118 protein-coding genes and 1 pseudogene (1 of these 119 only partly in view) are annotated in these 115,343 nt (G+C 39.1%); 22 read left to right on the top strand and 97 right to left on the bottom strand.

Annotated features, from left to right (window positions below; all coding sequences use genetic code 11):
* On the top strand, positions 1 to 35 hold the final stretch of the coding sequence (locus tag ADM90_RS13295) for an IS110 family RNA-guided transposase (RefSeq protein ID WP_053995080.1). It extends 1,204 nt beyond the left edge of the window; 35 of the gene's 1,239 nt are visible here — the last part of the coding sequence; its start codon lies beyond the left edge, outside the window; the stop codon is at positions 33 to 35.
* Between the two features lie 791 nt (positions 36 to 826).
* Here ADM90_RS13295 and ADM90_RS13290 read toward each other — a convergent pair.
* From ADM90_RS13290 to ADM90_RS13265, 5 genes are all read right to left on the bottom strand, one after another.
* Positions 827 to 1,075 carry a hypothetical protein gene (locus ADM90_RS13290; RefSeq protein ID WP_053995454.1) on the bottom strand — a complete coding sequence of 83 codons (249 nt, stop codon included), beginning with the start codon at positions 1,073 to 1,075 and terminating at the stop codon, positions 827 to 829.
* A 695-nt stretch (positions 1,076 to 1,770) separates the two neighbouring features.
* Complete coding sequence (locus ADM90_RS13280; protein WP_053995452.1) at positions 1,771 to 2,022, bottom strand: hypothetical protein; 252 nt, start codon at positions 2,020 to 2,022, stop codon at positions 1,771 to 1,773.
* 494 nt (positions 2,023 to 2,516) lie between these two features.
* Entirely contained in the window at positions 2,517 to 2,945 is a 429-nt protein-coding gene (locus ADM90_RS13275) for a hypothetical protein (protein ID WP_053995451.1), read from the bottom strand.
* A 21-nt stretch (positions 2,946 to 2,966) separates the two neighbouring features.
* Entirely contained in the window at positions 2,967 to 3,275 is a 309-nt protein-coding gene (locus ADM90_RS13270) for a hypothetical protein (RefSeq protein WP_053995450.1), read from the bottom strand.
* Positions 3,276 to 3,295: 20 nt separating this feature from the next.
* Entirely contained in the window at positions 3,296 to 3,586 is a 291-nt protein-coding gene (locus tag ADM90_RS13265) for a hypothetical protein (RefSeq protein WP_053995449.1), read from the bottom strand.
* Between the two features lie 127 nt (positions 3,587 to 3,713).
* Between ADM90_RS13265 and ADM90_RS13260 the strand changes: the two genes are divergently transcribed.
* Entirely contained in the window at positions 3,714 to 4,076 is a 363-nt protein-coding gene (locus ADM90_RS13260) for a helix-turn-helix domain-containing protein (RefSeq protein WP_053995448.1), read from the top strand.
* A 20-nt stretch (positions 4,077 to 4,096) separates the two neighbouring features.
* A complete protein-coding gene (locus tag ADM90_RS13255) occupies positions 4,097 to 4,363 on the top strand; it encodes a hypothetical protein (protein WP_053995447.1) in 267 nt (88 codons plus the stop codon).
* 120 nt (positions 4,364 to 4,483) lie between these two features.
* Here the strand turns inward: ADM90_RS13255 and ADM90_RS13250 are convergent, their stop codons facing one another.
* The 10 genes from ADM90_RS13250 to ADM90_RS13205 form a co-directional block, all read right to left on the bottom strand.
* Positions 4,484 to 5,365: a CBASS oligonucleotide cyclase gene (locus ADM90_RS13250; RefSeq protein ID WP_053995446.1), complete on the bottom strand. Its 882-nt coding sequence runs from the start codon at positions 5,363 to 5,365 to the stop codon at positions 4,484 to 4,486.
* 1 nt (position 5,366) lies between these two features.
* On the bottom strand, positions 5,367 to 6,341 hold the full coding sequence (locus tag ADM90_RS13245; protein WP_053995445.1) for a hypothetical protein: 975 nt from the start codon (positions 6,339 to 6,341) through the stop codon (positions 5,367 to 5,369).
* The gene (locus ADM90_RS13240) at positions 6,319 to 6,894 is read right to left on the bottom strand and encodes a 7-cyano-7-deazaguanine synthase (protein WP_053995444.1); all 576 of its coding nucleotides are present in this window, start codon (positions 6,892 to 6,894) and stop codon (positions 6,319 to 6,321) included. The genes ADM90_RS13245 and ADM90_RS13240 overlap by 23 nt, the downstream gene beginning before the upstream one ends.
* On the bottom strand, positions 6,878 to 7,573 hold the full coding sequence (locus ADM90_RS13235) for a hypothetical protein (RefSeq protein ID WP_053995443.1): 696 nt from the start codon (positions 7,571 to 7,573) through the stop codon (positions 6,878 to 6,880). Before ADM90_RS13235 ends, ADM90_RS13240 begins: the two co-directional genes overlap by 17 nt.
* A 52-nt stretch (positions 7,574 to 7,625) precedes the next feature.
* Positions 7,626 to 10,964: a DEAD/DEAH box helicase family protein gene (locus tag ADM90_RS13230; RefSeq protein ID WP_053995442.1), complete on the bottom strand. Its 3,339-nt coding sequence runs from the start codon at positions 10,962 to 10,964 to the stop codon at positions 7,626 to 7,628.
* A gap of 18 nt (positions 10,965 to 10,982) precedes the next feature.
* Positions 10,983 to 12,206, bottom strand: coding sequence for a restriction endonuclease subunit S (locus ADM90_RS23860; RefSeq protein ID WP_083448552.1), 1,224 nt, complete (start codon positions 12,204 to 12,206; stop codon positions 10,983 to 10,985).
* A gap of 3 nt (positions 12,207 to 12,209) precedes the next feature.
* Positions 12,210 to 13,670: a type I restriction-modification system subunit M gene (locus ADM90_RS13220; protein WP_053995441.1), complete on the bottom strand. Its 1,461-nt coding sequence runs from the start codon at positions 13,668 to 13,670 to the stop codon at positions 12,210 to 12,212.
* 98 nt (positions 13,671 to 13,768) lie between these two features.
* Complete coding sequence (locus ADM90_RS13215; RefSeq protein ID WP_053995440.1) at positions 13,769 to 14,407, bottom strand: hypothetical protein; 639 nt, start codon at positions 14,405 to 14,407, stop codon at positions 13,769 to 13,771.
* Between the two features lie 15 nt (positions 14,408 to 14,422).
* Entirely contained in the window at positions 14,423 to 16,336 is a 1,914-nt protein-coding gene (locus ADM90_RS13210) for an N-6 DNA methylase (protein ID WP_053995439.1), read from the bottom strand.
* A 49-nt stretch (positions 16,337 to 16,385) separates the two neighbouring features.
* Positions 16,386 to 16,706, bottom strand: a complete 321-nt coding sequence (locus ADM90_RS13205; RefSeq protein WP_053995438.1) for a DUF2325 domain-containing protein — start codon at positions 16,704 to 16,706, stop codon at positions 16,386 to 16,388.
* A 471-nt stretch (positions 16,707 to 17,177) separates the two neighbouring features.
* Here ADM90_RS13205 and ADM90_RS13200 point away from each other — a divergent pair, with 471 nt between their 5' ends.
* The 5 genes from ADM90_RS13200 (at position 17,178) to ADM90_RS13185 (ending at position 21,097) form a co-directional block, all read left to right on the top strand.
* On the top strand, positions 17,178 to 17,612 hold the full coding sequence (locus tag ADM90_RS13200) for a recombinase family protein (protein WP_053995437.1): 435 nt from the start codon (positions 17,178 to 17,180) through the stop codon (positions 17,610 to 17,612).
* A gap of 310 nt (positions 17,613 to 17,922) precedes the next feature.
* On the top strand, positions 17,923 to 18,072 hold the full coding sequence (locus ADM90_RS24505; RefSeq protein ID WP_161804073.1) for a hypothetical protein: 150 nt from the start codon (positions 17,923 to 17,925) through the stop codon (positions 18,070 to 18,072).
* Positions 18,069 to 19,079, top strand: coding sequence for a recombinase family protein (locus tag ADM90_RS13195; protein ID WP_083448551.1), 1,011 nt, complete (start codon positions 18,069 to 18,071; stop codon positions 19,077 to 19,079). Before ADM90_RS24505 ends, ADM90_RS13195 begins: the two co-directional genes overlap by 4 nt.
* Before the next feature lie 42 nt (positions 19,080 to 19,121).
* Entirely contained in the window at positions 19,122 to 20,318 is a 1,197-nt protein-coding gene (locus tag ADM90_RS13190) for an IS256 family transposase (protein WP_053993757.1), read from the top strand.
* A gap of 146 nt (positions 20,319 to 20,464) precedes the next feature.
* The gene (locus ADM90_RS13185) at positions 20,465 to 21,097 is read left to right on the top strand and encodes a recombinase zinc beta ribbon domain-containing protein (protein WP_161804072.1); all 633 of its coding nucleotides are present in this window, start codon (positions 20,465 to 20,467) and stop codon (positions 21,095 to 21,097) included.
* Positions 21,098 to 21,587: 490 nt separating this feature from the next.
* Here ADM90_RS13185 and ADM90_RS13180 read toward each other — a convergent pair whose 3' ends face one another.
* The 35 genes from ADM90_RS13180 to ADM90_RS13015 form a co-directional block, all read right to left on the bottom strand.
* Positions 21,588 to 22,697 (bottom strand): hypothetical protein, encoded by a 1,110-nt coding sequence (locus ADM90_RS13180; RefSeq protein WP_053995435.1) that lies wholly within the window; start codon positions 22,695 to 22,697, stop codon positions 21,588 to 21,590.
* Between the two features lies 1 nt (position 22,698).
* A complete protein-coding gene (locus ADM90_RS13175; protein WP_053995562.1) occupies positions 22,699 to 24,141 on the bottom strand; it encodes a hypothetical protein in 1,443 nt (480 codons plus the stop codon).
* Positions 24,142 to 24,433: 292 nt separating this feature from the next.
* Complete coding sequence (locus ADM90_RS23855) at positions 24,434 to 25,411, bottom strand: PD-(D/E)XK nuclease family protein (protein ID WP_083448549.1); 978 nt, start codon at positions 25,409 to 25,411, stop codon at positions 24,434 to 24,436.
* Between the two features lie 35 nt (positions 25,412 to 25,446).
* Positions 25,447 to 25,959, bottom strand: coding sequence for a hypothetical protein (locus ADM90_RS13165; RefSeq protein WP_053995434.1), 513 nt, complete (start codon positions 25,957 to 25,959; stop codon positions 25,447 to 25,449).
* A gap of 146 nt (positions 25,960 to 26,105) precedes the next feature.
* Positions 26,106 to 27,677 carry a recombinase family protein gene (locus tag ADM90_RS13160; protein WP_053995433.1) on the bottom strand — a complete coding sequence of 524 codons (1,572 nt, stop codon included), beginning with the start codon at positions 27,675 to 27,677 and terminating at the stop codon, positions 26,106 to 26,108.
* Positions 27,678 to 27,680: 3 nt separating this feature from the next.
* Positions 27,681 to 28,094, bottom strand: a complete 414-nt coding sequence (locus ADM90_RS13155; protein WP_053995432.1) for a serine integrase family protein — start codon at positions 28,092 to 28,094, stop codon at positions 27,681 to 27,683.
* Entirely contained in the window at positions 28,095 to 29,660 is a 1,566-nt protein-coding gene (locus ADM90_RS13150; protein WP_053995431.1) for a recombinase family protein, read from the bottom strand.
* A gap of 61 nt (positions 29,661 to 29,721) precedes the next feature.
* On the bottom strand, positions 29,722 to 29,958 hold the full coding sequence (locus ADM90_RS13145) for an SHOCT domain-containing protein (protein WP_083448548.1): 237 nt from the start codon (positions 29,956 to 29,958) through the stop codon (positions 29,722 to 29,724).
* A 192-nt stretch (positions 29,959 to 30,150) separates the two neighbouring features.
* Entirely contained in the window at positions 30,151 to 30,852 is a 702-nt protein-coding gene (locus tag ADM90_RS13140) for an N-acetylmuramoyl-L-alanine amidase (RefSeq protein ID WP_053995430.1), read from the bottom strand.
* A 31-nt stretch (positions 30,853 to 30,883) separates the two neighbouring features.
* On the bottom strand, positions 30,884 to 31,324 hold the full coding sequence (locus ADM90_RS13135) for a phage holin family protein (protein ID WP_053995429.1): 441 nt from the start codon (positions 31,322 to 31,324) through the stop codon (positions 30,884 to 30,886).
* A gap of 75 nt (positions 31,325 to 31,399) precedes the next feature.
* Complete coding sequence (locus ADM90_RS13130) at positions 31,400 to 33,589, bottom strand: phage tail protein (RefSeq protein WP_235473529.1); 2,190 nt, start codon at positions 33,587 to 33,589, stop codon at positions 31,400 to 31,402.
* A 181-nt stretch (positions 33,590 to 33,770) separates the two neighbouring features.
* The gene (locus ADM90_RS13125; RefSeq protein WP_027625350.1) at positions 33,771 to 34,274 is read right to left on the bottom strand and encodes a hypothetical protein; all 504 of its coding nucleotides are present in this window, start codon (positions 34,272 to 34,274) and stop codon (positions 33,771 to 33,773) included.
* 17 nt (positions 34,275 to 34,291) lie between these two features.
* A complete protein-coding gene (locus tag ADM90_RS13120) occupies positions 34,292 to 36,229 on the bottom strand; it encodes a siphovirus ReqiPepy6 Gp37-like family protein (RefSeq protein ID WP_053995427.1) in 1,938 nt (645 codons plus the stop codon).
* Positions 36,230 to 36,231: 2 nt separating this feature from the next.
* Positions 36,232 to 37,083: a phage tail family protein gene (locus tag ADM90_RS13115; RefSeq protein ID WP_040036569.1), complete on the bottom strand. Its 852-nt coding sequence runs from the start codon at positions 37,081 to 37,083 to the stop codon at positions 36,232 to 36,234.
* Between the two features lie 13 nt (positions 37,084 to 37,096).
* Positions 37,097 to 39,517: a phage tail protein gene (locus tag ADM90_RS13110; RefSeq protein WP_053995426.1), complete on the bottom strand. Its 2,421-nt coding sequence runs from the start codon at positions 39,515 to 39,517 to the stop codon at positions 37,097 to 37,099.
* Between the two features lie 14 nt (positions 39,518 to 39,531).
* Entirely contained in the window at positions 39,532 to 39,672 is a 141-nt protein-coding gene (locus ADM90_RS24710; protein ID WP_162838606.1) for a hypothetical protein, read from the bottom strand.
* Between the two features lie 47 nt (positions 39,673 to 39,719).
* Positions 39,720 to 40,106, bottom strand: a complete 387-nt coding sequence (locus ADM90_RS13105; RefSeq protein WP_053995425.1) for a hypothetical protein — start codon at positions 40,104 to 40,106, stop codon at positions 39,720 to 39,722.
* 11 nt (positions 40,107 to 40,117) lie between these two features.
* Positions 40,118 to 40,708: a major tail protein gene (locus tag ADM90_RS13100; protein WP_018664396.1), complete on the bottom strand. Its 591-nt coding sequence runs from the start codon at positions 40,706 to 40,708 to the stop codon at positions 40,118 to 40,120.
* A 3-nt stretch (positions 40,709 to 40,711) separates the two neighbouring features.
* Positions 40,712 to 41,053, bottom strand: coding sequence for a hypothetical protein (locus tag ADM90_RS13095; protein ID WP_039236509.1), 342 nt, complete (start codon positions 41,051 to 41,053; stop codon positions 40,712 to 40,714).
* Positions 41,050 to 41,481, bottom strand: coding sequence for an HK97-gp10 family putative phage morphogenesis protein (locus ADM90_RS13090; protein ID WP_053995424.1), 432 nt, complete (start codon positions 41,479 to 41,481; stop codon positions 41,050 to 41,052). The genes ADM90_RS13095 and ADM90_RS13090 overlap by 4 nt, the downstream gene beginning before the upstream one ends.
* A gap of 5 nt (positions 41,482 to 41,486) precedes the next feature.
* The gene (locus ADM90_RS13085) at positions 41,487 to 41,822 is read right to left on the bottom strand and encodes a head-tail adaptor protein (RefSeq protein ID WP_039236515.1); all 336 of its coding nucleotides are present in this window, start codon (positions 41,820 to 41,822) and stop codon (positions 41,487 to 41,489) included.
* Position 41,823: 1 nt separating this feature from the next.
* Positions 41,824 to 42,144, bottom strand: a complete 321-nt coding sequence (locus tag ADM90_RS13080; RefSeq protein WP_053995423.1) for a head-tail connector protein — start codon at positions 42,142 to 42,144, stop codon at positions 41,824 to 41,826.
* A gap of 26 nt (positions 42,145 to 42,170) precedes the next feature.
* Complete coding sequence (locus ADM90_RS13075; protein ID WP_053995422.1) at positions 42,171 to 42,383, bottom strand: head fiber protein; 213 nt, start codon at positions 42,381 to 42,383, stop codon at positions 42,171 to 42,173.
* Between the two features lie 12 nt (positions 42,384 to 42,395).
* A complete protein-coding gene (locus ADM90_RS13070) occupies positions 42,396 to 43,589 on the bottom strand; it encodes a phage major capsid protein (RefSeq protein WP_053995421.1) in 1,194 nt (397 codons plus the stop codon).
* Between the two features lie 19 nt (positions 43,590 to 43,608).
* Positions 43,609 to 44,298, bottom strand: a complete 690-nt coding sequence (locus ADM90_RS13065; protein WP_053995420.1) for a head maturation protease, ClpP-related — start codon at positions 44,296 to 44,298, stop codon at positions 43,609 to 43,611.
* Entirely contained in the window at positions 44,299 to 45,543 is a 1,245-nt protein-coding gene (locus tag ADM90_RS13060; RefSeq protein WP_053995419.1) for a phage portal protein, read from the bottom strand. It lies immediately after the preceding gene.
* A gap of 43 nt (positions 45,544 to 45,586) precedes the next feature.
* Complete coding sequence (locus tag ADM90_RS13055; RefSeq protein WP_015926202.1) at positions 45,587 to 47,191, bottom strand: terminase large subunit; 1,605 nt, start codon at positions 47,189 to 47,191, stop codon at positions 45,587 to 45,589.
* An 89-nt stretch (positions 47,192 to 47,280) separates the two neighbouring features.
* Complete coding sequence (locus tag ADM90_RS13050; RefSeq protein ID WP_015926203.1) at positions 47,281 to 47,469, bottom strand: DUF5049 domain-containing protein; 189 nt, start codon at positions 47,467 to 47,469, stop codon at positions 47,281 to 47,283.
* A gap of 23 nt (positions 47,470 to 47,492) precedes the next feature.
* Entirely contained in the window at positions 47,493 to 47,720 is a 228-nt protein-coding gene (locus ADM90_RS13045) for a DUF4314 domain-containing protein (RefSeq protein WP_027625337.1), read from the bottom strand.
* Positions 47,717 to 48,409: a hypothetical protein gene (locus ADM90_RS13040; protein ID WP_053995418.1), complete on the bottom strand. Its 693-nt coding sequence runs from the start codon at positions 48,407 to 48,409 to the stop codon at positions 47,717 to 47,719. The genes ADM90_RS13045 and ADM90_RS13040 overlap by 4 nt, the downstream gene beginning before the upstream one ends.
* Positions 48,410 to 48,509: 100 nt before the next feature.
* Positions 48,510 to 50,669, bottom strand: a complete 2,160-nt coding sequence (locus ADM90_RS13035; RefSeq protein ID WP_053995417.1) for a DNA cytosine methyltransferase — start codon at positions 50,667 to 50,669, stop codon at positions 48,510 to 48,512.
* On the bottom strand, positions 50,662 to 51,903 hold the full coding sequence (locus tag ADM90_RS13030) for a site-specific DNA-methyltransferase (protein WP_053995416.1): 1,242 nt from the start codon (positions 51,901 to 51,903) through the stop codon (positions 50,662 to 50,664). Before ADM90_RS13030 ends, ADM90_RS13035 begins: the two co-directional genes overlap by 8 nt.
* Positions 51,884 to 53,059, bottom strand: a complete 1,176-nt coding sequence (gene metK / locus ADM90_RS13025) for a methionine adenosyltransferase (protein ID WP_147716701.1) — start codon at positions 53,057 to 53,059, stop codon at positions 51,884 to 51,886. The genes ADM90_RS13030 and metK overlap by 20 nt, the downstream gene beginning before the upstream one ends.
* A gap of 20 nt (positions 53,060 to 53,079) precedes the next feature.
* Positions 53,080 to 53,631 (bottom strand): P27 family phage terminase small subunit, encoded by a 552-nt coding sequence (locus ADM90_RS13020; RefSeq protein WP_001029957.1) that lies wholly within the window; start codon positions 53,629 to 53,631, stop codon positions 53,080 to 53,082.
* Between the two features lie 111 nt (positions 53,632 to 53,742).
* A complete protein-coding gene (locus ADM90_RS13015) occupies positions 53,743 to 54,102 on the bottom strand; it encodes an HNH endonuclease (RefSeq protein ID WP_027625333.1) in 360 nt (119 codons plus the stop codon).
* A 284-nt stretch (positions 54,103 to 54,386) separates the two neighbouring features.
* Here ADM90_RS13015 and ADM90_RS13010 point away from each other — a divergent pair, with 284 nt between their 5' ends.
* From ADM90_RS13010 to def, 3 genes are all read left to right on the top strand, one after another.
* A complete protein-coding gene (locus ADM90_RS13010) occupies positions 54,387 to 54,560 on the top strand; it encodes a helix-turn-helix transcriptional regulator (protein WP_053995414.1) in 174 nt (57 codons plus the stop codon).
* Positions 54,561 to 54,657: 97 nt separating this feature from the next.
* Positions 54,658 to 55,854 (top strand): IS256 family transposase, encoded by a 1,197-nt coding sequence (locus ADM90_RS13005; RefSeq protein WP_053993757.1) that lies wholly within the window; start codon positions 54,658 to 54,660, stop codon positions 55,852 to 55,854.
* A gap of 187 nt (positions 55,855 to 56,041) precedes the next feature.
* The gene (gene def, locus ADM90_RS13000; protein WP_027625331.1) at positions 56,042 to 56,617 is read left to right on the top strand and encodes a peptide deformylase; all 576 of its coding nucleotides are present in this window, start codon (positions 56,042 to 56,044) and stop codon (positions 56,615 to 56,617) included.
* Positions 56,618 to 56,808: 191 nt separating this feature from the next.
* On the opposite strand, the gene ADM90_RS12995 is transcribed toward def, so the two are convergent.
* The 9 genes from ADM90_RS12995 to ADM90_RS12955 form a co-directional block, all read right to left on the bottom strand.
* The gene (locus tag ADM90_RS12995; protein ID WP_033826692.1) at positions 56,809 to 57,222 is read right to left on the bottom strand and encodes a DUF1492 domain-containing protein; all 414 of its coding nucleotides are present in this window, start codon (positions 57,220 to 57,222) and stop codon (positions 56,809 to 56,811) included.
* Positions 57,219 to 57,437, bottom strand: a complete 219-nt coding sequence (locus tag ADM90_RS12990; protein ID WP_033826693.1) for a hypothetical protein — start codon at positions 57,435 to 57,437, stop codon at positions 57,219 to 57,221. The genes ADM90_RS12995 and ADM90_RS12990 overlap by 4 nt, the downstream gene beginning before the upstream one ends.
* A complete protein-coding gene (locus ADM90_RS12985) occupies positions 57,437 to 58,798 on the bottom strand; it encodes a DEAD/DEAH box helicase (protein ID WP_053995413.1) in 1,362 nt (453 codons plus the stop codon). The genes ADM90_RS12990 and ADM90_RS12985 overlap by 1 nt, the downstream gene beginning before the upstream one ends.
* Entirely contained in the window at positions 58,779 to 59,060 is a 282-nt protein-coding gene (locus ADM90_RS12980) for a VRR-NUC domain-containing protein (protein ID WP_053995412.1), read from the bottom strand. Before ADM90_RS12980 ends, ADM90_RS12985 begins: the two co-directional genes overlap by 20 nt.
* A gap of 219 nt (positions 59,061 to 59,279) precedes the next feature.
* Positions 59,280 to 61,646 carry a virulence-associated E family protein gene (locus ADM90_RS12975; RefSeq protein WP_053995411.1) on the bottom strand — a complete coding sequence of 789 codons (2,367 nt, stop codon included), beginning with the start codon at positions 61,644 to 61,646 and terminating at the stop codon, positions 59,280 to 59,282.
* Entirely contained in the window at positions 61,643 to 62,077 is a 435-nt protein-coding gene (locus ADM90_RS12970; RefSeq protein ID WP_027625325.1) for a DUF7768 domain-containing protein, read from the bottom strand. Before ADM90_RS12970 ends, ADM90_RS12975 begins: the two co-directional genes overlap by 4 nt.
* Positions 62,077 to 62,829 carry a phage antirepressor KilAC domain-containing protein gene (locus ADM90_RS12965; RefSeq protein WP_027625324.1) on the bottom strand — a complete coding sequence of 251 codons (753 nt, stop codon included), beginning with the start codon at positions 62,827 to 62,829 and terminating at the stop codon, positions 62,077 to 62,079. The genes ADM90_RS12970 and ADM90_RS12965 overlap by 1 nt, the downstream gene beginning before the upstream one ends.
* A 313-nt stretch (positions 62,830 to 63,142) precedes the next feature.
* A complete protein-coding gene (locus tag ADM90_RS12960; RefSeq protein ID WP_027625323.1) occupies positions 63,143 to 63,361 on the bottom strand; it encodes a hypothetical protein in 219 nt (72 codons plus the stop codon).
* A 25-nt stretch (positions 63,362 to 63,386) separates the two neighbouring features.
* A complete protein-coding gene (locus ADM90_RS12955; RefSeq protein ID WP_053995410.1) occupies positions 63,387 to 64,100 on the bottom strand; it encodes a GAP family protein in 714 nt (237 codons plus the stop codon).
* Positions 64,101 to 64,203: 103 nt separating this feature from the next.
* Here ADM90_RS12955 and ADM90_RS12950 point away from each other — a divergent pair, with 103 nt between their 5' ends.
* Positions 64,204 to 64,803, top strand: a complete 600-nt coding sequence (locus ADM90_RS12950; protein WP_027625321.1) for a TetR/AcrR family transcriptional regulator — start codon at positions 64,204 to 64,206, stop codon at positions 64,801 to 64,803.
* Between the two features lie 284 nt (positions 64,804 to 65,087).
* Here ADM90_RS12950 and ADM90_RS12945 read toward each other — a convergent pair whose 3' ends face one another.
* From ADM90_RS12945 to ADM90_RS12920, 6 genes are all read right to left on the bottom strand, one after another.
* Positions 65,088 to 67,022: a DNA polymerase gene (locus ADM90_RS12945; protein ID WP_053995409.1), complete on the bottom strand. Its 1,935-nt coding sequence runs from the start codon at positions 67,020 to 67,022 to the stop codon at positions 65,088 to 65,090.
* 72 nt (positions 67,023 to 67,094) lie between these two features.
* The gene (locus ADM90_RS12940; RefSeq protein WP_053995408.1) at positions 67,095 to 67,643 is read right to left on the bottom strand and encodes a DUF2815 family protein; all 549 of its coding nucleotides are present in this window, start codon (positions 67,641 to 67,643) and stop codon (positions 67,095 to 67,097) included.
* 4 nt (positions 67,644 to 67,647) lie between these two features.
* Positions 67,648 to 68,784: a DUF2800 domain-containing protein gene (locus ADM90_RS12935; RefSeq protein WP_053995407.1), complete on the bottom strand. Its 1,137-nt coding sequence runs from the start codon at positions 68,782 to 68,784 to the stop codon at positions 67,648 to 67,650.
* Positions 68,777 to 69,100, bottom strand: a complete 324-nt coding sequence (locus ADM90_RS12930; RefSeq protein ID WP_053995406.1) for an rRNA biogenesis protein rrp5 — start codon at positions 69,098 to 69,100, stop codon at positions 68,777 to 68,779. Before ADM90_RS12930 ends, ADM90_RS12935 begins: the two co-directional genes overlap by 8 nt.
* A complete protein-coding gene (locus ADM90_RS12925) occupies positions 69,075 to 69,293 on the bottom strand; it encodes a hypothetical protein (RefSeq protein WP_048717981.1) in 219 nt (72 codons plus the stop codon). The genes ADM90_RS12930 and ADM90_RS12925 overlap by 26 nt, the downstream gene beginning before the upstream one ends.
* A gap of 46 nt (positions 69,294 to 69,339) precedes the next feature.
* On the bottom strand, positions 69,340 to 69,873 hold the full coding sequence (locus ADM90_RS12920; protein ID WP_235473527.1) for a hypothetical protein: 534 nt from the start codon (positions 69,871 to 69,873) through the stop codon (positions 69,340 to 69,342).
* Positions 69,874 to 70,298: 425 nt separating this feature from the next.
* On the opposite strand from ADM90_RS12920, the gene ADM90_RS12915 reads away from it, so the two are divergent.
* Genes ADM90_RS12915 through ADM90_RS12895 form a run of 5 tightly spaced genes read left to right on the top strand, consistent with a single transcriptional unit; the run spans position 70,299 to position 74,915 of the window.
* On the top strand, positions 70,299 to 71,300 hold the full coding sequence (locus tag ADM90_RS12915; protein ID WP_053995404.1) for an ABC-three component system protein: 1,002 nt from the start codon (positions 70,299 to 70,301) through the stop codon (positions 71,298 to 71,300).
* Positions 71,293 to 71,745, top strand: a complete 453-nt coding sequence (locus ADM90_RS12910) for an ABC-three component system middle component 2 (RefSeq protein WP_053995403.1) — start codon at positions 71,293 to 71,295, stop codon at positions 71,743 to 71,745. The genes ADM90_RS12915 and ADM90_RS12910 overlap by 8 nt, the downstream gene beginning before the upstream one ends.
* Positions 71,746 to 71,751: 6 nt before the next feature.
* Positions 71,752 to 73,581, top strand: a complete 1,830-nt coding sequence (locus tag ADM90_RS12905) for an AAA family ATPase (protein ID WP_053995402.1) — start codon at positions 71,752 to 71,754, stop codon at positions 73,579 to 73,581.
* 34 nt (positions 73,582 to 73,615) lie between these two features.
* The gene (locus tag ADM90_RS12900; RefSeq protein WP_053995401.1) at positions 73,616 to 73,825 is read left to right on the top strand and encodes a helix-turn-helix domain-containing protein; all 210 of its coding nucleotides are present in this window, start codon (positions 73,616 to 73,618) and stop codon (positions 73,823 to 73,825) included.
* 46 nt (positions 73,826 to 73,871) lie between these two features.
* The gene (locus ADM90_RS12895) at positions 73,872 to 74,915 is read left to right on the top strand and encodes a restriction endonuclease PLD domain-containing protein (protein ID WP_053995400.1); all 1,044 of its coding nucleotides are present in this window, start codon (positions 73,872 to 73,874) and stop codon (positions 74,913 to 74,915) included.
* 19 nt (positions 74,916 to 74,934) lie between these two features.
* On the opposite strand, the gene ADM90_RS12890 is transcribed toward ADM90_RS12895, so the two are convergent.
* From ADM90_RS12890 to ADM90_RS12850, 10 genes are all read right to left on the bottom strand, one after another.
* Positions 74,935 to 76,179, bottom strand: coding sequence for a DNA cytosine methyltransferase (locus ADM90_RS12890; protein ID WP_053995399.1), 1,245 nt, complete (start codon positions 76,177 to 76,179; stop codon positions 74,935 to 74,937).
* Positions 76,167 to 77,285 (bottom strand): DNA cytosine methyltransferase, encoded by a 1,119-nt coding sequence (locus tag ADM90_RS12885; RefSeq protein ID WP_053995398.1) that lies wholly within the window; start codon positions 77,283 to 77,285, stop codon positions 76,167 to 76,169. The genes ADM90_RS12890 and ADM90_RS12885 overlap by 13 nt, the downstream gene beginning before the upstream one ends.
* Positions 77,278 to 77,499, bottom strand: coding sequence for a helix-turn-helix domain-containing protein (locus ADM90_RS12880; protein WP_053995397.1), 222 nt, complete (start codon positions 77,497 to 77,499; stop codon positions 77,278 to 77,280). The genes ADM90_RS12885 and ADM90_RS12880 overlap by 8 nt, the downstream gene beginning before the upstream one ends.
* 454 nt (positions 77,500 to 77,953) lie before the next feature.
* Positions 77,954 to 79,324 carry a 23S rRNA (uracil(1939)-C(5))-methyltransferase RlmD gene (gene rlmD, locus ADM90_RS12875; protein WP_053995396.1) on the bottom strand — a complete coding sequence of 457 codons (1,371 nt, stop codon included), beginning with the start codon at positions 79,322 to 79,324 and terminating at the stop codon, positions 77,954 to 77,956.
* 61 nt (positions 79,325 to 79,385) lie between these two features.
* Entirely contained in the window at positions 79,386 to 79,508 is a 123-nt protein-coding gene (gene cydS, locus ADM90_RS25345; protein WP_268766631.1) for a cytochrome bd oxidase small subunit CydS, read from the bottom strand.
* A gap of 14 nt (positions 79,509 to 79,522) precedes the next feature.
* Positions 79,523 to 80,548 (bottom strand): cytochrome d ubiquinol oxidase subunit II, encoded by a 1,026-nt coding sequence (locus ADM90_RS12870; protein ID WP_053995395.1) that lies wholly within the window; start codon positions 80,546 to 80,548, stop codon positions 79,523 to 79,525.
* On the bottom strand, positions 80,545 to 81,891 hold the full coding sequence (locus ADM90_RS12865; RefSeq protein ID WP_053995394.1) for a cytochrome ubiquinol oxidase subunit I: 1,347 nt from the start codon (positions 81,889 to 81,891) through the stop codon (positions 80,545 to 80,547). The genes ADM90_RS12870 and ADM90_RS12865 overlap by 4 nt, the downstream gene beginning before the upstream one ends.
* Before the next feature lie 337 nt (positions 81,892 to 82,228).
* The gene (locus ADM90_RS12860; protein WP_053995393.1) at positions 82,229 to 82,534 is read right to left on the bottom strand and encodes a hypothetical protein; all 306 of its coding nucleotides are present in this window, start codon (positions 82,532 to 82,534) and stop codon (positions 82,229 to 82,231) included.
* Positions 82,535 to 82,665: 131 nt separating this feature from the next.
* Positions 82,666 to 83,580 carry a diacylglycerol kinase gene (locus tag ADM90_RS12855; protein ID WP_053995392.1) on the bottom strand — a complete coding sequence of 305 codons (915 nt, stop codon included), beginning with the start codon at positions 83,578 to 83,580 and terminating at the stop codon, positions 82,666 to 82,668.
* 67 nt (positions 83,581 to 83,647) lie between these two features.
* A complete protein-coding gene (locus ADM90_RS12850; protein WP_053995391.1) occupies positions 83,648 to 84,208 on the bottom strand; it encodes a thioredoxin family protein in 561 nt (186 codons plus the stop codon).
* A 240-nt stretch (positions 84,209 to 84,448) separates the two neighbouring features.
* Here ADM90_RS12850 and ADM90_RS12845 point away from each other — a divergent pair, with 240 nt between their 5' ends.
* The 3 genes from ADM90_RS12845 to ADM90_RS12835 all read left to right on the top strand — a co-directional run bounded on the left by ADM90_RS12845 (position 84,449) and on the right by ADM90_RS12835 (position 87,779).
* Positions 84,449 to 85,645: an IS256 family transposase gene (locus tag ADM90_RS12845; RefSeq protein WP_053993757.1), complete on the top strand. Its 1,197-nt coding sequence runs from the start codon at positions 84,449 to 84,451 to the stop codon at positions 85,643 to 85,645.
* A 253-nt stretch (positions 85,646 to 85,898) separates the two neighbouring features.
* Positions 85,899 to 86,750 carry a hypothetical protein gene (locus ADM90_RS12840; protein WP_053995390.1) on the top strand — a complete coding sequence of 284 codons (852 nt, stop codon included), beginning with the start codon at positions 85,899 to 85,901 and terminating at the stop codon, positions 86,748 to 86,750.
* 21 nt (positions 86,751 to 86,771) lie between these two features.
* Positions 86,772 to 87,779, top strand: coding sequence for a hypothetical protein (locus tag ADM90_RS12835; RefSeq protein ID WP_053995389.1), 1,008 nt, complete (start codon positions 86,772 to 86,774; stop codon positions 87,777 to 87,779).
* A gap of 48 nt (positions 87,780 to 87,827) precedes the next feature.
* Here the strand turns inward: ADM90_RS12835 and gatB are convergent, their stop codons facing one another.
* The 10 genes from gatB to ADM90_RS12785 all read right to left on the bottom strand — a co-directional run bounded on the left by gatB (position 87,828) and on the right by ADM90_RS12785 (position 100,723).
* The gene (gatB, locus tag ADM90_RS12830) at positions 87,828 to 89,255 is read right to left on the bottom strand and encodes an Asp-tRNA(Asn)/Glu-tRNA(Gln) amidotransferase subunit GatB (protein WP_053995388.1); all 1,428 of its coding nucleotides are present in this window, start codon (positions 89,253 to 89,255) and stop codon (positions 87,828 to 87,830) included.
* A gap of 1 nt (position 89,256) precedes the next feature.
* Positions 89,257 to 90,720, bottom strand: a complete 1,464-nt coding sequence (gene gatA / locus ADM90_RS12825) for an Asp-tRNA(Asn)/Glu-tRNA(Gln) amidotransferase subunit GatA (protein WP_053995387.1) — start codon at positions 90,718 to 90,720, stop codon at positions 89,257 to 89,259.
* Between the two features lie 25 nt (positions 90,721 to 90,745).
* A complete protein-coding gene (gene gatC, locus ADM90_RS12820) occupies positions 90,746 to 91,033 on the bottom strand; it encodes an Asp-tRNA(Asn)/Glu-tRNA(Gln) amidotransferase subunit GatC (protein WP_053995386.1) in 288 nt (95 codons plus the stop codon).
* A gap of 221 nt (positions 91,034 to 91,254) precedes the next feature.
* Entirely contained in the window at positions 91,255 to 92,394 is a 1,140-nt protein-coding gene (locus tag ADM90_RS12815) for a CamS family sex pheromone protein (RefSeq protein WP_053995385.1), read from the bottom strand.
* Between the two features lie 39 nt (positions 92,395 to 92,433).
* Complete coding sequence (gene ligA / locus ADM90_RS12810; protein WP_053995384.1) at positions 92,434 to 94,437, bottom strand: NAD-dependent DNA ligase LigA; 2,004 nt, start codon at positions 94,435 to 94,437, stop codon at positions 92,434 to 92,436.
* 14 nt (positions 94,438 to 94,451) lie between these two features.
* A complete protein-coding gene (gene pcrA, locus ADM90_RS12805; protein ID WP_053995383.1) occupies positions 94,452 to 96,704 on the bottom strand; it encodes a DNA helicase PcrA in 2,253 nt (750 codons plus the stop codon).
* 34 nt (positions 96,705 to 96,738) lie between these two features.
* On the bottom strand, positions 96,739 to 97,428 hold the full coding sequence (pcrB, locus tag ADM90_RS12800) for a heptaprenylglyceryl phosphate synthase (protein WP_053995382.1): 690 nt from the start codon (positions 97,426 to 97,428) through the stop codon (positions 96,739 to 96,741).
* 108 nt (positions 97,429 to 97,536) lie between these two features.
* Complete coding sequence (locus ADM90_RS12795) at positions 97,537 to 97,857, bottom strand: YerC/YecD family TrpR-related protein (RefSeq protein WP_053995381.1); 321 nt, start codon at positions 97,855 to 97,857, stop codon at positions 97,537 to 97,539.
* A gap of 15 nt (positions 97,858 to 97,872) precedes the next feature.
* A complete protein-coding gene (locus ADM90_RS12790; RefSeq protein ID WP_083448546.1) occupies positions 97,873 to 98,931 on the bottom strand; it encodes a DUF3048 domain-containing protein in 1,059 nt (352 codons plus the stop codon).
* Positions 98,932 to 99,001: 70 nt separating this feature from the next.
* Entirely contained in the window at positions 99,002 to 100,723 is a 1,722-nt protein-coding gene (locus ADM90_RS12785; RefSeq protein WP_053995380.1) for an adenine deaminase C-terminal domain-containing protein, read from the bottom strand.
* A gap of 199 nt (positions 100,724 to 100,922) precedes the next feature.
* Here ADM90_RS12785 and ADM90_RS12780 point away from each other — a divergent pair, with 199 nt between their 5' ends.
* Entirely contained in the window at positions 100,923 to 101,351 is a 429-nt protein-coding gene (locus ADM90_RS12780; RefSeq protein ID WP_053995379.1) for a YgaP-like transmembrane domain, read from the top strand.
* A 174-nt stretch (positions 101,352 to 101,525) separates the two neighbouring features.
* Here the strand turns inward: ADM90_RS12780 and purD are convergent, their stop codons facing one another.
* The 12 genes from purD to purE form a co-directional block, all read right to left on the bottom strand.
* Positions 101,526 to 102,782 carry a phosphoribosylamine--glycine ligase gene (gene purD, locus ADM90_RS12775; protein ID WP_053995378.1) on the bottom strand — a complete coding sequence of 419 codons (1,257 nt, stop codon included), beginning with the start codon at positions 102,780 to 102,782 and terminating at the stop codon, positions 101,526 to 101,528.
* 69 nt (positions 102,783 to 102,851) lie between these two features.
* On the bottom strand, positions 102,852 to 104,378 hold the full coding sequence (gene purH, locus ADM90_RS12770) for a bifunctional phosphoribosylaminoimidazolecarboxamide formyltransferase/IMP cyclohydrolase (RefSeq protein WP_053995377.1): 1,527 nt from the start codon (positions 104,376 to 104,378) through the stop codon (positions 102,852 to 102,854).
* A 106-nt stretch (positions 104,379 to 104,484) separates the two neighbouring features.
* Complete coding sequence (gene purN, locus ADM90_RS12765; protein WP_053995376.1) at positions 104,485 to 105,054, bottom strand: phosphoribosylglycinamide formyltransferase; 570 nt, start codon at positions 105,052 to 105,054, stop codon at positions 104,485 to 104,487.
* The gene (purM, locus tag ADM90_RS12760) at positions 105,054 to 106,109 is read right to left on the bottom strand and encodes a phosphoribosylformylglycinamidine cyclo-ligase (protein WP_053995375.1); all 1,056 of its coding nucleotides are present in this window, start codon (positions 106,107 to 106,109) and stop codon (positions 105,054 to 105,056) included. The genes purN and purM overlap by 1 nt, the downstream gene beginning before the upstream one ends.
* A 55-nt stretch (positions 106,110 to 106,164) precedes the next feature.
* Positions 106,165 to 107,589: an amidophosphoribosyltransferase gene (purF, locus tag ADM90_RS12755; RefSeq protein WP_053995374.1), complete on the bottom strand. Its 1,425-nt coding sequence runs from the start codon at positions 107,587 to 107,589 to the stop codon at positions 106,165 to 106,167.
* Positions 107,565 to 109,799 carry a phosphoribosylformylglycinamidine synthase subunit PurL gene (gene purL / locus ADM90_RS12750; protein ID WP_053995373.1) on the bottom strand — a complete coding sequence of 745 codons (2,235 nt, stop codon included), beginning with the start codon at positions 109,797 to 109,799 and terminating at the stop codon, positions 107,565 to 107,567. Before purL ends, purF begins: the two co-directional genes overlap by 25 nt.
* Complete coding sequence (gene purQ, locus ADM90_RS12745; protein WP_053995372.1) at positions 109,786 to 110,469, bottom strand: phosphoribosylformylglycinamidine synthase subunit PurQ; 684 nt, start codon at positions 110,467 to 110,469, stop codon at positions 109,786 to 109,788. The genes purL and purQ overlap by 14 nt, the downstream gene beginning before the upstream one ends.
* Before the next feature lie 2 nt (positions 110,470 to 110,471).
* Positions 110,472 to 110,720 (bottom strand): phosphoribosylformylglycinamidine synthase subunit PurS, encoded by a 249-nt coding sequence (gene purS, locus ADM90_RS12740; protein ID WP_053995371.1) that lies wholly within the window; start codon positions 110,718 to 110,720, stop codon positions 110,472 to 110,474.
* A 2-nt stretch (positions 110,721 to 110,722) separates the two neighbouring features.
* Positions 110,723 to 111,433, bottom strand: a complete 711-nt coding sequence (gene purC / locus ADM90_RS12735) for a phosphoribosylaminoimidazolesuccinocarboxamide synthase (protein ID WP_053995370.1) — start codon at positions 111,431 to 111,433, stop codon at positions 110,723 to 110,725.
* Positions 111,434 to 111,527: 94 nt separating this feature from the next.
* Complete coding sequence (gene purB, locus ADM90_RS12730; protein WP_053995369.1) at positions 111,528 to 112,823, bottom strand: adenylosuccinate lyase; 1,296 nt, start codon at positions 112,821 to 112,823, stop codon at positions 111,528 to 111,530.
* 13 nt (positions 112,824 to 112,836) lie between these two features.
* Positions 112,837 to 113,961 carry a 5-(carboxyamino)imidazole ribonucleotide synthase gene (gene purK / locus ADM90_RS12725; RefSeq protein WP_053995368.1) on the bottom strand — a complete coding sequence of 375 codons (1,125 nt, stop codon included), beginning with the start codon at positions 113,959 to 113,961 and terminating at the stop codon, positions 112,837 to 112,839.
* Positions 113,958 to 114,446 (bottom strand): 5-(carboxyamino)imidazole ribonucleotide mutase, encoded by a 489-nt coding sequence (purE, locus tag ADM90_RS12720; RefSeq protein WP_053995367.1) that lies wholly within the window; start codon positions 114,444 to 114,446, stop codon positions 113,958 to 113,960. The genes purK and purE overlap by 4 nt, the downstream gene beginning before the upstream one ends.
* A 294-nt stretch (positions 114,447 to 114,740) precedes the next feature.
* Between purE and ADM90_RS25095 the strand changes: the two are divergent.
* Positions 114,741 to 115,343, top strand: a pseudogene (locus ADM90_RS25095) (helix-turn-helix domain-containing protein); the annotation flags it as partial.

Below are 115,343 nucleotides of genomic sequence, written 5' to 3'. Positions count from 1 at the left end.
AGCTGTACACGCCCAAAGAAGAAAGGAGAGAATAACGAACACTTTCTCGCTTTTCTTTAGTTAATTTGTAACTTCCATTTTTTAACTTTTTAAGTTGGAAAACGTGAGGTTTATTTGAGTGCGCCTTAAAGTGGCGATGAATAAGCTTTCGCACTTAGGAATTTCCAATTTTGATGTTTTTTATGGTTGACATTTCACCACTGGGCTTAATTAAAACAACCCCCAACAATCCTGAAAACGAAGATATGGCATCTTCTTTTCCAAGCTCATTGGGGGTTTCCCTTGTTTATTAGTTATTAAATTCTGTACTTGTTTTTCCATCGTTTTATCGATTTAGCATTACGCAAGGTCTAAACAGAAAATGTCTATAAATTTATTAATTAACAATCTCCTATCCGGATTCACTTCCTTATTGCGAAATCTTAAATATTATATTATTAAGATTTTTATATTTTAATAGCATTAGCAAAAATTCTTTTTTTGAAACACTTCTTTGATAATCCATATTATTGATCAGCTACATGGATTATTATATTTCTGGCGAACAGATGTTTAGAAAATGTTTTAGAAGGATGATGATATTTTCCACAAGCATTAGGATGATTACAGTCAAGAATGCACCATCTGTGCCTTGTTGTTTACCAGCAGTTGCCACAAAATTTACCACTTGCTGTCAAAGTATTTGCCAATAGAAAAACGTCAACGAATTAGAAGTAAAAAGCATAAATCCTCAATATTTACACCGAGAATTTATGCTTTTGGTATTCCACGATCACACGGATTGTGGGATATCATTTTCTAATAAATATTATCGTTGAACTGTACATTAATATTCTGAGCTATCTAAGTTATTTCCACATTTGTTGCATCTAATTGATATAATGTTTTCTTCAGCATTTAAAATATCTTCGTCATTAAAAACTTCTATATCCCCAGATCTTTTAGAAAAACGATATTCTAATTCTCTAATACACCCGCATTTTAAACACTTAATGCTAAACGCAGGTTCATCCTTCTTTGCATCTAAAAGCCCTATTGCGATTTCCTTTAAAATTGGTATAACAAATCGTTTCATCACTTCACCCCTACGCCGCTTTTCACTTCATATTATCAGTAATCTTCATACTAAAATCATAGCAGATAATAGCAAATTGCTGTCCTTTTTCCTACAAATTATGACAAACTTTATTGGCAGTATAAGTCTACTACGTAATACAAGAGTTAATCTGGACCGTTTGAAGAAGACTGAACTTATTGAAGGTCAATCAAACATTTTCATTCTCAAACTTTGTTTTACATTTTTATCAAAAGACGGATTGCAAGAGGTAAACAGTTTGTCATTCTATCGTGCATTCTTTGTCATTCGGTGGTAAAAACTATGTCAAGGGTAGTACATTTCACTGGCCGTAATCAATAGAAAGCAAAGATTCATTGTGTTATGTATAAATAAAGGTGTAATATACAAATCCGTATCGAACTTGTACATTACACCTAATTTAAATTATTATTCATCTGAATGGATTCCTTTGCCTTTATTAGCAGTTTCCCCCTCTATCGGTATATTATAAAACCGTAATCCTTGCCCCAGTAACACGTTTATTAGTACATTAATTTTCATCGAATTCTTTTTACTAACACCCTTGATTGTATCGTATATTTCTTCAGTTAGCGTGAAGGTTTTCTTCGCAAGCAACTCTTGGTTATTCATATTAATATAATCTTTAAACAACTTGTACTCGGAATCCTTCGTTTCAGCATTATCAACCTTAGCTACTGTTTGTTTATGGCTATCAACAATGCTCTATCTACTCCTAAAACTTTAACAGTTTTGGTAAAGTCCCTATCTAATGATTTTTCTACATCTGATCCATAATAGTTCCATTTTTTGTCCACATCTTCAAACTCAATTGCAGCATTCTTTAATTTATTTTTAAACACCGTCAAATTCATTCCTAATTCTTTTGCCAAATCCTCTTCACTTTTACCGTTATTTAATGCAAATAATATATCTTTTATAAACATTATTTAATCCTCCTAAAATCTTTTTAATATTATAAACGGCAATAAATCATATTTTAATAGGATACTTGCAGGTTTCTAGGAAAAATCTTTTCAAGTTCAATTTTGACAGTATTAAGTTCCGAATAGGAATTAATTTTGATTCTTATCCAAATCCCTTTAAACTTTGAATGGAGTATTTTTTATTTGATTACTTACCACATACATCTATTAAGTACCTTTTCCCCTCAGTTTCATAAGGACAAATGGGTACACTAAGGCATACCCAATTATACATATGAACGACTTCATATACCTGAAGTCCATGAACCCCTGATATTACTGCATTTTCCCACGTAGAAAATCACCCTTTCTTGCCGACTAATAGCTTCTGTAAACCCCTAAGTTTAACCTATTAAAATGCCCTTTAAGCTTATAACTTTGACCTCAAAGATGGTCAGCAGAAACAAAAAAAAACGCCTGCATTCAACGGGTGCAAAGCGTTTCCCTATTTATTATCATTCTGATTGAAACTTCTCGATAATTTCCACTACTTCTTTTGGCGGCATGTTTAGTTTTGAGGATATTTCAATAACTGATTGTCCAGCTACGAATAACTTTATAACATCTACTATATTACTTTGATAGTTTATAAGAAACATCTCTAGACCAGATGAATGTGATGTTCTCGTTGAAGATGGAGAAGGGGTTGGATTAAATAAATCATCTCCCGCAAAATACAGATAATCCTTATCTTGACTTAAAAATCTTACATATAAAGATTGACCAATTTTCAAAGTATATTTGTCTTCAACCAGATTACAGAAGGGAATAAACCCTAGCTGACTTTTGCTAGTTTTCACTTCTACCCCATGTTCCAAGACTTTATTTATCCGAACTTTCGTAGTTTGATATAGTTCAAATTCAGAATCTCCCAAAGTAGACAAATATATCAATCCCTTCAAAACTTATTCTATAATTTGAATAGTATGCGATGTAATATTTGCTTTATTATAAATTCGTTTTACTTTAGCATTCCCGTCTTTTTCACTTTCTTCTAGTGCTTTTAATTGTGCTTGATCTGCTTTACCACAGTTTTCTAAATCTACACCAATTGAAAGTACCTGATAACCTTTTGCTTCAATAAATGCTTGCAATTCCTTAAATAATTCATTTGTTAAATTTTCATGAGCATCATTTTTCATTGCTGCTTCTTCACTTTTTTCTCCTACTGCTGTCACGATATCGAAAACCAATCTCCCTTGATATAAATACAAATGCTACTACCTCCTGATGGCTATCTTTTTTGTGTTAAAATTGTATCCATAAAAAATGACAATGCATCATTAAATGCGATGCGATAAGTAAGTTTGTTTTGATGATGCGTTTGATTAAATATCGCTGTTTGAAAATCTTCGAATAAAGATTCTCTTTCCTCTGTTCCTAACTCGCCAATTTTAGCTGATAATTTTTGTTCGAATTCATGAAAAATTGTCTCAGTCAAAACTGTGTACTCTTCACTTTTATAAATATCCGCTAATCGTGCTTCAATTAAATTACTATACGCATTATAAAAACCGTCAACCATTTTTCCACCCCATTATTCATTTAGATTATATATCCTTATAAAGGATAACATGAAAGAGATTGATTGTAAAATCAGAAAAATGTAGTATGAAAGTGAGAATGAAAATTGCAGACGGAGAGATAAATATATGAATTTACTACAAGTCGGAAGGCTGATTAGAACATTTAGAAAGGAGCATTCATATACAATGGTTGACTTCGCGAAAATCGTGAATATATCCCAACCATCCCTTTCAAGGATTGAGGGTGGTAACCAAGAAGTAACCTTTACTCAGTTGGAGAGAATATGCGATGAGTTCGGTATTTCTATGAGTGAATTTTTTCAAAATATAGAAGAGAGAAATGCCATATTAGCCATTGAGGAAGGCGAGAAAACAGGAATAGATATTGAGGAAGAATTAAACGAGGAATTAAATAAAATAATCTCTACTCTTTCCACGGAACAAAAGAAGGGATTGTATACATTATTGCTGCCGTATATGAAAGAATAACAGTTAGAAGGTGAAGTCCGATGAAAATTTTAATGTGTACCAACTGCATGGACGTTTTTAATCTGAAATTGGAAGAAAAAACATGTACTTGTGGGAAAACTTGCGGAAAATATTTAGACGAACTACATGCGGTGTTTAAAGGTCCTGCTATTCCAATGGGTTTTACAAATTCATCATTAATAAAAGCAGTAAACAACCAGCCCCTCGAAGGACAAGGTGAGGAATTTACTGCTTTTGTTATTCCTAAGAAATGTGATACTTTTGTAAAAATAGATGAAGATTCCTAATCAGTATTCCTATAAATTTGACAGTACAGTAGGTCATTCAAGTATTGAATACAGAAAATCATGGCCAGATGAAAAAATATATTATTTGCCATCCTTACTCTATAATATTTTTCCAATCATCTACTGAACTTGCATTATCGATTTTTTTTGTATGATTCTAATATTATTACTGATTCTTCTTCTAATATCGCTATTTTTCCCTCCTAAATAATCGTCTACATGTATAGACTGGCCGGTACTCTCCTTGATGGGACTTAACACCGTTGTTCTTGAATGCTCGCAAAACTTTTGTAAGGCTTCTTTAACTGTCTTTGGATATACTTGTCTATTCTTAAAAGCTTCAATCGCAAGTGATTCAATGTGATAACCTGAAAGCTGGGCTTTCTTTGGAAATTGATCGTTAATCATCTTAAACAGCTTTATCATCGGAATTATCTTGCCACCATTGGATTGATTAACACTAGTTAATTTCTCAGCAAATTTTTTGGGTTTGATAACATTGCTCCATTCATTTAAACCCGGTTTTGCAATTTTATATCCAGTGGCAGTTTTTATACTTGGTAATAATTGAACCTCATATCCACTGCTAAATTTAACGGTGACAGCCAAATCTCCTTTTTTTACTTCAGTCTTTGGTAATCTGGTCTTTATTTGTTTTGCAAAATAGTCTAAGACCTCTTGTGGTTTGGCATTAGCTAATTGAGTATTGTTAATTCGTACTAACATATCAATGTCACTTAATCCCTGTGCATAGGTGTGTTTACTTAATGAACCACCGAATAAAAGATCAACAGCTCCGTCAATTTCTTTTTCAATTGCAGCCTTTAACGTGTTAAGATGTTTTTGTACCTGTTCAGTATCACGATTATTTAGTTCTTTTAACAAGGATTGTAGAAAGTCATTTATTTCTCTATCATTTTCTTTTTGCCTTTGTTTTGCCTTTTCTTCTAACAGTTCTTTTAATGTTTTACTGGGTACATTCCATCCACCGCTTCCTCCCAATTTAAAACCCCTCTTCTTTAATTATTTCCATAAGGTTGAATATTTCCGTTTCGGTCTGCTGGTCTAATTCAAACACTGATAAATCCTTCTCTTTAATATAAAGTTTCATTTTATGCTTTAAAGCATTTAGTATCTTAATATTTTCTAGGTACGTTATAATCCTGACTTCATCGTTAGTATACATCCACTTTCCACTGGAAATAGCATAGCTATTAATATAAATAGGCCGGTTACTTTGGAATCCATATCTTAACCAAGATAATCCATCAAAAATATCGGCACCGCATAAAAAGTAAGTTATGATATTTAACGGATCTAAACAGCCAAAAATATGAATAGGTTTATTCAACCCAATTTGATTTAGTCGTTTTCTTATCTTATAAATGTTTCTACATCTTTCAAAAACAGATAATCCTAGCTCTTTTTCGGTAAATCCTATGACAGAAAAATTAGAGCAGAGTTGTAAATCCTCCAAAAGTTTTTCCATATCGAATTTTCCAAATATTGTATCAGGCTTTATTAAAAAATCACTAGCAAACGATGGATACTTCGTAAAAATTGATTTTGCTCTATTCACTTGTTCGGAAAAAGGGATCTTAGGATAATCATAGTTTATTAATACAATATTTGAAAGTTCTTCCAAAGTGTCGATTTGATTAAGATATAATTCCTCTTTCCAATCATTAGGATTATGACCAAACCCATATATTTCGGATAAATCAGGTTCAATTGATGCCTCATATCCACCACTATCTATAAACAACATATCAGTTTCATAGATAAGCTCTTTATCAACTAGTTTGTAATATAAATCGTAGGCACTAAATAAGGTTACTTCTGATAGGTAATCTTTTAATGAATAGAAAGTCTTATCAAACTGCTTTATACCTTTGCTCGAAAAGGAAGGTATTAATACTGGAGTACTGGTCTCAATTATACTAATTACTCTTTCTTCACATAAGGTCACTTTTTCCAAGAAATTCTCTCCTATCTAAGCAAGATAAACACTTACCACAGTTTTTTTCATAACCATTTTCACAGCTGTATGTAAGATTTATTGGCACATTTTCTTGTAAACAATATTCAATAATTTGACCCTTTGTAAATTCAACAAATGGTACATCAATTAAAACTGTTCCTTCAAAATAGCCATCTACGATTCTTTGAAAATCTTCAACAAACGTCTTTGAGCAATCATAATAAGGTGTACCTGAATGAATCCCTATAGATATTTTAGAATAATTATTTGGTAAAAAATTAAATGCAGATGTAATAAATAGTGCATTTCTCCCTATAAATTCTCCACTAGTATTTTTTAAAGTGAATCCTAATTGAGCTTCTTCTAGTTTAATTCCATAATAACTACATACTTTCCTAACGGCTTGTAGCTCTTTCGTACGACTAATCTGTCCATAATCGAAAAACAGTGCAGAAACCTTATATTTTTTTGACGCGTAATATTCTATTAAAGCGGTAGAATCAATGCCACCACTTGCTAACACTAGAACGGAGTCATTTTCCCTCGTCATTCTTATCAATATCTCCCTTCTTAAACAGAGAATTTACCTCTTTTCTAAATCTCTTTACTTTATAAAGCCATAAGATAGTATCCGGATTTTTTTCCAATTCCTTACTCAACTCGATTTTTCTGTAGAGTTGTCTTTTGGCTTTAAAAAAGAACTTATCTGGAATAATAGGTGTAGATTCACATATTAATGTGTAGTAAAGAGTTAGTTGTGCCAAATCTTCATCATTAATATTTTCTCGTTTCTCTACTGAATCCGCATATCTGATAAAAGATGTTAATTGTTTTCCTGAGCTTTCATATTCCGATGACTTATTTGACAATTTAAGAAATTCCTCAATTACGGTTAGGATAAATACCGAAGATGCAATTAGTCCAATAGAAAGTTTGTATGTTGAATCTGTTAGGTCCTTTATTAGAGGTAAAAACACATCAAAATTTGCAAAAGTTAAAATGGCTATTATAGTTGATCCAACTAAGATAAAAAAATGTAGCGAATTACTATAAAATTTATACCTTTTGGTTAACATAAAATAAGCATTTCTTGAATTCTCCGCTTTTTTCCTTAGTTTTTTTACTTGTTTCACATAAATATTTTCCTCCATTGACTTATCACCTACAACCTTAACAGGATAAAAATAAGCAGAAGATCCTATTGCTGAGGAACACTTCTGCTTATTCATGATGTTGTTACTTCTAAATCATAGTGTCGTAACAATTGATTAGTACTTGCTTTTAAGCCCCGGTAAACACTTCAGCATTTCTATTAATCTCATCGATAACTGCAATAATACGTTTTGCATCGTCCATATTATCCTTAAACAATTCAACAATACTTCCCACAGTCTTAAACGGCTCTTGCTGCAGCACCTTCTTATCAAGAGTTCCATTTTTCACGACATAATCAACAATCAATTTTACAAATCGAATTTGATTAAGATTTAATCGTTCTTCTGATAGAAACTCAGAAAAAGCTGCATTTGCTGCTTGAGGATCTAATCCAACAATTTGACGGACGAGTTTAGTGATCGGAGTATCACCAAAGTCTTTCTCATAATCTTCTTTTGTTCCAAGTTCGTTCCATAAGATGTTTTCAAGCATTTCTACATCCTTTGCCGTCAATGCCTTATTATTGTTTAATTTATAAATTGCCATTTGGTCCTTATGCTGATTTAAGTAATGATGAACCTTTTTCTTATAACTTTTTAAATCGTTCACATTGTACATTGGACCGTTCTCGTTAACTTCAAGTACTTCATCTTGGAAATTCGTAAAATATATTTTTTGTGTTTCTTTTTCGATGAATTTAATTAAATCCCTTAACGCTGCACGAACAGAATCTAATTCAAAGATATCCGCACTATCCCAGAACTCCTCGGTTAAAACCTTATCAATAATTGGTTTTGCTTCTAACACTTGCGGAATTGTACCTAGCTTTGATAGTGCTTCTGCTGTTTTAATGACACTTCGAATGGGTTTCGTTGCATTTCTTGTTTGTAATTTAGCCAATTCAATTGTATACATTACTAAATCAAAACGCTTGGCAAATTCATCATCATTCATTGGGACAATAATTGGTGAAATATGATCCTTTATCTCATTTGTATCAAGGACAGATAAAGTATTCCAATTCGTACGATTCTTGAATTTTTCTACGTATTGAAGATGCTGTCTTACCCTGAAATTCTCATTATCGAGCGATAAAACTTCTTTAGTCACAACATTAACTAATTCATTTCGATGGGCAACATATTCTTCTGTCTGATAATCAAGACCTTGCAATTCACGAATAATATCCACTTTAGCATTAAAGAGTTTTTCTGTAAGACTTTTCCCAACTTGACCGTCCATTCCTTTCGGATTTTCCCGGAAGAAATCAAAGTTTCCGCAATAATCAAAAATAAGGAAATGTGTTTTATCCTCTCCGATTCCTAATAAATCAGGACAAAGACGCGTTCCCCGACCAATCATTTGCCAGAACTTTGACTTTGAACGAACCTTTTTAAAGAAAACAAGATTTACTACTTCAGGAATGTCAACACCTGTATCAAGCATATCCACTGAAACTGCAATTTGTGGTAGCTTTTTTACTTCAGAAAAATCGTCTATAAGGGTTTGATAATAATTCACGCTATAATCTATAACTCGTGCAAAATCACCTTTATACTCCGGAAATAGAATATCAAAACGTTCAGTGATTCTTTCTGCATGATTATGATTTTTAGCAAAAATAATGGTCTTACCTAATTTGTCTCCACCTTCAACACGAATTCCCTTTTCCATTAGGTTTTTCAGAACAGTATCAATTGTGTTGTCGTTAAATAACCACTCGTTTAAGGCAGAACTATCAATATCTTCTCTGAAATCTTCTTCATCAAAAGTTTCCTCATACTTTTCTTTTTCTTCATCTGATAAATCATCATAATGAATACCATCTTCTAGAAACCTCATCTTCGTTTCGATTGTTCGATAGTCAACTAAGTATCCATCATTTACTGCTTGTTCCAATTCATAAGCATAAGTTGGGACACCATTTTCAAGATCAAATACTTCATACGTATTTTTATCAATTTCATCTTTTGGTGTAGCTGTTAATCCTAACAAAATGCCATCAAAGTAATCAAAGATGCTACGATACTTTTTATAAATACTACGATGTGATTCATCAATAATGATTAAATCAAAATGGCCAACCGTAAATAGTTTCTTGCCATCTTTTCTTCTTACATCGTCTATCGCATTCATCATGGTTGGATAAGTAGAAAACACCATTCTACTTTCTTCCGGGTTATCCTTATTGTCTAGTAGATTGCATATTGTTAAACTTGGCATTAGCGTATTAAAGTTCTTGTATGCTTGACTCAATAACGTTTTACGGTCAGCTAAGAATAGGACATTTTTCACCCAATTGTGTCTAGCCAACACATCAACAATCGATATAGCGGTCCTAGTTTTACCACTGCCAGTAGCCATTACTAATAATGATTTTCTTTGATTACGTGTTAAAGCATCGCAAACTGCTAGAATAGCTTCTTTTTGATAATAACGGTTACTTATCGAATCATTGATCTGAATATCTTTTAAAGGTCGCTTCATTTCACGGCGATCCATTAGTAGGCTTAATTCTTCTTTATTATAGAAACCTGATACTTTTCTTGGTGGATATGGATCATGCCAAATATATGTTTCAAAGCCATTTGTATAAAAGATAACTGGACGTGTACCCGTCATCGTTTCAATGCAATCCGCATATAACTTGGCTTGTTGACGACCAATTTTTGGATCCTTTGAAGTTCTTTTTGCTTCAACCACAGCAAGTGGCTTGCCGTTGTCACCAAATAAGACATAATCGACATAACCTGTTCCTGCATTGTTAGGCATTCCTTGAACTTCATATTCACGAATGATATCTTTATTAAACTCCCACCCGGCAATTTTCAGGTCGAGATCAATGTATTTAAGTCGAGTTTCAAATTCTTTTAACTCATCTACTTGGAAGTTGTAATCTTTCGTATTGTGTTCCCGTTTTTCCGTCACACTCTTACGGAGATGTTCATTTTCCTTCATCACTTCTTCGAGTTTTTTATCCTTTGAACTTAATTGCTCATATAAATCTTTTAGTTCTTCAGGACGTACTCGTTTTTCTTCACCAAATTGAAGGAAAGATTCATCAAATTCTCCTGCAGTAAATTCATCCGAGTAGCAGTAATCGATCCACGAAATAAATTGATGTAGGTGATGAAGCGATAAAACCGCTTCATCACGAGAAATCGGAGCATTTGTATGAACAGCTACATTTCCCAACTTCACAATATATTTCATTAATGGCAATAAATCTTCATCGATAATTGCTAGAAAGTTCGAATCATGTATTAAGCTAGATAAATTATCTTGGTAGGGAATCATTGCTGCACTATCAAAGCTGTATACCCATTTAACTGCTAATTCCAGCGCTCGACGAGACTGAATAGCACTTACTGCTGGACTTACAATTAGAGCCTTTTCCGCTTCTACACAAGCATTAGTAAAACTTTTGTACTGCTTTTTGTCTTTTAAGAAGCTAAAGTTTGACACGTTTACCCCTCCCTTTGATTAAAGATTAGAGACCTTTTCCTCGTTAAATAAATTTCCATTGAAAGCTTTTTGTAACAAGGCATTATACATATTTTCAAGTTCTTCAATACTTGACTGCATTAATGACTTTTGTTTTTCTATTTGTTCTACTTTACTTGCGAAATCATTTTGTAAGTAAAGTGGAGGTAAAATTACAGGTAATTTTTCTATTTGTTGTTTTGTTATAGCCTCTCTTGTTGCCCCACCGTTTGTAGCAATTTGCCATAAATATCTTTGATAAATTTCATTTGTAAACAAATAGCTTAAAAAGATATAATTAACCATTTCCTCTTTAGGTCTGATAATAGCAACATGCTGATTGACTCTTGCGGGTAATATATCAGTAGGAACAATACAACTTCTAGCTACAGATGCCCCGGTAATATTAAGTAAAACATCATTTTTGAATACCTCAACATTGTTTAGCTTTTCTGCTTGCTCTTCATCGATAAAAGCTAAATCTTTATAACTAAATTTATTATTATAAACATTCATACTACGAATCAAACTGATACCACTATCTTTATAACTGGCGTTACCACCTTTAGGTGTAGCGCCTGAACCTATTTTAATAGCAACATCTTTACACGGGGATATTTCCCAACCCCTAACATTTGTAATTGGATCACCAAACATCTCCAAAAACATACTTTGTATTACTTGGTCTAATGCTTCAAGTTGTTGTTTACGTTTATTGATAAGTTCTTGAACTATATCAAGAACTTGAACAACCTTGTGTTGAATTCTTAAATCTGGTAATGGAACAATAAAGTTTTTCACATTAGCTGCAGATAAGTTAGGTTGTGAACTACCCGTATTTGTCTTATTTATCTGGGAATATATTACTTGAGAGTTTAATAAATACATTAGATATGATGTATTTAGTCTCTTTTCATTTTTATTTCTTAATATTACTAATGATGAAGCAATTGCCCCTTTATCAAAATCAATTAATGCACTTTTTCCTAATGAACCTCTTAAACAAAATATAATATCTTTATTTTGAATTTTTCCTGAACCTAACTTTTCGTAAACTTCTTCTGAAATATAATTCATTTTTGAAAAGTTAACTCTTGAATTGTTTATATGCCCTGCATTAATAAACGGTATGCCAGCATCTATGAATTCATTTGATTTAGGATAATTTTTACCTCTATCTCCATTTATAAATTCACATACATCTTCCAATCTAACAAACTCCATGCCTTACTCCCCCAACAATTTTCCAAGCTTTTGTAATCCATTTTGAATCTCAATCTCAACATTATTAATTTTTTTAAATATTTCTTTGGAATCATCGTATTTAATTTCTTCATATTCAATTTCTTTATATTTATTAATTGACAAGTCATAATCATTTTCTCGCAATTCTTCAACTGGTACAAAAAATGATTGCTCTGTCCGCTTACGTTCCTTTTCAGTTTCTAAATTACTGAATCGCTCAACAATATCCGAAATATCATTTTCTTTAATAGGACTACGTTTATCATCTAAAGAAAATCCGTCTGTTTTCATTTCATAGAACCAAACATTATCAGTTCCACCCGCACCCGTTTTGGTAAAAATCATGACAGCAGTCGATACCCCTGCATATGGTTTAAATACACCACTCGGCATTGAGATAATCGCTTCTAGTTTGTGATTATCAATAATTTCTTTACGTATTTGTTTATGTGCATTTGAGCTACCGAATAATACACCATCAGGGACGATTACTGCAGCACGACCACCCGGTTTTAAGATTCGAATAAATAATGATAAAAATAAAAGTTCAGTTTTCTTCGTTTTTGCGATTTTTAATAAATCGTTTGAAACGGCTTCATAATCAAGTGATCCCTTAAAAGGTGGGTTGGCCAAAACAAGTGTATATTGTTCTTTATCCTTGTTTATCTCAGCAAGTGAGTCACGATAATCAATATTCGGATTATCCACACCATGAAGCATCATATTCATAGCACCGATACGAAGCATTGTGCGATCCATATCATTACCGTAAAACATTGTTTTATGATAATGTTCTTTTAAACCTTGAACTAAAAATAAGTCGTTATGATGATCTCTTAAATATTCGCTGGCTGCAACTAAGAATCCAGCCGATCCCATAGCTGGGTCAATAATAATATCTTCAGGAGTTGGTTTCATTAATTCAACCATCATGTTAATAATGTGTCTCGGCGTACGGAACTGACCATTTGTTCCAGCTGTTGCGATTTTTGATAGAAGGTACTCATATAAATCCCCTTGAGTATCACGGTCTTTCATCGGGATATTGTCAATCCCGTCCACAATTTTAGCTAACATATTTGCCGTTGGAATCATAAACATGGCATCGCCCATGTATTTTGAATAAGCTGAATCATCTGTTCCATGCAATTCTTTAATAAAAGGGAAAACTTCTTTTGAAACAACTTCATACATTTCTTCAGGTGACCCTAACTGTTTAAAGCGATGCCAACGTAAATGTTGTTTCTCTTTTGGAAAAACACCTTCAAACTCGATATCTAGTAATAGTGCTTCATTTTCCTTTGTTGTCTCGACTTCATCTAACCCTTTTATAAATAATAAATAAGTAAACTGTTCAATAACCGTTAATGGATTCGTAATTCCACCTGTCCAAAACGTCTCCCAAATCTTATCTACTTTACTCTTAATTTCACCTGTTATCATTCAAAATTCCTCCTATAATACTCTCATTTCAAGTATACAGATTTTTACAACCTTAATAAATGGATAATATTAACGACCTATTTCCATTTTCCTATCATTCAAACTGATTTCTCTTTTAAAATAAAGCTCGATAAAGATAATACATCATCTTGAATTTTCCCCACATCCCAAGCTTCGTTTGCTAATCTTTTTCTGGTAGTTAAAGCAAAACCTACGTTTTCCTTTCTAATTTCCCAATCATAAGCAAAGCTGTTTTCTTTTGAAGCTAAGAATAAAAGATTGCTCATTTCTTTCATATACTCTTGATGATTAAACCACATATTCGCTTCTTTTCTTCCATGTCCATCACAACTCATAGAAGTTTGAAATCCAACTTTATTTAAGGAAAACACCATGATAGCAATGCCATAATCTAATTCTAAAATAGACAAATCATTTCCTTCGTTATCATTCCATAAAGGAGGAATGAGGTTTCCCGATTTAGAGTACTCCACATCCTCTCTTGATGCTGTTTCGATTTGATTTAACAAGCCGGAAGGTAAGGAATCCGAGGTTACTCGAATTCCTTTTTCACCAATTTCGATAGATAATGGAAGTCTAGTTAATAAACGTACTAATTCATTAAAGTTAGATTTGGAATACCATGAATCTAAAATAAGTTCACCATCTACTAAATCAACCCAAAAGCCTCTTCTGCGTATGCTATCTCTTAGTTCCAACAGATTTCTTTTATTCATAAAGGTCATCCTCCCCTAATTTTTGCGAATAGCCGTTCCAAAACCAACGTTTTGATAAGCATTAAAGTACAGGTTCTTTCTTTCTTCCTGTGCCTTGCGGATGATATCATCTGCTCTTTCTAGTTCACTTATAAATTCAGTTTGTTGTTCAATTGATAACAATGGAATCTCAATTGATTTAATGTCATTAGGTGTTAAAACTGTCACAACCGAACCACTTTGATTTACTTCAAAAAAGTACTGGCCAGCTGGGCTTTCTAATATACGCTTTACATATAACGGATTTACTTTATCAGATGTCAATCGAATAATTACAAACATACTCGATACAAGAACTTTTTCCGTATGTTCTGGAACAATGGCAATTTTTTGTTGAGTACCTCTACTGGATACGAGAATATCTCCCGGTTTTGCAGTTATGCGCTCGATATCTCTAGTCTGGATTGGAAATTTATCAATTTTCTCAAATTGAATTTCTCCATCCTCCACATCTCGAATTTGGATAACAGGATATAATTCACCTTCAGCGCTCTCTATTTGTCTACGACTTGGCAGATTAACTCCTCGTATTACCTCTGCAAATTCTTTGATTGGAACTAAATTTCCCGTTTCTGTTTCATATTTTTTTCGATTAAATAATACCTTTCCAAATTCGGTCTCAAGTTCAATATTGACGAAATATAGTGAAGGATTTAAATCAAATTGATTTTCTTCAATTTCTTCTATTGGAACTATTCTTGAATAACGCTCAATATTCTCAAAGCGATCTAATACATCAACGATCTTATCGATATGTTCTCGCTTTAAGAATTTTTGTGTTCTTGTTCGTTCATAATCACCCTCAGCATTGATAAATTGCACCTTTCCTTTTTTCTCATTCGGCTTATTTTTATTTAAAATGAAAAGTGAAACCTGAATCCCAGTTCCTACAAATAAATTAGAAGGTAAAGCGATAATACTTTCGATTACATCGTCTTTTAACAAAATCGAACGAATTTTTCTCTCGGCTGCTCCCCTGACAAGTGTTCCAAATGGTACAACAAGAACTGCTTTCCCTGTACTTTTTAATGAAGCAAGTGCATGAAGAATAAATGCATAGTCCCCATGAGCCTTAGATGGAACATCATATAATTCAAATCGTCCAAAAGGGTCATTCACGGCAAATTCATAACCCCAGTCTCTAACCCCGAAAGGATAATTCATTAATACATAGTCAAATTGTTGAACACGTCCGTTTTCTACCCACTTTGGTTCTCGGATCGTATCGCCATCACAAATATCACCTCGTTCTGGAAGAATTTGATTTAAAAACAAATTCAGTTTACCAAGTACAAATAGCTCCTGATTAAACTCCTGACCAAACACAGTTACTTTTTCGTTCTTATTTGCAGCATTCAAATAAGCCTGAACAAGTAAATTGGCAATTCCAGCTGTGCCGTCATAGACAGAACCATTTAGAGGTTTAACTGATTCAACCATTAATTGAATTAATCCATCGGGTGTAAATTCAAACCCTTTTGCTTCATTTATGAATTCTTTCAGTAAGCTGTTGAAAAATGAAACATTCATTTCTTTACTCTGGTATTCATCTTTTGATAGACCATATCTTTCAAACAAAACAACCAATTTGTATAGATTCTTCTCATCTATCATTGAAAATGAGTTGCTGACAAATACTTTCGCTAACGATGGTTCAAGCTTCTCCAATTCTAAATAAAGTTCAAGAAGTGTCTTTTTAACAGCACTACCGGCATTTTTTATGTCTTCTCTCGTTGCCACTTTTGAAAGTCCATTTTTATACTTTTCCATCCCCATCGCTGCATAAAGAGCATGTAGTTTTCCTACTTCACTGATTAAAGTAAAATCGATTTGCTTTTTACTAAACTGATTCTCTAATTCATTTATAAATTGAAATGTATTTTCAACCATTTTTATTCCTCCTTAATATCCTGTAAAAGTATTTTAAATTCCTTTTTAATTATGAGGCAAAAAAAGAGACTTTATTATTTAGTAATTCAACTGCAGAATTGATCACTTCCGAAAGGCCACGATTTCGTGGATAAGTAACAGGAACTGAGTACTTTTTAGAAAGTTTTTTCACTTCCCACATGGTTTTATGTGAACAAGCAGATTGAATCAAAACTACGCAATCAGCTTTCTTAACCAACTTTTCAAATACTGAAGTACTTTGTCTTTTTATTATACCATTATGAAATAAGATATCCATATTTCCCTTTTTCTTACCCATTTCTTCATATCCCTTTTGATTAAACCCACCAATTATAAGAACAGTACTCATTTTCCCGCTACCTCCTTTTTAGTGATGTATTTTCTTCGTTGATTACCTCTGTGTATCTAATATAACATTTAAATAAATTCTTGTAAAGGGTATTTTAAATTCCTTTTTATTAAAATTAAAATTCCTTACTGAATTACTATTGATTTTTTTATTGTCTGAACCCATATGGATGTGGAGCGAACAAATGTTTAAGAAAAAACTTTCCTAAAGAATTCTCATGTAAAATATTTAAAGCCAGAAAATTAAAACTTTAATTTTTCTATTAGAATATCGAAAATCCGAAAGTATAATGCTTCAGAGCATTGGTTATTCAAAGTTTTTACGTTTGGACATTTTTTTCAAAAAAATTTTATAGAAATTGTTTTTACCTCTTAAAATAGGAAAAAACATGGATACAATGTTTTACACATCAGGAAAAGTAAATTTCCTCTAAAAACTTTAAACTAAAATTACTAAGGAGAGAAGAAAACTATGAAATGCGCAGCTTACGTTCGAACAGCTAGTAAAAATCACGCAGACTTAAATTTAGAAAAACAAACAGAAATCATCATGGCCTTTATTTCTGAAAATAATTGGCAATTAGATACTATTTATGGTGATGTCGGATCTGGAGTTCATAAAAATAGAGGTCTTCAAGCACTAATTGAGGAATGTGGAGAAGGTAAATTTGATGTCATTGTAATAACTGATTTAACTCGAATTTCTAGAACAACTGAATTATCAATTGAACTAATTAATCTTTTTAAAATGGGAAAAGTGCATATTGTAACAACGGATAATACAATCAACACCTTCCGCGATGATATTAGCAAATTAACTATTTATAGTAAGTTTTGTGCAAATGAATTCGAAACTATGAGTCGGAGAATAAGAGCAGCTAAAAAAATTCCAAAAAACAGCCACTAATCGAATAAATAGTGTAACTCCATTTTAGAATCCGCAGAGATTCCTAGTCATTAACATGGACTTGGTAATTCTGCGGATTTTTCTTTTTATATTTGATTACTAAAACACTAGTAACTTTTCTACCACCTATTTTCTTCAAATCGCTAGATATCATAATAAACCTCGAACAGCATTTAATAAACAGAATAGTTAAACTTTATTTTTATATGAATTTGCTCTTAGAATATCAAAAATCCGAAAGTATCATATTTCAGCTAGACCAGTAAGCCGGCTGAAACATCTAGCCACCAAAATAATGGAGGCTAATAAAATGAATATTGAACGTGTTTATAAAAGTGAAACAACATTAGAAAAAATCATAACTGATCTAATCAATAACCAAATTGACCAACTATTAAAAAGCTTATATGCTAAAGATAACACCACTACATCTCATGATGAAGGAAGTGGTCAATCATGAGATTAGCATTGGCAAGTAGTAATTCATATAAAGAAATTGGACAGCAAGAACTTGATAGTACTTTAGCAAACAGACCATTAAAAGTTGCTATTCTAGTTCGTGTATCAACTCATAAAGAAGAACAAAAGTCATCCCTTGAAAATCAAAGAAATTTATTCACACAGGTATGCGCGGAGAATGGATGGGAAATTTATGACTTTTATCAAGAAATTGAATCGGGTACACACAGTAACCGTAAAGGACTTAATCAATTAATCAATGACGCAAAAGAAAATAAATTCGATTTAATTCTATCAAAAGAATTATCACGTTTAGCAAGAAATGTACCCCTTGCCTATCAATTAAAGGAAATCTTAAATAAACATAAAATCCATCTTAAAACACTTGATGGGGCAATTGATACTTTAAATGGAGACCAAGATAAATTTGGATTGTATGCATGGATTTACGAACAAGAATCACAAAAAACAAGCAATCGGATTAAACATACATTCCGAACAAAAGCAAAAGAAGGGGAATTTAATGGTTCCGTACCACCCTACGGTTATTATCTTGAAAATAAAAAGATATTTATTAGAGATGATTATACTCCTGATATTGTTCGTAAGATTTTTCAAGAATATATTGAAGGTAAAGGGTTTGATGGTATAGCCCGTGGCTTATATAACGAAGGAATCCCAACTCCTTCACAGATAAGTGGAAAGGCTAATGCTGGAGATAAGTGGCATGGTTCAACGATTAAGAAAATTCTAATGAACCCTCACTATACTGGGGCGCTTGTACAATGTCGTGATACTAAGCCTACTATCACTGATTCAAGATTATTACTTCCTGTGTCTGAATTTGTAATAGTAGAAAATGTTCACGAAGCTATTATTTCTCTAGATACATTCAACACTGTTCAAGATATGATTATTTCTAGACAACGCATCAGACCCCAACGAGAGTATAAAATATTTTGTGTAAATAGAAAATTCCATAGAAAAAGGAAGACCCTTTCTTGGTAGAATTAAGTCACCACAACCAATCCTAGAAAAGAGGTCTTCCCTATGAATCAGTTTACAACAGAAATTGTCGATGCACTAGTCAAAAAACAAGATATTACCGAGGTTTTTCGTTCGCACTTGGAAATGGCGATCAACTCGCTACTGGCGACAGAGCTGACGGAATTTTTGGATTACGAAAAATACGATCGTATCGGGTTCAACTCAGGCAATTCTCGCAATGGGTCTTATTCGCGTACACTTCACACGGAGTACGGCGATTTAACGCTTCAAATCCCGCGGGATCGCAACGGTGAGTTTAAACAACAGACAGTGGTACCATATAAGCGCTCGAACGATACGCTGGAAGAAACGGTCATTCACTTGTTCAAAAAAGGCATTACGATGGCGGAAATTGCGCAATTAATTGAGAAAATGTATGGGCATCACTATACGCCGCAAACGATTTCGAATATGACAAAGGCTGTTTCAGAAACGGTAGAAGCCTTTAATAACCGTCCTTTGCACAATCGTTACGTATGCGTGTATTTAGACGCGACGTATATTGCCGTGCGTCGTGATACGGTGTCAAAAGAGGCCGTCTATATTGCAGTTGGTATTCGTGAAGACGGCTCTAAAGAAGTGCTTGGCTATACGATTGCCCCAACAGAATCGGCCTACAACTGGCAGGAGCTACTACAAGAGCTCAAAGACCGTGGTGTAGAAGACGTACTTTTATTCGTATCAGACGGCTTAAAAGGCATGGCAGACGCTGTGTTTAATGTGTTTCCAAAGGCAAAATATCAGGTGTGCCTTGTCCATGTGGCACGCAATATCATGCATAAAGTCCGAGTAGAAGATCGCAAGGAAGTGTGCGAGGATTTTAAAACGATTCACCAGGCAAAGAACGCTGAAGCAGCGAAAAAAGCGCTCGAGACGTTCTGCGAAAAATGGGGCAAATCGTATAAAAAAGTCGCACAAGGCTTACTCGAAAACCCGTATTTACTGACGTTTTACGGCTTTCCCAAGGCGATTTGGCGAAGCATCTACTCGACGAATTTAATCGAGTCGTTCAATAAGCAAATCAAAAAATATACAAAGCGCAAGGAACAGTTCCCGAACGAAGAATCGTTGGAGCGCTTTTTAGTGACGCAGTTCGAAGACTATAATCAACGTTTCGCCACACGCTGCCACATCGGCTTCAATCAGGCCCGTGCAAAGCTAGAAGAAATGTTTGAGCAGCTGCACGAACCGGCAAACTAGACCGGGACGCGCCAGCGCGAAATTTGAGTGTGTAGGAAAGGGCTAGCCCTTTCCTACACACTCAAATCAACACTTCGAACAAGTACAATTGAATACACAGGTGATGAGTTCCCTTGAACGGGTGAATCGTCATTTACACAAAAATATTGACAGTACCACCCCAACAGGAGATTCATTTATTCACAAATACAGCTTTCTGTGCTGATTGTGGTAGAGGTTTGCACTTTAAAAAGAATCGAAAAGGCTATGTATGTGGTAATTATAATAAACATGGAATCAAAGCATGTTCAGAACATTTTATTAAGGAAAAGCAACTTGCTGAAATAATACTGGAAGATATTAGATCCATAACAGCTAAATTAAACTTGGATGATGTAATGGGTTTTATCGCAAAGAAAGCTAATAAAGTAACCAATAGTACAAAAAAACGTTTGGTTAAGATTGAAAAAGACATTGCAGATTTAAATAATGACAAAGTAAGACTTACAAAACTTCTAGCTCAATCAAGTATAAAAATAGAAGACTACCGCTTAACTATTGATGATATCGATAATAAATTAAATATCTTAGTTACTGAAAAATACGAGCTAGAAAAATCAAATTCAGTATCAAAGGATACAACAGCAACTGATATAGCTAAAATTAAAAAAGAGCTAAGTTATTTCCTTCAATTCAATGAGTTAACAACTGAAATGTTACACCGTCTAGTAGATCGAATTGAAATTAAAAAAGACGGATCTCCAAGAATCTTTTATCGCTTTTCTAACGAATTACTTTAATCAGAAAAGCTCGTCTAAATAAAGAAGTTTAAACGAGCTTTCTTTTTTTATATTAATTTTAGCAACGCGCAACACTCCACATGGCTCGAGAGGACAGAATGAATGTCATTTGAATTTGCCCGTTCTCGGAAACATATCCACTACGTTTTTTGCACTATCGGTTAGCGGGAACATATCGACATTATGAATGACTTAATCTTAACTAAGAAAGTATAACCTTAACATAACTTGATGGGTTTGGTATCACCAAGTCATCTTTCACTGGATGTTTCTGAGATACCGCACTCTTAAAATCAATCAGATCGTTAATGCAGTCATATAAAGCGTTACGAACATCTTTTAGTTCATTCAATAAGCTATCTAGATCTATTTCTATAGACTCAAAGTCTGATGACTCAGCAATAATATTTCCTTTTCAGGCACGAAACATATAAATTAAACAAACAAATATGTTACAAAAAAGCTTGACCACAACAGAGTTGTTCTTGTATCAATATGTACTTCTCTTATATCTGTGTTGCAATGCCCTCTCAATCATTGAGATATCGTCAGCATCAAATTCCTTTTTAGACATTTCAACCGATGCCAGAAATTCTTTATTTTTCTTTAGTGACTTGGCAAGCAACTTCTTATCTTTATCATCAAGCTTAATTTTGTAGAGCAAATTCGCCATAGAGATTACCATACTCTTGTGATTCTTGAAATACGTTCTGAATGAAACACTCTCGGAGGCACACAACTTTTCAAAATCTTGCTCTGTATATTTAGGCTGTAGACCTAAAATCGGGTTAACAAGCAGCATGGTGGAAGCTTCCATGAGGTTAACATATGCACCTAACTCATACTGTTGAGTCTCAGACATCTTGTTGTAATCAGCCCCAAAAGTTTCAATTTTAATAATGGCCCCTGCTAATTTCCCAGCTTCGTCCACTATCCTCTTAATACGCTCACTCAGCTCCACAATCGCAAGCTCGTACGATTTAATATCTCTATTGCTAATAAGGGTAAAAATGTTCTCCAGTCTTTCCTTATCACTTTTCGTCTTGAAAAACATCAATCCGCTGGCAACAATGGAAAGACCTGCGATTGTCCAACCTACTGGCCCAGCAAGCGCTAAAAATGCATTACCTGCTGCCATTCCACCTCCGCCAGCTACCAAAGCACCCCCACCTAACCATGCCAAAGCTGCATTCGTAGCCGCTGCACCACTTAAAGCGGATATGGCGGTCCCTGTAGATGCTACACCAAAGGTTGTCGCAATACCCATAGCCGCTGTAGGACCAAGGGCAGCAACAGCGACACCTGCACCTACGCCAGCAGCTCCCTGACCTGCAGCCTTTACCTTAGTCTTCTTATATTCCATTTCTATGTTTTCTGCTTGCTGCTTCCAATTTACCCTGATAGCTTTCAGTTCTTCATATTTTAACTTATCCTCTTCAGGCACATTTCGAATACGATCAAATAGCGACTGTATCATGTTTAAAGAAGCATATAAATCACTGGTGTGTTGACCCAGTTCTTCAATTTTCTTATTAGTCTTTTTAGCAGCGGCCTCTGCTTTCTGTTGCGCTATTTGAAGTTTTGATAGTTTCTTAGCCATATCATTTTCCTCCAAAAAATTTGTCTATATCTGACTTGCTCTTTAATATTTTGTTGGCTGGAACATTGCGTAATTCTGCCAATGCTGATGATTTCCCAAAAGCCTCTGCATAAGCATCGCTTTTTTCAAAATCATCAATAAACATCAAAAGGTGTGCATCATCATACTTTAGAGACAGAATTTTCAGACCCTCTATGTAATTATTGACGATAGTGATTTCTTTTGACGCAAAATCAGCTTCTCTCTTTGCACGGCTATACGAAATAGCTCTCTTTGTTTCTCCGTACAAGGATATAGTGAATCGACCGACTCCTACGACGTTGAGGCGCAAAACAAATTCAACTGCATTAAAAGAGCCGCCACCCTCTATAAAAGCTCTACCCACCGCATCACCGATATCAACTAAACAGAATGTTCCGTGTGCAACAGTTAACATTCGTTTAACCGTTGGATTGGAGAATGGCTCGCACTTTTTCCACATAAGTGCAAAGGAACGATCTGCCTTTGGTGTTTCTGAGAAGTAGCTGAAAAGACGTCGGATTGCATAAATGAGTCGAACAAGCAGATCATTCAAAAAGACCGGGATAGCTTGTGCAACCTGGAAACGTGTATCGTAACCTTTCTCAAATATGTTTAAAGCCAACTCATTCATGGCCTTATCTGTTTCTGTTACGCTAAGACCCAACTTTGCTTTTATAGCAATAATATCATTGGTCCAAGTCCAGAGCGGTGATGGGATGCCCATTCCACGATTTCCGGCTCTGGCACTGGATTGGGAACCAGCAACATCCGAAATGAGATGCCCTATCCAGTTCGTAAATCCACAAAATAATTTGCTGGGAACATTCCCACCCCGTAATTCCCATTTTTCATCTGCTTTCTGCAAGGAAACAAGTTGCCCATCTGTGACAAAGTGAGAAGAATTCGTGAATTGATCGAGCATCGAAAAGAACAGACCAAGCAAGCTTGGATTATGAGCAAGGGATTTAAAATGATGATTTTTTGCATTTAAATCAAATATTGCCCTTCCTGCATCACCGAGACCAGTCTGGTCATATGGCACTTTGAATTCATTTTCCAAGAATCGTAGTGCTGATTCGAGACTATCAAAATTCTTCTTTTTTGGATGGAAAAGTTTAGCAAAATCCATTGTTCTGTTGGCAAACCACTTATCGGTAATATCGCCAAGAGGAGACTCGCCGGGCTTTCCAACTAAAAATATATCGATAACACCGCATAATGCTCCGGAGCTTGCAGCCAAAGCATAGTCTAACTTATCACAATTTGGTTTCAATTTTTTGATAGAATCGACTGTGTCATTTAAAACAACAAGCTCTGCTTCTGCTTGTGCCAAAGCATCGGCAATGGATGTAGAAAAACCAAAACCATCATCATCAATACTTAAATCAAGAAAAATATCCTTTCTTGTCATCGTTTTACCCATATTACCACCTCGCATACGAACGTCCATCTGATTGGTCACTCATTTCAGTGTATATTATCCCACTTGAATCAAGATTTGTCGTTATCAATTTATCGCAATCTCAGTGTAATAATATTATCACAAATGCAAATTTCAAAGGTCGCGCCACCGGCGACCCTTGAAATTTGCACTCGTATTAAAACCGACACCCTAAACGACACCCCGACACCCCTGTGCCTATGCCGCATATTTTCGTATTAAATTCTGCCTCAATCAATTCCATAGCTTCATTAACCACCTTACAACCATACTATTAATCTCCTCTTTTTTTCTTTCCGTAGTTCTTCGGGAAATAATCCTTTCCAAGTAGCCAAACATACTGGTCAATTTGCTTCAGGTTATATTTATCCAAGCCATAAAAGGCACGGAAATCAATCAGTATGCCTTTGAATTTAATATAGTCTTTCAAATCGCCATCCTGGAAGTCTGAGAATCTATTACGATTCCTAAAATAGCGAAGCACCCCATCGACATAGCTATCATAAATCGGATAATCGAGTGGATTGTGATGGCTACAATACTTTGTGGCAAAAGAGTAAAAATTCTTCTCTGCATCACCGATAGTTATATACTGAATATCTCGAACTAGGGTAACATCACCAGCTTTAAGTCTTGAATCAATATCCAGAGCGCATATGTGCTTAGCCACCGGATAGATTGAGAAAATATTCGTACTATAAAAGTCGTTAAGCGTTGATGACTTCAAAAGAACATCGATAATGTCAGTATTCTTTGGGCATAGCTCAAAGAACAGTTTATTAAGCGCATCCTCCTGCAGGTGGTAGTTCTCAAGACGATCCCACTTAGCTAGATAAAACTCAACCTGCTCAATCGATGGATTAGGAACATCGACATCCTTTTTCTTCATACGAGTATATGTACGATTAGCAGCATTCTCCTGCTTAGAGGTTAATGGCTCGGCAGTTCCATCAGAAGCTAAGAATAAACGAAACCTTCTTAGATGAGACAAGTAACTATTAACAAGTGATTTAACATTACCGGTCGAGTTCTTAGAAAGAGCCTGTATTAATGAATCTTTTGCCTCATTCTCGAAATCAGTAGCAGTCACTGCATTCCAGAACAGGTCTTTGCTCCCTTTCCTCCAAAGGTAGAAGGTGTCTGTGTAAGCAGTATTGATTGTTAGTTTTGAAATGTTCTGGCTATGTAAGAATTCTCTGTATAAAGAACGCAGCTCATCATATGATAAAACTTTCATTTTGTTTATATCCAAAGTCGAACCCCCCTTTACTTTACTCTTTGCTCCTTTTAATTACAAAAACTCGCTTTATATTTCATGAGTGTATCTTCTACCTCGTGCCAGATTGTTACCGTTTCACCGTCATCCTCAAATACTTTACCGTGGCTCTTAGGCCCATCCAACTTCATCTGCGAATAATTATTCTTAAATGTTGGCACGTAAAGTTCTGGGTTGTTTTCATCACTGCATAAGCGCTCCATCATGTCTATGGTAGCACGACCTGTGGCGGCAACTGCCTTAAAATAAGCACGGATGATTTTGTGGTTATATTGATTTGGCTTAACAGCCCATACTGGGATTCGGTGATTTGCTTTTCCGTAAAAATCCTTGTTTGTATCTTCATTTTGTTTTGCTACTGTTTTTGGGTTATAGGCTTGTGATGCCTTTTCAAAGGTTTTTGCAATATACCAGCGCATACAGCTTTCCACTGCAGCATCTTTTGTTTCATTTGTTAAATTCAATGCGATGCAGAATTTCTCATATACATCTGCATCAACTGTAAAGGTCACGCTTTTATTCATCGTTTACACCTCGCTATTTACTCTATTACAAATTATACCATCAATTTGTATTTTGTAAATACTAATAAACTAATTTGTATTTACTCATAAAAAACACCCTGCATTTCAGCAAGGTGTTAGATCCTAATAATATTTTGTTGTTCAGTTCAATTTTCAATGTCTTTACTAATGCCTGACTTAAATTCCACCTCAATCCTGTCATCGTGGATCGTAACTTTTTCAATAAGCCGCCTTACTAATTGCTCATCATATTTCTCCAACTCGCAAGATTGTTCATTCAAGAAATCAGTCATTTCAGCGATTCGTTGCCTTTTTCCTTCTCGCTCTGCATTTTTAACTAGTGCATTTTGCTTCAATTCTCGAAGGCGGTAAATTTCATCAGCCACATCTTCATAGTCATTCTTGGACTTTGCTTGTATAAGAAGCTGTTGTTGTAATTCTTCCAATTTGCCATCAATATCATCGGTGGTATGATCATTTTCTTCATTAAATATAGTAGCTATGTTTTTCTGCAAGCTTGAGATGAATGGTTCTTTGTTAGCCAAAAGTTCGTTAATAGCCTTGACCACTGCTGTCTGCAATGTTTCCTCATTTATGGTAGGGGCAGTGCATTCAGAGTCCTTCTCCTCCAAACGGCTGACGCATCTCCAAACAATAGACTTGTAGCCTCGGTTATTCCAATGTACCCGTCGGTAAATATCACCGCACTGTCCGCAGTAAACAATACTCGATAAAGCATACTTACTACTGTAAACTCGCTTTTTACCGCCTTTCCCGCCGCGAAGATTTGCTCTTCGAACCATCTCTTCTTGAACCTGCATAAAAAGCTCACGTGGAATGATAGGTTCATGACTGTTTTCTACATAATATTGGGGAACGATGCCGTTATTCTTGACTCGCTTTTTAGAAAGGAAATCAACCGTATATGTTTTTTGTAGAAGGGCATCACCAATGTATTTTTCGTTCTGCAGTATCTTTTTCAATGTTTCTGGTCTCCATTTGGCTTTGCCTGCCGCTGTTAGAATACTGTCTGCTTCTAGTCCTCTTGCTATCTGTAAAAGGCTGGCTCCTTCAAGGTACTCCCTGTAAATCCGTTTAACAACCTCAGCACCCTCTGGATCAATCACTAGCTGTTTATTTTCATCCTTGGTATATCCAAGGAAACGCTTGTGGTTGACCTGTACTTCACCTTGCTGATAGCGATACTGAATACCTAGCTTTACGTTTTGGCTTAAGGATTGGCTTTCCTGTTGGGCAAGGGATGCCATAATGGTCAACAAGACTTCACCCTTGGAATCCATGGTGTTGATATTCTCTTTCTCGAAGAACACAGCAATGTTTTTATCCTTTAACTGACGGATGTATTTAAGGCAATCCAACGTGTTTCTAGCAAATCGGCTGATGGATTTTGTAATGATCATGTCAATATTGCCTGCCATACACTCTTCAATCATGCGGTTGAATTCATCACGCTTTTTGGTATTTGTACCTGTGATGCCGTCATCCGCAAAAATACCTGCCAATTCCCATTCCTTGTTCTTCTTAATATAGTTTGTATAATGCTCTATCTGAATTTCATAACTTGAAGCCTGCTCCTCACTATCCGTTGAAACACGGCAGTAAGCAGCAACTCGTATTTTGGGTTTGCTTTCACTATTTTTATTATTTCCGACTCGTTTAATTGCCGGAATGACTGTTACATTCCTACTCACTGCCACTTGTTACACCTCGCTTTCTATCAAATTGTAGGCATATTCCGCCTGCTTGTATGGATCTTCATATTTTTGCACCAGAGGTTTTGCTTTGAACTTTACAGGGTAATCCCTTTCCGGTTCATCTTTAGGCTCCCATATCCTTCCGAGTTTTTCTGCTCGTTTTCGTTTTTCCACCTCAGCCTTTTTAAATGTCACCTCATCAATAATTGGAGGGTAGAAGTCATCGCCAAGGTATTGCTTGTTCTGCAACATCTTTCCTGCAGTGGCATGATAGCAGTCTATCCCAGCTTTTTTAGCAGCACCCTTCAAAGAAAGTCCTGCCAAGTATCCTGAAAATAATTCTTTTACTTGTTCTGCTGCTATATCATCTACAACAGCCTTTCCATCTTCAATTCTATATCCATAGGGTGTGTGACCCATCTAATTCACCAACCTTTCCCTCAATGTGATTCCACACTTTAATTCAAATCCAACTTCCTCTCGTGAAAAGACAATAATCTTTTCTACGTAATCTTCAAATAGCTTATCCTCATAGGCTGTGAGCATTTTGGATTTAGTGGCAAACTTAAGCAGACGGTCAACCTCGTCTACTTTTGCAAAATTGCCATTGATGGAACGAGTGAGTTGATCCTTTTCAGCAAGAAGCCTTTCTCTTTCTGTTTCCAGTGAATTCTTTTCTTTATTAAACAGGGCAGGTTCCAGATACCCTTTGGCCATTAAACCTGTCAGCACCTGGCTCTGCTCCATGTTGTTTTCAATTTTAGTTTCCAACTCTTCAATTCTACGAAAACTCGCTGCATTGTTCTGGTTACGTAACCCCTGCCAAAGTGGTCTTAATATGAACTTCTGACCAAATATGAGTTTATTCATCATCGTAACAAATGCAGTCTTTATATCTTCATCTCGAATGAACTGCATGGAACATTCCGTTATATTGCTTATGTGCTTACTGCAGCACCAAGCAATGTATTTTCTCGAACCAGATGAATGTATCCGTCTTTTAAAGGTACTGCCACATTCCGAGCAGATAATTTTGCTGGAGAAAGAATATCGGTTTAGATATTTACTGTTGCGCTTTTCGATGCCTTTTTCCTTTGCTCTCTGATTGAGAACAGCATCCACAGCTTCAAAATCTTCGTGGCTGATAATTGCCTCATGGTGGTTTTCTACTAGATACATATTTTTCTCACCATAATTGGTATGCCTGTTAAAATGGCTGTCAGTATAAGTCTTTTGCAAAATAACATCACCAGTATATTTTTCATTGGTCAGAATTCCTCGAATGGTAGTAGATGTCCAACGACCCCCTCTTTTTGAAGGGATACCCTTTTGATTAAGATCATCTGCAATTTTCTGTGTACCTTTGCCCGATAATACTTCTGCAAAAATATACTTTACAATTTCAGCCTGCTTAGGGATTACTATCATTTGACCATCAATGTTTTGATAGCCATAGGGTGGGTAGGAAATTTTAAAGGTTCCGTTTTGAAACCGTCTTTGAATGGCCCACTTCGTATTTTCTGAAATGGAAATTGACTCACTTTCTGCGAGTCCGCTTAAAATAGAGAGCATCAACTCGCTTTCCATTGACCCCGTATTGATGTTTTCTTTCTCAAAATAGATATGAACCCCAAAGCCTAACAGTTTTCTAACCATCTCCAAGCAGTCTGTAGTATTTCTCGCAAATCGGCTGATGGACTTTGTAATGATTAAGTCAATTCTCCCAGTTTCACAGTCTGATAACATTCTAAGCAGGTCAGAGCGGTTTTCCTTTTTCGTGCCACTGATTCCCTCGTCATAATATAAGCCTGCATATTCCCATTCTGGATTCGCCTTTATATAGGTCTCATAATGAGCCTTTTGCGCTTGCAAGCTGACTAGCTGTTCATTACTATCTGTTGAGACTCGGCAGTAGGCAACTACTCGTGTTTTTGCCTTAATAAAAGAGTTGTTCATATTTCCTTCTATTTTCGTTATCTTTTTCATCCTCTCACCTCCTTCTTGGTAGGTCACATATTACCTCTGAAACCCTTATATATCAACGGTTTCAGGGCATTATCTCAGCTAAAAAGGGGGAGAATGTTTGGCGATTTAGTGCATCTATCTTGTTGAATTCCGCTTCAGTTATTAAACCTTTTTGGAGCATCTTTCTAAGCATTTTTTCTGCCTGGATATAATCAAACTCACGCTGTAGCTGTTCCTGTGATACCCTCTTTAATTCAATGCTTTTGTCTATAATCTCGTCTGTAATCTTTGTAACCTTTTTATCCTCGTGCTGATTCACTAGGAATCACCTCCTACCTAATAGCCGTGGGAACAGGTCGAAGTTGAGGATTTGTAGAATTTAATTAAATCAAGGCATAAAAAAAGAGCCTGCAAGGGAAGAACCCCAACAGGCTAGATAAATTAATAGTTTAATATTTTATTTAGAGACTTTGTGAAAATGAGCAACACCGTTTTTAACTTGCCCTTTTGATTAATCATACTTAATAAATGCATCCGTAAAGCCTGCTTTTTTAGCTTTGGCAAGCTGTGCCTCAGCATTTGCTTTGTCAGAATAAGCACCGATCTGCACACGGTAATATTTCTTATTCACCAGCTCAACTGTTTTATTTTCAGCATTTAATAGTTTCTTTACATCCGCTCGAAAGGTGTCCATACTCTTCCCATGCTTAGGAAACCAATGCATCACATCTGCATGATTACTGGCAATGCCTCGTTTATAACCTTCGCTATGACAGATGATATCTTTTTCACTAAACCCATAGAGTTTGCAAAGATGTACACAAAGCTCCACAGCTTCCTTGTAAACAGCAGAAAAATACGAGGCATCGGTCAATCCGTCCTCGCAAATTTCAAATCCAATATGAGTATTGTTCGCAGCTCCTCCAGCATGCCAACCTCGGTGATTCCAAGGCAATGTTTGATAGGTTGCAATGGAGCCATCTGCTAATTTACCAATAAAGGCATGGACACATACTTGACGGCCTCCAGGTTTGTCTTGATTCCAATGGTTGTTATACTGGTTCTTTCCTAGCAAGCCATCGTCTGGGCCAACGTAGCGCTTCAACCATGGGTTGCTTGCACCAGTCGAGTGAACCATAATACCCTTTGGCGTTATGGTTTTACCCGCTTTATAGCAGGCATTGTTCGTAAGTAATAGTTTGCGTAACTTCATTAAAATCACCTCTAATCAAATATTAAGTCAATCATCTTCCACCGCCAGGCTTAGGCGGTTCCCCATCACGTCCATGTAGTTGCTGTAAAACCGATTTTAGGTTTTCTGGAATAGGCAGTCCAATATGTCCGGCGTTCTCTAAAATGGATACTCCTTCATTACTTAGGTAGAAAAAGATTACTGCTGTTCGTAAAATGCCACTATTTTCTCCAATACTAACCAAAATTTGTGTATCGATAATATGAGCGATTCCTACCATTATAAAGTTGAGTACCTTTTTGAAAATCCCCTTAGCACCGATTTCGCTACACAGTTTTTTGTTTGCAATTGCACAAAAGACACCTGTCAGGTAATCAATGATCACAAAGGCTACCAGTGCATAGAGAAATCCGTCATAACCGCCGAGAAACCACCCAAGAAATCCACCGACTGCGGCAATAGCTAGCTGTATCCAATTCCAAATTTCTTTCATTAAAGACACCTCCGTTTCGTGTATTTCCATATAGAAAAGCGCCCCTGCAAATGACAAGAGCGCTGAATTTTATTTTTACATTATTTTTATTAGGTCATGAATTTGTTGCATCACATCTGCCCTAGGTCTTCCTGTACCAATAGGTAGCCATGTGACAGATGGTATATCGAATGCATGGGAAGAATCAAAACTATTAATCATCATCATAATCGCATCAATAGCTTTACGCATTTCAACGATATGGAATAGCCAATTCTTAACAGTGGTCTTTCTTGCGATGATCTCCTCTTTCCAAGTTGCAGGGGACATATTGTAATAGCTACGTACCCTGTTTATAGCAGTTCGAATCGTCTGAATATGCGCTGCCTTTACATGTGTCACATTAGCGGTGATGATTTCAAAAGGTAATGCTAAAATCGTGAAGGTACGTACAACTTCTGTGCTTGCTGACTCGATATCACTGTCAAGGCAACGAAAAGTAACCGTATGATTTCCTACAGAAAGAGGTTCTGCTTGGTAAACCGTCTTGACACCATTACCAAGATAGCCGCTTACAGAAAACCGCTCAGGATTGTCCACGCTATTTTGCCATGGACCAGAGTCAATCCTTACCTCCACTATTTGTGTTTGTCCATCTGGTTCAATTCCTGTTGTAATCATAAAACGTGGTGTAGAGTTATAAGTAAAATTGCCAGACATTGGACAGTCCACTACTGGTGATGCAGGTGGGCTGTTTTTCTTTACCATGTTGCTAACTACAAAGGCAGAAACTGCATCAAGTGCATCTGTAACACTGATTCGATAACGGGTATACCGACCAGCTATTTGTGAAGCATTTACCTGAAGGCTACCTGAGGTATTGCTTGAAATAATAGTCGTCAGTGCTACGTATGCCGACCAATTCACACCATCTGTCGATGTAGACTGTTGTATGACATACTGCTTAATCGCACTGGTTCCAGGTACCGTCCCACTCCATGAAAGATTTATTGTATTAGCTTCATATATAGGAGGGTTTGCGGCAAAAATAGTCGGTGGTACGGGCAGTATGTTTTTACGAACAGTATTGCTGGAAATAGTCCAGTCTGAGTAATAATCCTCACCAGCCGTACCACGAGTTCTTATTCGAAACCGACGATAATGGCCACGTGTAGCAGGTGGACTGACATTTAAAATACTGCTTGTTGCAGAAGTATTGACTATAGCCAATGCCAACCAGGCACCCCAATTGATGTTATCATGTGAATCACTGTACTGTATTTCATAGGAAGTAATAGGGTTACCTGCACCGCCAGATGCTCCGCTCCAAGAAAGAGTGACATTTCCTTCAGATAATGCTGCACTTACCGTGCATAGGGTCGGTGCTGCACAAGCTGTGACATTACAATAGATACTATTGCTGACTTTTTCTATTGAATAAACATCTAATGTATCAATTGTCCAAATACCAAATTGAGTATATGTTCCTGGAGTCCTTGAAACTATTGGGTTATAGCTCCCTCCGCTTGCCGCCAGTGTCAACGTGGTCAACACATTCCACGCACTCCAAGTACTATTATCCGTAGATGTGCGACTGGCAATTTGATATCCCTTAATTGGACTGGTACCGTTAGATGCTCCGCTCCAAGTAAGCGTGATAGTCTCATCGCTATATGCTGCCGGGGAGGCAACAGCAGTCGTCGCTGGCTTTGGCACCGTATTTCTGCGGACGCTGTTTGTGGATACTTTCCAGCTAGAGTAATAACTAGCACCTGCTGTACCACGGGTTCGTACCTGAAATCTACGATAATTACCTCGGGTAGGAGGCGGAGCAACGGATACACTACCACTTGTCGCTGTGGTGGTCACCGTTTTCAGAACAGTCCATGCTCCCCATGTGACATTATCGGCGGAATCACTATATTGAATCTCATAACTGGAAATCGTATTATTGATGCCTCCAGAAGCACCGCTCCAAGAAAGAGTCACATTCCCTTCCGCAAGTGTTGGAGAAACAGTACAAGATGTTGGGGCTCCACAAGCTGTAGTAAGCAATGGAGCACTTAGTACCGTATAGCTTGAATTGGTAATTACACCAGAGGATAATGGCAATCGTCCATCAGATACCACTTTGAATGTGACTGGCTGGGTTGCATTACCTGTAGTAGAAGCGCAGGTCACCGAAACATATCTGAGCCTTGGTGTGGTCCCTTCCCAGTTATCTCCATCCGCCGCTTTAATACGTACCTGTGAAGAAGATCCATTTACAGTCATAGTGCAAAGCAATGCATAACCACTACGGATAAAGGAACCTGATGAACCCAACGCAGCGGATATGGTGAAGTTGTATCTCATCTGACTATTATTTAGACGGCTTTTGGTATAAGTAATTGTGTAATGGACGGTCGGGCTAGAACCCGCCTGCAGAGTGATGCCATTAATATCCGCCACTTACATTCACCTCCTCCTATTCATAAACAGCCGAAACTAGCGAGTTTACCAGCCCACAAAGGCTAGTATTCAATCGGGTATCTATAATGTTATTTGCTGAAATCGATGTGGCAGCCGAAGGTACTAAAACATCAGCGATGCCAAGTTCATAGACATCGCTTGTTCTTGTCAACTCTGGAGCTATGGGTGTTGCTGCGGGAGTACCCGTGACAATGGCAAGCTGAATGCTCCTCGTAATTTGACTTAAGCGAACCACAACCCGGTCTATGCGAGGATTGCTTCCGTCTGCTGTAGAAAGTGGTTTGTTTAAAACATCCGTATTTTCATATCGATAACCATTAATCCACGCACTGCCCGCTGCTATGCTCACTGCCAACCCAATCCCTGGAGACACCAGAAGGTTTGTTGGTGTAGAATAAAATACACCATTCGAGACAAGGCTTCCAAAATATGCAGCGAAATCTGTTGCGTCATAGATTCTATCTCCATCAGATGAGTTGAAAAATCCACTTTTCTCCATAAACTATTCCCTCCTTACTAAACGGTTTTTGTGTACTCTATAACCACATAGCCTGTATATGCAGTTCTATCATTGCCTGGTTCGACTACAATGTCGGTCATATTCACGAAGAGTCCGATTTGAGATGCAAAGTTGTTGTAACGAGCAAGGGGCAGTGGTAAGAAAACACTCCCATTCGTGACAAAACCGGTTAAACTGACAACAGTGCTGAGGTTTGCTATACCATGAGGTACATGTTTTGGTGTTGTATCCGTAAGCGAACCGAGATTTATCTCTTTACGATAAATCGTCTTGCCATCTATCCATAACCGCCCTGTGTTTTGTTCTGTAGTTGAGTAGTCGCTAAAGGAAGAAGCCAGTTTAGTGGCTGTAATTGTACGGTCTGCAATTTTCAAGCCAGTGACTGCTCCATTGGCAATTCTTGCAGTAGTTACAGGTTCATTATTGATATTAAGCCAGTTTGCTTGTCCAGAAGGGTTATTAAATACGAAAACAGAAATCACATAGAATGTCAGCGTATTGCGAGAAATAAAGAAACCCATTGCCCGCTGATATCCATTTCCCGTATTGTCCCCGCTATGTTTTATCAAAAAGACATGGCCGTCGTCACTTGGCTGGTCACTAAACTTATTGCCACTCCATGAGGTGATATAAAAGGCATCTCCAGGTTTCATATAATACAACGCATATTGTCCAATCGATATAGTTCCTCCGCCAACATTGATTTCGAGCGCAGGTAGTTTTCCATACAGATTATTGATAGTAGATGCTACGTTGTCTCCTTGAATCTTTGAATCTACCTCCGTCAAGTCGCCTAAGGTTTCCTCCACAATTCCCAACGTTTCCTCCACGGTCCCTATAGCCTGTGCAATTTCGGATATGCCCGTTGGAGCAAATATCGCTGTTTTAACCTCGCTTAAGTCAGAGCGGATTTTTTGTGCTATCGTTAACTCCGCTTTTCCAAACACTACACTGATGCTCTGGCCGTCTGCGTCATAGGTTTCCTCGACTTCGGTGATACGTGTCGTCATGGATACACCCCATGCTTTGGAAATAACTTTGACGGTCTGCCCAAGATCGAAGTCTATCTTATATGTTAAATTGCCGTGTGGATTGACTGATGTATCAAATGAATAGCGTATTGCCTGCTCACTAAGCTTACTTTGACCTCGAAAGATTAGTGTATCAATGTAATCCGAACCAAAGTCTTCCGCCCGCAAATCCTTAGCATCCACAAAAATTTCATGTCTTGTCTCACCTGAGCCACCTGTAATCGAAATAAAGGTTCGCTCTGTGCCTTCTCCTTCACCAGCAACAAGGGCAGTGTTGGCATAATCTCCTGCACTTATCGTATAAATCTGTTCAGTAAGATTTTCATATTCCTTAGAAAATACTGCTTGTGATTCCTTTCCTCTATACAACGATATGGTAAATCCCCCTGTCGCAGGAGAGAACACGGTCTTAATGCCAATATCTGAAGCAACACATAGTCCTGTCACCGCATCCATCAAATTTCTATACGATATTTGTGTGCTGATGGGAACATTTAAGTTTGGAGCAGAAAAGGTTATGTTTGAAATCTTCCTTGCTGTATCAGAAGGATTGATAAGATTATTATTTATCAACTGCTCCACACAGACAGATATGTCACCAGACAGTTTCTCCGTTTGCCAAACAATGCGGCGGGAGAGGAAGGAAGTTGCAAAACGACCACTTGCAGTAATAATTTCATGCTCGGTTTGAGAAAGTTCCAGATGCTCAATGATCCCGGCTTCCTCATCATCATTTTTCCAGATGATATTCCCTTCCTTTAAGAGTTCTGTATTCTCTGGAGTTGCTATCGCCTTTAACTCAAATGAGCCACACTGGGAATAGCGTCTCGTCCAGCGTAAGTACTCAAAGGATTCAACAATGCCTGCAAGCTCCCGGTTTGAATTGTAGATATACAGTTCCATTTTCACACCCCCAGAAACTGCGGACGAAAGTAAATACTAACCTCTAACAATTCCATATTGACAGAAGCATCGTATCTCAGTGTATTAAGGCCTGCCGCCAGTTGAAAGAACACCGAATTGGTATCCAACAGTGAAAAAGCATTTGTAACCGTTGAACCATCAACTTGGATCACACGCTTACCAGCGAAATGGGTATATACACGAAGTTCATCCCCAGCGCTCATTGTAGTGAGAAGTCGGATATATTCTCCCGTGTCTATGTTTAATAGTTCAGGGTTCGACACAGTACCTAAGGCCCTAAACACTATCTCGCATCCACAAGATACATCCCCTATATTTTCCACCGTAATGATTTGGCTAGGTTGACGCATTCCGAACTCCATCCCAGTCATTGGAATTTCCAATTCAAACTCAAATAGCGGTATCCATGATGCCAGTTCCTCTCGCACCTCATTTAATGTCTCAAAGAAAGGGGATGGGCAGAGCAGACTGACAAAGAAGTTTGGTATTCGTTGCCGATTAGAAACACTAAAACCTGCTTCCTCCACCACGCAGGAAATCTGTCTCTCACGGTATTGAAGGGTTCCTAGTAGCTTTGGGCTGAATATTTGAAGGAAGTGTTGTCTCCTTTTATAAGCTTCATCGGGAGTATCAGCAACAACCGTACCTTCAATCGTTATGTTTCGCATATCTAGTGTGGAGGAAATATAAAAAGCGCCATCTTGGTCTGGCGCCTTGAAAGTGTTAACAGTTTGACGGATGTTGCCAGTACCATCTATCTTCGTAAGAAAGTACGGTCGGCTTTGCTTTAGCGTAATACTCTCTCCATCTCTATTGGTATATGTTAGTTCCATTGCCGTACCTCCTTTACAATTCAAGTGCCAGTTTACGGGATAGGTTCTTAAACTCCCGTGCTAGTTCTTTTTCTGATAGAGCCTTAGGTGTCACTACAGAAATGTTTTGAGTGATACTTGCACCAGTGGCATTGCCTTGCCCAGATACACCTCTGTAATTAAAGTCAAAGCTGGTTGGCACTGCATTTTGCATATCCCTTGAAACTGCTGTCATTGCATCCTCAAAACCTACACCGATACCTTCACCCATGTTGCGGCCAATTCCAGCAAATAGGGTTGAAGGAGAGCGGATACCGAAGAAGTCTTTAATCCTTGAAACAACATTTCCGAAAAATCCAGATATTTTACTCCATAGCCATGCCCCTGCGTCTGAAATACCTTGCCATAGACCTTTAATCAGATTGCCACCCACTTGAGCCATTTGACCGATATAGCCAGTAAAGGCTTTGATCAGTCCAGAGATAATCTGCGGTACTGCTTTAACAATCTCCACGATTATCCTTGGTAGGTTTGCAATCAATGCCACAAACAGTTGTACACCCGCTAAGATAATCTTATCGATGTTACCAATAACGGCATTGACCAGCGAGCTAACAATCTTGGGAATAGCACCTACAACAGTAGTAATAATCTGCGGCAATGCCTGAATGAGTGAAACTAGAAGCCGGATACCTGCATCAATAATCAAAGGAATCGAGCCAATAACAGCATTGATGATACTGTCGATAATTTGCGGAATTGCTTCCACAACTGCTGTAATAATGGTAGGCAAAGCTGTAACCAGTGAGGACAATAATTGAATACCCGCTTCAATAATCTGCGGAATAGATTTAATGATAAAATCCACTATTGCTTTGATGATGACAGGCAATGCAGAAGTAAGCTGAGGTATTGCGTCTACCAATCCCTTTGCTAATCCTATAATCAACTGCAAAGCGGCATCCAAAATGAGTGGTAGGTTATCCATCAATCCTTGGACAATCTGCATAACAGCAGAAACTGCCGCAGGGATGAGTTGTGGTAAAGCGATGCCGATCCCCTCCACTAGTGCTGTTACTAGTTCGATTGCTGCATTTATCAGTAGCGGAAGGTTATCAATTAACGCTCCAACAATCGTCATTAGAGCACTTACTGCTGCTGGGATAAGTTCTGGTAAAAGATTTAAAATTGTTTCCAGTACTTGCGCAAATATATTTGTAACTAATTCAAGAAGCATTGGTAGCAAGTCTGCAACCGCCGCTAATATTGCGCCTGTCGCTGTTGGTAAGGCGGCTACGATATTTTCTAAAACCGGTACTATGTTAGTGACAACCGCCTCGAAAGCATCAACAAGGTTCTCAGTCAGATTCGTCATATCAGCATTGGCATTACCAAGTCCGGCTGTAAATGAGCCAAGTGCGGCCTGTAGCAATCCAATAGAACCGGAGATTGTCTCCGTTGACTCTCTCGCAAAGTTGCCTGCATACTGCTCTGTGTTCTCAAAAAACATCTGCATGGCTACTTCAGCCTTTTCCGCTTGTGTGGCGGTGTTCCAAGTGAAATCCAGACCTTTTGCAAGTGCGTAGGCTTCGATATTGGTAGCGTTCATCGCAACACCCAAGTTATCCATCATATCAAAGTTACCCTTTGCCGCACCTGTGACCGCCTCCAATGCAGAAGACATATCTATACCCATAACAGATGCCATGTCTGCCGCACGTTGCATAGCCTTTTCAGTTAGCTCAAGACTTCTCTGTTGCTGTATACCAGAACCTTGGAACAACGCACCCATTTTGTTGGCGGTCGCAAGATACTCACTTTGGGAAACCCCAAGATTTTTATAAGCTTCCTCACCCGTTTTCTGAATCGATGCAGCGTATGCACCAAAAACCGCCTCCGATCCACCTAGGTTTTGTTCTAATTCTCCGAACTGAGTAACTACCTCTTTACCTAACTTAATAGCCGCGGCTCCAGCGGCAACGGCAACCGCACCCATCGCCACACTAATTCCCTTAAGTACACCCCCAAGCTTTTCAAACCTGCCACCAGCATCCTCTGCACTTTTACCAGAATCCTCTAACTCTTCACCGAGATTATCCGCTTCAATTGTGGACTCTTCTAGTTCACGCTCCATTAGATTCAGTTCTGCCTGAGCCCTATTTAATTGGATCTGCCAGTTTTGGGTGCGGCGGTCATTTTCACCGAAAGAGGAGGAGGCATTGTCAAGGGCAGCCTTAAGGGTTGAAATCTTTTCTTTCTGTGCGTCAATTTCTTTATTTAAAACGGCATTTCGTGCCGTGATCGATTGAATGGATTTATCATTCTTATCAAATTGACTGGTTACAAGGGCCATTTCACTACCTAGTACCTTAAATGATTGATTAATTTCCGAGAGTGCCTTCTTAAATTCTCGCTCACCCTCGACACCTATTTTTAATCCAAAATTGTCCGCCATCCCTTCACCTCCTCCTATATGCCTAGTGGGATAATATCGTCAATGGTCCGAGTTTTCTTTGGTTTTTCAATACCATGCCATTGCTTGTGGCAAGTCCATAAATCAAAAAACAGCCCAATTGGCAGAAGCCAGAATTCCTCTGTCTCCATGCCCATCTGAACTGTTCCATAATAAAGAAGCCGGGTAAAGACCTCAGCGTCCGTTACCCGACTTCCACGTTTTTTGGAGTTTCCTCCTCACTTTCTACATTTCTCTTTGTACCTTTGAACATCGCCTCGGTAATTGCAGTTTTATATGCCGCTAAGTCAAGCGGTGAGGTAAGAAGCTCCACTTCTTCCTCTGTCAACAATTCTTCTGGTGCGTTCTTATTCTTAAGATTGCGAATCAAAATGGACTGGTTTGCAAGCAGCGTGATTAGCCAAACAATCTCGTCCAGTGCCATCTCGAAGTTTTCTGATTTCATCAGTTTTTCTCCAAGGTTTTCAAGACCACCGTAACGACCGGCAATGGCCTTTGTTGCACGTGTAGTTAAAACCAGTTCATACTCTTTGTCACCTATGTTGATTGAGGCACTTCTTTCATTATCCATTATTTCTCCTCCTATGGTTCAGGTGTATATACAGGTTCATAGACCTCAGTGAACCAGCCTGTTATGGTGGTCGATGAAACACCCGGATCACCTTCTGTAACTTCCGCTTTCCATGGGTGCTTGCCCAATCCATCCAGCTTATTCCTACGCATAACAGTTCCTTCAATGGTGGGTGTTGAAAAGGTAATGGAATCAGCCTTTGTCTGTAAGTTGGTAGCTGGTAGTCCAAACTTAACGCGATACAGCCAAAAATAGCGGTATGTTCCGTTAGCCCTTTGCGCACGAAACCCTACTGCAACTGGTGTACCCACGTTTTCACTGGCTGAGATTAATACCCCGTTGTCATCAGTAGAAGCTCCAGTTAAATCCGCTGCGACTGTCGGGCCAATGTCGTCTACACCGAGAGTGAGAGTACCGCTATTAAAGTCTTTCACAACCTCAGCTGCGCCATCGTCAGCATACAGAATTGCTTCCACCAGTTCTACCGAGAGTTCAGCAGTGATGGCTTTTGCAAGTACAGAAGGTTGGGCATAAGTTTCCTCACCGTTAGCGTCCTCGGTTATTTTTGAATAGTACAGTCTATCAAGACCGATCGTTGCCATGTGTTATTCCTCCAATCTATAGTTTTTAGCCACATCGATGGCGTAATGATGATATCCAGTATCATCCTCGTGACCGATATATCTTCGTTCTGTCACAGTAAACTCTGCATTTATTAAAGAAGTTGTGAGCTGTCTTTTCCGCCTTAGATAGTTATTTTTAGAGAACAGTGATATCCTCGCTTCCTGCACATCAAAGCCTGGACGGTTATCAGCATGAACTTCAAAAATATCCGAAAGAGGGAGAATCACGACATACTCATCTGGTGCCAAACCTGAAAAAACCCCGGTTTCCACGGGAAGCGGTATAGTGGAAACAAGGGTATTCAATTCCTCTAAAATATTCATATTTTCTCGATCTCCTCCTCCAGCTTGGCGACCATTGCGTTGATGCAAGGTTTCCTGGATGTATTCCTCGCAGGCTTTAGGAAGGGTTTTGCAGGCTGACCATGTTTGCCATATTCGATGATGCTGGCAAGTTTAGCATTGCTCTCACCGTCAGATCGCGGCTCAGCAAAGCCAACTTTTACATTGAAGTTACCGTTTCTATCCTGCTTTGCACTCGAGAGTCCTAATGAAGATAGCAGCTCGCCCGTACTTTTAGATGGATATTTCGTGCCCTTGCCAACCACCTTACTTAGATTTCCTTTAACTTTATCCAGCACCACTTCACCGCCAACTTCCAAAACCTTAGGAAGAATCACATCGGTCTGGTCAGCTAATCGAGATACCTTTAAAAGGAATTCTTCTGGCATCTTTATATTCGCTTTTGCCATATCCATCACCTCACAGTTGGTTCTAGCTTTTCAGCTAAAACCTCGACATACATTCCTCGATTTCTTACATCCTCAACACTTAAAATCTGATATCTTCCATCATCACAGACGATGACCATTTCATTCGTCACCTTAAGTCCGAAGATTTTCCTGAACCTGAATAGGGAAGTTGCAGATGAAAATGATGCCATATTCGTCCACCGTTCACTGCCATGCCTATCTTCCTTATAAGCAAGTACACTAGCGAGTATGTTGTCACCTTTTGTGGCGAAGCCTTCCTCATCCTTTATTGGTACCGTACAGATGATATCGATGAAGGTGTTCATCTTTCCAAAACTCATACTAAACACCCCACTCTCGGTCAAGTCGTAAAAGTAAGTTCACTGTGTTCCATACTTGTTGCCCCGCCTGTACACTATCTGCAGAGAAACCTGCCGTCGAGCCATCCCTGCTTTCATAGAAATGACTCGACAACATAATCACTGCCTGTTCTGTTGTTGGAGGCATGGCATGGGTTTCATAATAGTTTTCAGGAACATGCTGATAGCTCTGTGCATATGAAACTGCAGCAGTGATAAATCCAATAAGGAGGGAATCATCCTGATCATGCGTTAAAATTAAGTTCGCTTTAACTTTAGGCAAGAGATTATCTGCCACTGCCATACTACCAACCTCCTTTACATTCCACCTTAGTCAGTCTCCATAAGCCCCGCTGCCTTTAGTTTGGCAAGCAGGGAATTGAAGTCCGTAACTAAACCAGCAACATCGGTGGCTATGCTGTCTGCCTGGTTTTCTACAATAGGAAGCCCCATAACCGAGGCCCCTTCTTTAATTTCTAAAACACCTCCGATGACAGTTTTTTCTCCGCCTTGTTCGGTATAATTCTTCGTGTTATAACTCATAAAGTACCTCCGTTAGGCTTTCTGTTGGAGTACCTTAACGGCCTCCGGTAAGATAAGCTTTCCATCAACTCGTTGAGTCGCAATAAATCCTACTTGACCTGTGACAGCAAAGAGTTCATTTAAGCGTTTGAATACTCGTCCTTGACGGTCTGCCACCCAGTAATAACTAAAATCACCGAATACCACAGTCTTTGCACCTGCTTCAATAGTAGGTACATAGGATGACGTGTACAGCGGACGGTTAAGAATCGTATCAGGTGTTCCCGCTTGGATGGAAGGTTGCCATAGGTACTGACCATTACCGTCTTTTAATTTACGGATAGCTTTTATAGTGGCATCATTCATTACGAATACTGCCTTATTACGATAAGGTGCTTTCAAGCTGTAGAATAAATCTAAAACCTCATCCAAAGTAATGGCAGTGGCACTTGCCGCAGTAACACCAACTTGACCGCCGCCTGTGGCATTTAAAATCCCTGTTGGTTTACCTGTGCCATCACCTACAAAGAAGGCTTCCTCCTCCTTGTTCCCAATGCGACGGGCAAATTCTCTTGTGATGTAGCTTTCGAGATTAAACACAGAATCGTTTAGTAGCTCCTCAGAGACTTTAATCATTGTCGCTAGTTTATAGGCCCCGATGGATACTTGACCGAAGCTGTCATCACTTTCTGGGATAGCTCCTTCTTCATCTATCCAGCTTGCTGTACCTTTGCTTGCAACAACAGGAATCTTACGGTCACCAGAAGATGTAGTGATTACATTAGCCAATCTACGGAAAATATTTTCTTCCTCAAGAGCTTCTACTAGAGTACGTTCAAACTCATCTGGTACAAGAAATCCGCCTTCAGAATCAGTGCCAATCTTTAGTGCGTTTCTTACTTCATAGCTAACATTGTCACGCATCGCATTCCAGAAAGCTTTTTTGTATTCAGCACTTGCACGACCGGTCTTTTCCTCTCCAGTTCTAGTAGGTTCGTTGGTAATTGGGTTACTGGTTGCTTTCGACAGTTCCAAGTCGATAGATGCTTGGCGTTCTAAACGTTCAATTTCCTTTCCAAGAGCCACCACATCGGCTTCCATTTTTTCATAGGTGGTCGTGTCCTCAGCGGATAACAGTCCATCACCGCCACGTTTTGAATCAAGGAATGCCTTTGCTGCGTCCCATGCTTTAGCGCGTTTCTCACGCAATTCAAGAATTTTACTCATTGTTATTTCCTCCTTTAAATTAGTGCGAAATTAAAGAAAGCCGCTTATCTAGCGACTCAATGGGTGTACCTGTTTTCTGTTTTGGTTGTTTTGGCAATTTGCTGATAAGCGAGTTAGTAACCGCCATCCTGCTAAAGATAAGACTATCCGTCAAATCTGGTGTTTCACTTTCCATGAACATGATCTTGTCTGCAAAACCAAGTTCAATTGCTTTATTTGCATTCATCCATGATTCTGCATCCATCAGATGGGAGAGTTTTGTTCGGGAAAGACCCGTTTTTAACTCATAGGCATTAATAATACTTTCCTTAACCTCATCTAATAGTGCTTTTGCTCGTAGCATTTCCTCACTGTCACCGATAGCAATAGTTGACGGGTTATGAATCATCAGCATGGAAACTGGGGACATATATACATCTCCACCTGCCATTGCAATAACGGATGCCGCACTTGCCGCAAGCCCATCAATCTTTACATTGACTTTTCCGGTATACTCCATCAGCATGTTATAAATCTGGGCTGCTGCGAACACATCACCGCCAGGGGAATTAATCCACACCGTAATATCGCCGATGCCTGCCAGCAATTCATCTTTAAAAATCTTAGGTGTAACCTCATCCCCCCACCACGTTTCTTCGGATATCACTCCATTTAAATAGAGGGTACGTTCTTCATCAGAATCTCGCACCCAGTTCCAAAACTTCCTCATTTACTGACCTCCTTCGGTTTTGGCAAACGCACCTGCGTCAGCCAGTTTTGTCATATTTCCGTTAACCAGATATAAATCGCCACCTTCCTGAGCTGGTATTCTGTTCATGTCCTCCAGTTCACGGATATCGTTGGCTGACATCCAGCCATTTTGACGACCTGTAGCGTAGCCATTCATACGACTTTGGTAATCACCACGAAGCAGACCGTCCAAATTGAACTTGATAAACAGTGAAGTTTTCTCAGAAGGCAAAATAAGCGATTGCTGGAGACTTTGTTCCCATCGCACGACCCAAGGATCGAGGGTGTATTTTACAAACTCCAAAGACTGCTGCTCAATATTGGAGAAACTGGATTTCTCTAAATCTCCCACCATATGGGGCGGTACTCGGAAAATCCTCGCAATCTCATTAATTTGGAATTTCCGTGTTTCTAGGAATTGTGCCTGTTCAGGCGGGATACCAATGGCTTGGAACTTCATGCCCTCTTCCAACACAGCAATTTTGTGAGCATTGCCTGTGCCTTGGTAGGCACTATTCCAACTATCCTTGACCCTCTGTATATCTTTGATTACTCCTGGGTGTTCCAGCACACCTCCGGGATTAGCACCATTGGCAAAGAATGCCGCACCGTATTCTTCAGTAGCAAGTGACATACCGATTGCATTTTTTGCCATAGCGATTGGGCTATAACCAATGAGTCCATCAAAACCTAAGCCGGGTATGTGTAGAACTTCATCTTTACGGAGTGTGACATAGCCACCTTTTGGGTTTAGACCACTTTCGTCAGTATCACGGTAATAGGTGTAGACCAGCTCACCATTTGTTGCTCGGCTAACTTCCATTTTGTTAGGGAGTAGGGGATAAAGAGCCACTGCCTGCCCACGACCGTTTCTGACCACCTGTGCATAGGCATTGCCCCAAAGCAAAAGATGACTCATCAGTGTTTCTCGAAACACGAATGAAGTCATCTCTGGATTTGGTTCATCATGAAGAAGGTAATACAACGGGTGGAAAGGAATCCTTTCTTTACCTCCATCAGAACGATATCTATATACATGGAGTGGCAGTCCGGCAATCGCTTCAGCTAATATCCTTACGCAGGCATACACTGCTGTTACCTGCATTGCAGTACGTTCATTAACCATTTTGCCAGATGACGTACCGCCAAACAGGAAGGAGAACGCACTACCCACACGATTTTGCGGTTTGTCTCTTGAACGAAACAGTCCTTTTATTAGATTCATAGGCATCACCTCCGAATATAAACATTGTGCTAACCATTAAGGTTTAAAAGACAATCAAACCTCGCTCGTCATACACCGAATCTCCACTATTACCTGAGCCACAACGAATAGCACGATCAAGTGCCATGATAGTTGCCACCGCGCCATCTATTTTTTCTGTACTTTTTTCTTTATCCGGCTTCACGTTGCCCGCCGGATCAGTTTTTATAAAGATGTTGTCCATCATCCAACGAAGCACTGGATGCCCACCGTGTGCTATTCTTTCTTCTAATGTCAATTTCATCAGTTCTTTGGTTGGTGGTGACATATCTTTAAAGCCTTGACCGAAAGGAACGACAGTGAAGCCTAATCCTTCAAGGTTCTGAACCATTTGAACAGCTCCCCAACGGTCAAACGCAATTTCTCGAATGTTATACTTTTCGCCCAGTTCTTCAATAAACCGCTCAATGTAGCCGTAATGCACTACATTGCCTTCTGTGGTTAGAATATACCCTTGCTTCTCCCAAAGATCGTATTGCACATGGTCTCTTCGGACTCGGAGGTCAATGTTGTCCTCTGGCATCCAAAAATACGGAAGAACAATGTATTTATCTGTTTCATCCTCTGGTGGGAACACCAACACAAAGGCTGTAATGTCTGTTGTAGAAGATAGGTCAAGACCCCCATAACATACCCGCCCTTCAAGACTTTCTGGTATAACTGGAAATGCACAGGCATCCCACTTTGCCATTGGCATCCAACGGACAGACTGTTTAACCCACTGATTCAATCTTAACTGCCTGAAGCTGTTCTCTTCAGCAGGGTTTTGCTTTGCACTTTCACAAGCTGCCCTTACCTTGTCAATTCCCACCGTAATTCCTAAGCTTGGATTTGCTTTCTTCCACACTTTTGGATCTGTCCAATCATCCTCTTCTTTAGCACCATAGATTACGGGGTAAAAGGTAGGATCGTATTTTCTGCCCTCAATAATATCAACCGCTTTTTGGTGTGTTTCGTAGCAGATACTTTGAGTATCCGTTCCCGCTGTGGTGATAAGAAAATACAGCGGTTGGGTCCTTGCATCCCCAGATCCCTTCGTCATAACATCAAATAGTTTCCGGTTTGGCTGAGTATGAAGTTCATCGAAAACAACACCATGTATATTGAAGCCGTGTTTGGAGTAGGCTTCAGCCGACAATACCTGATAGAAGCTGTTGGTCGGCAGGTACACCAATCGCTTAGTTGAAGCCAGCAACTTTACTCGTTTATTCAGTGCCGGACACATCCGCACCATATCGGCTGCTACTTCAAATACAATTGATGCCTGCTGGCGATCGGCGGCACAACCATACACCTCCGCCCGTTCTTCACCATCACCGCAAGTGAGGAGAAGTGCAATTGCTGCGGCAAGCTCGCTTTTTCCCATCTTTTTAGGTATCTCTACATAAGCAGTATTAAACTGCCGATATCCATCTGGCTTTAAAATTCCGAATAAATCACGGATTATTTGCTCCTGCCAATCGATAAGTTCAAAAGGCTTACCTGCCCATAAACCTTTCGTATGGGAGAGTGCTTCGATAAAAGCTACAGCGTAATCAGCAGCATCCTTATCGTAATATGACCCATCAGCTATAAAGGCGGTCGGCTTATATTTCTTCAGTTTCCGCATAAACACCGCCCCTTTTATGAAAAAGGACAAAAGAAAAGAGCCTCAATCCTATAGATGAAGCCCTTCTCCTTATCCTAGTTAAATTTTATTTACTTCTTTTCATCCACTTCCCCCGTCAGTATGAAATGAGCATATTCCGTTTTATGGTCTATTAAATAGACTACCAATTCATAAAACCCTCGTTCATTTGCTTCATACTGAACTCGGTTTGCATCAAACATATTTGTGACTCCACTTTCTCGGATGGAAAGGATTTGTTCTTTGATTATCTCATTCATTTATTACCTCCTCCGATTCATGTTTACTCTTCGATTCTCTTGCATAAATCCTCACCAAAGGCCACTCCAAGGGAACCACCAGAATCCCAACTGACGTGAATCGTTCCTATGTCATCAACACTAGTGACCGTACCTTTCGCTCCAGGCTGAAGTTTGGTATAGGGGTCGTTCATTTTAAGTAGCATGACACGTGTCCCTGGAGTGTAATAGCCTCTAAGTTGCTTTAACATTTCTGGGTGAATGATATTCATTGTTCACTCACCTCCTGCTTTGCCGTTCCGCTTTTGAAAGCGGAGCTACCTGACAGCTTGGAGAGGAGAATCTTTCGTTCCATCTTATATTCTGGGCCGATAAAACCAAGCCTTAGCAGGAAGCAACGGAAAGCATACTTTTCATTTTCTACTGATTTCTCGGTGGTGTTGACACGGGTCTGTTTTTTCGCCATTTCGCAAAGTGCCGTGACAAAATGGGTGTATGCCTTAACCTCTTCTGAGGAGCACTCACCTTGAAACCAAGGGAAGGCGACATATTCCTCATCTTCAATGATGGGAATGGAGTCCGTATCAAGTGCTTTCTTTATAAGAGTAGCTTTACTTTCTACTAATCCTTTTAGGTTCTCGATTGCTGTGTCGGTAAAATCCGCCCTTGGCATTTGAATTATCAGATTGATAGATTGTTCAGTTTCATTGGTTTCTACTTTCGGAGATGGTGTGTCAAATTCTTCTGAAATTGCTTTGAAGTCGTGAAGTCCCAATAGATCATCGACCAGTTCCTTATTATCTGGTCCGCTAAGTACCCCGTTTTTGTTAACATTGTAGTCTGCCACCTCATATGCAAATGTAGGTGCCCCGAGATATTTTACAGGGGCATTTAGTTCTTGGCTGATTGCGTTAACCAGTGCTTTTCTTTTTGGTCCTGTAACATTATAGTTAATCTGCATTTTCATACCGCCTTTCTACTTTCGGTACGTACATATATCACTCTAAAAGCTGTTAATATCAAGTCATTTAGAGCATCTTTCTGTAGAAAATACTGTTCCATTAATCGGCGGTATTTTGTGTAGATAACACAATGCCAGTCAGCACAAAACAAACGCATGGAAGTGCTACACCATTACCCCACATTTTGTATTCAGCTGAATCGGAATGAGGATTGTTAAGCCATTTTATAATCTGATTTCTTGTTTTTGGCTTTTTGCTTTTACCTATAATTTTGCGGTGAGTTTCCCAAACCTCCGTCCAGAATGAAATTTCATCTTCTATAGGATTTTCCGTACCAAGGTCAACACACCAATCATCGGGGAAGCCTTGCAATCTTGCACATTCCGTTGGTGTAAGCCTTCGAACAATATAGTCCGGTTCAACCAAGCCATTTTGATAACCTGGATTGGTGCCATTGATAATCGTATTTGATGTACCATCCTGTCTGTAGCATTGACTTTCAGCTTTCATCTGAGGATAAAACGAAGCTGGTTGCGCCACTGCTCCAGGACCTTTAGCTGTAAGCGTAGGTTGCTGTTCTTCATCTATAGTCGGTTTATATAGAGCGTTCTTTCCTTGATTAAAAGCCGCCCGATCAATACCGTAAGAAGGCTGAGTCACAACAGGAGCATCCTTATAATCTCTCGACAATAACGTTGGTGCTTTATCTTCTTCAACCTGTGCATAGGCTCCGGTAGTCATGGCATAGGCAACAGCATGACGATCGGCGGTATTAAGCGTAAAAGAAACATCTTCATCTATACCGCTTCCTTGGGGACCGTTTTTATCCTCTCTACCAATCATCGAGCCTTGCAGAGCAACTACTGCAATACCACCTTGATTACACCCCGGATTTCCTCCATTGGCATCAATAGTTCGAGAAGTATCCGCTTCATATATACCGCTATGTGGATTGCTTGACTGCATGGAATTGCTTTTATCAGAACATATGCCATATGCGGTAGGCACAAAAACGGTTTGATCATTATTGCATCCAAGAGTTGCAGACTTATCATCTTGTATCAATGCACCCTTACCACCGCCTTCACAGCCAGAGCGGATTTTTAACGTTTTAGGAGTGTTCATAATAAGGGGTACATTCCCGCCACCAGTTCCCATCCGAGAGGTTAGCGTCTGTACTTTATTATCCTCCGAGAGTTTCACACGGCTATCGGTTGGATGGTTTTCTATTACAACAGCTGTTTGATTATCTCCCATGTTTGCACGAAGTGATCCACTTAAGTTTTCGTCAGTATGTCCCCCAATGCGAGAAGCCGCACCAGGTTCAAAGGACATGACTGTACCCGGGACAACGCCTGCTCTAAGTGTAGGGGAGCGTTCTTCCTCAAATCCTACACTTCTGCTCTTGGCACTGTGTTCAGTACAAAATCCGCTTGACTGCATTACGCAAGGCTGGTGTCCATGTTCCTCTGCTCGAAGTGTTGCAGTAATATCCTTCGAAACAGACATCACTCTTCCGCCTTGGTCATTTAGGCAAGTTATGCTATCGCCTGTTTTTCCAGTGCATTTTTTAGCATTGTCGGCAGTTCTTTGCCACGGGCTGCCGCCCGACGTAAAATTCCTTGGCATGCCTTCGGACTCAAATAGTATTTCTCCGGCACATCTGTCTGCAAAATCTGCGACAAGGTAGATTCTACGACGACGTTGGGGGACTCCGAAATATTGCGCATCGATAGTTCGGTAAGCCACACTCCATCCGTCTCCCATATAGATGTCTGCGTAAGGCCATCGTCTTTTTTCAGGAAAAGGCACCGAGGTGTTCGGTTCTTTGACACCGATAACCGTTTCGAGGACTGCCCTGAAGTCCTCTCCTTTATTTGACGAGAATGCGCCGGGGACATTTTCCCAGACTGCGTACCTTGGATATTGTCCATTGGTCTTACACCTCATTTCTTTAATAATTCGGATTGCTTCATAAAAAAGGACGGATTGCTCTCCGTCCAGACCGGCTCTTTTACCCGCCACACTCATATCCGTGCATGGAGAACCAAAGGTTATGATATCTACAGGCGGAAGCTCCGCACCATTTAATTTGTTTATATCTCCATAATGCTTCATCTGAGGGATACGTTTAGTCGTAACCCTTATAGGAAACGGCTCAATTTCAGATGCCCATAAAGGTTCGATGCCACAAAGCAAACCACCCAGAGGAAAGCCACCACTACCATCAAAGAGGGAACCAAGTGTTAATTTACTCATCCTCATTCACCTCTGGCAGGTCACAATATCTGAATTTCGAACCATCTCTTAATAGAAATACACCATCAGAATTTCCCACTTGCTCAATATACCTTTTTACAATGACATCGCAGTACTTTTCATCAAGTTCAATGGTGTAACAAATTCTATCGGTCTGCTCACAGGCAATCAGTGTGCTTCCTGAACCACCGAAGGGATCAAGCACAATGCAGTTACTAAGGCTTGAGTTCATAATGGGATATGCCACAAGTGCCACTGGTTTCATGGTTGGATGGTCGCCGTTCTTCTTTGGTTTCTCAAACTCCCAGATAGTGGTCTGCTTACGGTCTGAATACCAAAGATGCTTGCCTTTCTTTTTCCAACCGAAAAGAACCGGTTCATGTTGCCACTGGTATGGGGAGCGTCCAAGAACAAGGGACTGCTTTTTCCATATACAAGTACCGGATAGATAAAATCCCGCATCGGAGAATGCTCTTCTGAAATTGAGTCCTTCCGTATCAGCATGGAATACATAAATAGAAGCGTCCTTTGCCATCGCTGCTTCGGTGTTTTGAAATGCCGCAAGCAGAAAATCATAGAACGCTTCATTAGCCATATTGTCATTTTTGATTTTTCCAGCAGTGCCTTCATAGTTGACGTTATATGGAGGGTCCGTAACTACCAGATTGGCAGCTTTCCCATCCATCAAGACATCAAAGGTGTCTTTCTTTGTACTGTCTCCACAGACTAATCGATGCTGTCCAAGTAGCCAAACATCCCCTAAATGCGAAACAGCGGGCTTTTTCAGCTCACTGTCTACATCAAAATCATCTTCTTTTATATTATCCTTAAGGGAATCCTTGAAAAGATCGTCCAACTCTCCCGGGTCAAAACCTGTCAAAGACACATCAAAGTCTGAAGCATTTAGGTCCGTGATGAGAAGTGCTAATTTGTCTTTATCCCAATCACCACTAATTTTATTTAGTGCAATGTTCAGCGCCTTCTCCTTTTGCTCATCCATTTCAACTACTACGCATTCTATCTCATCTATACCCATACTAAGCAGGACTTTTAAACGCTGATGACCTCCGATAACTCTGCCTGTAGTCTTATTCCATATAACGGGTTCTACATAACCAAACTCCTCAAGGGAGCGTTTAAGTTTCTCATATTCCGAATCACCCGGTTTTAAATCTTTCCTTGGGTTATATTCAGCGGGGATGAGTTGTTTCGTTTTAATCTTCTCTATCAACATACTTTTCCACCGCCTTTCTAAATTCACTGTATTTATTTACATCCTCCCACGGGAACAGACAACTGTTAAAGTGACCATAAGCCGCGGTGTCAGAGTAAATCACATTTCTAAGACGCAGTTTTTCAATGATGGCCGCAGGTCTTAAGTTGAAAGTTTCCTGGGCAGCAAGAGTTAATATTTCATCAGAAATAGTGCCAGTACCCAGGGAATTTATAGTAAAGGCTACTGGGTTTGCCTTACCAATGGCATAGGAAATACTCACTTCACACTTCTTTGCATAACCACACCAAACAATATGCTTGGCAATATACCGAGCCATGTAAGCACCGCTTCGGTCAACTTTGGTTGGGTCTTTACCACAAAAAGCACCACCTCCATGAGATGCAAGCCCTCCATAGGTGTCGACCATGATTTTTCTTCCGGTCAAACCCGTATCGGCAGCGGGACCACCAAGTACGAACTGACCTGATGGATTGATGAGAATTTCTGTTTCATCATCAAAAGGGAAGTCTTCAAAGCACTGCCATAAGACATTGTTAAGGATATCTGCCTTAAGTTCTTCCTGTGTTTTATTTTTATCGTGCTGTACCGATATCACAATCGTCTTTATTCTCACTGGAGTGTCAGCTTCATATTCTACCGTTACTTGTGCTTTACCATCGGGAAGAATCCCTTTTATCAGCTTTCCTTTACGACAATCATCCAGTCTCTTTACGATTCTGTGAGAAAGTACAAGGGGTAGGGGAAGCATTTCCCTTGTTTCCTTTGTAGCATAGCCATACATTGTTCCCTGGTCTCCGGCACCTATGGAACCGTACTGTTCATTTATTCCATTTCGTGCTTCTAGCGCGGTATTCACACCAGCCGCAATATCTACACTTTGATTATGTACATATACATAAATCAAAAATTTTAAAGGGTTGTATCCCACATCTTTCAGTACAGTATTTACAATGTCTCTAATATTCACTTTCTCGCTGCAGGAGATCTCGCCCGCCACGATAATTTTTCCTTTAGTCGCCATAACCTCGCAAGCCACCCTTGATGCCCTATCTTTACGTAAGCAAGCTTCCAAAATGCTATCTGCTATGATGTCGCATAGTTTGTCAGGATGTCCAGCACATACACTTTCTGCTGTTAAATATCTTTTACTCATTACATCATATCTCCTCATTTTTATTTTCCTCTGCGGGCAGATAGCAGTCGCTCCATCACATCGTCCTGTGGGTTTAAACCAGAATACTCTGTAGCACAGTTCTCTCTAACGATTTGATATATCTCCATCCATAGCCTGTTTGTCTGACTCATAAAGTTCTGACTCATCGCTACATAAGGACTTTGAATAGCATTGCCGGTGGTTGGGTGCTTGGCTAGAAAGCCAAACTCGGTTACTGCTTCCTCACACTGTATCCATCTGGCCGCACTCATGGCATATCGCTCTAGAAGCTGTGGAAGTACCAAATGGGCACAGCCACGTTCCTCAAGCCATTTCCATGTAATTTCATAGATTTCACTCGCTACTAGGGTTTTTCCATCCTTTTGCACTGCGGAGAGCATGGCCATTGGCTTTGGCATTTCCTGCCCCTTCAGGTCAGCAGTATTTTGGAACTCAACGACTTCAAGCTTTCTTTTACCAGGGTTTCCCTCTGCAATTTTGTCAGCAAGTGGTTTCTTCTTTTGACCGGAGCCTATACGGGCGCCGCCACGATTTGTTCCATCTTTGGCCATTCACTCACCTCTTTTCGTCGATGGGCCTATTACCCCGTTTGAAACCGCGAATTTTCACGCGTTACCCCACGCCCGTTACACAAATGAAAAGCTGTGGAGATTTGACTCCCCCTATCGGGTTCCCCAACGGTCTCCATCTCTTGCCGTGATTGCAGAGTGGCAAGGAGTACAAAGAGCCATCAGATTACTTCTATCGTGAGTCCCTCCTCTTGCAAGAGGGAGAATATGATGCACTTCGGTTGCTGGGGTCAGCTTTCCTTGTCGTTTACATTCCTCACAAAGAGGATGAGCTGCAATGTAACGGTCACGTATCCTTTTCCAAGCACGACCATAACGCTTACGGGTTGATGGGTCACGATCATACTTTTCATACCGTGCAGCTTCCTTCTTACTATGCTCTTCACAAAAGCGCTTGTCGGTTAGTTCTGGGCAACCAGGGTAAGAGCACGGTCGCTTAGGTTTCTTTGGCATACTGCACCTCCTTTTGCCCATAGAAAAAGCCCTCGCAGGAGTGGTTCTCCCGTGAAGGCTTCTGTTTATTAATATTCCATACTACCATTATATAACTTTCACTACAGACAAACAGTGTCATCGTATGCCAAACTGTGCCAAAGTGTGCCAACCTTTTGCGAGCATTCAGATTACTGCGTACAAAAACCACCAATAGATATTTTCAAAAATATCCAAAGTTATTGACATGTTTATTGTAATTGTTATAATAACAATGTCCAATATCTTTGACATAGGTGATACTGTTGAAAAATAAAATTAAAGCAATACGGAACAAATTGGGGATAACACAAGAGCAACTTGCTAAGAAGTGTGGAGTTGTTAGACAAACAATAAATTGTATAGAGAATGATAAATATGATCCCACACTGGAACTGGCTTTCAAATTATCAAAAACGTTAAAAAAAAAGAGAGTATAAAATATTTTGTGTAAATAGAAAATTCCATAGAAAAAGGAAGACCCTTTCTTGGTAGAATTAAGTCACCACAACCAATCCTAGAAAAGAGGTCTTCCCTATGAATCAGTTTACAACAGAAATTGTCGATGCACTAGTCAAAAAACAAGATATTACCGAGGTTTTTCGTTCGCACTTGGAAATGGCGATCAACTCGCTACTGGCGACAGAGCTGACGGAATTTTTGGATTACGAAAAATACGATCGTATCGGGTTCAACTCAGGCAATTCTCGCAATGGGTCTTATTCGCGTACACTTCACACGGAGTACGGCGATTTAACGCTTCAAATCCCGCGGGATCGCAACGGTGAGTTTAAACAACAGACAGTGGTACCATATAAGCGCTCGAACGATACGCTGGAAGAAACGGTCATTCACTTGTTCAAAAAAGGCATTACGATGGCGGAAATTGCGCAATTAATTGAGAAAATGTATGGGCATCACTATACGCCGCAAACGATTTCGAATATGACAAAGGCTGTTTCAGAAACGGTAGAAGCCTTTAATAACCGTCCTTTGCACAATCGTTACGTATGCGTGTATTTAGACGCGACGTATATTGCCGTGCGTCGTGATACGGTGTCAAAAGAGGCCGTCTATATTGCAGTTGGTATTCGTGAAGACGGCTCTAAAGAAGTGCTTGGCTATACGATTGCCCCAACAGAATCGGCCTACAACTGGCAGGAGCTACTACAAGAGCTCAAAGACCGTGGTGTAGAAGACGTACTTTTATTCGTATCAGACGGCTTAAAAGGCATGGCAGACGCTGTGTTTAATGTGTTTCCAAAGGCAAAATATCAGGTGTGCCTTGTCCATGTGGCACGCAATATCATGCATAAAGTCCGAGTAGAAGATCGCAAGGAAGTGTGCGAGGATTTTAAAACGATTCACCAGGCAAAGAACGCTGAAGCAGCGAAAAAAGCGCTCGAGACGTTCTGCGAAAAATGGGGCAAATCGTATAAAAAAGTCGCACAAGGCTTACTCGAAAACCCGTATTTACTGACGTTTTACGGCTTTCCCAAGGCGATTTGGCGAAGCATCTACTCGACGAATTTAATCGAGTCGTTCAATAAGCAAATCAAAAAATATACAAAGCGCAAGGAACAGTTCCCGAACGAAGAATCGTTGGAGCGCTTTTTAGTGACGCAGTTCGAAGACTATAATCAACGTTTCGCCACACGCTGCCACATCGGCTTCAATCAGGCCCGTGCAAAGCTAGAAGAAATGTTTGAGCAGCTGCACGAACCGGCAAACTAGACCGGGACGCGCCAGCGCGAAATTTGAGTGTGTAGGAAAGGGCTAGCCCTTTCCTACACACTCAAATCAACACTTCGAACAAGTACAATTGAATACACAGGTGATGAGTTCCCTTGAACGGGTGAATCGTCATTTACACAAAAATATTGACAGTACCAAAGTATAAAGGTAGATGAATTGTTTATTTATGAATAAATTTCATTCAAATTATATAATAACAATGAAAGATATTGTAAGGGAAGGTAATGATATCTTACATCGACCAACACTGGAAGTGATGGTACCTCCCCCTGAGGAAGATAAGGAAACATTAACTAGTATGATGAATTTCTTAAAAAATAGTCAAGACCCCATTCTATCCAAAAAATATAAATTACGTGGAGGAGTTGGATTATCCGCGAATCAGATTGGCTTGAATAAGCGAATGTTTGTAGCGTATTTCACTGACGAGATGGGGAAAGAACATGAATATACCCTTATTAATCCAAAAATTATTAGCCATTCCGTTTCTATGATTTACTTACCACCAAGTGAAGGGTGCCTATCTGTTGATCGAGATATAAATGGGTTCGTACCAAGATATGAGAGAATTAAAGTGAAAGGGTTTAATTTAGAAGGAGAAGAAATAATATTAAAACTCAATGGCTATTCCTCTATTGTTATTCAACATGAAATAGATCACCTAAATGGAATTATGTTTTATGAGCGTATCAATAAAGAAAATCCTTTCAAACTACCAGAAAACTGTAAAAGTTTATACTGAGATCATGCATTAGGTCGGTATTCAAAGTGGGTAAGCAATGAGTTGTTGTTTTGACAGCTCATTTTAATTTAATAATCATTAAAAAGGAGAAACTAATTATTTAAATCACTGTAATTTTCATACAATGACTAAGGTAATGGTGAAGAGGGCCTTTTAACCCTCTTCCTGCACTATTTTCCGGTTACTCCTTTTTATTTTGGAACCTTTAAATGTTGCAAAGCGGATGAGTGGAGTCTGTGTACGGTTCTCATAGAAACATTAAGGTTGACACAGATTTCTTCCCAGTTAAGAAAGTTAATGTATCGGTAGCGAAGAAGTAGCTTCTCATCCACGTTTTCCATCTGGTTAATCGCTTCACGGATATCTGATTTCAGCTTTACTAATCGTTCAACTTCTTGCTGTATTTGTTGCTCCAAATCTATTATTCTAATCACATATTTTTCAAAGGGTGGGTCAGTACTCTTGGTTCGACTGACTTTTTCCTCAAGAATGGGGGATGAAATACTTCTTGATAGATTTCTTAAGTTTTGCAACTCTTCAAGGTCGGAATTAATCAATTCATTCAGGCGATAAGCCTGCTTTAAGAATTCCTTAGCTGTCATCATCGCACCACCTCCTCTTGTAGCTGTTGAATTAACATGTCAGGGTTTAGGGAGGTGAGAACATTGAACAATCCAGAATGAAAGAAGCGCTCAACCTCACGTTTTGTATATAAAGCAGAATCATTGCGAGGGTGTTTTGCTAATCTTTTCAGTGCAAAACGATAATCCTTGACTGCCTGTAGAATAATGGCATTTGCCAGTTTTTCAAAAGCGTCCATCATACAACTTCCCTCGCTTTCCCAAGATTTGCTTTGACTGCATTGATAAGATCGGATTGTGTCTTTTCCTTTTGTTTCAAGGCTCTCATCACATCTTCATCAATCGTGCCTTTAGTAATAATGTGGTGGATTACCACGGTCTCATTTTGTCCTTGTCTCCAAAGTCTCGCATTGGTTTGCTGATAGAGTTCCAGACTCCAAGTAAGTCCAAACCAGATAAGCGTTGAACCTCCACTTTGTAAATTCAAACCGTGTCCAGCCGATGCTGGATGGATAACTGCCACAGAAATATCACCATTATTCCAATCCATGATGTCTTTGGAAGTTTTAATTTCTTTGACATTGTATTTTGCTTTAATACGCTTTAAATCGTGATTATACCAATAGGCAATAAGCACAGGTTTGCCGTTTGCACCTTCAATTAGATCCTCAATAGCATCTAGCTTGCGGTCGTGAATAATATGAGGATTTTTATCATCATCGTAGATTGCACCATTTGCCATTTGCAGGAGTTTCCCTGAAAGGACGGCTGCGTTCATGGCATCAATCTCCTTATCAGCAAATTCAAGAACCATCTCTTCACGAAAGTGATCATATACTGATTGTTCTTTGTCATTTAGATACACAGGCACTTCATTGATCATGCATTCTGGCATTTTCAGAAAATCCACTGATTTCATGGAAATGGTGATATCCGAAATGAGCCGATATATGGCATCTTCAGCACCTGGCAATGGTTTATATGAAAATACAATCTGCTGATTACGTTTATCCGGTGTAAAGAAGGAATTGCGGTAGTGAGTGATGTACCTGCCGAGTCTTTTACCCATGTCAAGGATACGAAACTCTGCCCACAAATCCATTAACCCATTACTGGAAGGTGTACCCGTAAGACCCACAATTCGTTTTGCCCTCGGCCTTACTTTTAGTAAACTTTTAAATCTTTTTGCACCATAGGACTTAAAGGATGATAGTTCATCAATGACCATCATATCGAAATTAAAAGGGATACCACTTTTGTTTACCAACCAATCAACATTTTCTCTGTTTATAAGATAGACACTTGCAGGTTTCCTAAGAGCCGCCAATCGCTCCTGTTCTGTGCCGATGGCTACCGAAAACTCTAGCCCTTTTAAATGCTCCCACTTATTTATCTCAGCTGGCCAAGTATCCCTAGCTACTCGAAGTGGGGCAATGACCAGAACCTTTCCAATTTCAAAACGATCAAGACACAGGTCGAATATAGCAGTTAGAGTAATGACGCTTTTGCCAAGACCCATTTCTAAAAACACCGCAGCAATGGGATGCTCTAGAATGAAGTTCGTTGCATAGGTCTGATATTTATGAGGATTGTATTTCACCGAGTATCCCTCCAATCTGCTTAACATCATCAATGACATAGCAGGCAAAGCCTAACTTCTGTAATTGCTTTATTCTTCTAATCTGTAACAGTCGAGGTTTCTTCCCGGGAGCCTTTAATTCCACAAATGCCATCTTCCCATGTGGTAAAAGCACCAGGCGATCTGGCATCCCATCTAAACCTGGGCTAACAAACTTCGCAGCAATGCCTCCCATCTTTTTTACCTCAGTCACCAGTTTCTTTTCGATATATTTTTCAAGCATAAATACCTCCCATGTAAAAAGGCTCGGAACAAGAAAACAACTTTGACCCAATTTTCCTATACGCGCGTGTATGCGTGTATGCACAGGCTACTATTACTTCTTTTTATTATTTATAAATAAATAGGTTACTTCTTGTTCCACTTGTTCCGAACCGTTGATTTTCCTTTTCATTACTAACTTTAGGGAAATAACAAGTATGGGAACAAGGTAAGATACAACTTAGCGTTGTTCCTCGACTCGGGAATAAGCTCGTTGCTTTCCGTAGACAGGAAACGTTACAACACCATTCTTGTTCCCAGTGTACTTGTTCCACTCACTGATCTTTCTCATAATGGCACCGATGGCATAGGAATCTGAAGGCTTTAGCAATGATGCCTCTTTACCGAAACACTCACACCAAATTTCCATATTACAAACAAGGGTCCTTTTTACTGTTCCAACACGGGTGCCGCCGCCAAATTCGCTACCGCCAAGGAAATTTCTACGCTCGTACAAAGACATCGTGTCCCAATCATCCGGCAAGAGCGTATCTAGATAGGTACGAACCAGTCCTTCTCGTTCATCTGTTTCCATCGCATCCGCCTGTTCACTCGTCGCCATGGATACATCATCACCTTCAAGGTAGAGTTTTTCGCCCTTCTCATAAAGCACTAGTGCTTCTGCCCAAATCTGCTGTACTTCCTCTTTGGTCATCTGCCAAGCTTTCTTTTTACCGTTACCGTTAATGCGGACTGGCCAAAATCTGCGGTTGCCCGTGATATCTCGAAGAAATCCACTTTCTGCATTCGTTGAACCTACAATTACACACTGACGGGGATGGCTTTCGACGTTGACCCCATAACTGGCACGGTATTTATCATCCGCCCTTGAAATAAAGGACTTCACAATCTCCACATCCGTCTTACGCATTCCAGCAAGCTCACCGAGTTCCAACAACCAATATCCTTGAAGTTTTTCAGCACCTGATTTATCTTTCATGTCCGTAATGGTCAAACTGTCTGAAAACCAATCTCCGGCAAGCTTAGCAAAGAAGGTTGACTTACCGATGCCTTGAGGACCATTTAAGATAAGAACACTATCAAACTTTGTGCCTGGTCTATAAATACGGGCTACCGCCGCAACCATCGTTTTGCGAATAATTGCCTTTGTGTAGGAATTATCTGTTGCACCGAAATAATCAATGAGTAGATTTTCTACTCGGCTAATACCATCCCATTTTGGCAGGGAGTCTAGGTACTCCTTAACAGGATGGTAGGCTCGTTCTGATGCTACCGCTACCACAGCATCCTTGGTCTTGGTAGGAGAATAGACCCCGTATTTGCTGCTTAAGTACACCTTAAGAAGTGCGTTATCCGAATCATTCCAACCCGCCTTAATCTGGTCCCAAGGCAGACCACCTTTGGCATCAATACCATCACGATGGCAGTTGAAAGCGATATGCTGTAAATCTTCATCATGCCGAATAATCAGAACGATGTTATCCAGTGTGTCTTTTATCCGACCTTGCTTATCTAGTTCCAAACCTGTCTGCCAATCCTCAGCACTAAACTCCTCTTCAGCCTGAGCCTGCCTTTCCTTTGCGAACTCAGCTTTTACCGCTTCATCTTTTATAGAAAACTCGCACATTGCCACAAAAGACGGCATCCTACCAGGAGCCGTAGTCGTGGAAGCTCTATCATCTAAAGAGCCGAATTTATGAATACGAACAAGGTCAAAAGCATTAAGGAGCAGGCCGCTTGCTGGGTCGGTGGCATGGTGGCTGTATGCAAATTTATCATCATAGATAATCACACCCGCACTACTGTCAGCTGGAATATAGTCATAGCGCCCTTCCATAGCAGATGGTGCATAAACGGAACCTAAGAATTTCTCAATTGCTTCATGAACGGAGTAAGCACGACAGAAAGTTCCTACCACACCTTCTTTTAAAAGCGGATCGGCTTGTTCTTTAAGACTACGATTAATAACCTCAGACTGCCTACTTGATACGGGCCAAGTTGATGTATCGTGCCAGTTTTCATATTTTGAAAGATAAATATTCGGGTCAAGTAATGCTCCATCCTGCTCTTCATAGACAAATTCACCATTAGAGGAAGTGGATGGCCAATACATAAGGCGATGTGCTTCATATGTCGTATCATCGAAAAGGTCAATACCGATTTCTTTTGCCACCATACGTCCAACGGCTGCATATTCTTCTTCACTGATCTCACGAGCAAGAGGAACGATAAGTCTGAGTCTCGGATTTTCCGGTGTGTGCTTATGGGTGGAGTAAACACAACATTTGAAATCGAAAAGTATTGAGATTTGTTCCCAAATATCTGGTCTACCGTAATCCATATCGAGGGTAAGCAAAGAACGACACAGAACATTGCCCTTCTTTCGCCTTCCTTCTTTTAAATGTCCTCCGACAAAGCCGCCCACATCCTTGATATCATCTTGCTGGCCTTTTTTAAGTTTCCGATATTCTTCTACCGTTTCTGTAGTACGTTGGGTTGTCTTTACACGGGAGCAAAAATCCTCCCAGGAGATATCTTTGTTTTTCCATTTCCTATCCATCCGGCTATTGCCCACTGCAATTTTCATAAGCTTTCAACCTCCTCATGCTCCGGATTAAAATACCTGACCGTTTGTCTGCGTTTCTTGGCTACTTCAATTTTCCTCGCCATACCGCTTGAGATGGTATTGCCCAGCACCCACACCTCGGAGCATTTACCCATAAGCACAATGTCCATAAATATGGCACGTTCTCGTTCCTCTGGGTTTTCATCATCCATAAACTGCGGAAACATAAGGTGGGGAGCAATTGGGATACAGTTTTGGTCTAAGGCAAACCTGCAAAAACTGCGAGCCTTTTTAATGTTTCCTTCTACATCACCGGAATAGGGAGAACAGATATATACAAGCGGCTTAAAGGCAGATTTTTTCTCTGCCTTTTCCTTTCTTATTATGTTAGTCAGTGCTTCATGGGGAGTTGGGTCATGGTATCCTTCATGGTTAAATTTGTTGATTCCCATTACACACCCTCCATTTCTATCTGAGGCAAAATACCGTCCGCCTTCATCAGTTCGTAAATGAAGAGTCTGCCTTTTTGAGTCCAATATGTATGGACCTTTGTATGCTGCTGCCCGTTACTGCCTAGGTAGCTATGTGTCTTAGTGCTGGTGTAGCCTTTTTCCGCATGCTTCTGATATAAAAGCCAAATGCCGCCTTGTTTAAACTGGATGCCCTTTTTATTAAGATAGCGGTTCATCCAAATAGCTGACTTGCCGTAATCTTTGGCAATTGCTGATGTGGAAATGAGGTCTTTGCAATTTAAAACCACATCGTAATAAGAGACTTTCGGTTTCATTTCTGCAATTTGCTGATTCTGAACAGCAACTGTACCTTCAAGCACTTTATTTTGTTTCCTTACTTGTGTTAGCTGTTGATTGGCAATCTGAAGTGCCCTTGCCATGATTGCTTCTGGGGAATTCCATCTTCTTTCTATTTCAAGAAAGTACCCGCGGCACTCTTTCCCTTTTGGAGTACGCTGTATCATGCATAGCTCTTTTGCCATGTCAATTGTTAACTGATGGTCTATGCTTGGTCTGCCTCCAGTACTTTCGCTCAAAAATGAGCTAAAGTCTGACCCTTCCTCAAATCCGTACTCACACATTCTTGGAAACCAGTCTTTATAAGCGGTCTTTACTTCCAAGGCTTCATGTAAATCACGACCGAGTACGGTGGGTCGTTGATTTTCATAGTTGATTTTTACTAATTCGTCCATACGAATTACCTCCTGCAATATAGTCAGAGAGGAAACCCCTCTACCTAATAGCCACAGGAGGTAATGATTGTTGAGGATTTTGAAAAAATAAATTAGACATCCGGATTGTTGTTCGAAATTTGTATATGTAAAATAGATTTAAATGGTTGATTCAGTAATTTTCTACTTTAAGAAAAGAGAAAAACAGTCATTTTGGGCATCATCTTTGATCTATGACCTGGATGAGTAAGGTTGGTAGAGCCTCGAGGAGAATCAATTAAAATAAAAAATACAGAGCGAGAAATTCTCACTCTGTATTTTTTATTTACATCATTCACTTATCGTTTTTACTAGATGTTATTTTACGAGTGGCTAAAGCTATGATCCCACCAACTACAATAAATACAATGTCCAAAACGATTTCCAACCCTTGAAACGCATCAATATAATTTACTAAAAACCAACTTTTTCCTCCATTAGTCAAATGATTGATTAATCCGCCTACTCCCTGAATAATAAAAAGTAGACTGAGTCCACTGATAATTTCTTTCATGATGAACACCTCTTTAATATTTTTTCTAATTTAATATGCCCCTAAGACCGATATTAAAAAAAACTGCACCTATGACTCCTGTCGCTACCAAGAGTGAAGAGATTGGAGCTTCATTTAATTTTGACCTGATTTTAACAAGAAATTGTTGCAATTTTTCTTTAAATATAATATTAACCCCTAACAGTAACAGAGAAGGAAGCACCATTACTAGATTGTATCCAATTATTATTAAGATAGCAGGTGTAGCATCAATTGTTTGATGATTCATTAAAAAGATTGAATAAAAGTAAGGCAATGCCGTTACAAATTCAATTAGGAAAACAATGATTCCTAATATAATCATCCCTTTAATTGTTGTATTTTTGGGGATAAATGAAATTAAACGTTTTTTTGTAGTCTCTTTTGGTTTACTGAAGCTTATTAGAACAAGAACTGCTCCAAGTAGGATATAAAACCAATTGATAAAGTCAAACTGAGACAATTGTTCTATTCTCTTCAATAATGAATTTCCACCAAAGTAGAGTAATAAACCCGTGATGAAATAGCCTAACTGCGTGATGAATAAAAACACAAATAAACGAGAAGGTAACTGATTCGGTTGTGTCAGTAATAAATAGGCTGTTACAGTCAGTACACCGGGACTTAAAATATCAATTAAAGCACACAAAGAAATAATCATTAATGCTGAAGAAATGTCTAATGATGAAGAAGGCATCAATGCTTCAATAGTTTCGATCAAACAAACTAGTCCTCCTTTAAATGTTGTGGTATTATCTATTTAACACATCGTGCTATAAAAAGATAATAACACACTGTGCTAAATAAAGGAAGTGATTTTTATAATGCCAAAAATTGTTGATCATGATGAAAAGCGCAAACAAATTGCTGAGGCTGCATGGAATATTATTAGGAAAGAAGGGGTTGAGAAAGCGTCTATACGAAGAGTTGCAGCTGAGGCAGGGATATCTTCTGGTGCGTTAAGACATTATTTTTCAACTCAAGATGAAATGTTATTATTTATTATGAATTACTACTTAGAAGAAGGGAAAAAGCGTTCTCAAAATAAAGAATGGTCAGAAAACCCAGTGCAGGCAGTAGAAGAAGTTTTATTAGAGCTAGTACCAATAGATGAAGAAAAGAAAATTGAAACGAGTGTTTGGTGGATTCTTGCATTACGTTCACTTACAAGTGATACAATAAGGGACAAAAAAGATGAAATGACGGACGGTACATATGAATTAGCAAATTCAATGATTGAAATCTTAGCTCTAAAAGGCGTATTATCAGATTCAATGAATGCAGAATTAGAAAAGAGTAGGTTAACGGCATTAATAGAGGGATTGTCGATTCATGCTTTATTAAGACCTGATGTATACTCTCCAGAAAAGGTGAAGGAAGTTATTCGTTATCATTTAGAGACACTCTGCAATAAAATCAATTAAGCTAATCGGTCGATGTATCAATTATTGTCCCATTTGTTTTTAATAGATTTAGTCTTACCCCTTGATTTATTATTAACTTTATAGAGAGAGGAGTCAAAATCGGTTCTTTCACTATATTTCTTCAAGATTCGAATTTTAACCCTTTATTCCACAAAAATGGAGCGTTTATTAAACAAACAAGATAGCACGTACCGGTCATAAAATAAGTGCTATCCTGTTTTCATTATTTAAAAATTGAAGGTCTTTTAACCTCCTCCCACACGATTATCCGATTACCAATTAATTTAATCTTTTTGATAAAACTGACACTCATAACCATCAGCACTAAGCAACAGGCCATTTGCCCATGTTGGTATCTTAGCCATCTGTTCACAGATAGCGGAAAGTGACGTCCCCATATCTGCCTCGATGATAATTTCATCGTGTACATGAGCCACAATGGAACAATTCTTTAATGTCTGCATGGCATGACACAAGATGTCACGACTGATTGCCTGAACAATATTCTCTACAAATTTGGGTCCATAGCTTTCGATTCTATCCCATTTTTTCGTCCCACCGACCCCTTCATAAGTAACCGACTCACCGCCAAACATATTCTCTCCCATACGAGGTTTCACATAGGAAAGCCGCCTGCCGGAAGGAAGGACAATAAAGAGCATTCCGCTTTGATATATAAATTTAATACCGTGTGTTTCTGTAGGAGTTTTCTGCTTAACACAGGTTTTTACAGCGCGGTCAACATCCCACCATAATTTTGTAATATTGGGATTGGATTGTCTCCAAGCCATTACAAGAGGTTGAAGTTCCTCTTCTTCAATTCCCATCTCCAAAGCACCCATTGATTTCAACGCTCCAACAGATCCTCCGTAACCTAGGGCTAGTTCAGCAATTTTTCCTTTCTGACGAAGATGGCCATTCACACCATGCTTTTCAACAGGTACATTAAACATTTGAGAAGCACTGGCACAGTAGATGTCTCCGCCGTTTTGGAAAACGTCTATTCTCCATTTTTCGCCTGCTAGCCAGGCAATGACACGAGCCTCAATCGCTGAAAAATCTGCCACAATGAACTTCATACCTTCTCGTGGTATAAAAGCGGTACGGATAAGTTCCGACAGTACCTCTGGGATTGAATCATAAAGTAAGGTAAGAGCATCAAAGTTTCCGCTACGAACTAAAGCACGAGCCTGTTCCAAATCGGGCATATGGTTTTGAGGGAGATTTTGCAGTTGAATAAGCCTGCCCGAAAACCTACCAGTTCTGTTGGCACCATAAAACTGAAACATTCCTCTTGCCCGACCATCATTACATACCGCATTCTCCATTGCCGTGTATTTTTTCACCGAGGATTTTGCAAGTTGCTGACGGAGTTCTAAAACAGTTCCTAGTGGTTCAGGAGCCGTCTTTAGCATCTCAGCAACTGCTTTTTTACCAAGGGTATCTGTTTCTAGCCCATTATCGGCAAGCCAGTCTTTCATTTGTTGTACAGAGTTTGGATTCTCTAAATTGGTTATATCTTGCATTAAAGCCATTAACTTTTCACGGGAATGTTCATCCATCACAACAGCCTGTTTTACGAAAGTCATGTCAATGGCAATGCCGCGATCATTGATTTCCTGGTCGAGATGATATTCCTCCCAGATATTTTCCGGCACCAGAAACTTAGAAAATCTCTGTTGTATTGACATCTCAGCTTCCACATCCCGAAGATTATAGGCTTTAAACCGCTCCCATTTATCCATGTCATGTTCTGGCAGATTACGAACTCGACCACCATTTGATTTAGTAGGGGAGCAAGGTGTACAGAAATATTTGATGAGGTCTTTACCCTCTGTTAGCTTTTGTTTCTCCAAACCTAGAACCGCCCCAACTCCCTCCAAAGAAAGTGGTAACCCCATATATGCCGACCATATCATGGAGCATTTCCAGGATGCGGGGTCAAGATATTCTGTAAGGTTAAGCCATTTTGATAGACACACACGCTCAAACATTGCATTAAAAGCCCATTTGGTAACGGAATCATCCAAAAGTGCGTTTATAATTTCATCGGGGATTTCCTCCCCGCAAGCAAGGTCAACCACCTGTACTTCACCGCCATCCACCGAGTAGCCAAATAGTAGAATTTCAAAGTCATCACTCTCGGCATAACGGTAAACTCCAGATTTTTGAAGATTGGCGCCACTAAATGTTTCAATGTCAATAGAAATAGAGTTCATGTATTACCACCCTTTCCAATGCAAACGAGGTGGCAGAAGAACAACCTCCACCACCTCATCTGTATTTATTCCTTATGCTAGAAAATCATCATCTTCAATCGTTGTGAAATCATCAGCTGCATTGGTTCTTCCACCTAAAGGCTCCCCATCTCTTATCTTTTGGATGTTGCCAAGACCACAAGCTACACCCTTATTGCCATTAGAGTTAAAAGCGTAGAAATTTAGGGATACTCTTGCATAACAACCACTGTACACCTCGTTGCGTTCCAAGATAGGTCTGACTGCTTTATCTACTATTTGGGGTGGAGTCTTGCTGTTGGCATTTACAAAATAATGCCCTTTATAAGCCTCATCATCACGTTCTACATCACCATCACGAAGTGGCAGTTTGATAGCCGCCTTATTCGGCTTTTTACCACCAAACTTTGCAATGCCCTCTTCAATGGCTGCATCTACGGCTGCATTGATAGCATTGATGGTTTCCTTATCTGTTTTTGGAATCAATACGGATACGCTGTATTTTTCCGCCCCGCCATTGATGGATACGGGCTCCCAGCCATGAAAGTAGCTGAGTCGTGTGTTAACGCTTGTAACAACCTTAGTTTTATTTTGATTATTCATATTCCTATCCCTCCGTAATTTCATTAAATTCGTTTTTTACATTTGATATATTCATAGCTGGTCGCTTATCCGAATTTGGAACCAGCGTTGGCTTGCCCGGTGGTTTATGTATAAGACCACCGAGAATTTGCTCAAATTTCTTTTTACCCATCAGCTTCTGCATTTCCGTAAGGGTAATGAGACTCTGACGATAGATATCCTTATAGCCATTTGCCTTGGCTACTTCAGCCACAGCCTCTTCGTCTTTATATTTACGGATAGACCTGCCCTCGACTACCTTAAAACCGTGCCACTCTTTCCCGTGATTAACAGCAGCATCCGTGGCATAAGCAATGATTTCATTTGCCCACTTTGTAAGGTCAGACAGTTTAGAAAGAACTTCTTCAATTTCGGAGTCCAGAAGTAGGGGTGGCAGTTTAAACTCCATCTGTGCTAATTTCAGCTTTTCTTCAGCCCTTGCACGGCATTTAACAGCCGCTCGGCAGAAAGTACACCACTCACCGGTCAGATATTCACCTTCACCGTCATAGGCCTTTTTCGCCTTTGGTTTCAGTTCATTTTCTGCCCAGTCCTTTAATTCCTTTACCGGGATTGTCCATGTGCTGACATTTTCCCTGCGGGGTTGGAAGATGGTCATGGAAACCTCCTCGATATCGTACAAGCTATCGTAGATTTCTAAAGCACCAAGGGCATACAATTTCATCTGCGGGTTTTCCACTGCATCTACTAACACTCCCATGCCATACTTAAAATCGATAATATGAAGCTTTTTATCGCCAATAATGATGCAATCACCAGTTCCGAACCCCTGGGGTACATAGCAAGAAAAATCAAGACGTTGTTCAATAAGTATTAACGGGTCCGTACAGCTTTGCCTTGCCAGTCCCAGCTGCTCCATTACAAATTCCACATAGGCATCGCTGTGTTCTTCCATTTCATCAGAGTTATACACCGAGACTGGCCGTTTACTTCTCATGTGAAGTGCTTTTTTAAGTTTATGTTCACAGAGAGCATGAGCGGCGGTACCTTCAGCGGCTGCATTGGATTCACTATTTTCAAATTCCAGTTCCAATCTTGCAGAAGGAAGGCAATTAAGCCACCTATGGGACCCCGATGCGGAAAGTACTGCGTGATCACTCATTACCTAGTACCTCCGCATCTTTCAACATATCTGCATAATGTTTCGGGTCAACTTCGCTTAATTTAGAGCCACCGTATTTTTGGATGATTTCTCTCACTTGGTCAGTAAGACCAGCTTGACTCTTCTCAGCGAGTTTTGCTCTGACTTCCTCTAGAGTGATTTCCTTTTTCTTTGGTTCTGGCTCTTTTACAGTTGTGGTCGGTTCTTTTGCTTCGACAGGCTCACTACCCGCCATTGCATCAGCAACCGCTTGTATGCTGTCTGCCAAAGAGCGCATATCAGAAACCACATCAAGAAGTAGTTTGATTTTGCTCATGGTTTAATCCCCCCTCCTTAATCTCACTGATGGCGAGTTCCTGTACGGTGTCACCCGGAACAAGAATAGTCAGCTTCTGCTTATCACCAAGTAAGAAACGAAGGAAGCGCTCCCTTATGGTGACATTACGGCAAGTTACAATCCCGCCAGACTGTGGAGTTTTTGAAACACTGATTTTCAAGTTGTGTTTCATGTTCTTCACCTCTTTCCGAGAGCGTTTATGTACTGCCCTCTATCTATTAGCCGTGGCAAGAGGGGAAAGTTGAGGATTCAGGAAAAACTTTTTTTAAATTCTTCTTAGCGGTAGCCAAGCGATGTGATATGGCACTTTTACTGACACCTTCACGCTCTGCATACTCGGTCATTGTCATGCCATCAAGATATACAGCAATAAAAGGTTCTGAATGTTTCGGCTTAAGAATAGAACGAATAATCTCACAGTAATATTCATAATCTTCCTTTTTATTCCGAGCCACTTCATGGGTGTTATCTGGAAGATAGTCCATATGATCCGTTGCATCCTCTGATTCGTTGTCCTTACGGAATGGTTTTTTCGGCATCCCTCTGTTTCTATCAAACTTGTGCCAGTTATTGTAGTCGGGCTTGTTAAAACGCTCGTCCATAATCTCCTGTGGCGAACGGCGAGTTACCGTTTCCTTATCTTCGGCACAGGATAGCCTGTCCTCGTAATCTGCATCAATCATTAAGGTAAAGTCCTCGTCTGGTACCTCCAAATAGGTAGGTTTGTTGTCGTACATAATTCTAATTTTCATTTTGCATCCTTTCCGCCGGACTGCATTGGCGGCAAAGGATACAAAAATAGGTCTGTGCCTCGAAGTACACAGACCCTTTGTCCTGAAAATGAGCGCAACAAGGTAAGGTACTTCTATTGCAACGCATAACAATCCTAAACGGACTGAAACGTAGCAATATGTATCCTTTGCCCTTATTGCAAATCAGGCATTTGATATTTTTTAAAAGAAAAACTCATTGAACGCTATTAAAATCTCTGCATTCATAAATTTTCACTTCTAGTTAAGTGTCAATTTACGTGATATAATTTAAATAGACTAATTTACTCTTGAATTTTTCATATCACTCAATATCTAAAAAAATTGTATAAAAAAAAATCCTTCCATTTCGGAAGGACTCGGAAAAGTTTGGAACGATTCGGAAACATGGTTAGAGGTGACAGATTATGCTCTTTAGTGAATTTGCGAATATACTATTTAAACATAGTGACAATTCATATAAGTCACATGAATTTTTTCTGTCACTTTTCGACAATATTATGAGAAATCCACAATCCCCTGAAGAAATAATGCTATCTGAAAACGATAAATATAACCCTTTTAGCACCCTTGTTCCAGATTCGTTGAACAGGCTATTTAAAGGAACAAACCCTTTAAATCAGAAGAAGGTACGTAAAGTTATAAGCCGTAAAGATACGGATAAATTTGCAAAATATATAAACGGATTTAATGGGCATAATCAAATGGCAATTGAAGATGAAATCAAAACAATGATTCCAGATTTCAACTCCATTGATAATTTAGGTTATGCTTGCGCTGATTTATTTCTTCAAATTTTAAATGATATTTATGAGGGTAGAGAAACATCTAGTGCTATAGTTTCTAATAACTTGAGTCCCACTCAAAAATTAACATTCTTTCCTGTACAAACTATCTACTACGATGAATCGGACGGAAAATTACATATTGGAAACATAGAGATTTCTATTCCGAAAGAACTAGAGCCACCACAAGATATTGCTCCAGAAGAAGAAATTTACGTCAGTGAACTTCTAGCTGCCTATGCAGATGCCGTGAATTGTAAGGAACTCACAAAATCCGATTTGGATTCTCTTCCACAAAAATATAAGAGGAATTTCTCTGACCAACGAATCAACTATTATAGTGCTGTACGCATTGATCGTTTTCTTCGTGAGTCTTTTGAAAAAGGAGAAGTACATGCAGAAAAGTGGAAATCCGAAACGTTCGATTATATTAAAGACACTCTATGGGATGACTATGATAATGGTTACAAGAGATTAGTAACAGTGATGAAAAAAGTAGTAGATTGCTCCACTACATCAATTGTAAGCAACATACAAAATCTCGTAGGACCAAAAGAAAAGAAAGGAACCTGTCACTTATTGGCAAATGACGGTAGTGTTCGCTGGGTAGACGAAGATGAATAATAAAATTTTTAACACTGAATTTGAAATGTCGTTGAGGTTATTACTTGTCCTATCTTTATCCAAAAATAAAAACCGTACATTAGATGACCTTGTTACAGCAGATTTCATTTCAAATTATTCAAAGGAAATTGGACTATCGGACAGTAATCTTCACGGAGATAATGAATTTAGCTTTTCTGAATTTTCCGCCAGGAGATTATTAGCACAAGGCGCTATAAAGAATCTAGTCCTTGAAAATATGATAAAAGTTTCATACTCAAAAGACGGCTTTCAATACTTTATTTCGAACCGTGGTCAAACATTATGTAGTTCCCTAACTTCAGATTACGCAACTGAATATAGAATATATGCCAAGAAAGCCCTCACATATATGGATTCTAAAAACGACAAAGAACTTCTCAACTTATTCGGACAAGCAGCATCTAAATCACTATGGAAGGAGTAATCCCAAATGACATTTTATATAACTAAGGTTACAGCAACTGGCACCGGGAAAACTCCTTCCACTGTAACATTCAATAAAGGATTAAATATTATTTGTGGGGTTTCAGATTCCGGAAAAACCTGTGTATTAAAGTGTATTCAATTTGCTATGGGGGTTATCAATAAACCTTTTGAACATAATCAAACAGGATATAATAGTGTCAGTCTTGACCTTATGACTTCAGAAGGACCGATTCATCTTTCTCGAAAGCTTGGGAAAAATATAGTAAACGTAGTCACCGAAATCAACTCAATTGAGAGTGGTGACTATGATGTTGATTATAAGACTAATGGGAATAAGCGCCCTGTTTTAAATGAACTATGTCTTAAATTAATTGGTATTAATGAGCTGCCAATGATAATAAGTAATCAAGATTTTGCTAGACAACGTTTAAAATGGAATACACTTACTAGGCTCTTTTGGTTAAGAGAACAGGATATCGAAAATCCAAAGTCTGTACTTTTGCCTTCATCACCTACGCAATATCCTTACTTTTTTTCATCCTTACTATATCTTCTCACAGGTGATAATTATCCAAATATGGAAGAACAAGATAAGGATGAAATCAGCAAAGCGAAAAGGGATGCTGTTCGTCAATTTGTAAATGGTAGAATTGCTCAATTGTCTACAAAAAGAGAAGAACTTCAAAATTCACTATTTGAATATAGCAATTTAGATATTGAAGAAGAAATGCAAAAGTTAATCGATAATCTTTCTGAAACTGAACAGACCCTTGTAGCTGCCACAGAGGAAAGCAAAGATTTACTTAGTACTTTACTAATTTTTAAAGAAAAAGAAGCTGAAACTAAGGTAACTCATTCGCACTTTCAATCACTGAAAAGCCAATATACAGCTGATATAAAGAGACTTACCTTTATCGTAGATGGAGAAGTACATTTACACACTATAGATACAAACCATAAATGTCCTTTTTGTGATGGAAATATTAAACCTTCAGAAAGAAAGTCCTTTATTGAAGCATCGAGAGCTGAGTTGAATCGTATCATCGCACAATTACAAGGTTTAACAGAAAGCGAAAATGACATCGTTTCAACTTTAAATGAACTTCAAAAAAAGATTAACTATTTAGAAAGCCGAAGAGCCGAGATTGAAAAATGGATTGAAATTGAGCTTGTTCCTCAAGCAGATAAATTAAGAAATGTAATTCAGCAATATCGTACTTATATACAATTACAACAAGAATCAACAGTTCTACACAATGTTTCACAGGATTGGATTACGGAATTACAAAAGCAGGAGCAAAACGAGGATTTAGAAAAACCCAAATTTAAACCAAAGGAACATTATCCAGTAGATTTTAATTCCCGTATAGATAAAATAGCATATTCGATACTAACTGAATGCAATTATGAGAATTTGAATACTGCTCATTTCAATATGGGGACTTTTGATTTAGAAGTAAATGGCTTAGCTAAAGAAGTAAGTCATGGTAAAGGTTACTGGGCATTTATAAACACCGTATTAGGTTTAACTTTTAGACAATATTTGCAAGAAGATGCTGTCTATAAGCCTAGCATTTTTGTAGTAGATACACCTCTACTTGGTTTAGATCAGGGAGTTAATGATAATGCTCCTACAAGTATGAGAACAGCCCTTTTCCAATATTTTATTGACAGTCAATCTAAAGGACAAATAATAGTTATTGAAAATACAAAAGATTTACCAGACTTAGAATATGAGTCTGCTGGTGCTAAAGTGATTGAATTTACTCATAATAAATATAAAAGTAAATATAAAGAAAGTCGTTATGGATTTTTACACGATTTATATAAATAACCGAAAAAGTAATTTGTAAAACGGAGGTAGCAAAATGTTACGAATAAGCTACAATAAACTCTGGAAAATGTTAATTGACAAGAATATGAATAAACAGGATTTAAAAAAAATTAGTGGGGTTAGCTCAGCTTCTATAGCTAAATTAGGTAAAGGTGAGAACATAACTACTGACGTTTTACTCAGAATTTGTACTGCTTTAGATTGTGATATCTCAGATATCATGGAAATAATTAGAGTTAAATAATAATTATTCTACAATTTAGTTGGCAATATTAAGAGGTGTGCATAAAATGCTATATTATACTGGTATCGAAGAAATTATCTTTTCAAAGCATGAATTACTTCCAGAAGAACCTGATGAACTAATTATTATAAGTGGTTATCTAGGTCCTGCTCCAATTAAACGTTTATCAGAATTGAAAAATATGAAAATCACAGTAATCGGTGGAATGTATTCCTCTGGTATAGATGCTAGGTTGTTAGATTCATTAAATCGAATAAAAGAATCTAACGACTCATTAACTATTAGATTTGCAGAACAAGAAATACACTCAAAAATCTATATATGGAAACATAGGGGAAAAGTTTTATCTGCACTAATCGGTTCCGCAAACTTCTCTTCTAACGGGTTACGTACTGACTATAGAGAATCCCTTGCAGATGCAACAAGGGATACTTTTAGTCCATTAGATTTATACTATCAATTTATCCTTGAACACTCATCCGAGACCCCGACTATTAAAGCAAATCAGGAAATTATTGATTTTGCAAATCTAAAAGTTGCTGAAACCAAGGAATCATATAATATAAAACATAGTTTTGATATTCCACTATATAGTGAAGCAAGGGGAGTAAAACAAGTGCCTCTTTCTAGTGGACTAAATTGGGGAAGGGCTCGATTAACAAGTAATGCCCATGTCGCAGCCGGTGATGCGTATATTAGATTACCTAAAGAGATATTAAATAGCAATCAGTCACTAATAAATCCCTTTGATCCCGAATTCACTACCCCGGACGGGAGAAGAAAACGAAATTCTGATCCCATTGAATTAATTTGGGATGATGGAACCATTATGGAAGCTTCCCTAGAAGGAGTACAAAAATTTAAGGATAAAAAGTATCCTAAACAATTAGCATCATTTTCATCAAAACAGCCTTTTTTAAATGGGCAACGAATTTCTAAAAAAAGTATTCTTGGCCGGTATTTACGTAGTCGTCTTAATGTAGAAATTGACGATGCCATCACTATGGAAACTCTTGAAAACTATGGAAGGAATACAATAACACTCTCTTTAATTGAAGATGGTGTATATTATGCGGACTTCTCAGTTTAAAAGGAAAACAAGAACTTACTTAAATTGCAAGTTCTTGTTTTCCTTTTTCTACTTGTTCAATTATTTTAAATAAGGTTGGCATAAGTTCACCTAATTTTTTAGCAAATAATGGCGGGACAGCATTACCAATCATTTCAAAATTTGAAACCTGAGATTCATTGAATTCATAATCGTCATCAAAAGTCTGTAACCTTGCTGCCTCTCGAACAGTTATAGATCGCATTTGTTCTGGATCAGGATGTATATGACGTAATCCATCCTTTTTAAGATGTGCTGGAATAGTATTGCTAGGTTCATCCCAACGAAGAACATGATACTTATGAACATTAGTTCTTCTTCCAGTCTTTTGATAATACAATTCGATTAGTGCCTCAGCGGAATTATAATGAAAATATCCATCTTCAATATCTTTTGCAAGACTATAAAATATCTCCTGATCTCTTTTACTATGAAAACGTGAAGAGTGTCCATTAATTTCATTATTATCCTCATAAGCCTGCCGCTTATGAGGATTTTGTAATGGATAAATCGGGGGTAAATCAGAAATAGCATCACGCACTGTACTCTTCTTGGCTACTTTTTTAGTTGAAAGCATTCTCAAATAGAAATTCTTTAGTATCTCTTGATAATCTACTTCTTTTGAATCTCTACGAATACCAACAATAATAACTCTCTTCCTTCTTTGAGGTACGCCAAAATCAGCCATATCAAGCAAGGCATATTTCCGTAAATCGTTTATAATTTCATAGCCCGCTTCATTAAATGCCTTTTTAATCAAATCTGTAATCTTCTCCCCTGTTGGTATAGCCGATAAAATCCCTTCAACATTTTCAAATACAACAAGCTTCGGTTGATAGTGGTTAACTATTTTAATATAAGATTCAAACAAAAAATTCCTATAGTCGTCTTTCATTCCATTTTCATCACGAATACGTCCAGCTAAGGAATAGGCTTGACATGGTGGTCCCCCCGAAATTAAATCTACCCTTTTACCCCCTATAAGTGAATCAAGTCCGATTCCCTTCCCAAACTCAGTATCATCCCAACCACATAGTAACTCATCCGTGCGCTGTATATCAAAGTTTAGCACTTTATCTTTCGCATCTTCATCACCATATTTGGTTTCTAATCTTTTTACCAAAGTACGAACTTGAGGTTTTAACCATTCAACTGCTGCAAGAAGATTAAAGTTATTTGTTTGCTCGAATCCATCTAATAGACCGCCTGCACCTGCAAATAACTCGATACTATTTATTTTTCGCATAGGACTTCCTCCATGAAAACTTTAACACCATTATTCAAATGCTTTTTCATTTCCTCTCCAATTACTTGTGCTAACAAAGGAGGGACAGCATTACCAACCTGTTTATATTGCTGAGTTTTTGTTCCTAAAAACTCAAATGTGTCTGGAAAGGATTGTAGTCTAGCATTCTCCCTTACTGTTGGTACTCGATTCCATTTATAGTGAAAATGATTTCGGTGACCAGTATCTATTGTTTTTGAAGGCTTTTGGCTATGATAACGTGTCCAGGCCTCATTAAATTTTCTAGATTCACCTACTCCCGGAGGTAAGTTCTTATAGTTTCCTCCCTCAGGAACCTGACTAATCACCCATTTTACTTCTTCGGTATGATTGGTTCCAATATGATTGTATATAACATCTGAGTTTTTACGCATCATTTTTTGATAGCTACTTTGTGGCTCACAGGTATACTCCATTATACTCTCTCCAAGAGTATCAACTAAAGATGGTAAATCAGATATAGCATCCGATGTTGTTACATGATGTTTGGAATCTAGTATAGGCTTAGGAAAAGCAAAATAGTCATATCCGAGTTCTTTCTGGTATCCCACAAAGAACATTCTCTTTCTATTTTGTGGTACCCCATAATCTGATGCGAGCAAAGGTGGATCAGTTACACTAACTGCATAACCCATATCTTCAAAAGTATTAATAATCTGTTGTTTGACAGTCCCTTTATATAAAGTTGCCATACCAGGTACATTTTCAATCAAAAATGCCTTTGGACGGAAGTATTTAACAGCATGAACCACGGCAACATAAAGTTTGTTTCGAGAATCATTAATATCTCGTGATCCAGTTAGACTAAATCCTTGACATGGAGGACCCGCAATAATAACGTCAATATCTCGATTTCCAATCGCATTTTCTATACTTTTAATGGACTCCTCTTCTTTATATAAGTCTTCCTTTAAGGCTTTTGCTCCTTTAATATTATGAGCATATGTACGAAGAGCTGCCTCATCAAAATCTATTCCTGCTAATATTTCATAACCTGCTTGTACAAAACCTTGACTAAGTCCACCTGCCCCTGAAAATAAATCAATTACTGTATATCTCTTACTCATCTAAAATCACCTTGTCTTCTATAAATTCAACAATATCCCCTATTTCACAATCCAAAGCTCTACAAATACGTTCTAAAGCCTCGAGTGAAACTCCTTGGTTTTTACTTAATCTAGCTAATGTAGCAGATGTAATCCCTGAACAGTCTCGGAGTTGTGTTTTATTTATTTTTTTGTCTATAATTAACTTCCATAATTTATCATATGATACAGACATGTCACTCTTCCTTTATTCTCTATAAATAGAAAAAAATTCTATATACATAGAATTATTACTAGGATAATACTACCACATTCATTCCATTTCGTAAACTAAAACTCTTTACCATTACTCATCCATTTTTAACAGGATAGTTGGGCACCTAACAATAATGAACTAACAATCAAGAAACTTTTTATACAGTTAGACATTTTAAACGCCTCGTCAATCCAAAAGCCTTACACAATTTTAGATATTTAATATAATCAAGATATTCGATGTATTTCATTACATCTGTCCTATCTCCTCAACCCTACAAAATCATCCATTCTATCTCCTCAACCTTCTGCCGATTTACTCGGTTGATATGTTTCCTCAATAAATAAAAATAAGGATTTTCAAGGTTAAAAGGTACTGCCAGAAATCAGGCAGAAAATCCTCCAACCTTGGAAATCCTTTATTTATCAAAGCCTTATTTCTCCACTCTTGACATCAAGACAACACACTCCACATGTGTCGAATGTGGAAACATATCGACAGGCTGAATTTCCTGCGTTTGATAGCCACCATCCTCTAAAATGCGCAGGTCGCGTGCTAGTGTGGCTGGGTTGCAGGATACATAGACTACTCGTTTTGGGCGCTGCTCTAAAATGGTCTTTAATAAAGCTTCATCACAGCCTTTGCGCGGTGGGTCGACAACGAGGACATCAGCTTCCTTACCCTCTTTGTACCAGCGTGGAATGACTTCCTCTGCTGGGCCAGCTTCAAAATAAGTATTTGTAAAACCGTTCAACGCTGCATTTCGCTTGGCATCCTCAATTGCTTGTGGGACGATTTCAACACCCATTACAGCCTTTGCTTGTTGTGCAAGGAATAAGGAGATTGTACCAATACCACAATACGCATCAATTACTCGTTCATTCCCCTGCAAATCTGCATAATCAAGTGCCTGCTGATAAAGCACCTCTGTTTGCACTGGATTCACCTGATAGAAGGAACGCGCTGAGATTTCAAAGCGCACATCGCCAATTGTATCAATAATCACATCTTTGCCCCACAGATTGATTGTTTCATCGCCAAAGATGACATTTGTTTTAGCGCTATTAATATTTTGCATAATCGATGTAACATTCGGAACAAGTTTTTGAATCACTGCAATGGCTGCTTCTTTTTGAGAGAACTTTTTCTTTTTCGTGACGAGGACAACCATGATCTGACCTGTTGCTCGTGCTTTACGAATCACAACATGGCGTAACATCCCCTCATGTGTTTGCTCATTATATGGGCGAATCCCGATTGTTGCCAATTCTTTTTTTAAGCCTGCCAGTATTGCATCTGCCTCTCCTGTTTGAATTAAGCAGCGCTCCATATCCACAATGCTATGTGTTTTGGTTTTGTAAAAACCTGCAATTGCTTGTCCTGCTTCATTTGTAGCGAATGGAATTTGGGCTTTGTTACGATAATGCCAAGGCTCTTCCATACCTTTTACAGGAAGCACAGGTGCAGTGATTTTGCCAATACGCTGCATGACATTCCGCACCATATTTTCCTTCCATTTTAACTGTCCCTCGTAGGACAAATGCTGTAGCTGACAGCCGCCACATTGCTTGAAGTAGTCACACGGTGCTTCTACACGATCTGGTGATGGCTTAAGAATTTCTTGAACTTTTGCAAAGCCATAATTTTTTAATGTTTTTACTACATGAATTTCAGCCGTCTCATTTGGCAATGCGCCTTGAATAAACAATGGATAACCATCAACCTTAGCGACACCATTGCCATCATGCGTTAAATCTTCTATATAAACTGAGAGTCGTTCATTTTTTTTCACAGGTGCTGACATTTTACTCACTCCATTTCAATCCTCTTATTGTAGCATGTGTTGACGACTGAAAAAAGAGCCGCTATTCGCGACCCTTTTCTTGTTTCTTTGTAATATATTGATCCTTTGGTGCCCACCAAAATGCACACATAATACCAAGGATAACGACTATAAATGGCGCATAAAAAATCAAAAAGCTTTGCATACATCGAGTCCCTCCTACGCATGATTATCTTCTTTTCCTGTCACATAACTTTTATTGAATAAAAATAATTTCATCAATAAATATAGTGATGGCAAAAGAAGACAAAGCCCTAAAACAAATGCAATCACCAATGCAATCGCCATTTGCGTGCTTGTAAAGCTATCATAAATCGTTAAGTATGGATACAGTAAATATGGATATTGTGCAATGCCATACGCAAAGAACGCTACTGCAAATTGAGCAATCAAAAGGCCCACTGCAAGCCCGTACTTTTTACGCTTTGCTATCAGTAGAACAGTGATTATAAATAGTATAGCTGATATGGCGAACATCCACCATAAATCAACCATATGATTGTAGCTTTCTGGGTTAATGGATTTCATTTCATACATAATGCCAAGTGCACTAATCATTAAAGGAACTGCCCAAATAAGTGCATACTTTCGCATCAGCTTTGTTGCTTCTATATCATTTGCTTTATATGCATACCATGTTAAAAATACAGCAGAAATATACAATACAGCGGCAATGCTTAAGACGACAATACTCCATGCAAATGGACTTGTGTATAATGTCCAATAGTTTAATATAGGCTGCCCATCTACCATATCCACATAGCCACCACCTGCAATTGCAAAAACAACAGAAAAGGACGCTGGGATTAGTAAGCCTGCTACACCATATGTCAGTGTATAGCCGATATGTCCACGTGCCCCGTAAGCCTCAAATGCATAGTAAGAGCCTCGAATTGCCAATAGGACAAGTGAAATACTGACAGGCACAAGTAAAATCGTTCCGTAATAAAAGGCGGTTTGCGGGAAAAATCCTACAATTCCTACAAAGAAAAACACTAAAAACACATTTGTTACTTCCCATACAGGTGATAAATAACGTTTAATGATGTTTGTTAATATATGATTTTTGCCAATGAGTAGACTATACGCGTTAAAAAAGCCTGCACCGAAATCAATGGATGCAACAATCACATAGCCAAATAAAAATATCCATAATACAGAAATCCCTAAAATCTCTAATGTCATAGAATATCACCGCCTTGTTCAGAATGGCGATCTTCAATTTCACGCTCAATTGGATTCTTTTTAAACATACGCACTAATACAACAATACTTCCGACTGCTAATACTGCATAGACACCTGCAAATAATAACAGCATTAAATCCACATGCTCACTCGTTGTAGCTCCTTCTGGTGTACGCATTAAGCCATAAAGTATCCACGGCTGACGTCCCACCTCCGCTAGCCACCATCCCGCTTCAATGGCAATTATGGAAAGTGGACCGCCTGCTACAATGACCCACCTGTACCAGCGTGTATGAATAAACAGCCAGCCACGTTTTTGTCCGATTACATAAAGCAATGATATAAGCAGCATAAACATACCGATGGACACCATAATATCAAAAAGATAATGAATATAGAGCGGTGGTAAATCCTCTTCTGCAAATTGATCTAAGCCAATAACCTCTGCGTTAGGATTAAAATGTGCAAGAATACTTAAAGCATACGGAATTTTAATAGCATATTTTACTTCTTCCCCATCTAATACACCAAATAAAACAAGTGAGGCTTTACCCTCTGTTTCAAAATGCCATTCTGCTGCAGCTAATTTTTCGGGTTGATATTCGGCTAAATATTTTCCTGAAAAGTCGCCAATCACAGCTGCTGCTATAGAAAAAATTAAGCCAATTTTCATTAATAAAAGTAGTGATTTTTTATGATAGACATGCTTCGAGCCTTTTAGCATTCTGTAGCCTGCAATAGCTGCTAGCACAAATGCCGATGTCATATAGGCAGTAACAAGTACATGTGCCACCTTTGTTGGCATGGCTGGGTTAAACATTGCTAGTAAGGGCTGAATATTCACAAGCTCACCATTCACAATATCGAAGCCCTGTGGAGCATTCATAAAGGCATTCACAATGGTAATAAAAACAGCCGACATTGACGCCCCTACAGCTACAGGTATTAGTAACAGCATATGCTTTTTCTGACTATCAAAACGATCCCATGTGTATAAATAAATCCCTAGGAATATAGCCTCAAAGAAAAATGCAAATGTTTCCATAAAAAGTGGCAATGCAATCGTTTGACCAGCTAGCTGCATAAAGTTGGGCCACAATAAAGATAATTGTAAGCCAATCGCTGTTCCTGTGACAACACCAACTGCAACGGTAATAACAAAACCACGTGCCCAGCGTCTTGCTAGTAAGATATAATGCTCATCATTCTTTTTATATCCAGTCCATTGGGCAATCATAATCATTAACGGAACGCCTACACCAATCGTTGCATAAATAATATGGAACGATAATGTTAACTCCGTTAATGCCCGACTCCAAAAGACTGCTGACTCATTAATCATCTTATTGCCCCCTTAGCTACCGAATATTTTTCCAAGAATGGAAAGTAGCATAATAATTGCCACACCAAAGCTTAACCACATCAGCTTTTTTTCTTGTGATTTATACAAAGGCAACACTCCCCTTCCCCTATTCATACCCTTATTTTCCACTATAGCAACGAAAAAAACCTTTATAACGGACCGAAATTTCAGTCTATTATAAAGGTTTCAAATTTTGTTCAAGTAATATACGCACATTTGCCAAACATTTTACTTAATTTATTCACAATCTCTTATGGGAGTGAAGTAATCGCTATAATTAAGCGGGAGTGCCACACTTTTGAGTGGAGTACTCCTATTATTGAGTGCATTCTCTCACTTTTGAGCGCTGCGCTACCTTTATTGAGCGGCATTCTCTCGCTTTTGAGCGCTGCGCTACCTCTATTGAGCGGCCTTCTCTCGCTTTTGAGCGCTGCGCTACCTCTATTGAGCGGCCTTCTCTCGCTTTTGAGCGCTGCGCTACCTCTATTGAGCGGCCTTCTCTCGCTTTTGAGCGCTGCGCTACTTTTATTGAGCGGCATTCTCTCGCTTTTGAGCGCTGCGCTACTTTTATTGAGCGTATTCTCCCACTTTTGAGCGCTGGGCTACTTTTATTGAGCGGCATTCTCCCGCTTTTGAGCGCTGCACCTTTATTGAGCGCATTCTCTCGCTTTTGAGCGCTGCACTACCTTTATTGAGCACATTCTCCCGCTTTTGAGCGGCAATCCCATGCTTTCCCACCTGGAGCTTTCAACATTAAATACGGTCATCCTCACGAATATCCGCAAGAGGTACAAATATTTCGATATGACGCTTTAGGTTTTCAAATGTGGCAGGTGCATCGCCGCCATATTCGCCATCTAAGTTGAGATGGACTTCATTTTCTGTCGTAACTTTTACAACGCTTGCTTTTTTATAAATGACCCGATCATCGTTTAAATGCTCACCTCTTAATGCCATAGCAGCAAGCTGAATAAACTCAGGTAAGCTGACCTTTTTTAACACAATTAAGGTAAAGTAGCCATCATTAATGCTAGCATCTGGCGCAAGCTTCTCAAAGCCACCTACTGAATTTGTAAGTCCGCAAAGAAACATCATGGCATCTCCATCAAATACTTCTCCATCGTATTCAATACGCATATGTGAAGCTTTAATGGATGGTATCATCTCTACTGCTTTTAAATAATAAGCTAGCTGACCAAGCATTGTTTTCATTTTACTTGGTACTTCATATGTTAGCTCTGTGATTCGGCCGCCAGCTGCAATATTGATAAAATAACGTTCACCATTTAATAAACCAACGTCCACTGGTAGGGTATCACCTTGAATAATAATCTCTACTGCCTCATCAATATTTCGAGGAATATGCACAGCACGGGCAAAATCATTTGTAGTGCCCATCGGAATTAGACCAATTTTCGGACGATTTTCATATGGACTTACACCTGAAACAACTTCATTTAATGTGCCATCTCCACCAACTGCAATAATTATATCAAAGCCGCGCTCTACCGCATCTTTTGCTGCAAGTGTTGCATCGCCTTCACCTGTTGTTGCATGACAAGATGTCTCATAGCCCGCTACCTCTAGTTTCTCTAACACCTCTGGGAGATGCTTCTTAAATGCTTCACGTCCAGATGTAGGATTATAAATGATTCTTGCTCGTTTCATAACATACCTTCCTGCTTCATAAGATTCTATTTCATTCAACGAATTATACATTGAAATGTTGCATTATTTATTGTAATGCTGCTGTTATTTGCTTTTTAAAGTCCTCATAGACAAAAGTCCAATAAGATTGGTTGGAAATATTTTCTTCACGAATTTCCGTATACAGTGCCTTTTGCGCCTCTTCAAACGCTGGGTCTTCTTTATCTGGTAAGCTTGCTCGCTTCGTTACCACCAGCTCCTGTAATTCAGGTGCACGTGGTCCCCATTTGCCAATAACCTCCCCAGTGTCATCTAATAGCAGATAGATGGGAATCGCACGACCACCATTTGTTAAATAACGATCAATTAAATTTGTATCAGCATCACGTAAAACGGCACGCATGTCTATGCCCGCTGCCTCAGCCACACGGCGAATAATTGGATTATTTAACATTGCATCACCGCACCAATCCTCCGTAATTGTTAAAATCTTTGGCTGCTTGTTCTTTAATAAATCAACAAAGCCATCGTTTGTTGGTACTTCAAAGCCGTCATAAATACGAAAACTCTCTTCTTTAAGTGTTGTCATATTGTCCATGTATTGTTGGATAGAAATAGCTTCATTAAAATATTGTTGTTCTGTTTTCACTGGCTCGTCCCCCTCAGTATAATCTATTCTATATTTTGCTACGAATCCGCATTTAAGACAACTGTAAAGCTCTTTTTATTTACAAAAAATATAAGTACTATTTACTTCTAATTTATAAAATATCTAAGTATTTGAGAGTATAAAATATTTTGTGTAAATAGAAAATTCCATAGAAAAAGGAAGACCCTTTCTTGGTAGAATTAAGTCACCACAACCAATCCTAGAAAAGAGGTCTTCCCTATGAATCAGTTTACAACAGAAATTGTCGATGCACTAGTCAAAAAACAAGATATTACCGAGGTTTTTCGTTCGCACTTGGAAATGGCGATCAACTCGCTACTGGCGACAGAGCTGACGGAATTTTTGGATTACGAAAAATACGATCGTATCGGGTTCAACTCAGGCAATTCTCGCAATGGGTCTTATTCGCGTACACTTCACACGGAGTACGGCGATTTAACGCTTCAAATCCCGCGGGATCGCAACGGTGAGTTTAAACAACAGACAGTGGTACCATATAAGCGCTCGAACGATACGCTGGAAGAAACGGTCATTCACTTGTTCAAAAAAGGCATTACGATGGCGGAAATTGCGCAATTAATTGAGAAAATGTATGGGCATCACTATACGCCGCAAACGATTTCGAATATGACAAAGGCTGTTTCAGAAACGGTAGAAGCCTTTAATAACCGTCCTTTGCACAATCGTTACGTATGCGTGTATTTAGACGCGACGTATATTGCCGTGCGTCGTGATACGGTGTCAAAAGAGGCCGTCTATATTGCAGTTGGTATTCGTGAAGACGGCTCTAAAGAAGTGCTTGGCTATACGATTGCCCCAACAGAATCGGCCTACAACTGGCAGGAGCTACTACAAGAGCTCAAAGACCGTGGTGTAGAAGACGTACTTTTATTCGTATCAGACGGCTTAAAAGGCATGGCAGACGCTGTGTTTAATGTGTTTCCAAAGGCAAAATATCAGGTGTGCCTTGTCCATGTGGCACGCAATATCATGCATAAAGTCCGAGTAGAAGATCGCAAGGAAGTGTGCGAGGATTTTAAAACGATTCACCAGGCAAAGAACGCTGAAGCAGCGAAAAAAGCGCTCGAGACGTTCTGCGAAAAATGGGGCAAATCGTATAAAAAAGTCGCACAAGGCTTACTCGAAAACCCGTATTTACTGACGTTTTACGGCTTTCCCAAGGCGATTTGGCGAAGCATCTACTCGACGAATTTAATCGAGTCGTTCAATAAGCAAATCAAAAAATATACAAAGCGCAAGGAACAGTTCCCGAACGAAGAATCGTTGGAGCGCTTTTTAGTGACGCAGTTCGAAGACTATAATCAACGTTTCGCCACACGCTGCCACATCGGCTTCAATCAGGCCCGTGCAAAGCTAGAAGAAATGTTTGAGCAGCTGCACGAACCGGCAAACTAGACCGGGACGCGCCAGCGCGAAATTTGAGTGTGTAGGAAAGGGCTAGCCCTTTCCTACACACTCAAATCAACACTTCGAACAAGTACAATTGAATACACAGGTGATGAGTTCCCTTGAACGGGTGAATCGTCATTTACACAAAAATATTGACAGTACCAAGTATTTATTTTCCGAAATAATATAAATATTTACATATTATGTTCGATATAGTAAAGGAAGGTCCTTCTAATAAAAAATGTGAGGAGTTTTAATAATGAGAAAGATTTACGCTTTTCTATTTGTTTTGTTTATCTCTTTACCATTTTTCATCGAAGAAGCAGCTGCAGCTATAATTGATGAGACAGAACCAAATGATACATCAGTAAATGCGCAGCTTATTGAGAGAAACAATCATGATCCAGCTCAAATGATTAATGGGAATAATGCGAGTCAAAAAGTGTTAGTTGGCAATTTGTCGAGTGCAACAGACGAGGATTGGTATCAAGTTTATTTACCTGCCAATCCAGAAACCTATTTATCTATCAATGGTCAAACAGGTCCAATCTTTAAATTTGAAATATTTGATGCTACTTTGGGGCAAATTTTTGAAGAGGACTATAGTAAAGATCCTTCTTTTATAGGCGCCTTTCCTTACGAATTTAATGTATCCACAGCGGGGATTTATTATGTGAAAGTTTCAAGTGTTTTTGGAACAGGTGGGGAATATCGCTTTACCGTTGGCAGCCCCAATTATACGGTGGATTCCTATGAATACACAGCAGCAACACCCTTAACATTAACGACGTCAATTAATACTGCTCAAGATACGTATGATCTTAGACATATCGCAGACGTCCCTAAAAAAGCTATTGTTTACCAAGTTACATTTGGTGGCACTAAGGTAAATTCTGCAACAAGTGAATATAGACGAATTAAATTAGCGACCGATTCTTCGTGGATTAACACCTCCTCCTATTCATGGATCGCCAATATTCCTGCTGTTCAAAATAAAGCCTTTCATAGTCAGTGGAGTGTTCAATTACAAGGTAAGGTTTCAAATAGCACAAAGCCCTATAGTTTAACACCAAAATTAAGATTTTCTTATTTTTATCCAATCATTCCTTAATATATTAGGAGGTGAATTTCTATGAAAATGCAACACTTCTCTCTTATGCGAAGCCTTTTCAACAATGGCTCCTCTAAAACAAACATGTTATCAACGATGAAACAATTAAGTCAATACAATCAATTATCTAAAGGGACTATGAAAAAACTGTATGAAAAATTAGATACGGTGGAAATATCACCTAGTAGTCTGCAAAAGCAGGTAGCGAGTAAGCAGGGGATTACAAGCCGTCAAGCTATTCAATCACTCACCCATTTACAAGGAAAAGAAGTAAAGGAAATAAAAGCAAAGAATAACGTGCTTGAATTTGACGATGGTGCTTTATATCGCTTTAGTTTTAATGGCGTTTCAACGGTTATGCAAAGCTTCTACCATGGCTCTGGTTCCATTCTTGGCACTGCTTTCACCGAATTGGGCGAACGACTAGGTGTTGAGACAGGAACTATTTATTCTCAGCAGGATGTAACAAAGATCAATAAAATTGAAGACTTTTTTTCTGGCTTTACAGGGCGATCTGGCTTAATCGGTTCAAGACATTCATATTCTGGTGAGGAAGTATTGGATATGTTCAAGAGCGTTGGGATTGAGCCTGGTTGGTTTACGGTTAAAAGTAGTGGTCAAACTGTGAGACATTATTTAAGAGAGGATGGTCGAACTTTTTCGGAAAAACAGGTTCTGGGTAGCCGTAATACGTTTATGTCCCATAATTTATTTGATATTGGGTATAAACAAGGCGAAAAAATTACTATTGGCGACACTGATTACGAGGTGGATGAAACAGGTCATATTAATTTGCCACCAGATGCAGCCGTTTTCCTCACCCATAATGTCGACCCCATGTACACAAAGCGAAAGCAACTTGCCACAATTAAAGATCAATTAATAAAAACACAGGCAACTCGCCCAGAGGAGCAAGTATTCTTTTCAACGCCCACCCATGATTATACATTGGATGGAAATGGAGAATTATTAGAAACCAAGAATTTAAACAGTAACCGTCAAACGGGCTGGTGGACAACAAAATTGTAATTTAAACTAAAAATGGTACCGGGCTTATTCCATCCCAGTACCATTTTTTTAGCGTTTAGCAATTTCTTGTTGTAATAATTTATTTACCATTGGTGGGTTAGCTTGGCCTTTTGTTGCTTTCATAATTTGACCAACTAAGAAGCCAATCGCGCGATCCTTACCATTTTTGAAATCTTCGATAGATTGAGCGTTATTATCTAAAACTTCTGTTACAATTGCAAGTAATGCACCTTCATCGGAAATTTGCACTAAGCCTTTTGCTTTCACAATATCCTGTGCAGAGCCGCCGTTTTCTACTAATTCAGCAAATACTTTTTTACCAATCTTAGAAGAAATTGTACCGTCTGTAATTAATTTCACCATTTCCGCAAGGTTTTCTGGCGTTAATGCAGTATCTTTAAGATCTTTTTGTTCTGCGTTTAAGTAAGCAGAAACATCACCCATTAACCAGTTAGCAGAAAGCTTCGCATCTGCACCGTTTACGATCATTGCCTCGAAGAAGTCTGAGATTTCTTTTGAAATAACAAGAACGCCTGCATCATATGGTGTTAAGCCTAATTCTTCCACATAACGTTTTTTACGTGCGTCTGGAAGCTCAGGAATTTCTGATTTTACACGCTCTAGCCATGCATCATCAATCGAAAGACGCACTAAGTCTGGCTCTGGGAAGTAGCGGTAATCATCTGTTCCCTCTTTGACACGCATGAGAATTGTCTTACCTGTTTTTTCATCGAAACGACGTGTTTCTTGCTCAATCACGCCACCTGACAACAATACATCAGCTTGGCGTAACTCCTCATGCTCTAAGCCACGACGTACAAAGTTGAAAGAGTTCAAGTTTTTCAGCTCTGTTTTTGTACCAAATTCTTCTTGACCATAAGGACGAATGGAAATATTAGCATCACAACGAAGTGAGCCTTCTTCCATCTTACAGTCAGATACGTCTGTATATTGGATAATGGATTTTAATTTTTCTAAGTAAGCGTATGCTTCATTTGGCGTACGAATGTCTGGCTCAGAAACGATTTCAACAAGTGGTGTTCCTTGACGGTTAAAGTCAACTAATGAGTGGTCACCAGCATGTGATAGCTTACCAGCATCTTCTTCCATATGAAGACGTGTAATGCCAATACGTTTTGTATAGCCATCTACTTCAATATCAATCCAGCCATTTTTACCGATTGGTTTATCGAATTGTGAAATTTGATAAGCTTTCGGATTATCTGGATAAAAGTAGTTTTTACGGTCAAATTTTGTTTCTTGTTCGATTTCCATATTAAGTGCAAGCGCTGCACGCATTGCGAAATCTACTACATTTTTATTCAGTACAGGTAGAACACCTGGATAGCCTAAGTCGATTACGGTTGTATTTGTATTTGGTTCAGCACCAAAGTGAGCAGGTGCTGGTGAGAAGATTTTTGAGTTTGTTTTTAACTCAACGTGTACTTCTAAACCAATGACTGTTTCAAAGTTCATGTTATTTTCCCTCCCAAATCTGAGGAACTTGTTTATGGAAATCCGTTGCTTGTTCAAAAGCATGAGCAGCACGGTAAATAGTCGCTTCATCGAAATATTTACCAATTATTTGTAAACCTAATGGTAGACCGTTTTCAAAGCCACAAGGAATTGAAATCGCTGGTACACCTGCTAAGTTCATCGGGATTGTTAAAATATCGTTAGCATACATTGTCATTGGGTCATCAACGTTTTCACCAATTTTGAATGCAGGTGTTGGCGATGTAGGTCCAATGATGACATCAAAGTCTTCAAATACTTTATCGTAGTCTGCTTTGATCAGTGTACGTGCTTGTTGTGCTTTTTTGTAGTATGCATCATACGTACCTGCACTTAGTGAGTAAGTCCCTAGCATGATACGGCGTTTTACTTCATCACCAAAGCCCTGTGCACGTGTTTCTTTATAAAGGTCCATTAAATTAGTAACGTTTTCTGCACGGAAGCCATAACGGATACCGTCGAAACGAGATAAGTTAGAAGACGCCTCAGATGAAGAAAGGATATAGTACGCAGCCAGTGCATATTTTGAATGAGGAAGTGATACTTCTTCTACAGTAGCGCCTAAGCCCTTTAATACCTCTAATGCCTCTAGCACTGATTGACGTGCTGCTTCGCCAACACCTTCCCCAAGGAATTCCTTTGGTACGGCAATACGTAAGCCTTTAATATCTCCAGTAAGAGCTGCTGCATAATTTGGCACCTCAACATTCGCAGAAGTCGAATCATTTGGATCTAATCCAGCGATAGCTTCTAGTAATAGCGCATTATCTTCAACATTGCGTGTAATTGGTCCGATTTGATCTAAAGAAGATGCGAATGCAACGAGACCAAAACGAGATACACGACCATATGTAGGCTTCATTCCTACAACCCCACAGTAAGCTGCTGGTTGACGGATTGAACCACCTGTATCTGAGCCAAGAGAGAATGGTACTTCACCTGCTGCTACTGCTGCCGCAGATGCACCTGAAGATCCTCCTGGTACGTGGTTTAAGTTCCATGGATTTTTTGTTGTTTTATAGTACGAGTTTTCATTAGAAGAGCCCATTGCAAATTCGTCCATATTGAGCTTACCAATTGTCACCATGCCTGCTTCACGTAGCTTGTTGACAACAGTCGCATCATAAATTGGCATAAAGCCTTCAAGAATTTTAGAGGCACACGTTGTTTCTAAGCCCTCTGTTACAATGTTGTCCTTTACACCGATCGGAAGACCGAAAAGTGGTCCACGCTCTGCAAATGGTACTTTATCCATTTCAGTAGCTTGTGCAGTTGCTTTTTCTTCGTTTGAAGCAAGGAATGCTTGTACATCGCCATCAAGCTTTGCCATACGCTCGTATGCTTCTTTTGTTAAGTCAGCAATTGTTAAGTTACCCGCTTTAATAGCCGCTTGTAACTCCTTAGCTGAACGTTCAAATAACGTCATGAGGAATCCTCCTATATTTTAAGTATTACATGATAGGTGGTACTTTTACTTGACCATCTTCTTGTTCTTTTACATTTAACATCATAACTTCACGATCTAAGCCCTTTACTGCTACGTCTTCACGCATAACATTCACCAATGGTAAAACATGCGTTGTTGGCTCAACGTTTGTAGTATCTAGCTCGTTTAATTGCTCTGCAAAGTCAGTAATTTTTCCTAGCTGTTCCGCAAATTTTTCTGCCTCTTCCTCTGTAATTGCCAGACGTGCTAAATTTGCTACGTGCTTTACTTCTTCTTTTGTTAATTTAGCCATTTTTCACACCTCCAAATACTTACTCAATTCATTGTTTTTATTGATCACAATAGGGTTGGATAAAGTTAACCATGCCAATAATCATAACATTTTTCCTATTAAAAATCACAACTTTCAGCAAAAATATAGAAACTTTCACCGCAATCACAAAGTGTTGTCATTGTCTTTTTACATTGCCCTACTCGTCCGAAAAAGATAGCCAGCACAAAGGCTGACTATCGTTAATCATAAACATGCACATATGGGTCCGTATCATTCGCTTTTTTAATAATTAATGCCTCAGGACCGTTTACTGAAGTAATACTTACTTCAACATGAATATTATTAAATTGATTGATTAAAATACCTGTCAAATATTGTGTGAAACCAATAATTTCTGCTTTACCGAAAAATTGAATAGGAATTTCGATGGTCAGCTTTTGGATTTCTTTATTGTGATAGAAGCCTGTACCAATAACACTTGTATAATTCGAGAAATATTTATCAACGTCTAGTTTAAAGTTTTTGAAGTCTTTGTTTACCTCTCGATAAACATCCTGTGAATCATCTGTTGGGAATAATACATAATTTTCGTCAATTGTTTCCCAGTCAGCAATGTCATTTTGACCAGCCTTCGCTACACCATAGCTAAAATAGGACCCTGGAACAATTGCATTGCGTGCTTGTTGTTTAAACAAACCAACAACAATTGGAATATCCTTTAACTCCTCACGTGCACGCAATCGCGTAACAATTTCAGCGGCCATTTTTTTACCTTGCTCCACAAGCGCAGCCTCTGAAATTGGTTCCTCATAATATTCACCATATTGCTCTTTTTGATAATAATAAATCGAATTGAGGGCAAGACCTATAGACATGCCACCTAATTTGACTTTATTATCATTTGTTTTTGTTAAATAGTTTTGCTCTACAATATGCGCCAAATATACAGGAGCCTTTGTTGCTCGTTCTTCCGCTGGCATTGTTTCTGTTGTGGGCGGATTTAAGCCTGTCTCTCTCTGTGAGCTACGTGCTAGCCAATCCTTCACCGTATTTTCAGCTAAGTATTGCCCTTCTTGGAAGTAATAATTTTCAGTGTCGAACTCCTTTTGTGAAAGACGCATTAAGCCTTCTTCTACTTCCTTCATATCGTACTTTGTATAAATATTTGATACAACAAGCCCTCTACTTGCACTCTCTTTATAAGGAATCAATGTTTTGTAATAGGATTCATCAATTTGTAGGCTTGGAATAATTGTCGTTTCAGCTTTTTCATCTTGCTGCGTTTCCTGTGTAAGCTCTGTTCCCCCATCTTTAGAAGGCACACAGCCGACTAACATTGCAGCTGCTACAATTGCTGGAATGAGTCGAAAAGACTTCATTATTTAATGCTCCTTTACGAATAATCAATTTTAAAGCTGTTAAATAAGACTAAGTTGCTCAATTAAGGTTTCTTCGTTCCAAACGTCAATGCCTAATTGCTCAGCCTTTGTTAGCTTAGAACCTGCATCCGCACCTGCGATTACAAGATCTGTTTTTTTGCTAACACTGCCTGTGACAGTACCACCTAACTCTTCTATTTTCGCCTTTGCTTCGTTGCGTGTCAATTGCTCAAGTTTACCAGTTAACACAATTGTTTTACCTGCAAAAGGATTATCGCCTATAGCCGCTTCTACTTTTTTACCTTTATAGGTCATATTCACGCCTGCTTCAGCAAGACGGCCAATCACTGCACACGCATCTTCATTTGAGAAAAATTCGACTAATGACGAGGCCATTTTATCGCCAATCTCATGAATCACCACTAGCTGTTCCTCTGTGGCTGCCATCAATGCCTCCATTGAACCAAATTCCTCTGATACGATTTTTGCTGCCTTTTCTCCAACATGTCGGATGCCTAGGCCAATTAATAATCGCTCCATCGAGTTTTCCTTAGAGGCTTGAATAGCATTGACTAAATTGGTTGCAGATTTTTCGCCCATTCGTTCTAGCTCAACAAGCTGCTCAACTGTTAAATGATATAAATCAGATACATCATGAATTAAATCTGCACGCAATAATTGCTCCACTACTTTATCCCCTAAACCATCAATATTCATCGCATTACGTGACACAAAGTATTTAATGCTTTCTGCAATTTGTGCAAAGCACGCAGGATTCACACAGCGTAGCGCAACCTCTCCTTCAATTCGAATAAGCTCACTATCACATACAGGGCAGTTTTTTTGTATTACATATGGCACAGATTCTACAGGACGCTGCTCTATTAAGACACCTACGACTTGTGGAATAATATCGCCTGCTTTTCTAATAATCACGGTATCTCCAAGGCGAATATCTTTATCGCGGATTAAATCCTCATTGTGTAAGGATGCACGTTGGACAGTGGTTCCCGCTACTTGTACTGGTGCTAAGATAGCTGTTGGCGTCACAACACCTGTGCGCCCTACTGTTAAATGAATATCAAGTAATGTTGTGATAACCTCCTCTGCGGGGAATTTATAAGCGATGGCCCAGCGCGGACTTTTAGCTGTATAGCCTAGCTCATCCTGCTGTGCGTAGCGATCAACTTTAATTACAATACCATCAATTTCATAAGCTAAATTTAGACGATTCTCTGTCCAATGCTCGATAAACGCCATTACCTCTTCAATCGTTGAACAACGTTGACGCTCTTTATTGGAGGGGAATCCTAAGCTCTCTAAATAGTCGAGCATTTCCGCATGTCCATCAATGCCATATGCCTCGCCATCGCCACCAATCGCATAAATAAAGGTTGATAAATGACGGCTTGCCGCAATTTTAGGGTCTAGCTGACGTAAGGAGCCAGCAGCAGCATTACGGGGATTCGCAAATAGTTCTTCACCATTTTCTACACGCTGCTCATTTAATTTTTCAAATGACCTTTTCGGCATATATGCCTCACCGCGTACCTCAATGGTGATGGGCTCCTTTAAACGCAGAGGTATCGCTCGAATCGTCCTTAAATTGGCTGTAATATCTTCTCCTACAACTCCATCTCCTCGTGTTGCCCCTTGTACAAATAAACCATTTTCATACTTTAATGAAATAGCAAGACCGTCTATTTTCAGCTCACATACATAGGAGAATTGATCACCAATTGCCTGCCGAACTTTACGGTCAAATTCTTGAAGACCCGCTTCATTAAAAGCATTTGATAGGCTAAGCATAGGGTAATCATGCGTCACTTTTTTAAAGCCCTCTACCACTGCCCCACCAACGCGCTGTGTAGGTGAATCAGGGTAGATCAGTGATGGATTCGCTTCTTCTAGTGCAATAAGCTCCTGCATTAATTGATCATAAACGCTATCAGCTACAACAGGCCTATCTAATACATAATAGGCATGTCCATACTCATGCAATAATTGATTTAATTCCTCTATACGTTGTTCGATTTCGTTCATTTATGTTCCTCCGCTTACGCTTTTTCAATAGGTGCAAATTGAGCTAGTAATCGCTTAATGCCAATTGGTTGTGGAAAAGCAATATCCAGCTCTGTATTATCACCTTCACCTTTTACACTCACAACCATACCTGTTCCCCATTTTTTATGAATAGCCTTATCGCCAGCCTTCCAGCCGAACTGGTCGCCACCTGTTGCTTGTAACCGTGCTGTAGCAGGCCGTGTTTGCTGAACAGCTCCAAGTGTTCGTTTTTGAGAGCCACCTGTTGAACGATTGCTTGATGCAAATGGTGTTGTGGATTGAACACCTGCTTTGGAGATAGGTTCTATAATATCTTCTGAAATCTCCCCTAAAAATCGTGAGGCATTATTAAAGCTCGAACGACCAAAAATCGTTCGGCTTTGCGCGCATGTTAAATATAAACGTTCTTCTGCTCGCGTCACGCCCACGTACATCAATCGACGCTCCTCTTCCATTTCATCTGGATCATCGAGAGAGCGTGAATGTGGGAAAATATTTTCCTCCATGCCGATAATAAAAACAACAGGGAACTCTAAGCCTTTTGCAGCATGCATCGTCATTAAAATAATATTGCCCTTGGATGCATCTTCCTTATCGAGCGCATCAATATCAGCAATTAATGCCAAATCAGTTAAAAAGGCAACTAAGCTTTTATCATCACTACGCTCCTCAAATGCCTTTGTAACAGATAAAAACTCTTCAATATTTTCTAAACGACTTTCAGCTTCAATCGTTTTTTCGTTTTGTAGCATTGCGCGATAACCTGATTTTTCGATAACTTGCTCTACAATTTCTGTAACTGATAAATAATCTTGCATCTCTGTAAAGCCTTTTATCATCACATAAAATTGCTCCGCTGAATTAGCGGCTTTTCCTGATAAGCCCATAAATACAAGGTCAGTCATTGCATCAAAAATTGAACGCTCCTGCTCAATTGCATAGCGGGCCATTTTTTCAAAGGATGTAGCACCGATACTACGCTTTGGTTCATTAATAATACGTGCTAGTGATAAATCATCATCATTGTTGGCAATAAGACGTAAATACGCAAGTAAATCCTTAATTTCTTTACGGTCATAGAACTTTGTACCGCCTACGATTTGATAAGCCATATTAGACTTTACCAGCATTTCCTCCATTACACGGGATTGCGCATTTGTGCGATATAAAATAGCAAAGTCATCAAATGAACGATTTTCTTTTTTTATTAATTGCTGGATTGTTTGGACAACAAATTGGGCTTCTTCCTGCTCGTTATAAGCCTTATATAAGACAATCTTGTCACCCTCTACATTTTCTGTACGTAGTTCTTTTGGATAGCGTGTTGTATTATTGTCAATGACGTCATTGGCTGCCTGTAGGATGCGCTTTGTTGAACGATAATTTTGCTCAAGCATAATGACCTTCGCATCAGGGTAGTCCTTTTCAAAGGATAAAATATTACTAATATCCGCACCACGCCAGCGATAAATAGACTGATCAGAATCTCCTACAACACAAATATTTTTAAATTTCTTTGCTAATAACTGTACAAGTAAATATTGGGATTTATTAGTATCTTGATATTCATCCACGTGAATGTATTGAAATTTATGTTGATAGTATTCAAGTACGTCTGGTACACGCTTGAATAACGTAATGGTTGTCATAATTAAATCATCGAAATCTAGGGATTGATTGCGGCGTAATCTTTTCTCATAGCCTTTATAGACGCGTGCAACAGTTTGTCCATATGGATTTTTTTCGTTCATTTGACTAGCATAATCATCTGCTGTGATACATTCGTTTTTAGCTGCACTAATGGCATTTAAAATCGCTCGAGGCTCATAGCGCTTAGGATCAATATTCTCCTCCTTCATCACATTTTTGATCACTGATAGTTGATCAGTAGAATCCAAAATAGAGAAATTACGAGAAATGCCAAGTTGATCGATATTGCGGCGTAAAATTCTTACACACATTGAGTGAAATGTAGAAACCCACATACGCTCACCCGTACCATTCCCAAGAATGCTATCAATACGATCACGCATCTCACGCGCCGCCTTATTTGTAAACGTAATCGCTAAAATTTTAGATGGATATACTTCCTTTTCTACTACTAAATAAGCAATGCGATGTGTTAATACACGTGTTTTCCCCGAGCCAGCACCTGCCATAATGAGTAACGGTCCCTCAGTTGTTTTAACTGCCCTCTCCTGTTCCGGGTTCATACCTGCTAATAAATTTTTTGTTAATTGTTCCACTTTTCTACCACCTCACAAACATTTGTTCTTAAAATTATAGCGTATTTTTGACAGCCTTTACAGTGGCAAGTGCAGCTTTTAGATCTTCATAAATAATATTGCCAACTACTACTGTATCTGCAAATTGGGCTATTTCTGCTGCTTGCTTTGCAGATGTAATACCTCCACCATAAAATAGCTTTGTGTGCTTTAATTCTTGCTTCACGGCACTTACAATTTCAGGATCGCCATACATGCCACTATACTCTATATAAAATACAGGAAGCTTAAAGAAGTTTTCTGCTAGACGTGCATAGGCTACTACATCGTCAATCGTTAAATCTGTTTTTGCTCCTGTTACTTGCGCCGCTTTACAATTTGGATTTAAAATACAATATCCTTCTGCAACCAGCTCATCCCACACCATAATATCACCGTACTCTTTAATAGCTTCATGATGTAAATTTTTAATCCACTTTGGATCATCACTATTTAAGACTGTGGGGATAAAATAATAATCATAGCCTGGTGTAACCGCATCAAGTGTAGAGATTTCAAGCGCTATCGGTACCTCGAAGCGTCTGACGCGAACAAGTAAGTCTAATACACCATCCAATGTCACCTGATCCGTTCCCCCAACCACAATCACGTCTGTGCCAGATTCACAAATTTTTTCAAGATTTTCATCCGAAATTTCCTTTGCTGGGTCTAGCTTGAACACATGTTTCCATTCTAAATAATCCATCTATTGACCACCTATCATTTTCGATTTATTCGCTTACCAGTATAGCTTATGATTCATAACAAAAAAATGAAAAAGACTAGGTAGAACCTCTACCCAGCCTCTGCTCAACTATTCTTTTGGTGCTTGAAATGGCTTTTCATCAGGATACAAACGACCAAGCATTTCATCATATGTATCATTTCCATAATCAAAGCAACGGCGTACCCTTGAAATAGTTGCGGTACTTGCACCTGTTTCCCTTTTAATGGACTCATAGGTTTTCTTTAAACGTAGTAAATGTGCAACCTCAAAACGTTGTGCCAGCGATTGAATTTCACTTATCGTACATAAATCATCAAAAAACTTATAGCATTCTTCGATGTCTTTTAGCTCTAACACGGCTTTAAATAATTGATCTGTTTGATGCCCTCGAATTTTTTCGATTTGCATGCAATTTTCCTCCCTCTAAGACTGCGTTTTCACCATTGCTTGTAACCCTGGTGAAGTTGGCACAAAATGAATCCATGACTTTCCAGGCATAAGTTTTACTGGCTCGCCAGATTGTTCTACAGCCGTTGGTAAGCCATCCACATTAGCCCACTTGACTTCCCTTAAGTAGCCATTTTGAAATACATACGCATTTCCACCAGAAGTTAAATCAATTGCTTGGCGGCCAACATCATCAAGTGTTCGATGGTTCATTTCAAAAAATAGAACATTTGCTAATGTGAGTGTTTCGCCTGTTAATATATCCTTTGTGTCCACGCCTGCCGATTGTCGTTTATAGTGATTACTTTGATGATCATACACATACGAATTATGGAAATCGTTATTATTTCCGTAGTAAACGTCAATTTGACTTGTTTCAATGCCTATTTTACCATGTTCGTCGGATTCATAAAAAGCCTGAAGCACTTTTTTACTGTAATTCATTGAAGCGCCTACCATTTCAGCACCTTTCATGATATTTTCAGATGCTATATAGGAATTATGTGGCGCAACACGATCTTTTGAACGTTTAAAGAGTGTACCATCATACGCCATACCGTTAATATTATCGACTACATGGTTTTCAAGCATTGTTTTCGCCTCTGGGCTATAGCCATGTGCGATATAAAATGCATCATATCCTTTAGCAATATCGATAAAATAAGAGCGTGCACTACGCACTGGTCCTACATTTTCAGGCAATTCACTTTGATAAATCGCTAAAAAACGTGTGACATCACCCTCTGCTAGCATCTCATAAATAATATCTGCAGCAGCTAATCCTGATTGCGGACGTGCTGCTGGATGATTATTAATAGTAACCATAATAGGTCGCTGTGTAATCTCCTGCTGCACAGCTTCTCCTGTAAGCGGTGCTGTATATGTTGGCTGTTGTACGGGCTGCTCAGCAATTGGCTGCTCCTCCACCATATCTTCATCATCGTCTTCCTTAGCCTTTTCAGAGTCTTCAGAACATCCTCCAATCACTAGCATAGTCAATGCCATCGCTATCAATAATTTCTTTGATTTAAACACAAACAATCTCCCCTTTAAGCAACTACACATTTCTCTTACTTGTGTACTCAACTGTCTAGCTGTTCATAAATTAGCGCATAACAGCTGGCAATAAAAGCTTGTTCTTCATTACATCAAAAATCCCTTTAGGTGTTATACGAATATATGGTAAATGGGTGGATTGCAAAAATAATAAGGTATAAATTGCATCCCCTAATTGATAGCCACGCTCTGCTAAAGCTTGTTTTAATGCTTTTTCTTTCTCCATTAACGTCTCAACACTGCCATCATACAATAACCCACCAATTGTTAATGGAATAGTAGTAATGACTTCTCCTTTTTCCACAAGAACAATACCACCTTGCTGCGCCTTCATCTCTTCAAAGGCTTTTATCATATCTTCTTTATTTTTTCCAATCAAGATAATATCGCCCGTGTTGGAATAGGAGGAGGCAAATCCTTGAACATTTGTCGCAAAGCCTTTAATCATCGTATTGACATGCCAACTGCCTTGTCGATTAATTAACATTAAATAGCACTCATCATGATTAGCAAGCTGTCCTTCTCTAGTAATAAGCGAATTATACGGCTTTGTAATCACATCATTGACTAGCTCGATCCCAAATGGCATTGAAAACTGGAAATCCTGTGAATCTAATGAAAAGTCTAAAGTAAATTTAGGGATCGCTGTATAATCAACGTCCGCTAGATTATGCACACGCTTTCCATTACGCTTCAACCAAACACCCTTTGACAGCACACTTTCTGGCACAGGATGATATTCATCTTGCAATATATTCAGGGAGGCAAAGCGCCCTGTTGCGATAAAGCCATGCAAATTAGACATATTATAATAGCATGCAATATTATAAGAGGCCATCTGATAGGCATCTATAGGAGAGACACCAGCATCTAAGGCGACTTGAATGCATTTGTCCATTACACCATCCTCATGAAAGGAAGGTGTTGAACCATCTGTTGTCATCATAAGATGGTCGAAAATAGGTAATTCTTTTTCTACGATTCCTTTTAGTAAATGTGGCAAATCTGGACGAATCGAAGAATGGCGCAATGTGACTGCATAGCCCTGCATAATACGGCGCTCCACCTCTTCCACTGTCATCGCCTCATGATCCCCATCTGCACCAAGTAGCTTCATACGTGCCAATGTTCTTTCAGATGCACCAGGGAAATGCCCTTCAATTTTTTTGCCGAGTCCTTTTGCCATTTGCATCCGATAAAGCATTTGGTCATCGCCATGCAATAACTTAGGCCAGCCAGTCAGTTCCCCTCCTAATAGAACATCACTGCGCTCCAACCACTCTAAAATAGAGGTGTTAGAGAAAATTTCCTCCTCCTGCTCCATTTCTGTTTGTGAATCAAAACGCGTCCACCAATAAAAAGAAAACGGCAGCTTTTTTAAATGATCCAATATTGAAAACGCTTTCTTATTTGTTAAAGATAAAACAAAGCTTAAATTATCAGAAATAAAGGCTGTTGTCCCAAGTTGACCACAAAAATCAGCAAATGATTGTGGATGGTATAGTTGGAATGGATGTACATGCGGCTCAATATAACCAGGTACAATTGTTTTATCTGTACAGTCAACGATTTCTGTTCCCTCTAATAAAGGAGGCATTCTGTCGCCAGCATAGACAATTCGATCCCCTAAAATCCAAATATTCCCTACTACCCATTGTTTCAACATACTATGTAAATATCGTGCATTTTTCAATACAATATCTGGCGCTTTTTTACCATCAATTACAGCTAATTGCTGACGTATTTTTGTTATTTTCCACACTGGATCCACACTATTCGCCCCTTCCTAAATTACGTAATTTTTCATCGTGTAAATCTAATTTGATGTCACATACTATTACTGCATAGGCACATCCTTTTATTGAGGTCTGTACTTATGTAATCATCTTGTTTCAATCGTAACACAGCACTTTCATAAAGCAAAGTGTACCTCGCTTATTTTTTCCACAATGACTAAAGGAGGAACTATTATGATGCAACATACTAATTTAAGCGAAAAGAATGCATTTTGTCGTTTTGCTATGGGGACAAGCTTAACCGCATTTGGAATCGCAAAAGTGTCACGAAATCCTAATTGTACAAAGGGTCGACTGATGATTGCATTAGGTGCGATGAAAATGGCTGAGGGGCTCTTTAAATATTGCCCAACAAAGGCTATTTTAAGCTCCAATATGCAAAGTGCCATGAACACCTCTATGCAAAGTATGTTCAATGGGCAAAATTCTATGTCCTCTGAAAAAGTCGATCAATTAATGAAGGATTTCTCCTCTGCTATTGCTGGTAACTCATCTGACACACAAACTACTGCTGCAAAACAATCTGATACCAGCACTTCTACACAAAACTCCTCAAAAAACAGCAGCAATTCGTCAACGAATAAAGCTCAAAATCCTTCTTAGTCAAAAAGGGTGTCTCAAAGGTCATTTGAGACACCCTCTTTTCCGCATAAAAACGGATTGGCAGCAATAAAAATGGATTAAAATTTTTCTTTTTCAGAGAATACTACTATCCAATTTTTTTATTGAATATCATCTTACATTTTAAATAGTTTCAACTATAAGTGAGGTCAGTTATTATTTAAATGTCCGCCAGCCAATATCTTTACGGAAGAAGAAATGATTCCATTGTTCTGTTGCCATGCCAGCATAGACCTTTTCCTGTGCTTCTTTTAATGTTGATGCCTTCGCACCTACTAGTAGTACACGACCACCATTGCCAACAAATTGATCATCTACTAATTTTGTCCCTGCATGGAATACGGCATACGATGCTGAAAGTGCTTCAAGACTTGGTAATGCATGTCCTTTTTCCACATCACCAGGGTAGCCTTCTGCTGCAATTACAACACCTAGCATTGCTTCATTTGACCATTGTAAATCAAATGGCTGCTCATCCATTAAAGCTGTCATAAATGCGCCAAAATCAGATGTCATGCGTGGTAATACAACCTGTGTTTCTGGATCACCAAAGCGAGCATTAAATTCAATTACCTTTGGTCCATTTTGCGTTAAAATAAGCCCTGCATATAAAATACCTGTGAAGGATACACCATCTGCCTCCATACCTTTTACAGTAGGCTCCACGATTGTTTGATAGGCATGATCCACTACCTCTTGTGAAATTTGTGGCACTGGTGAATAAGCGCCCATACCGCCCGTATTTGGTCCTTTATCACCATCATAGGCACGTTTATGATCTTGTGCAATAACCATCGGGTAAATTTGACCTTTATGCACAAATGACATAAAGGAGAATTCTTCTCCATCTAAAAATTCTTCAATGACAACACGTGATGATGACTCACCAAAGCGCTGATTACCAATCATATCCTGCACCGCGTCAATCGCTTCCTGCTCAGTCATCGCCACTACAACACCCTTGCCTGCTGCTAAACCATCTGCCTTAATAACGATTGGTGCTCCCTGCTGCTTAATATAAGCAATTGCCTGCTCCGCCTCTGTAAATGTTTCGTGTGCGGCTGTTGGGATATTGTATTTATTCATCACTTCTTTTGCATAGGATTTACTGCTTTCAATTTGGGCCGCTGCCTTTGTTGGGCCAAAGATGCGTAAGCCACGTTCTTCAAAGAAATCAACAATTCCTGCTGCAAGTGGCTGCTCAGGACCGACAAATGTTAAATTAACACTATTTTCCTTTGCAAATTGCGCAAGACCAGCAAAGTCCATTGTATCAATTTGAACAATCTCTGCATCATGGCGCATCCCATCATTGCCTGGTGCTACAAATACTTTGTTGATAGACGGTGAAATACTAAATTGTTTAGCGATTGCATGCTCACGGCCGCCGCTTCCAATGACTAATACATTCATTTGAAAAAATCCTCCTCTGTGTACATAAAACCGAGATGCTTCGCCCACCTCGGTCTATACCTTGCTATTTTAATGTTTGAAATGACGTACGCCTGTAAATACCATGGCAATGCCATATTCATTTGCTTTATCAATCGAATCTTGGTCTTTTATCGAGCCGCCGGGTTGAATAATCGCTGTAATGCCCGCTGCTGCTGCTGCCTCAACCGTATCACTCATTGGGAAAAAGGCATCTGATGCAAGTGCAGCTCCTTGTGCTTTTTCTCCAGCTTGCTCAAAGGCAATTTTAGCTGCACCGACACGGTTCATTTGCCCTGCGCCTACACCAAGCGTCATATGAGCATCTGTCACAACAATAGCGTTTGATTTAACATGTTTGACAACAGACCAGCCAAGCTTTAATGCTTCCCATTCCTCTGCTGTTGGTTCACGATCTGTCACTACTTTAATCTCCGCATCACCAAAGCCGTAACGATCTGGCTCTTGTACTAACAGGCCACCTTCCACAGAAACAACATTGAATTGATCTTGGTTTACTTGCTCAAACGGAATGGTTAATAGACGAATATTTTTCTTCTGTGTTAAAATATCTAGTGCTTCTTGAGCGAAGGCAGGTGCAATAATAATTTCTAGGAAAATATGACTTAGCTTTTCCGCAGTTGCTGCATCTACCTCCCCATTTAATGCGATAATGCCACCAAAAATAGATGTTGGATCTGCTTCATAGGCTTTATCAAACGCCGCCTCTAGTGTATCTCCCGTTCCTACACCACAAGGATTCATATGCTTTACGGCTACCGCTGCTGGCATATCAAATTCCTTAACGATTTGCAATGCTGCATTGCCATCCTGAATATTATTATAGGATAGTTCCTTACCATGTAGCTGTGTCGCATAAGCCAATGAGAAGTCAGAGCCAAGACGCTTTTGGTAAAATGCTGCTTGTTGGTGTGGGTTTTCGCCATAGCGTAAGTTTTGTTTTAATTCATATGTCAAGGTTAAGCTCTCTGGGAACGCTTCTTCTGTTAAATAGTTAGAGATATAAGAATCATAAGCGGCTGTGTGACGGAAAACTTTCGCCGCTAATTTACGGCGTGTTTTAATCGTTGTTGCACCATTAGCTTTTAGTTCCTCTAATACGTTTGCATAGTCATTGCTATCTACGATAACTGTTACATACTGATGGTTTTTTGCAGCAGAACGTAACATTGTTGGACCACCGATATCAATGTTTTCAATCGCATCCTCCCAAGTTACATTAGGCTTTGAAATTGTTTCAACAAATGGGTATAAGTTGACACAAACAATTTCAATTGGTTCAATACCATGCTCATTCATTTGTGCTTGATGAGAAGCATCGTCAAACTTTCCTAATAGACCACCATGAATCATTGGATTTAATGTTTTCACACGACCATCTAAAATTTCAGGAAACTTCGTTACTTCATCGACAGCTGTTACAGCGACAGCATTATCCTGTAACATTTTTTTTGTACCACCAGTTGATAAAATTTCATAACCTAATGCTACTAATTCCTTTGCAAATTCTAAAATACCATCTTTATTGGAAACACTAATTAATGCACGTTTTGTCACAACAATATCCTCCTAATTTTTATCGTGTTTGCCACGAACTAACTTGCTAGATTGGTAGAGCTAGGTCTTATTTGTAAGAAGGGACTTGACCTAACTCCTGTCTTCATTACTGTAATAATTGCTGTAAAGCCTTTGTATATAATAAATGCTCTTGCTTGTGAATCTCTGCCTCTGTTGCCTCACGATTGCCTTCAATAACGGGTACAGCAACCTGCGCAATAATAGGACCTGTATCCATTCCCTCATCTACAAAATGCACAGTCACGCCTGTTAGCTTTACACCATGATTCATTGCTTGACCAATGGCATCTTTCCCGGGAAATGCTGGTAATAAAGAAGGGTGAATATTGACAATGCGCTGTGGATATGCCGCTAATAATACATCGCTAATTAAACGCATATACCCTGCAAGCACAATCCACTTCACATTGTATTTATGTAAAGCCTCAATAATAGCTGTTTCGTAAGCTGCTTTTGATACAAATTCTTTTGGATTTAATGCGAGTACAGGAATGCCGAAATTTTCAGCACGTGTTACGACAAATGCTCCTGGCTTATCAGTGACAACAAGTTCAACCTTCGCATGTAGTTCACCACGATCAATAGCCTCTTGAATGGCTTGAAAATTACTGCCGCTGCCTGACGCAAACACGGCGATTTTTGTTGATGCAGTCATTACACTAAACTCCCATCATGTGAGCCGTTAAATACAACGCCATCACCCTTTACAACGCGACCAATTGTATACGCCTTTTCACCATTTGCCTCCACTGCAGCAATCACTTTATCAGCTTCGTTTGCTGAAACAGCAATGACAAAACCAATCCCCATGTTAAAGACATTGTATAAATCCTTATCTGCTAGTTGCCCTTTATCTTTTAGGAAGTCAAAAATACGTAATACTGGCCATGAGCCTAAATCAATTTCAGTCGCTAAGCCTTCTGGCATCATACGTGGTAGGTTTTCATAGAAGCCGCCACCTGTAACATGGGCACAGCCATGTACATCTGCTGCTTGTAAAGCTGCTAATACAGGCTTCGCATATAATTTTGTTGGTACTAAAAGCGCCTCTCCAATTGGGCCTAAATCTTCATAGCCTTCTACAATAGCATCCACTGCATATTGCTGGTCTGCAAAAACAATCTTACGGACTAACGAATAACCATTTGAATGCACACCGCTTGATGCAATACCAATTAGAACGTCACCTTCTACGATTTTTTCTCCTGTAATAATGGCAGACTTTTCACAAGCACCTACTGCAAAGCCTGCTAGATCATATTCATCTTCCTCATAAAGACCAGGCATTTCTGCCGTTTCGCCACCGATTAATGCTGCACCAGATTGGACACAGCCATCTGCAACACCTTTAACAATTTGTTCGATTTTTGCAGGCTCTGCTTTGCCAAGAGCTATATAATCTAAAAAGTACAAAGGCTCTGCTCCCTGCGCTACAATATCATTTACACACATGGCTACGCAGTCCACACCAATCGTATCGTGCTTGTCTACCATAAATGCTAGCTTTAGCTTTGTTCCAACCCCATCTGTCCCTGAAATCAAAACAGGTTCTTGAAGATTTAGTTCTGACAAGTCAAACATACCACCGAAGCCACCGAACGTCCCCATCACACCTAGACGGTTTGTACGTTCAACATGAGACTTCATTCGTTTTACGGCTTCATAGCCTGCTTCAATATTTACACCTGCTTGTTCATATGCTTTTGACACGCAGAGTTCCTCCTTATTCTCCAAATCGTCTTATCCTAGAGATTGCATTGTTTTCTTAACGTAGTAGTTCTTTTTCATGTGGTAAGATGGTATCCGGGAAAATTTCTGTTGGGTATTTGCCTGTAAAGCATGCTAGGCATAGTCCACGGTTATCATCTTCATATGGTCGTGCAATCGTTTCAACCATTCCCTCAGTAGAAAGGAATGTGAGGGAATCTGCTCCAATGGCTTCACGAATTTCATCTACATTATGACTAGAGGCAATCAGCTCTTCATGTGTAGATGTATCGATACCATAATAGCAAGGGTTTGTCATCGGGGGTGACGAAATGACAACATGCACCTCTGCCGCACCCGCATCCTTTAGCATTTTGACAATACGACGGGATGTTGTACCACGCACAATGGAATCGTCCACCATTATTACGCGTTTTCCCTTTACCACTTGCACAACTGGTGACAGCTTCATTTTTACACCGCGTTCACGTAGCTCCTGTGTCGGCTGAATAAAGGTACGACCAACATAACGGTTTTTAATAAGCCCTAGCTCATAAGGAATGCCACTTTCCTCTGCAAAGCCAATTGCTGCAGAAATACTTGAATCCGGTACCCCTGTTACAACATCTGCCTCGATATGCGCACATTCACGAGCAAGCTGTTTTCCCATACGTTTTCGTGCCATATGAACGTTAATCCCATCAATATCTGAATCAGGACGGGCTAAATAAACATATTCCATCGCACACATTGCACGTTTGTTCATATCTGCGAAACGGTCCGATTTAACACCCTCATCATTAATGATGATTAGCTCACCTGGTTCTACAGAGCGAACAAACTCTGCCCCAATTAAATCAAATGCACAAGTTTCAGAAGCTACTACCCAGCCATCTCCTAGCTTGCCAAGAGATAATGGACGTAAACCATGTGGATCACGTGCAACAAGCATTTCATCCTTTGTCATAATTAAGAAAGAATAAGCACCCTTTAATAAGGAAAGGGCATTTTTCACCTTCGCACGGAATGGTGAATGTGAGCTTTTCTTAATAAGATGCGCCAGCACTTCTGTATCAGAGCTTGAATGAAAAATACTGCCTTGGCGCTCTAAATACTGCTTTAAATGTGTCGCATTGACTAAGTTACCGTTATGGGCAATGGAAAGGCTACCAGTTGAGGAGTGGAATAATAATGGCTGTACATTTTCGATACCGCCACCACCAGCAGTCGTATAACGAACATGTGCAATAGCTGCTTTGCCGTTCACTGCCTTTAATTTATCTTCGTTGAACACATCATTCACTAGTCCTTCGCCTTTCACCGCGCGAAGATGCTGTCCGTCTGAAACAACAATTCCAGCACCTTCTTGTCCACGGTGTTGAAGAGCATGAAGCCCGTAATAGCTAAGGTGTGCTGGATTTGGGTTCCCCCAAATACCAAACACCCCACATTCTTCGTTTAAGCCTCTGAGTTCAGCAAGCATGGGATTGCTCCTTTCCAATTAGAACGGAATTCCTCCACTGTACCTTCTACAAGCACACCTTTGTCCCCGTTGATTTTCACAAGTGCGTCATTTGTTACGACACCAATTTTTTGTGCATCTTTCACGATTTCCACAAATGCTGCAGCGTCTTCCTCTTTTACTGTGATAACAAAGCGAGATTGACTTTCACTGAATAAAGCCGTTGTCGCAGAGCCTGCTAAGGTTACGTCTACGCCAAGATCTTTTGCAGCAAAAGTTGTTTCAGCAATCGCAACAGCAAGACCACCCTCAGCCACATCATGAGCAGATTGGACAAGGCCAGCTTTTATCGCCTTTAATAAAGCCTGTTGACGTGCTGCTTCAACCTCTAAATCGATAGCTGGCGCTTTTCCTGAAATAACCCCATCATTTAATAGCTTTTGCAGCTCCGATCCACCAAATTCTGTTTTTGTTTCGCCGATTACGAATACGATATCTCCAGCCGCCTTTACTTCCTGCGTTGTTACATATGCCAAGTCTTCAATAAGACCAACCATACCAATTGTTGGTGTTGGGTACACCGCTTCACCTGAGCGTTCATTATAAAGAGAAACGTTACCACCGATTACTGGAGCATTTAATGCCGTACAAGCTGCCGAAATACCATCCGCAGATTTTTCAATTTGCCAGAAGATTTCTGGTTTCTCTGGATTACCGAAGTTTAAGCAGTCTGTAATCGCAAGTGGCGTACCACCAGAGGCAACGATATTACGAGCTGCTTCTGCTACCGCAATCGCACCACCCACTTCAGGATCTAGGTAAATATAGCGAGAGTTACAGTCCGTTGTCATAGCTAAGCCTTTATTTGTACCACGTACACGAATAACGGCAGCGTCAGAGCCTGGTGCTACAACTGTTGATGTACGTACTTGATAATCGTATTGATCATATACCCACTCTTTAGAAGCAATTGTTGGCGCTTGTAAAAGAGCACTTAATGTTGCTTTGTAATCTGTTACAACAGGCTCTGTATTTTCGATGGCCTGGAACTGTGCATAGTACGCAGGTTCAGCAGATGGCTTATGATACACAGGCGCATCCTCTGCTAGCGCATCAGCAGGCACTTCTGCCACTACCTCTCCATTGTGTAAAAGACGAAGCATTTTATCATCTGTTACTCGTCCAATGGCAACAGCATCTAAATCATATTTCTCAAAAATCGCTTTAATTTCATCTTCGCGGCCTTTTTTCACCACTAATAGCATACGTTCTTGAGATTCAGATAGCATCATTTCATATGCTGTCATCCCTGTCTCACGCTGAGGCACTAAGTCTAAGTTCATTTCTACACCAGAACCAGCCTTCGAAGCCATCTCTGCTGAAGAAGAGGTAAGACCAGCTGCACCCATATCTTGAATACCAACTAACGCATCTGATTTTACAACCTCTAAACATGCTTCAAGTAAAAGCTTCTCCATAAATGGATCGCCTACTTGTACTGCTGGACGTTGGTTTTCTGATTCCTCAGTTAATTCCTCTGAGGCGAATGTTGCACCATGAATGCCATCACGACCTGTTTTTGCACCAACATACATCACTGTATTCCCTACACCTGCTGCAATACCTCGTTGAATATCTTTATGATCGATTAAACCAACACACATAGCATTCACAAGTGGATTGCCTTCATAGCAAGGATCAAACTGAATTTCGCCACCTACTGTTGGAATTCCGATACAGTTACCATACCCTGCAATACCAGCAACTACTTCTTCAAATAAATATTTACCACGTGCTGATTTTAATTCACCAAAGCGTAATGAGTTTAGCATGGCGATTGGACGTGCACCCATTGAGAAAACATCACGGATAATACCACCCACACCTGTTGCAGCTCCCTGATAAGGTTCAATAGCAGATGGATGGTTATGAGATTCCATTTTAAACACTACTGCTTGCTCATCACCAATATCAACAATTCCTGCACCTTCACCTGGTCCTTGTAAAACTTGAGGTCCTTTTGTAGGGAATTTGCGTAGTACAGGCTTTGAATTTTTATAGGAGCAGTGCTCAGACCACATTACTGAGAAAAGACCTGTCTCTGTCCAGTTAGGTAAACGCCCTAAAATTCCTTCCACCATTGCAAATTCTTCGTCTGACATCCCCATACCAGCGTATAGCTTTTCATCTTTAATTTGCTGTGCTGTTGGCTCAAACTTAGTTGTTGACATGATTTTCCCTCCACTGCTTTACAATTGATTTGAATACTGCTAGACCATCTGCGCCGCCCACCAGTGCATCAACAGCTCGCTCTGGGTGTGGCATCATCCCTAATACATTGCCGCGTTCATTGATAATCCCTGCGATATCTGCTAAAGAACCGTTTGGATTTTCACCTGAATATGTGAAGACAATTTGATTGTTATCTTTTAATGCTTGTAACGTTTCCTCATCACAGTAGTAATTTCCTTCACCATGTGCGATTGGAATATTGATGGTTTGACCTTGCTCATATTGATTTGTGAATAATGTATTGTTGTTTTCAACTTTAAGCTGCACTGTACGACACATAAATTTTAAGTTTTTATTGCGTAATAAAGCCCCTGGCAATAAGCCTGCCTCTGTTAGGATTTGGAATCCATTACATACACCTAATACAGGTTTACCAGCCTCCGCAGCTTTTTTAACCTCCGCCATAATATTAGATTGATTAGCCATTGCCCCACAACGAAGATAATCCCCATAGGAGAATCCGCCAGGCACTAAAATACCATCAAAGTCACTTAAATCTGTTGCTGTATGCCATACATATTCTACTTCTTCACCTAGCTCGTCTTTTATCGCATGATACATATCAATATCACAGTTGGACCCAGGGAATACGAGTACTGCGAATTTCATGATTAATTAGCCTCCTCGATTTCGTAACGGTAGTCTTCAATAACAACATTCGTTAAAACTTTGTCACACATTTCTTTGATTAGACTATCAATATCTCGTTCTGTATCGTTCAGTGTTAGTTCAAGATATTTACCAATACGTAAATCAGCTACCTCATCATAGCCTATCTTTGCTAAAGAGCTTTGTACTGCTGAACCCTGTGGATCAAGAATGCTCTCACGTAATGTTACATAGATTTTTACTTTTTTCATTGTTATTTGCCTCCGAGTCTAGAAAGTATAATAGTATAAACTTCAGTTAAATTACCAAGGTCTCGACGAAAAACATCTTTGTCTAACTTTTGCTTCGTTGCTGCATCCCAAAGTCGGCATGTATCTGGCGAAATTTCATCTGCTAATAATACAGTGCCATCTGCATCACGACCAAACTCTAGTTTAAAATCAATCAGTGTGACATTGACTTCTTCAAAAATTGGCTGTAAAACTTTATTAACAGCTAATGCTCCATCATAAATGGCAGTTACTTCAGCAGGTGTTGCAAGCTCCAGTATGTCAATATGCTCTGTTGTAATAAACGGGTCCCCTAGGGCATCGTCTTTATAATAAAATTCGACGATAGGTCGTTTTAAAGGTGTCCCCTCATCAAAGCCAAGACGTTTGGCTAAACTTCCCGCTGCTATATTACGAACAACTACTTCAATCGGAATAATTTCTACTTTTTTCACAAGCTGCTGTGTGTCCGACAGTTGTTTTACGAAATGTGACGCAATTCCGTTAGCTTGTAATTTTTCGAAAATTAATGAAGTGATACGATTATTTAAAATACCTTTTCCTTCAATTTCCTCTTTTTTCTCACCATTAAATGCTGTTGCACTATCCTTATATTCAACAAGTAGCACATCTGGCTCCTCTGTTGTGTACAATTTTTTTGCTTTGCCTTCATACAAAAGTTGACCTTTCGTCATGTCGTTTTCCCCCTGATATTATGAGATCCGCTTGTAGTAATGTTCAGAATTGAACCGTGCCCCCACGATTCAACTCTGAAACATTTAATCAATATTAGTTAAGTCCTAATCGTTCAAAAATCATATCCACATGCTGTAAATGATAGTTGTAGTCAAAGCACTCATCCAGCTCTTCTTTTGTTAAATAGGATGTGATTTTTTCACTTGCATCGACCAATGTACGGAACTGAACTTGCTCGTCCCACGCCTGCATTGCTAAAGGTTGTACAGTATCATACGCTTCTTCACGTACTAAGCCTTTATCAATTAATGCGAGTAAAATGCGTTGAGAATAAATAAGACCAAATGTGCGATCCATATTACGTTTCATATTATCAGGGAATACTGTTAAGTTTTTCACAATATTACCGAATCGATTTAACATATAATTAAGTGTTATCGTTGCATCAGGTAAAATTACACGCTCTGCAGATGAATGTGAAATATCACGCTCATGCCATAAAGCGACATTTTCATAAGCTGTCACCATATAGCCACGCATTAGACGCGACATACCGACCATATTTTCAGAGCCAATTGGATTACGTTTATGTGGCATTGCTGATGACCCTTTTTGACCCTTTGCAAAAGCTTCCTCTACTTCACGTGTTTCAGATTTCTGTAAACCACGAACCTCTGTTGCAAATTTTTCAATGGATGTAGCAATTAAAGCCAATGCTCCTAAATACTGTGCATGACGATCACGCTGTAAAGTTTGTGTTGAAATTGGCGATGCTGCAAGTCCTAATTTATCGCATACATACTGCTCAACACGAGGATCAATATTGGCATATGTACCAACGGCTCCAGACATTTTCCCAGTTTCAATTACTTTTGCAGCAGCGTCGAAGCGCTCAAGATTACGTTTCATTTCTTCATACCATAAACCAAGCTTTAAACCAAAAGTTGTTGGCTCTGCATGCACACCATGTGTACGCCCCATCATTACGGTGTGTTTATGTTCCTTTGCCTTCGCAGCAATAATCTCAATGAAATTCACGATATCTTTGCGTAAAATCTCATTTGCTTGTTTGATTAAATAGGAAAGTGCTGTGTCTACTACGTCTGTAGAAGTTAAACCATAATGTACCCATTTACGTTCTTCCCCTAGTGTTTCAGAAACGGCACGGGTAAAGGCCACAACATCATGACGTGTTTCTTGCTCAATCTCTAAAATACGATTTACATCAAATGAAGCATTTTCGCGAATTTTAGCAACATCCTCTTTTGGAATATCACCTAATTCTGCCCAAGCCTCACATGCTAAAATTTCAACCTCAAGCCAAGCCTGATATTTATTTTGTTCTGTCCAAATTGCGCCCATTTCGGGTCTTGTGTAACGTTCAATCATCGCGTGTCTCCTTCTATTCCGACCAAATGCCAGAACTCTCGATTTGCTGTAGTGTTTCCTCTATGTTTTTTGTCATAACCGTTACATGGCCCATCTTACGGTTGACCTTAGCTTCAGCTTTCCCATAAAGATGGATAGACCATTCAGGATATTTAGCAATTGAGTTACTTAATGGCACGACATGCTGCCCTAATACATTGACCATAATAGATGGTGCCCAAAGCTGTGGCTTACGTAATGGCCAACCACAAACTGCACGAATATGCTGATGGAATTGTGAAACATTACACGCTTCTATTGAATAGTGACCAGAATTATGAGGTCTTGGTGCCAATTCATTAATAATAATGCGACCATCTTCTAATACAAACATCTCTACTGCCAACGTTCCTACTAGATGTAAGTAATCTGCAATTTTTAAAGCTTCACGTTCCGCCATTTGAGCTGTCTGTTGTGTGATACGTGCAGGTACAATGGTTTCATGTAAAATATGATGCACATGAATATTCTCTCCAACAGGCTGACAATATGATTCACCATGACCATTCCTTTGAACAATAACCGATACCTCTTTTACAAAAGGGATAAACGCTTCGGCAATACATTGAGAATGACTAAATAGTTCTTTAGCGAAAGGGAGGTCTTTTGCTGATTTTAAAAGCTGCTGCCCCTTGCCATCGTAACCACCTCTTGCTGTTTTGACTATACAAGGATACCCAATCGTATCAATATTGGCTACTAGTTCATCATAAGTTTTTGCAACAATATAAGGTGCTACTGGACAACCAGCCTTCCCTATCGCTTCTTTTTCTGTGATGCGGTTTTGCGTAATGCGTACCAATTCAGCTCCCTGAGGAACATATGCAATTTGCGATAAACGTTTTAAGCCATCATAATCAATATTTTCAAATTCATATGTGATCACATCACTAACTTCTGCAAGTTCTTCTAATGCAGCTTCATCATCATAAGATGCCACAATGCGAATATCTGCTACTTGTCCACATGGCGAGTCCATTGCTGGGTCAAGCACAGCAATTTTAAAGCCTGACTCCTTTGCAGCAATTGCCATCATTCGACCAAGCTGACCTCCACCGATAATCCCTATCGTTTGTCCAGGATAAATAATCTTCGTCACACTAGGTCACCTGAACTTTCTAATACTTGCTGCTTTGTTGCCTCACGTCTAGCATCTAATGTCGTAGCAAGCTCTGTATCAGTTGTTGACAAAATTTGTGCTGCAAGTAATCCTGCATTTGTGGCTCCTGCCTTGCCAATCGCTACAGTTGCTACAGGCACACCACCAGGCATTTGAACAATAGATAATAATGAATCAAGTCCATTTAATGCACGTGATTGAACAGGTACACCAATGACTGGCAATGTTGTTTTCGCTGCCACCATCCCTGGTAAATGTGCAGCCCCACCTGCTCCAGCAATAATCACTTGTATACCTCGCTCACGTGCTGTCTCAGCATACTCAAACATTAAATCAGGTGTACGATGTGCCGATACAACCTTTTTTTCATAGGTTACTTGTAATTCATCTAAGATATCACATGCATGCTTCATTGTTTCCCAGTCACTTGAACTCCCCATAATGACACCGATTTTCGGATTCATAAATTGTCGCTCCTTTTAAACGATAGAAAAATGATCAATTATTATACAAGCCACTATTCTATAATTGCTCTTGCCATTCTTCTCTTTTTTAACAAAAAAGTCCTCAACTAAACTACTCTCTACTATACAGGTGAAAGCAGCTTACTTGAGGACTTGTGACGACAAGAATATAATCCATGTAAAAAGCTAATACATCGATCTTGGCACTGACCTAAAAAAATGAGACAAATAAAAACACCTTTCGTTGAAAAACGGGTATTGTACCTTATCAAATCAATGTGGAGGTGTTTTTCTATGGGGACAAGAGTGAGTTACCCAGTGGAAGTGAAAATGAAAGCAATTGAAATGAGATTAGCAGGCATTCCTGTAAAACAAGTACTAGAGGAGCTAAATATTCGTAACCATTCTCAGTTAAAAACATGGATGAAATGGTACAAGAACGGCGAATTACATCGTCTTGAACAGCCAGTAGGAAAACAATATACATTTGGCAAAGGGCCTGAATATGAAAGTGAAACCGCTAAGTTACAAGCAGAGAATCGTTATTTAAAGCAACAAATTGAAGTGTTAAAAAAGTACGCAGAGTTGGAGAGGAAGTGGTCCCAAAAGTTGTAGTAGAGCTAGTAGAGGAGTTAAAAGAAAGGATGCCGATTGGTGAAATCTGCCGTCATTTAGGTGTAGCTCGTTCGTCGTATTATCGCTGGAAGGTCAATGAAAATAAATTCACTCAAAAGGATCTTCGAGACCAACAAATTGGCGACTTGTGCAAGTTACACAAATTCAGATACGGCTATCGAAAAATCACAGAATTACTTACTGACATTAGTGAGAAAACGGTGCAACGTGTGATGCAAAAATACGGCTGGCAATGTCGTGTAAAGGTAAAGAAACGTAAAC

This window comes from Lysinibacillus macroides (assembly GCF_001281525.1).
In the GTDB taxonomy this organism is placed as follows: domain Bacteria; phylum Bacillota; class Bacilli; order Bacillales_A; family Planococcaceae; genus Lysinibacillus; species Lysinibacillus macroides.
Note: the sequence above shows the minus strand (reverse complement) of the source record. Positions and strands in the feature narration are given on the sequence as shown.

What these genes read in the sequence shown, in the direction of transcription:
- ADM90_RS13290 (WP_053995454.1), bottom strand. Translation starts at nt 1,075, where the DNA reads ATGAAACGATTTGTTATACCAATTTTAAAGGAAATCGCAATAGGGCTT.
- ADM90_RS13280 (WP_053995452.1), bottom strand. Translation starts at nt 2,022, where the DNA reads ATGTTTATAAAAGATATATTATTTGCATTAAATAACGGTAAAAGTGAA.
- ADM90_RS13265 (WP_053995449.1), bottom strand. Translation starts at nt 3,586, where the DNA reads ATGGTTGACGGTTTTTATAATGCGTATAGTAATTTAATTGAAGCACGA.
- ADM90_RS13260 (WP_053995448.1), top strand. Translation starts at nt 3,714, where the DNA reads ATGAATTTACTACAAGTCGGAAGGCTGATTAGAACATTTAGAAAGGAG.
- ADM90_RS13255 (WP_053995447.1), top strand. Translation starts at nt 4,097, where the DNA reads ATGAAAATTTTAATGTGTACCAACTGCATGGACGTTTTTAATCTGAAA.
- ADM90_RS13240 (WP_053995444.1), bottom strand. Translation starts at nt 6,894, where the DNA reads ATGACGAGGGAAAATGACTCCGTTCTAGTGTTAGCAAGTGGTGGCATT.
- ADM90_RS13235 (WP_053995443.1), bottom strand. Translation starts at nt 7,573, where the DNA reads ATGAATAAGCAGAAGTGTTCCTCAGCAATAGGATCTTCTGCTTATTTT.
- ADM90_RS23860 (WP_083448552.1), bottom strand. Translation starts at nt 12,206, where the DNA reads ATGGAGTTTGTTAGATTGGAAGATGTATGTGAATTTATAAATGGAGAT.
- ADM90_RS13220 (WP_053995441.1), bottom strand. Translation starts at nt 13,670, where the DNA reads ATGATAACAGGTGAAATTAAGAGTAAAGTAGATAAGATTTGGGAGACG.
- ADM90_RS13215 (WP_053995440.1), bottom strand. Translation starts at nt 14,407, where the DNA reads ATGAATAAAAGAAATCTGTTGGAACTAAGAGATAGCATACGCAGAAGA.
- ADM90_RS13210 (WP_053995439.1), bottom strand. Translation starts at nt 16,336, where the DNA reads ATGGTTGAAAATACATTTCAATTTATAAATGAATTAGAGAATCAGTTT.
- ADM90_RS13205 (WP_053995438.1), bottom strand. Translation starts at nt 16,706, where the DNA reads ATGAGTACTGTTCTTATAATTGGTGGGTTTAATCAAAAGGGATATGAA.
- ADM90_RS13200 (WP_053995437.1), top strand. Translation starts at nt 17,178, where the DNA reads ATGAAATGCGCAGCTTACGTTCGAACAGCTAGTAAAAATCACGCAGAC.
- ADM90_RS24505 (WP_161804073.1), top strand. Translation starts at nt 17,923, where the DNA reads ATGAATATTGAACGTGTTTATAAAAGTGAAACAACATTAGAAAAAATC.
- ADM90_RS13195 (WP_083448551.1), top strand. Translation starts at nt 18,069, where the DNA reads ATGAGATTAGCATTGGCAAGTAGTAATTCATATAAAGAAATTGGACAG.
- ADM90_RS13190 (WP_053993757.1), top strand. Translation starts at nt 19,122, where the DNA reads ATGAATCAGTTTACAACAGAAATTGTCGATGCACTAGTCAAAAAACAA.
- ADM90_RS13180 (WP_053995435.1), bottom strand. Translation starts at nt 22,697, where the DNA reads ATGGCTAAGAAACTATCAAAACTTCAAATAGCGCAACAGAAAGCAGAG.
- ADM90_RS13175 (WP_053995562.1), bottom strand. Translation starts at nt 24,141, where the DNA reads ATGGGTAAAACGATGACAAGAAAGGATATTTTTCTTGATTTAAGTATT.
- ADM90_RS13165 (WP_053995434.1), bottom strand. Translation starts at nt 25,959, where the DNA reads ATGAATAAAAGCGTGACCTTTACAGTTGATGCAGATGTATATGAGAAA.
- ADM90_RS13155 (WP_053995432.1), bottom strand. Translation starts at nt 28,094, where the DNA reads ATGGGTCACACACCCTATGGATATAGAATTGAAGATGGAAAGGCTGTT.
- ADM90_RS13150 (WP_053995431.1), bottom strand. Translation starts at nt 29,660, where the DNA reads ATGAAAAAGATAACGAAAATAGAAGGAAATATGAACAACTCTTTTATT.
- ADM90_RS13140 (WP_053995430.1), bottom strand. Translation starts at nt 30,852, where the DNA reads ATGAAGTTACGCAAACTATTACTTACGAACAATGCCTGCTATAAAGCG.
- ADM90_RS13135 (WP_053995429.1), bottom strand. Translation starts at nt 31,324, where the DNA reads ATGAAAGAAATTTGGAATTGGATACAGCTAGCTATTGCCGCAGTCGGT.
- ADM90_RS13125 (WP_027625350.1), bottom strand. Translation starts at nt 34,274, where the DNA reads ATGGAGAAAAGTGGATTTTTCAACTCATCTGATGGAGATAGAATCTAT.
- ADM90_RS13120 (WP_053995427.1), bottom strand. Translation starts at nt 36,229, where the DNA reads ATGGAACTGTATATCTACAATTCAAACCGGGAGCTTGCAGGCATTGTT.
- ADM90_RS13115 (WP_040036569.1), bottom strand. Translation starts at nt 37,083, where the DNA reads ATGGAACTAACATATACCAATAGAGATGGAGAGAGTATTACGCTAAAG.
- ADM90_RS13110 (WP_053995426.1), bottom strand. Translation starts at nt 39,517, where the DNA reads ATGGCGGACAATTTTGGATTAAAAATAGGTGTCGAGGGTGAGCGAGAA.
- ADM90_RS24710 (WP_162838606.1), bottom strand. Translation starts at nt 39,672, where the DNA reads ATGGGCATGGAGACAGAGGAATTCTGGCTTCTGCCAATTGGGCTGTTT.
- ADM90_RS13105 (WP_053995425.1), bottom strand. Translation starts at nt 40,106, where the DNA reads ATGGATAATGAAAGAAGTGCCTCAATCAACATAGGTGACAAAGAGTAT.
- ADM90_RS13100 (WP_018664396.1), bottom strand. Translation starts at nt 40,708, where the DNA reads ATGGCAACGATCGGTCTTGATAGACTGTACTATTCAAAAATAACCGAG.
- ADM90_RS13095 (WP_039236509.1), bottom strand. Translation starts at nt 41,053, where the DNA reads ATGAATATTTTAGAGGAATTGAATACCCTTGTTTCCACTATACCGCTT.
- ADM90_RS13090 (WP_053995424.1), bottom strand. Translation starts at nt 41,481, where the DNA reads ATGGCAAAAGCGAATATAAAGATGCCAGAAGAATTCCTTTTAAAGGTA.
- ADM90_RS13085 (WP_039236515.1), bottom strand. Translation starts at nt 41,822, where the DNA reads ATGAGTTTTGGAAAGATGAACACCTTCATCGATATCATCTGTACGGTA.
- ADM90_RS13080 (WP_053995423.1), bottom strand. Translation starts at nt 42,144, where the DNA reads ATGGCAGTGGCAGATAATCTCTTGCCTAAAGTTAAAGCGAACTTAATT.
- ADM90_RS13075 (WP_053995422.1), bottom strand. Translation starts at nt 42,383, where the DNA reads ATGAGTTATAACACGAAGAATTATACCGAACAAGGCGGAGAAAAAACT.
- ADM90_RS13070 (WP_053995421.1), bottom strand. Translation starts at nt 43,589, where the DNA reads ATGAGTAAAATTCTTGAATTGCGTGAGAAACGCGCTAAAGCATGGGAC.
- ADM90_RS13065 (WP_053995420.1), bottom strand. Translation starts at nt 44,298, where the DNA reads ATGAGGAAGTTTTGGAACTGGGTGCGAGATTCTGATGAAGAACGTACC.
- ADM90_RS13060 (WP_053995419.1), bottom strand. Translation starts at nt 45,543, where the DNA reads ATGAATCTAATAAAAGGACTGTTTCGTTCAAGAGACAAACCGCAAAAT.
- ADM90_RS13055 (WP_015926202.1), bottom strand. Translation starts at nt 47,191, where the DNA reads ATGCGGAAACTGAAGAAATATAAGCCGACCGCCTTTATAGCTGATGGG.
- ADM90_RS13050 (WP_015926203.1), bottom strand. Translation starts at nt 47,469, where the DNA reads ATGAATGAGATAATCAAAGAACAAATCCTTTCCATCCGAGAAAGTGGA.
- ADM90_RS13045 (WP_027625337.1), bottom strand. Translation starts at nt 47,720, where the DNA reads ATGAATATCATTCACCCAGAAATGTTAAAGCAACTTAGAGGCTATTAC.
- ADM90_RS13040 (WP_053995418.1), bottom strand. Translation starts at nt 48,409, where the DNA reads ATGCAGATTAACTATAATGTTACAGGACCAAAAAGAAAAGCACTGGTT.
- ADM90_RS13035 (WP_053995417.1), bottom strand. Translation starts at nt 50,669, where the DNA reads ATGAGTAAATTAACACTTGGTTCCCTCTTTGATGGTAGTGGTGGCTTT.
- ADM90_RS13030 (WP_053995416.1), bottom strand. Translation starts at nt 51,903, where the DNA reads ATGTTGATAGAGAAGATTAAAACGAAACAACTCATCCCCGCTGAATAT.
- metK (WP_147716701.1), bottom strand. Translation starts at nt 53,059, where the DNA reads ATGAGTAAAAGATATTTAACAGCAGAAAGTGTATGTGCTGGACATCCT.
- ADM90_RS13020 (WP_001029957.1), bottom strand. Translation starts at nt 53,631, where the DNA reads ATGGCCAAAGATGGAACAAATCGTGGCGGCGCCCGTATAGGCTCCGGT.
- ADM90_RS13015 (WP_027625333.1), bottom strand. Translation starts at nt 54,102, where the DNA reads ATGCCAAAGAAACCTAAGCGACCGTGCTCTTACCCTGGTTGCCCAGAA.
- ADM90_RS13005 (WP_053993757.1), top strand. Translation starts at nt 54,658, where the DNA reads ATGAATCAGTTTACAACAGAAATTGTCGATGCACTAGTCAAAAAACAA.
- def (WP_027625331.1), top strand. Translation starts at nt 56,042, where the DNA reads ATGAATAAATTTCATTCAAATTATATAATAACAATGAAAGATATTGTA.
- ADM90_RS12995 (WP_033826692.1), bottom strand. Translation starts at nt 57,222, where the DNA reads ATGATGACAGCTAAGGAATTCTTAAAGCAGGCTTATCGCCTGAATGAA.
- ADM90_RS12990 (WP_033826693.1), bottom strand. Translation starts at nt 57,437, where the DNA reads ATGGACGCTTTTGAAAAACTGGCAAATGCCATTATTCTACAGGCAGTC.
- ADM90_RS12980 (WP_053995412.1), bottom strand. Translation starts at nt 59,060, where the DNA reads ATGCTTGAAAAATATATCGAAAAGAAACTGGTGACTGAGGTAAAAAAG.
- ADM90_RS12975 (WP_053995411.1), bottom strand. Translation starts at nt 61,646, where the DNA reads ATGAAAATTGCAGTGGGCAATAGCCGGATGGATAGGAAATGGAAAAAC.
- ADM90_RS12970 (WP_027625325.1), bottom strand. Translation starts at nt 62,077, where the DNA reads ATGGGAATCAACAAATTTAACCATGAAGGATACCATGACCCAACTCCC.
- ADM90_RS12965 (WP_027625324.1), bottom strand. Translation starts at nt 62,829, where the DNA reads ATGGACGAATTAGTAAAAATCAACTATGAAAATCAACGACCCACCGTA.
- ADM90_RS12960 (WP_027625323.1), bottom strand. Translation starts at nt 63,361, where the DNA reads ATGAAAGAAATTATCAGTGGACTCAGTCTACTTTTTATTATTCAGGGA.
- ADM90_RS12950 (WP_027625321.1), top strand. Translation starts at nt 64,204, where the DNA reads ATGCCAAAAATTGTTGATCATGATGAAAAGCGCAAACAAATTGCTGAG.
- ADM90_RS12945 (WP_053995409.1), bottom strand. Translation starts at nt 67,022, where the DNA reads ATGAACTCTATTTCTATTGACATTGAAACATTTAGTGGCGCCAATCTT.
- ADM90_RS12940 (WP_053995408.1), bottom strand. Translation starts at nt 67,643, where the DNA reads ATGAATAATCAAAATAAAACTAAGGTTGTTACAAGCGTTAACACACGA.
- ADM90_RS12935 (WP_053995407.1), bottom strand. Translation starts at nt 68,784, where the DNA reads ATGAGTGATCACGCAGTACTTTCCGCATCGGGGTCCCATAGGTGGCTT.
- ADM90_RS12930 (WP_053995406.1), bottom strand. Translation starts at nt 69,100, where the DNA reads ATGAGCAAAATCAAACTACTTCTTGATGTGGTTTCTGATATGCGCTCT.
- ADM90_RS12925 (WP_048717981.1), bottom strand. Translation starts at nt 69,293, where the DNA reads ATGAAACACAACTTGAAAATCAGTGTTTCAAAAACTCCACAGTCTGGC.
- ADM90_RS12920 (WP_235473527.1), bottom strand. Translation starts at nt 69,873, where the DNA reads ATGAAAATTAGAATTATGTACGACAACAAACCTACCTATTTGGAGGTA.
- ADM90_RS12915 (WP_053995404.1), top strand. Translation starts at nt 70,299, where the DNA reads ATGCTCTTTAGTGAATTTGCGAATATACTATTTAAACATAGTGACAAT.
- ADM90_RS12910 (WP_053995403.1), top strand. Translation starts at nt 71,293, where the DNA reads ATGAATAATAAAATTTTTAACACTGAATTTGAAATGTCGTTGAGGTTA.
- ADM90_RS12905 (WP_053995402.1), top strand. Translation starts at nt 71,752, where the DNA reads ATGACATTTTATATAACTAAGGTTACAGCAACTGGCACCGGGAAAACT.
- ADM90_RS12900 (WP_053995401.1), top strand. Translation starts at nt 73,616, where the DNA reads ATGTTACGAATAAGCTACAATAAACTCTGGAAAATGTTAATTGACAAG.
- ADM90_RS12895 (WP_053995400.1), top strand. Translation starts at nt 73,872, where the DNA reads ATGCTATATTATACTGGTATCGAAGAAATTATCTTTTCAAAGCATGAA.
- ADM90_RS12890 (WP_053995399.1), bottom strand. Translation starts at nt 76,179, where the DNA reads ATGCGAAAAATAAATAGTATCGAGTTATTTGCAGGTGCAGGCGGTCTA.
- ADM90_RS12885 (WP_053995398.1), bottom strand. Translation starts at nt 77,285, where the DNA reads ATGAGTAAGAGATATACAGTAATTGATTTATTTTCAGGGGCAGGTGGA.
- ADM90_RS12880 (WP_053995397.1), bottom strand. Translation starts at nt 77,499, where the DNA reads ATGTCTGTATCATATGATAAATTATGGAAGTTAATTATAGACAAAAAA.
- rlmD (WP_053995396.1), bottom strand. Translation starts at nt 79,324, where the DNA reads ATGTCAGCACCTGTGAAAAAAAATGAACGACTCTCAGTTTATATAGAA.
- cydS (WP_268766631.1), bottom strand. Translation starts at nt 79,508, where the DNA reads ATGCAAAGCTTTTTGATTTTTTATGCGCCATTTATAGTCGTTATCCTT.
- ADM90_RS12870 (WP_053995395.1), bottom strand. Translation starts at nt 80,548, where the DNA reads ATGACATTAGAGATTTTAGGGATTTCTGTATTATGGATATTTTTATTT.
- ADM90_RS12865 (WP_053995394.1), bottom strand. Translation starts at nt 81,891, where the DNA reads ATGATTAATGAGTCAGCAGTCTTTTGGAGTCGGGCATTAACGGAGTTA.
- ADM90_RS12860 (WP_053995393.1), bottom strand. Translation starts at nt 82,534, where the DNA reads ATGCCGCTCAATAAAAGTAGCCCAGCGCTCAAAAGTGGGAGAATACGC.
- ADM90_RS12855 (WP_053995392.1), bottom strand. Translation starts at nt 83,580, where the DNA reads ATGAAACGAGCAAGAATCATTTATAATCCTACATCTGGACGTGAAGCA.
- ADM90_RS12845 (WP_053993757.1), top strand. Translation starts at nt 84,449, where the DNA reads ATGAATCAGTTTACAACAGAAATTGTCGATGCACTAGTCAAAAAACAA.
- ADM90_RS12840 (WP_053995390.1), top strand. Translation starts at nt 85,899, where the DNA reads ATGAGAAAGATTTACGCTTTTCTATTTGTTTTGTTTATCTCTTTACCA.
- ADM90_RS12835 (WP_053995389.1), top strand. Translation starts at nt 86,772, where the DNA reads ATGAAAATGCAACACTTCTCTCTTATGCGAAGCCTTTTCAACAATGGC.
- gatB (WP_053995388.1), bottom strand. Translation starts at nt 89,255, where the DNA reads ATGAACTTTGAAACAGTCATTGGTTTAGAAGTACACGTTGAGTTAAAA.
- gatA (WP_053995387.1), bottom strand. Translation starts at nt 90,720, where the DNA reads ATGACGTTATTTGAACGTTCAGCTAAGGAGTTACAAGCGGCTATTAAA.
- gatC (WP_053995386.1), bottom strand. Translation starts at nt 91,033, where the DNA reads ATGGCTAAATTAACAAAAGAAGAAGTAAAGCACGTAGCAAATTTAGCA.
- ADM90_RS12815 (WP_053995385.1), bottom strand. Translation starts at nt 92,394, where the DNA reads ATGAAGTCTTTTCGACTCATTCCAGCAATTGTAGCAGCTGCAATGTTA.
- ligA (WP_053995384.1), bottom strand. Translation starts at nt 94,437, where the DNA reads ATGAACGAAATCGAACAACGTATAGAGGAATTAAATCAATTATTGCAT.
- pcrB (WP_053995382.1), bottom strand. Translation starts at nt 97,428, where the DNA reads ATGGATTATTTAGAATGGAAACATGTGTTCAAGCTAGACCCAGCAAAG.
- ADM90_RS12795 (WP_053995381.1), bottom strand. Translation starts at nt 97,857, where the DNA reads ATGCAAATCGAAAAAATTCGAGGGCATCAAACAGATCAATTATTTAAA.
- ADM90_RS12780 (WP_053995379.1), top strand. Translation starts at nt 100,923, where the DNA reads ATGATGCAACATACTAATTTAAGCGAAAAGAATGCATTTTGTCGTTTT.
- purD (WP_053995378.1), bottom strand. Translation starts at nt 102,782, where the DNA reads ATGAATGTATTAGTCATTGGAAGCGGCGGCCGTGAGCATGCAATCGCT.
- purN (WP_053995376.1), bottom strand. Translation starts at nt 105,054, where the DNA reads ATGACTGCATCAACAAAAATCGCCGTGTTTGCGTCAGGCAGCGGCAGT.
- purF (WP_053995374.1), bottom strand. Translation starts at nt 107,589, where the DNA reads ATGCTTGCTGAACTCAGAGGCTTAAACGAAGAATGTGGGGTGTTTGGT.
- purL (WP_053995373.1), bottom strand. Translation starts at nt 109,799, where the DNA reads ATGTCAACAACTAAGTTTGAGCCAACAGCACAGCAAATTAAAGATGAA.
- purQ (WP_053995372.1), bottom strand. Translation starts at nt 110,469, where the DNA reads ATGAAATTCGCAGTACTCGTATTCCCTGGGTCCAACTGTGATATTGAT.
- purS (WP_053995371.1), bottom strand. Translation starts at nt 110,720, where the DNA reads ATGAAAAAAGTAAAAATCTATGTAACATTACGTGAGAGCATTCTTGAT.
- purC (WP_053995370.1), bottom strand. Translation starts at nt 111,433, where the DNA reads ATGACGAAAGGTCAACTTTTGTATGAAGGCAAAGCAAAAAAATTGTAC.
- purB (WP_053995369.1), bottom strand. Translation starts at nt 112,823, where the DNA reads ATGATTGAACGTTACACAAGACCCGAAATGGGCGCAATTTGGACAGAA.
- purE (WP_053995367.1), bottom strand. Translation starts at nt 114,446, where the DNA reads ATGAATCCGAAAATCGGTGTCATTATGGGGAGTTCAAGTGACTGGGAA.